This is a genomic window from Microbulbifer maximicatervae (SeqCode), from assembly GCF_052468155.1.
In genome coordinates this window covers 288357-403699 of the sequence record NZ_CP174335.1, presented here as the reverse complement: position 1 = coordinate 403699, position 115343 = coordinate 288357, and the positions used below count along the sequence as shown (strand labels likewise).

Sequence of the window (115343 nt, the reverse complement as noted above, 5' to 3'; positions counted from 1 at the left end):
CACTCGCCAGTATGCTTTGGCCGTCAGCAGACCAACTAATACCGTAGATATTGGTATCCATCGGAAACTGGCTGACTTGCTGTAAATCACTGCCATCAGTTATCCACACCTGGTCCTCACCAGAGCGCCTGGAGGTAAGCGCAATCAAGTTGCCATTGGGTTGGAAAATGCCATCATCTTCTCCCAAAATCGACCGTGTTGTGCTTGGGTAGAGTTCGCTGACATCTTCCTCCGAAGGTGTATCGATTGACTCAGGTTGGTTAAGCGGTATTGATGCAATGTCACTATCGTATCGGCCCTTAATCAGAAGTGCCCTCTGCCCATTTGGGTGGAATTCCGGCGAGCTGGCAGACTGATCCAGGGGTAAATCAAGCTTACTGACCTTTCCATCATAAGTGAGAGAGAAGAGTCGCCGTCCTGTGCTAAAGATTAACTCATCTGTAAGCGGTGAAAAGTTAGGGGATATGGTCCTGCGCTGGGGGATTTCATCCGGATAGTCTATCGGGTGGCTGGATAAAAGCGCCCCTTTGGAATCCAGCATATCGATATAAAGCTGGCCATCTTGATGATGGCTGGTTACGGCTATTAACCCTTCACTAATTGAGTAATCAAAATAGGCCAGGTTTCCATTCTCCAGGTCATAAAGAACCCGACTGGCATTATCCTTGACTGAATAGTTGATCAACCGCCAACGGTCAGTCTCTTTGTGCAAAATAGCGAGATCATTATTATTTAGCCATACCGGGTTCTTAATCGCGGAATTTCTACAGCGCATTAATACATTTGGCTGCTGTGGGCTGGCTAATGCCTTTTGAAAATCCAGGCTTACCAGGTTGTAACAAGTATTTTGGGTTAGCGGTATGGTGCAGTCTTCTTCAGAAATAAATACCAGTTTCTTGCCATCCGGTGATAGTGTATGGCGGCCATAAGTACCCCATTCTGGAGTTAACTCTGTTTCCTTCTGGGTATGTATATTTCTGGCCCAGATTTTATTAACGCAGAGCTTATCTAAGTAACGATTAAATATAATATATTCACCGTCAGGCGAATAAGAAGGGCTAAACTCTTTACGGTCAGTTGCAGTTACCGCCTGTAATCGATCAAATACAAGCTGAGAGCTTTGCTCGGGCGGAGAGTGTTTAAATATAACAAATACTAATAATACCAACCCGACAAGTGCAAAGATTGGAAATCGATTTGGTTTGATCGTCTGGGTTTGGTGGTTTGGATTAACCGGTGTTATATCTATTTCATGCTCAGGGGGAGTAGGGGAGGGAGCTTCCTCTTCCGGTGCTGTCTTACCCTGTGGAATAGAATCACCATCTTGCCAAACAATATCGCATTCCAGGCTATAACCCTGTTTCGCATGGGTCCTAATATAAGACTGCTGCTTCCGATCTTCCCCAAAGGCTTTTCTAAGTTGCGCAATACTTCTTTGCAGCGTATTGGGTGTGACTATTGTATCCGGCCAGACCTCAGACAGTAGCTCATCCTGGCTCACCACTTTTCGCTGATGTTTTGCCAAGTGGGTTAAGACAGCAAGGGCTTTTGGGGGGACAGTTTGCGAGTGCTCATGTCGGGTGATCTGGTTTCTGGATAAATCAACAAAGAAGTCACCCACCCAATATTGTGAAGTCATTGATGTATCTACCTGAACAAAATATGAGCTAAATTTTGGCAATGGATACTAGCATAAACCCTGATTACAGCTAAAGCAGACTTTGTAAGTTATTGATAAATAAGCACTTTATAGTAGCAGAACAAAGTCATTCAAAAGTCAGGGGCACTTCAGGTGTTTCATAGGCTCCTTGTTTAGATTGAACGCTTCTCCGATCACATATAACGGTATAAATACTGATATGAAAAAGCGTTTACTAGTCGCCTTTCTCCTGTTGCTACCTATCGCTGCCCTTGAAGCAGGTGAGCATAAGGCCCTGGAGTTATCCACAATCCAAGTAATACCCATTCAGGACTCCAGCAATAACAGAGAATACGAGCTGTTTATTAAGCTGCCTGAGAAATACGAGGAGAGTGATACTAAGAAGCATCCGGTTATTTACTATACAGATGCTTTATGGGCGGTTGAAATACTGTCGGCCACCACAGAGTATGCACTGGAAGATGCAATTTTGGTGGGCATTGGCTGGCGGAAAGGTATGCCAGCTGATGAAAATGAATGGTCGAGTCGATATCGGGACTTTAAACCAGTACTACCCTCAGATAATAAAGATAACGATAAAGAATCCTTTAAAGGAGAGGCCCATCAGCATCTCGCCTTTATCAGAAATGACGTTATAAAGTATATCGAAAGCAACTACCGCGCGAATCCAGATAATCGGACATATTTCGGTTACTCATTTGGTGGTCTCTTTGGAGTCTATGCCTTAATAAGTCAACCGGATACTTTTCAGAACTACATTATCGGTAGTCCATCAAGATTGATAGGCACTTATATGGATTCTCGTCTTGAATTAGAGCCTAACAAACCATTGATAGAACTACCAAAACAAACCAATGTATTTATTGCCTACGGCGCTTTAGAAAAGGAGCTGGGTGCAACGGTAGAAAGGTTTGTTAGTGAGTTAAAGAGCCAAAAGCTGGCTAACTTATCCATAGAACCGGTGGTTATTGAATCGGCTAATCACACAACGGCGTTTCCAAAGACTTCAGTGCGCAGTATTTATTGGCTTGCGGATAAGCTGAAACACTAATCAATGGAATATCGAATCAAATTAATTATAAATAAATTTGGGCTCAAAGATGATTATTAAAAAGCTAATCACAATCGGTTTAATGTACGGCATAAGCGCCACTGCGGGCGCAGGAGACTTACATGCTCCAGAAATAAATATGGCCGACTATGGTAGTGACCTCACAGGCCTGGAGAGATCAATACCAAAGCTTAAAAAAGCATTTATAGATACAGCCCCAGCGGATAGAAAAGACGGTATTCCTGTTGGTGAAATCGATACCATCAAGGAGAGCTTGGAAAAACTGGCACAGGAAATAGCAGCCAACCAACATACACCCTACGATAGCCTACTAATTGCACAAAACAACAAACTGGTATTTGAATCCTATTATTCCCTTGGTCGTGTCAATTTTCCTCACCCGCAAGCCTCTGCCAGCAAGGCCTATACAGCCCTGGCGATTGGGCGGGCGATACAGTTGGGCTATTTAACCATGGAAGACTTAGACAAGCCTGTCACTTCCCTCCTGAAAGGGCTGGATAGGACGAAGCTTGTTAAAGGCGCAGACCTTGTGACATTGAACCATGCCATGAGTATGCAATCTGGAATTCGTATTGATGAAAAAAAACGGGATGCCTTACTGGAAAATCCAGAGCATTTGACAGGAAAAAAGCTGGCCCAAATCTATTTAAGCCATAGCAAACCGATAACCTCAGAATCACAAACCTACTTATACCAAGGCTCAGACCCAATGATTGCAATGTTGGTGCTGGATGCTGTGGTTCCCGGTTCCGCAAGCGACTTTATTAAAGAAGAGCTGCTAGAGAAGATGGGGATCGACAACTATCACTGGAAGGAGGCCGTCAGCGGCGTGCCCCAGGCAGGGTCAAGGGCCATGATGACATCTCGCAGTATGGTTAAGTGGGGCACCTTGGTACTCAATAAAGGCAGATGGAATGGCGATCAGTTAATCCCTGAAGCGTTTATTGCTAAGGCCACCGGAAAAGTAGCTGTTCCCACAGATGATGAGTTTGACTATACCAACTTCTCATACGGCTATTTCTTCTGGCGAACCCCCCTGAAAGTTGGCGATAAGAAATATATCGCGAAGTTTGGCTGGGGCGGTGGTGGCCAGTATGTGATCTCTATAGAAGATCTTGATATGGTGATTGCGATCACCGGCCATAGAGATGATGACAAAACCCTGGGTTTGATAGAACAACGTATTTTGCCGGCTTTTGTATCTTCTGCATTAAGTGGTACAGCTGGCTAAACTGTTACATTAATTGACCTTGCCTAGGCACTGTTAAACTTTCCTGTCCAGCATTTGGGGCCTTTGGAATAAGGAAGCCCTAAATGCCGGACAGATTGTTCGATTACACAAGGGTTGCGGTAGTTATCGTTTTTGAATTGGTAGGACCAAAGCAGGATTGTTAGGGTTCACTCTACTGGGAAAATTTGCTTTTTATCCCCATTGTCTTGCCTCTGTTGTCTTTTGATTCTCCTATAAATCTCTTCGCGGTGAACCGCCAAAGTCTTGGGAGCGATTATACCTACCCGCACCTGATTACCTTTAACTTCTAATATTGTGATTGAGACGTTTTCCCCAATCCTGAGGTTCTCGCCTGTACGGCGGTTTAAAATCAACATATTGGTTTCCTAATGAGACGCAAAGCATTGGCAAACCTCCCGCAACGGGAAGGCCAGGAAAGTAATATCGGTTGCGGGCATTAGGAGGGGCGCGAGAACGGTAGGCGTAAAAGAAGAAAAGGCGGGCGCTAGACTCCCAGTACTTTGGGAATCGCCTCAGGTTACTGAATTTGCAACCTTTTATTGAAGACGAGTGGGTTTCTAGCGTACCATTCATGGAGCCATTTTGATAACTGTTCTATCAATTTGGTTAGCTGGCCCCGGGTGTTGCCGCACCTTGGGTCAGCGCCTTTTACTGTCTCTTACGTCACGCTACCGTTCTCCTTTGAGAGTGGGTCTTTTAGAAAATTCTCGGTGTTCTTTTTATCTTGGGCTGCTGGCTTGTTGAAGCCGATTTGATCACGGCCCAAAATATTGCTAAATATCTATCGATTCTACGCAGCTTTGACGCTGAAGAAAACTTAATAAAATCTAATAAGATTATTTTGGCGCCTATATTTTTTATGAGTTTATTTTGTCGAATGGCAATTGCTCATTGAAAATGGAACCCAAAATAGTGATCCTTTTAATGAGAACTATGAACCGTTAATCCTATTGGATTCTTCAATCCATTGTTGGTTAAAGCCTGCTCTTTTGGTATAGCCGATGAAAATATTCATTAATCTTTCCATGCAGCTCTCAAGATCTACTTCAAACTCTAACTCTTCGTCGGCCTGGTAATCTTCAGCTGCTTGGTCTGCCATGTCCCAAAAAAACTGGGTTAACCGCTTTGCATCTTCGGCTGAAGTAATGTCATTCTTGCCGAGCACTATGTTTTCAGCAAATTGATTTTTCAATTTTTTAGAGTAATGAACAGCAACTTGCTTGGCTGTGATTTCGTATTCATTAAATTTCATCATTTCTTGTAAGCCTCAAGATCTAGATCATTCATTATGGCCATTCTCTGAGAAATTAAGTTCAATTTTTCAATAAGTTGTGATACGAGCATTTTCTCGGTTACAACCAGGAAAAAATGTTCGCTATTGTTTGGGTCTACTTCGAATCCAAGCCCCTTAGGTATACTTGTACTGTCCTCTAAAATCCAATAGGCCACGCTTATCTTTGTGCCTTTTTTCTGGAATCTGCCTAAAAGATCTAAAGTAAATTTTGTTTGATTAAATGTTGAGGAAAATGAAAGACCATGAGTTTTACTTGGTAATACCCAATCAGGGTTGCTCTCTGACAAGAGGTAGTCCCCTTCCTTTAGCCCACCTTGTGACTGCTCATCGCCAAAGATTACGCGTTTTTTTCCTAAACTTTCCGTGTGATATACAGTAGGAGAATGTGGCTCAATCGTTGTTCTAAACATTACATCTTGAGACTTATCTTTCATGTCCCTGTGCTGGGCAATGAGATTGTTGATTCGATCTTCAATAGATGCCAATGTTTTCAATTGATTTTGAAATACATAAGGTTTTGATTTTCCCACCCCTATCTCCTTTTTTGGGACTTCCTTGATATAGGAAAACTACTTAATCCGCTATGAAGTACATGTGTATTTATGTCTTAGGCAAAGTGCTGAGCGGTGAAGTTGCACTAAAGTACAATAAACTTTCCATTTCTTTTATTTTATTAAATATGAAAGGATCGATAAAGGGTTTAGCAGTTTCCATAGGTTTAAGAATTGCAGTAATGGATTAGATTTCATTTAGTCCACCGGCCAATAAACACGTACCAGAGGTATTAGTGCCCGGCCTTCCAAATCGAAGCTTTCATAGTGGCTGACGATTAAATCGGCCAAGTCATCGAGATCTACCAGGGTGAGGGGGAAGGTGGAGCGGTCGGCTTCGTAGCGGGCTTCGCGGGTGAATCCGCCGGTGCTGACGAATAGGCCGGAATCTCCTTCCCGCAGGGCGCCGATAAAGCCGCGTATGGCGGGGGCACCCATGGAGCCATTGCGATGTTTTACTTCGGCTTTAATACGCGGCTGGGTAAGGCCCAGGCCGTCCGGTGAGGCGATCACATCCACACCGCGATCCGGGCCCTTGGGGGATACCTTGGCCTTAAAGCCCATTGCGCGCAGTATTGCCGCAACCAATTCGTCCATTTCTTCGGGCAGCAGTGCGGCGATCTTGTCTTTGATTAACTCATGGCTCTGGGCCACGGTTTCGTCTTTGAGTTGTGCGCTATCAGTTTCTGCGGCTTCGTCTCCTTGGGGCGTTACCGTACGGCCTTCAAATATGGTTAAGAAGGCCTCTATGGTTTCCTGGCTTAGGGAGAAGAGGGTGAGGGTGGAGCCGAGAGAGTTTTTGGCTTTTTGAGAGAGCTGATCGCGAAACTTCAGGATCATGGTCAAGGCATTGGCATTGACCGAGGGTTTATCATTGCCGTAAATCTTGATGTATTCGTCTCGCAAACTCTCGGTGCTTGAATACTGGCTAAGGTCTTCCAGCTGCGACCAACCCACTGCGGCAAAGCCTTTCTCGAAGTCTTCACTGTAAATACCACCGCGCCCAACGCGGATCATCCAGCTTTTGGGCATTATTTCTTCTCCCTATTAGAGGATCAGAGTGGAATAAATACTATCAGTCAGAATGCGATATTAAGCTGGCATTTTACTATTGTTTAATTTTATAAGAGCGGCTTCAGTTAATGATTCTAGTTGTTATCTATTGATCGTTGTTACTCTTGAATTATGACTGTATGTGGGGCTATGAAGTTTGTTGAGCTTTAAGAAAGTAACAGTACCGTATTTGATGGGTCTGTATAATCATGTAATATAACCTCCTGGAGATCAAAATGGTCATTAAGAGCTTAATTGGGGTAGTTTGTTTATGGTTAAGTGTCATCTTTCTAAGATAATGGGGGAGAAAAAACTAAAAATTTCAGATGTATCCAGAGAAACAGGAATAAATAGGGGCACTTTAGCAAGGATGTATCACGAAACATTCGTGCGGGTAGACTTAGAAACCATAGATATACTGTGTAATTATTTATCCTTATCTATAGGCGAGCTTCTTGAATACCAGAAAAGCGAGAATAGCAAGTGAGCCGTAAGCCGATAAAGAGCATGATTTCGCTTTTCAGTGGCGCAGGGGGCTTAGATCTCGGGCTGAAAGCTTCTGGATTTGTCAATAAGCTCTGTGTTGAAATTGATCCTATGGCACAGCAAACTCTTGCGCTAAATCATCCTAAGTGGAACCTGGCCTCCCCTGGTGACATTCACCTTTTGACACCAACTGAACTCTTAAAACAAGCGGGTCTAAAAGCTCGTGAACTCACTCTGCTTGCTGGCGGCCCACCATGCCAGCCTTTTTCAAAGTCAGGATACTGGTTTTCAGGTGATACGGATAGGTTGACTGATCCTCGGGCAAAAACTCTAAAAGCCTATTTGGATATTGTTCGTGAGGCTCTACCAGAAGTAATATTGCTTGAAAATGTTAAAGGCATCACTTACTCCAATAAAGATGAAGGTTTACAGTTTTTAGTGGGTGAGTTAAATAGAATAAATAAAATAAAAAGAACGAAGTATAAGCCTTGTGTTGTTGCTCTCAATTGCGCAGATTACGGTGTTCCTCAGCTCAGGGAACGTATATTTATTATTGCAAGTAGAGAAGGTAAGCTCTTCGACTTGCCTGCACCAAGCCATTCTTGCCCTGGGAAACATCAGAAAAAGGGCCAAGCTTACGTAACTGCGTGGGATGCGATTGGCGATTTGGATGTTGATACTTGGCTGGATGAGGTTAAACCCACGGGCAAATGGGCTGACCTTTTGCCCACGATTCCTGAAGGCCAAAATTATCTTTGGCATACTGAGAAAATGGGTGGGCTTCCCTTATTTGGCTGGAGAACCCGTTTTTGGTCGTTTCTGCTGAAGCTTGCGAAAGACAAACCAAGCTGGACTATTCAGGCTCAGCCTGGCCCAGCAACAGGGCCTTTCCACTGGAAAGGAAGACTGCTTTCTGTTCGTGAACTCGCCCGCTTGCAAACCTTTCCGGATAACTATCAGTTTGCTGGTGACCGACGTGCTGCACAGATGCAGATTGGTAATGCGGTCCCTCCTGCAATTGGAGAATTATTTGGTTTGGAAATTCGCCGTCAGTTTTTTGGTGAACGAGTGCGTAAAAAGTTGAAACTAATTCCTGAAAAACGAAATGACTGCCCTTCATCAGAAATACCAAAAGCAGTCCCTAAAAAGTACTTGCCATTAAGTGGCGCTCACGATGCTCACCCTGGAACAGGGAAAGGACCAGGAGCACAAAAACGTGAACAGAAGGAACAAGCCAATGCTTGATAGCAGTAAGCGAGAGTCGCGCTCACGAATTCTTGAGGTTCTCGAGCGTGAGTTAATGGGGCCAACTACAGTTGATGAATCGGTAAATGAATTTCCGACTACTCGATATATTGTTGGTCGTTTAGCCCCGCTGAGTAGTGAAATTCCCCAACATGAGAAGGACCCTATCCCTGGTGCAAGCAGAGGTGATGATGACGATGGGGAAGATGATCCACAAGCACCTCTTATCGTAGGCTTTAGCCCTTCATCTATGGGGCTGTCTTTTCTGGTCTCTCAGGAAACCAAAACCATCAATGCCAATGCTGCCTGGGGCGACTATCGCCGTGAAAAAGACACGTCTGGAGGTGATACTTATTGGCAACGCTATCAACGGTCTGTTTTAGTAGAGGGCATACCGGTTGATAAAATTGGCAAGCTGAGTTCGATTCCCTTATCAAAATCCAATGCGCCCGAGCCAGTTACTATTACTCCGGATGGCTTTAGACGACCAGGAGAAGATGGCGACGGAGATGACCAGGTATTTCTGGAAGGTGTTGTTCACCATATTGATGGTGCCAAGGCGGTCAGTTTATTTCTGGTAAACCGCCGACCTAAAGGTGACGATGCAGACAAAGCAAAAGATCAACAATGGTTAATGCAACCAAAACTTCAGGTGTTTGGGGCTGACAAAGGGCCGATCTTCATCGCTAAAGATTTCGAGAAAGACATATCCAAAGACCCTGAAATTGCGACAGCCAATTTGCTCTATCGGGATGCTAAAGAATTCGCTACTGGGCATGGGGTCGCGGCAGGATGGGATGGCCTGAACGTCACCCGTGACCGCGCCAGCCTATTATTTACAGATTTCATTCCGAACTTCGAAGTACCAAGCCTGATAGCCCAAAGTGGCGCGATTTCCGGTCTTAACTTGGATATGCTGGAGCTAAGCAAATGCACAACGCCCAATGATCTGTTCCAAGCTATCGAACCAATGGTGTTGTCCTATGAGAAATGGGTAGCCGATAGAAAAGCGGAAACGCAGAATGCACCCTTTAACTCGACTCCAGAAAATATTGATACGTCTAAGGTGCTTATTGAGTCCTGCGAAGATGCCGCCCGAAGAATGCGAGAAGGGCTGGAACTCATCCGAGATGAAAAAAATGCGTTTGAGGCATTTTTGTTTTCCAATCACGTTATGTGGGATCAGCGGATTTACGCTATTTGGGCAGGAAGAAACCGTGATAAGGGTGAAATCGTAGGCACGCCGTCAGACTTCGACAAGCCTACCAACCGCACTTGGCGTCCGTTCCAGATGGGCTTCATCTTGCTCAACATCGCAAGTATGGTGAACAAGCCCAAAGCCGGAGAGAAAGTCGCGGCTGACCGAAAACTCGTTGACCTACTTTGGTTCCCAACAGGTGGTGGTAAGACGGAGGCCTATCTCGGGCTTGCCGCATTTACACTGGCCCATCGGCGCTTGCGTGGCGATGTTAACGGTCTGGACTCCAGTGCTGGTGTTGCCATCATCATGCGCTATACCTTGCGCCTTCTTACAGTTCAGCAGTTTCAACGAGCCACGGCACTGATCTGCGCCTGTGAATTGGTACGCAAGAAAAACCCTGAAAAGTGGGGAACAGAGAAATTTAAAATTGGCTTATGGGTCGGCCAGCCGACCTCACCAAATAACTCTAAAGACTCGAAAGACGCACTGGAAAAACTAGATAGTGGGAAACGCCCAAAGAAGGATACTGGAAGCCCAGTCCAACTGGTCTCATGTCCTCGTTGCGGTACCTCACTGACAACTCCCAAAGGGACGCCAGAGAACCAAACCTATGATTTCGATAATGAACGTTTGAGAACTTTGATTCGATGCCCTAATCCAAAGTGTGAATTTTGTGCGAGAAAGTCTGACGAAACAGGCAAAGGAATTGGAGATGGTTTACCAGTCGTTGTTGTCGATGACGAAATCTACCGCGAGCGTCCCTCTCTGGTCATTGCTACCGTGGACAAATTTGCCCGTATGCCTTTCAAGGGTGAGACTCAATCACTCTTCGGCTTACGAGACAGGTACAGCCCAACCTACGGGCATCTAACTTCCGGGCATGGTGAAAAGCTAAATCAGCGCATCGTCAAAGACGATCAGCCAGCACGCCGACTGGTGCCGCCAGAATTGATTATTCAAGACGAATTACACCTGATCTCTGGCCCACTGGGTACTATGGTCGGCCTATACGAGACTGCGGTAGATTTTCTAACTCGGGTGGAGGTTGAAACCGGAGTAACGATACCGGCAAAAATCATTGCGTCTACAGCGACTATCCGACGAGCCCGCGAGCAAATTCGTCAACTGTACAACCGTGATTTGGCCATTTTCCCGCCCAGTGGCCTGTCTTCCAAAGATTCCTTTTTTGCCAAAGAGCAGGAAATTATAGAGGATGATGACAGAACAGCCGGTCGCCTCTATGTCGGATTGAATGCCCCAGGCTCCAGTACCAAAACCTTGTTGGTGCGTGTTTATGCGGCACTGTTGGCAGCGGGTGAGGCTGAAATTACGCATGACCATGAAGCCGCAGATCCTTATGCAACAGTTGTTGGCTACTTCAACAGTCTTCGCGCACTGGGGGGGGCTCGTCGTCTGGTGGAAGACGACATTAAGAAGCGTCTGCGTTACTTATCTCGGCAGCGAGGTTTCCCACAACGCTACATTTATGATCCCGATGAGCTGACTAGTCGGCTGGATTCCTGGCGTATCCCTGGCTTGTTAAAGCGCTTGGACAACAAGTTCCCGCGCGAGCAGGGCAAGCAATATCCGGTCGATGTGCTGCTGGCCACCAATATGATATCAGTGGGTGTAGACATTGACCGCTTAGGTCTCATGGTCGTCACTGGCCAGCCTAAAAGTACCGCTGAATACATTCAGGCGACCAGTCGTGTAGGTCGTAAATACCCCGGTTTGGTTATCACTATGTATAACTGGCTGGGTGCACGTGACCTTTCTCATTACGAGCACTTCCGAGGCTACCATGCAGCGCTTTATCGTTACGTGGAAGCCATCAGTGTTACGCCTTTTTCGTCTCGAGCATTAGATCGCGGTTTACGCGGCGTCTTTGCGGCCATGCAGCGTCTGGGTGGCCAGAACATGGCGAGAGAAATGCAAGCTCGGAATTTTGATCCTGCCTTGCCTGCTACGGGTCTAATGATCACTGACATCACAGTGCGGGCCGCAGACTTGGTGGGTAAGAAAAACGCCAAACTGGTTAACGATCGCCTGATGTCCAGCCGTGATGATTGGGCGCATTATGCCGATGATCTGCTGCGCTACTCCTGGCTGAAAGGCGGCGAGCGCCCACCAAACAATGCTCGGGTTTTGCTGAAAACTTCGGGTACTGATAACGAAGGCCAATGGTCTACCCCCGGATCTCTGCGGGAAGTTGAGCCAACAGCGGCATTTTACTTGAATGATGAGGAGTAACACGGATGTCGAGTAAAAGAGCAATTGGCGACGTTCGTCCCAGTCAGGTTATCACCACATTTGGCCCCGGTGCGATTGTAGATTTACAAACTTTATCCGTGATCGTCTCAGGTATCGATGGATGGCATCCTCAGGAAGAGTTAGTTATTCGTGAGCCTCGATTAGAGCGCGCCCTTAGGGTAAATCGCTTCTTTCAGGCTGAGCCTGCTAGCGGAGGATTCGGTTTCAAGAAAGGAACCGTGCCAGCAAGTGTTTTCCCTCGTTACCAAGTATGCAGCAATCTAGATTGTGCAACTTTATCTGAGTACAGAGGGTTAAAATACGGATACCCATCATCAGAAGATAGAACTGAAAAGTTGAAGAAAGAATACGGTGGTGACCCCGACTATAGCCACCTATGCCGATTCAACGAGATTACTCAAGAAATGGAATGCAAGGCACCAAATTGCAAAGGCCGGGGCAAGTTCCGTGCACCCACTATTCCAGCACCTTTTGTTGTGGCTTGCCCGAGCGGACATATTGATGACTTCCCCTGGCGTGCCTATGTGCACCGCGATGCCGATACCAACTGCAAAAAGCGTATGCGGCTGGTCTATTCCGGCACCACGGGATCAGTGTCCGATATTTGGATCTACTGTGCTTGCGATGCCAAACGCAGCGTAAGTGATGCCTTTGGAGAAAACCGCAGCCTTGCTTTGGGTGAGTGTACCCGTAAGCGCCCTTGGCTGGGGATAAAAAATGAAGATCCACACGAGTGTAAACACGCGGGTCGGCTACGGGCGATTCAACGCGGTGCTACAAACGGCTGGTTCCCCTTGGTGCGCAGCGCTTTATCGATTAAAGAGGCGGCCAGCCTGATAGGCCAAGCGCTGAAGAAATGCCCCCAGCATCAGGTGGAAAAGATCGACTCTCAGGAAAAACTACAAACACTGTTGGATATGGAAATGTTCCCTGCGCTGGCAGAGTTTAAAGCCGAAGATATTTGGCAGACCCTGTTAAAAGAGCGTGGCGAAATAGAAACCGATGAGATTGACCTGCGCCTGCCGGAGTGGAACGCCTTCCGCGATATTGAAGGTAGCAACCAAGGAGATCAGTCCGATTTCTTTCTTGAGGTCGGCGAAGTCCCTGACTTCCTTGCCGATAAAGTTGAGCGCATCGTGTTAGCGCGCAAACTTCTGGAAGTACGCGCACTTACCAGCTTTACCCGCATCGATTACGCGTCTGGCATGGATGATGACGGTATGGGCGCCTCGCGTGCGCCCATCTATAAAGAGCGGCAGGATTGGTTGCCAGCCGTCGAGGTGCGCGGTGAAGGTATCTTCCTGGAGCTAAAAGAAGAGGCCTTGATCGCATGGGAAGCAGAACCCGCCGTACAAAGGCGCGCCGCCGCCATCGAGCAAAAATACAAAGAATGGGCCGCTGAGCGCGGTGTGGATGCGGATGACTTCCCCGGTGCGCGTTATGTGTTGCTGCACAGTCTGGCCCATGTGCTGATGCGCCAGTTGGCCTTGGATTGCGGTTATTCCGAATCATCCGTGCGCGAACGCATCTACAGCAGTACCGATTCCGAGCGCAAAATGGCGGGCATTTTGTTGTACACAGCCAGCGCGGATTCCGAAGGCAGCTTGGGTGGTCTGGTAGATCTTGGCACCAAAGAGCGTTTCCCGAATCTGATACACAATGCCTTGGAAAACGCCAAACGCTGCTCGTCCGACCCATTGTGTGCCGACCACCAACCCGATGTGCATGCCACTATTAACGGTGCTGCTTGCCACGCCTGTGTGCTGGCACCGGAGACTTCCTGCGAAGCGTTTAACCGCTTTTTGGATCGCAATTTTCTGGTGCCTACCATGGCATACAGCGATATGGCTTACTTCAAGTAACGAGAAGTAGCCATGTCTGCTAACAGGGATAAATCTGCCTATGTTCTGGCACAGGCTGTACGCCAGTTGATGAATGCCGGTGCTTTTGCTGAGGTACTCTCTGGGGTAGAGAGCGGTGTGCTAAGCGCACAGTCAGGTTCCGCCACGGTTGCCAAACTTGCCGCCGGACGCGGTGCGGTACAAAGTGCTCTTTCAAATGTGATCGCCATTTGGGCCAGTGATTTTTCTGCACTCACAAACTCTGCCTTTGCTCTGCAGCTGGCAGCACTGAAAGAGGCGGTGCTGTTAACCGAAGGCGAAGCCACGCAGACCGAAGTGGTCTGGACTGGCCCAAAAGTGGAAGGCTCTTACCTGCGTGCTACCCGCCAGGTGGTGCAGGATATTATCTCTGCCGCTCGGTCAGAACTTTTGGTGGTGGGCTATTGGTTGGCCGGCAAGGAAGATTACGAGGGCATTATTAACGACATCATCGAGTTGATGGCCCATGCCGTTGCGCGTGGTGTAAAGGTCACCATGGTGCTGGACGAAGGCGAAAAAGGCTACGGCAAAAATAATCGCGATACCTTAATTGCCTTGTGGCCTAAAGGGGGTTCCCTGCCCAAACTGCTCACCTGGAAAATCCCTGCAGACGATAAGTACCTTAAGCTACACGCCAAGGTGCTGGTCGCCGACCGGCACGATGCCTTGGTGACCTCAGCCAACCTCACCATGTATGCGCTGGATCGAAATATGGAAATGGGGGTTCGGGCGCAGGGGCAACCCAGTGAGCGGATTGCCGAGCAATTTGAATTGTTGCGGCACAAGGAAGTGCTTGTGCCTTACGATGCTTAGCTTTGTTCTAGCTGATATCTTTCTTTGTTGAGTGAAAGTAGACGGGAAAGAACTTGCTCACGAGTTTCGTCTGGCCAGCGATATCGCCAAGGCTTCTTTTTCCCCTCTGGCACCTCATATTCCTCAAAAAAATCAAATTCTGGTTGAATATCATTCCAGCCATACGCGTCGAAAACGCATCTATCAACTTCGCGAACTAGATTTCTGAGGCTTAGTATTTCCTTTGAAGTGTTCTCAGGTGAGTGAATTCGATTGTAGAATTCCGTAAGGCCAATCGAATTGCTCACCATGTATTGTTTTCGTCGCTCCTCAAGTTCTGATCCAATTTTTAATAGGGCTGAATTTTGTTTCCAGCTTGCTGGGAAGGGGAAGGTCTCAAGGCAATCCTCAACGCTATACCTTAGGTCATCTTTCATCGATGAGCTAAAGAATCTGCTCCACAGATTGTGTATGTTTGATTGAAGCACAGCAAATGAAGCGTGATCTTCTAGTGTTATAACGACAACGGCTTCCGAATAAATCGGTGCTGTAGAGACTAACGCCATAGCCCCCCAAGGACTAACTCTTGATAACGCAATTATGCGATCTTGATTTGCAATTTTGTCTCTAAGTTTTTTCCTTGGTCGCCAAAATCTCCACCAATCCCATTCGGCTAATTCTTTACTTTTTGATTCTCTTTCTGGCCTAACCTTTTCTTCGACAACTTTTAACAAATCAGGCCATTCTTTGGCCTCTTGTAAAGTCATCTCCCCAAAGAAAATTACTTTACGAGCAGGTGTATGATCAGCGGTGTCATTAATTTCCTCTCCGCTCATATAATCGAATATACACTCGCTATTCTTTGGATTTTGTATAATTAACTCATCAGCCAGACGTCTCGGTGAAGAAAGCGGATCCTTGTCATCAAAAAGAAAGCCTTGTCCTTTGATATCGCAACCGACATATCCCAATTCAGAGTTTGAATTTAGTTTGTGTGGATCATCCGAACTTCCTTCATGAAATAAAAATGCCGTGATTTGTCCGACTGGATTACCGTTGAGGTATGCCCTGGAGAAAAGCTCCTTTGTAATACAGATTAGGCTTACAATCACCGCCGCTTTTCCTGGCCATTTAACCCTCTTATCCGCGTAGTAAATTCTACCTCCGTTCTTGCAAATCCAACGAAGGCCGCCTCGCCGTGTATCTCCTTGAGAAATGGTGTTTGTTGATATAAAGCCAAGAGATCCAGTTTTGTTGATCAGATCAAATCCTTTTCTAAAAAAACGAGCTGCTAAATCAGCGTTGCCATTCATCTCCTCAAAACTTGACGTCCAAGTTGCGAAATCTTTGCCAAGCTCAGTGCTTATTCTTTTTCCTCCTAGAAATGGAGGGTTGCCTATTACGCAATCAAACCCAACGTTGGGACGATGAAAGACTTCAGGGAACTCAATTTCCCAAAAGAAAGGTTGAATAGGATTGTCGCCCGTAGTTAGCCTGAAAATAATGTTATTTATTTCTGTCGGCGCTTTATCATCCTTCCCCAAACGCTCCAGCCAGTACCGATTTTCAATCAATTTGGCTTCACGCTGCTTGTTATTGGCGCCATCAAAAAATGCAGCAATCGCTAAGGTCGCCTGTATGCGGATGCTGACAAGAGCTTCTTCGGCAATGCGATTTTCTTTTTCTTTGCTGACAAAGTCGTGGTCTTCAATGTTGTGAATGGCTTCGCGATGTTTCTCTGCTTCTTCGACTTCCTGATCTGGCTGGTTCACAAACAGCGGGCCGAAGTCGGTGCTGACCGGCTTCCAGGTAAAGTTGCGAATCTGTTCAGGCGTTAATCCCACCAGCGAGTTGCCATGCTTGAGCGCATGGTCGACAAACGTAAAGGGGCGATCGGTCGAAAGCGTGGTCAGCCACAGTGAGAGCTTCGCCATCTCCACAGCGAGTCGGTTCATATCCACACCATAAATGCAGCGCTCGGCCACATATCGGCGGGCGAATACAATTCGCTCCTCGCGGGACTCTGGCATCAGGTTTTCGCTGGCCTCACCCTGTGACGGCGTAGCAAAGGGCATGGTTAAAATGGTGTCAGGCTGCTCTGTTGCCATGCGCTCCCAGGCATCCACCAGACGCTCGGCTAAATAACGCGTAGCCTGTACCAAGAATGCACCGGAGCCCATGGCCGGGTCGCACACCTTAAGGGCCAGAATCTCCTGCGGGGATTTGATTAACCTTGGCTCAACCAATAAGCCAGGCTTGCCTGGCTCATTCACATACACCTGATGTTCTAAGGTGCGGCGTACTACTGGCTCAGTCAGTGTTGGCGGCGTGTAGTGAGCTCCGCTGGAACGACGGTCTTGCCCATGGGTAACGTATAGGCCGTCGGGGCGCACGATGCCCAAGGGCTGCAGAAAGCGTTCAACCGGTTTTGCCTGCTCCAGCAGCTCGGCATCATCGGTACCGAGGTTCGCCAGGGATTGTCGCTCTTCGTTGCGCTCCAATACCTTCTTGATGGTGCCTGCTGTTTTGCTGGTGTGCTTGCTAATGGCCTTGATTAACGCCTTTTGATCTAGCCCTGAAAACTCATCAGCGTTAATAGGCTCAGGTTCTTTGATTTTGCTGCCACCTTGCAACATAAGGAGCGTTTGGTTGGTTGGCGCCCTGGCCACGCGGCGATCCAGCAAGCCTTCATACATATGGCCAATTTGTTCAACCGCCAGTGTGCGATAACTCACCAACTGACGCACACCATCGGCTTTGGCATATTTCAGGCTGCGCAGAATATCGCGGATAACCGCGTCTCTGACCTTGGGCGGCTCGGGTATTTCTGTTGGCCATTCGCCATCCTTCGCTCTGCCGTCCAGCAGTGGGTAGCGGTCCGGGCCAAACAGTTGGCCACCGTGAGCGGCAATGCGGATATCCGGGTCTACGCTGCCATCGTGTAACAGCCGGGCGCTTGCTAACAAACGCGCATAGGCGGCATAGGAATGTTTCAGTTTTTCCGGCGCCAGGCGGTGGGTTTCCTCAAGCTCGGTGAGCAAGTGCAATACGCCGTAAGAGCGGTCGTAGGTGACATTACCGTGGGGCAGTAAGCCGTTCTCTTCGGCATAGAGGGTAAACAGTAGGCGCATGATAAAGGCGACGTTGGAATCGAATACTTCTGCTTCGCTGTAACCCTTCAGATATTGGCCGCCCAGTTCGGCATCGGTTCTATCCAGCTCGTGCACCAGAATTTGCAAGGCTTCGCGCACCTGATTACCCAGCTGGTCCGCAACATCCAGCTGGCGCTGGCGGCTCTGTTTAATCAGCTCAAGAATGACTTGATCACGCGGGCCTGCGAAGAAACGTGATTCCCCCAATAAATCCTTAAATGCAGCCAGTGTAATCGGGTCATCGTTCCAGGTTTGAACTGTCCAACTCATCCATGAGGTCGTTTCTGAGGGTGACGCCACAACCAAGCGCCAAGCTTCACCATTGGTAAGCAAGCCAAGTTCAACACCCGTTTCGCGTAAAAGGCGTTCAAACTTAGTGGTGGGGGATGCTTTCCAGCGACCTTTGTCTTGCAGCCAGGGCTTATCCAGTGATTGCTCGCGAGGCACTTCCAGCACCAGCATCACGGCATTGCCTTCATCGATTAATACGCGCGTAGGGCGCAGCACTTCCTGCTGCTCGTGTAGGTTGACCACTCTGTCGGCTGGAATTGCGGCACCCACTTGCCAGTAGTCTTTGTCTTTTAGGCTGAGAAAATCCTCGAGGATAAAGTTAATCCAGGCAGGCTGTCCGTTTCCTTCCACCATGCCCTTGGGCAGATTCCAGATTTCCCGCTGCTTTCTGAATGCCGCAATTTCTGCCTTGTCGAGCGAGCGGAAGTTTCCCGCGTCAGCCAAAACCGGTTCGCTTAACACGACACCGGTAATTTCAACACTGGATAGCCAGCGATGCTGGCGGTTTGCTACACGTTTATTGGCGGCCATTAGTTGCTCCCCTTAGGCAAAATTACCTCCAGAGCAACTGGGTACATTCTTTGGTCTGTCACTTTGTATAAATCTCGCTGGCGTTTTGGCTCAGTCTCACGCTCTTGTTGAAGTTGCTCGAGCCTGCGCTGAAGAGCAAGCAAATCCTGCTCCCTTTGATCTTGTTCTTCTTCATCAAATGAAAATTGCATCTGCATATCTGCAGATCGCTTTTGCCAATCTTTTATAGCGTTACGGATTGCCGTAATGCGCTCTGTGGCCAGGCTCTGAGCATGTTTGCGAGCCACCTCACCACGCTCATTCAGCGTGGCAATCAGTGCTTTGGCCTCTTCTTCGGCGGCGCTCGAAAGCTGTTGCGTAATGGCTTCAATGAGTGGTGCAATCAGCGCTTTCACGCCCTCGGTGCTACCAGCAAAATTCGTCGCATCCTTTGGGCGAACAACACCTTGTGGAACAAGAGCATTGCCCTGAACGGTGAGCGGACAGCGAACCAATCCTTCGTGGAGTCGATTATGTTCTGGCCCCAGCAGTACCAAGCGCCCCCAGGCGATGATGGCCGGTGCAGTAATCTCGGAAGATTCCGTGATGGTCACTCGATTTAATTGGCTTTTGGTTGTTTGCGCTCCCCACATCTGTACGCGGAAGGTGGAAATGGCCCGCCGCATGAGTGGGTGATCGAGGTGAACAATCCCGACGGCATCGTCTTCTCGTGCTTTGTTGCGATTAAATGAAAGACGTTTTTGCAGGTAGTCTGTACTGACGTAGGTTTTGCATTCGGTCCAGGCCGTTGGCACGCGCGTTAATGAAAACTCGTCATCACCCAGGTCCGTGATTGCTTCAGTACAACCTTCTAAACTCAACGCTTGGCGTAGCAGGTCAAGCTGATTGCTTTCAGAAATGTCGAGCGCACTGCGAGCTCGGTTCAACGCTTCGACCATCTGTGCGACGCTTTCATTCTCCCGAGTTTCCAGTGTCATTTCTTCGCGTGCAAGCCGTCTACGAGCGTCGTCATCGATGGAGGCAAGGTTAACGGCTTGTCCCAGTGCCTTCTTTCTTACGTTATCAGCGATTAGGGCGCCAACGCTGCCCAAGTCATTTCGGATGGTTTCGACTTTATCGACGATGTGCTTCAGGAACTCGGAGTCTTCCTGGTTTTTAAACACAAAGTGATGAATGCGGACTTCGTCTGCTTTTTGTCCGTGACGGTCTACCCGGCCGTTGCGCTGCTCAAGGCGGATCGGGTTCCAAGGGATTTCATAATGAATGAGATTCCGACAGTGCTTTTGGAAGTCTGCACCTTCAGAGGCCGCATCCGTAGCGAGCAAGATGCGGATATTGGTTTCGCTGTTTGGCGACTGAAATTCATCGTTGATCACTTGTCGGTCAGAGTCTTTCATGCCGCCAACAATGGTTCTGGTGGCATCCAGGAGTCCATGCTTTTCCAGAACCCGTTCCAGATAATTTAGCGTGTGTTTGTATTCTGTGAAGATGATGACACGCTCACCATTCCATTGATCGCCATCGCGAAGATTTCTATTGATCCACCCAATTAGCGCCGCTGCTTTGCTGTCTTCCTGAATTGAAAAGTGCGATACCTGCTTATCAACAATTTCAAACATACGCTGCAGCATATCCTTCTCATCAGCTGACAGCTCAGAGATTAGCTTAGAGGCGGCACTTGTTGCAGCTTCTAGGTTGTCCTCTTTATCTTCATCATCGCTCCAGTCTTCGGACTCCTTCTGCTCGAAGCTGTTAAACAGCGATTCTCCAATACCAAGCTCACCTTTAATGCCAGCATTTTCTGTGTGAACGATAAGACTCTCCCGTAGAGCCAGTGGTGAGGATAAAGCACGCTTTTTCAGCAGCGTTAGGATGAACTGAAGAGGACGTTCAGAACGCTTGTCGACCGAGGCCAATCGGCTTTCAGTATAAGTGTTCAGTAGATTAAAGAGATTTTGCTCTTCCCCTGGCAGCGTGACATACAGCTGAGGATCTGATTTTTCATCGCGAGGCAGGATCACGCGTTTTGGAAAGCGTGGTGAACCATCGGGGTTGGATATTTCTTGCTTTAGTCGTCGAATGGTAACGGCAGAGAGTTGCGTCTTATCAAGGTCCGTCCCACGCGAAAAACGAAGGTTGTCCAGAATTTCCAGCAGGCCTGTAAAGCTCTCCCGATAGCCGTTATGGGGGGTAGCAGTGAGAAACATCTTGTGTTCGAACTGTTCGGATATCGAACGCAACAGCGAAGTCCGCTCTGAGTCGCGCACATACTGCTTTTTGCCTGATGGCGCTGCGTTGTGGGCCTCGTCTAGAATCAGCAAATTCCAAGGCCGGTTGTTAGGGCTTTCGTCGAGTCGTCTCCGAGTAAACTCATCAAACAACCGACGAGGGTGTTCAGTTTTTAGATAGTCAATCGAAGTCACAAGTCGGGGGAAGCTGGCCCAAGGATTAATACTAGGTCCGTACTCCTTCCGCATTTTAAGCACTGAGTCGCGGTCGATGATCTTGAATTCGAGGCCGAATTTTTCGGCCATCTCATCAACCCATTTTATTTTCAGGTGCGCAGGGCAAACGATCAGAACACGACTTGCTCTGTGGCTATGAATGAGTTCTTGGGTAACCAAGCCTGCCTCGACGGTTTTACCCAAACCAACATCGTCTGCCAGCAAGAGACGAACCCTAGGCATATTGGTCGCGCGGATAACGGGGGCCAGCTGGTACTCCTCCATCTGTACGCCACCACGGAACGGCGCTTGTAGCATGTCGCCAACAGCTAGCGAACTTGCGCCCCACTGAAGGGAGCGGATAAAGGCATCAAAGAGATCGGGAGCGTCGGGGGCTGTAACACTGGGCAGTGAGGTCGACTCAACAACGGCGGGTGCAATTTCTCGCTCCCAAATGACCTGGATGTTCTCGCCAAGCGCGTCATCGCTTAGGCACTCCAGGGAGACTTTGTGTATAGCCTGTTTTGGTTGTGGTCTGGTTTTGTTTACTGCGGTTACTGCCCAAATTTTGTGGCGCAGTTTTACGATTTGGCCCTGCTCGGGTACTGTATCGATCTCTGGCATATTCGTTTAAAGTATATAAATACCCTTGATTATATCGTTGATTTGCAGTAAGGAATACGATAGTCCTGTAATTTGTTGTTTTCGCTAACGAAGCTTTTCAAGCACCCCTCCTTGGATTCATTCATCTACAAGTCACTGATTTTAAGGGTTCTGAGTTCATTGGCTCGGGCTACAAGGGTGAGGCACTGAGAGTATTCGCCCGTTAAGAGAGTATTCGACTCGCAAAGCCCTAGAGGCTGGCGAAGCTTGTAAGCCCCTGACATACAAGGCTTTTAGTTCGATGCATAGGTATAAAAAAGGCCAACATTGCGGTTGGCCTTTTTCGGTTTGGTAGAGATGGCGGGAGTTGAAAAGTAGCTATAACCTATTGATAAATATGGATTAAATATTTTTCATTCTCTAAAACCCGTCAATATACTCGTCCACTAGAGCAAAGTAACCGCCAGCTTGGCGTGTAAGTTACCTAGCTCTGCTGTGCCCCTGGTTGGCCCAATGTGGCATGCGCCGGGAGGCTTCCCGGAACCCTGTACTGACGCAAACAAAACCTTCGCTGATGTCAACAGGAGAGCATTGCTCTTCTTTGTTTTAGTGCCCTGTCCCTGTTTGGCTTGCATAAACCTTTGTGCGCGCTGTCATTGGGGCGCCCCACATGGAGTGGGGCACGGCTTCGGCTAGACTCCCCCGAAGCGCCACCACATAACCACCCCCTGCGTGCGAAGATTTTACCTCTAATGCTATTGGCATTGGAGGAGTATGCAAAGCAGATAGGTGCCCATGAGATTCGTATTATGAAGCCTGTTAACGAGAAGGTACGCGACTATTACTCCAGCAAGGGATTTACTTATAACTCTCATGGTGATTACTGTTGGAAGAGCATTGTATGACCAATCAATAACACCCGCTAAAGGGCACTCTTGAATATGAACAGTGGAGAAAGGAATACGCTAAAAAGCGTGCTGAAGAGCTGTTATCAGGTTCTAAAGATGTGGATCAGACGGGGCTTCTGAGTGGGGGTAAAGATGCAATGTGGGATGATAATCCCGGTGGGAAGCCGGATTTAAAAGACGTTAATAAATAGTTTATGCGATGCGGGATAGCTCATTTTAATAAGGCCAGTTGTATTGGCTGAAGGGCTTGCCATGTAGCTTCATGTAATGGTGTTAGCGGCAGCCTGGAGACATTTGCGGAAATTGTAGAGTGGACTCCCAAAAGTAACTATGAAAAGAATCAATGGCGCAGCACGCTATACCAATAATTTATTGTTGTGGTGCTTGATTAATCGCACACACAATTCAGTTTGATGCCAACTTATGTTTGCAATGCAAAAAACTGTCTGCTAATGAATTTCCATTTACTTACGATAAAGTTGATAAAAGGCTGCTTACTTTTCGTTACTAGGTTGTGCACCACTAAGGTTTGCCGCGAGGTATTGGCGGCGCTGCGTCAAAAAAAGACTGGGCGTGTACACCGTCGCAGAAACTGCATGGGTTGCCCGGGCGTGCAATGGCCACCCGAGCAACCGCGCGATTTACTCCGGTACTGCGATAATTAGGAACGACACGTGCGATTCGCTGTTTTCTTGAGTGTGCTTGCTGTTTCCCGAGTCGCCGTCGCCGATCAGTGCGTGTGGATTGTGCAGTATGACCTGCGAGCCTGATGTGGAGTAGGTTTCCGAACCTCCGCCGACTTGCCGGATGTCGTGGTCACTGCTGTCGTAGTGGACGCGATAGCCAGACAGGAATACTGCCGCGTCGCTTATGGGCTGGCCCATCTCGACATACACGTCATCACTCGTTTTTTGGAGGTTTGTCACGTACTTTGCGACCAGAGGGGGGCTCTTGCTCAGCTCAATGAGATTGCCATCAATCGATGCGATGGCATTGTTGTCCGAGTCATCGTGCATCTGTGCAGTCGATTGGATACCCACTTCGTAGTTGTTAGGAACCGCGGTGGTTGCATCGAGCTCAATGGTACGAACGTGGTGTGACTTTGGGGGTTCGCTCGGGTCGTTGTCCTTGTGGTACTCGCACGCCCAGCCTCCGAGGGCAGCATAAGCCTCTGGCTCATCGAGGGGAATGTATTGGCTGGTTGATTCATTGGGGATATCGGTGATGGTTCTCGGTAGGATCACACCGTCTTTAGGGCCGTCGACGACTGCGATACATGACAATGTCAATTGGGAGTCTGAGGGGCTTAAACCTTTCTTCTGGCCGAACAAGGTGGCGTCAGGAGTGACGGTGAGGACGGCATTCTTGTTGTGGACCTGGGTGAGCGACAGGCCCAGCGTTTGCGTCTGGTGGTCCGTACCTCCTTCGTACTTGAAGAACCAGTAGGTGGCGGCAACGATGAAGCTCGTCACTTCTGAACCGTATTTGCTGAAGTCAAACCGGAACCTTCCGCCGTTTTCATCCAGCTGCTGATTGATGTGCTTCATCTGAATATTCGGAGGCGCGATTGGGGTGGAATGAAGCTTGATTGGCATATAGGCCCAGTCACCGCCAACCTGGAGATAGGCGGGCGAATTCGTCTTCTTGACCTGGAAGCCGGGAATCGCGATGTCGACACTCCCTTTCTTCGAACTCAAAATTGAGATGATCAATTGAATGACCCAGCCAAGGGGAACGAATGCCCACCAGAAGGGGAGCTTCGCTTTTGTTTTCACCTGAATGTTGAGCACATCGTCGTAGGCGTTGAAGCTTATCGTCGCAGAGAGCTTTAGGGTTTGGTAGACCCACAGGGTCATGGCCCCACGCTTCACTCTGATGTCGGCACTGATAACAAGATCGCCGTCGTTGTTGAACGCCGCTTGGAGGTTGTTTTCTTTGATTTTGATATGCGCACCCTCAATCACATCCTCGACGTCTGTGTTGAGGTACATTTTTTCGGGGTAGGTATCGGTCACCGTCAGCTGTGATGAGGTCAGTGGCGTTGCTTCAGCAATTGCCGTAGCCACCGAAGTCAAAATGATGTCGTTGGATACGATGAGTGCGGATGTACAGTTGCTAGGGACAGTCTGTGCTAGAAGCGCGTCTATTGGCTGGCGATTCCCACGGCATATCCCAAGTCCGAACAGGTTTGAGTCGGAGTCGCCATCAAAGGCTGTATACATCACCCCGATATCCAGGTTCCCGGCGGGCAGGGGGGTGTGTTGAGCAACCGTGTACTTGATGGGCCAATCAAAACTTGAGATGAGTTGGTCGACTGCTCCTTTCATCGCGTCGGTAATGTCGAGGCCCTTGATCGACTTTGAAAGTTGAATATCGCTGAGGTCAAGTTCCATCATGTCCCAGTTGGGCTTCTTGATGGTCACGGTGACTTGCCCATAGTGGTTGATGCTGGCGCTGGCTTGCATTTTGTCTAGGTCAAGAACGAGCCGGGCGTGACCGGGGCTTTGGCCCTGCGCATCTTCGATGTTGCTTGTGATACCTGGGAACTTGATGAACCCTGTGATGGGCAGGTCGAGCGTCGCCTTTAGGTCTTCGGGAGCGATGAAGGCGGGACAATCAAATGCGAACTCGTAGCGAACCTTGGCGGGGCCCTTGCCGACATTTCCGCTGAATGACCATTGGCCGGAGTCGCCTTCGAAGAGCTCGCTAATCCAATTGTTGACCGCTCCTTGAGTCGAGGCACTGATCAAATCCCAGCCTTGCGAAAGGTCTGGATCTGGCGAGGATTCAACTTCTTGCAGACCTTGCTGCTGTTCAATTTCTTCTTCAATTAAGTCGCCTGGCTCTTCTCGATCAAACAGGCCGCGCAGCTCCTCGACCAGCTCGGGGCTCGGGTCGCATACCCGCTGAAAGGTCGAAATTGGGTCGAGCGCAAATTGGCGTGCATTGCCTTCAGATTCACCGAGCCACTCGAGCATGCGAGCTTCATGTTGCAATAGGTTGCTCAGGACGGGGTCACGTCGCAGTGGGTCTGTTTGAGATGTTGGCGTGAATTCGAAAGAGAGAGAGGTCGAACTATCTAATTGTGAGGCTTGCTTGCCTAGCAGGCGCTGCAGGTCGTCAGGAGAGAGTGTGAGGGACGCGGTTTGCTTTTTGAGGCGGCGCTGCAGGCTGTCGGGAGAGAGTGTGAGAGTCTCTTCCATGATGATGCTCCGTAATCTTCATTAGTTTGATTTTTTTGAAAAGGCGAGTGGCCGGGTAACACCACGAGCCCTCTTTGATGCGGCAATCGAACATCAGGCCTACTAGAAAATTGCCACCCGCCCTAAGTTACTCTTTAAAAAGGCACCAGCCAACAAAGTCGAAGGCATTATCAGGGAAAATGTTGAAGTCTTTTGTTTGATAACATTTTTTGCGCCGTTATTGGGATGTTCTAAATGGAGGAGCCTTTCGGTGAAAAGTTACGGGACTATTGCAGCAGCAAAGGTTTTATCCATTGCTCTTGAGGTTATTGCTACTGGATGAGTATTGTGTGACAGATCAAAAACGTTCCCTTGGATATGAAAAGCGGAGGAAGGAGAGGGCTAAATAACGTGCCAAAAGCTGTTATCAGATTTTGAATAGCCGGATAAGACTGGGCTTTTTGGTGGGGATGAAAATGCGATGTGGCACGATATTCATGATGGGAAACCCGCACGACTCTGGTCTAAATGATAAAAGAAAAAAGCTAACCCCTATCTGGTAGAAGTTCGCCAATAAACTGAGCTAATGCATGCCGGCTCTGTGTTAGCTGGGTTATCTTTTAATCACGTATTTCTAGCTCGCTCTGTAGCGAGGCTTTGGATAGTGGGGTACTCATAAAATCGAGGGGTTGAATGCTCACTCTCTATGTACAGAAATAATTCTTTTATTGTTTTTGATTTAATTCCACTTTCATTCAATATTTTAATATTTTTTACTCGCCAATATCTTCATGCCAGATCTCAGGGTGCTGCTGGATAAATTCATTTATAAGATTAATACAGTCAGAATTATTTAGGGTGGTTAGGCTTATGCCTTCAGATCTGAGTAATAGTTCATCTCCCTGAAAGGTTTTGTTTTCACCGATAACAATATTCCTAATGCCGTATAGACGTATGGCTCCGCTGCACATAGGGCAGGGCGAAAGGGTCGTATAAAGCGTGCACTTTTGATACTCGACCGCTCGTAACCTTCCAGTCTTTTCCAATGCGTCCATTTCAGCATGCTTGATAACACTATCCTGTTGGATACGCTGATTGTGGCCTCTGCCGATAATTTCTCCATCACGCACTACTACACAGCCGGTGGGAACACCTCCTGCGGCCAAGCCCTTGCGCGCTTCCTCAATGGCTGCTTGCATAAACGCTTCGTGCTCAGACTTGCTCATGGCAGTCCTTTATTTAAATTTTTAAGGATGCTTGAAGTATAGAGTGAATAGCTTTATTGATACATTAATGAAAGCTAAGGTGACGGCGAAGACTATTGCCAATAGGTTTGTATTTTTCGACTAGTGATGGCTCTTACTGATATGAAAAAACCTTTATCGGTGTCAACAGGCGAGCAGCCTGCTTGATTGTTGATAAACCTTTCTCTCGTGTATAGGTGCAGCTCGTGAGTATTGTAAGGAGTGCATCACATGATCGATGGGTGAGGCTTTGTTCTTTATGGGGTGAGTGGCTAAGTGGTTTTTTTAAGGTATTGTTTTAACCAGGTTAATGGGTAGAAATATGGGTATTCCTAACACAATCTTGATTTGCCCCGCTTATTTAGAAGGTTCCGACAGGCATTGAGCCTGTCAGATGAAAAACGTCCAGCGCCTAGCGAGCTGCCGAAAGGGAAATCGAGATTATCTATTGCTATTCACTCTTTTAGAGCCGACGTACATTGCAAATAAACGAAGGCCGATGGAAATTAAGACAAGCATACTTGGCGCTGTATGAGCGGGTATTGCCTTTAATTGCGTGATTTCTCTTTGAAGGGTCATCGTTTGGTGTGGGTTGGTCTGGTGCTTTGGAACCTGAATGACGTTTTTCTTAAGTAATTTATCGAACGACTCGATTTCTCCCGCAAGCATATCCAGGAGTTCCAATTCGGTCTTGCCTTCCCATGGTAGCTGTGTCCTATATGCGTCAACTGCTTTACCAAGCTTTTTCCACTCTTCTGCGAGGAAGGCTTCAAGTGATGAAAGGGTTCTCAGCTTCGAGTTCATGGATTGATTGACTCGGTAGGCGTTTTGTCCATGAGCGCCGCTCGCCATCATTCCAGCAAAGTGCTGTACGTTATGTTTGGCGGTATTCAGGTTCCGGCTGATTAAGTTAAGTTGATCCAGGGTGCGAACCAGAGTCTGATCAAATCTCGGATCTTTATCCTTAATCGCTGTCAGAGCGGTGTTAACCAGTCGACTCACCTGTATCTTGGTTGCATGTTCGTTGATGGACATATCCCTTTATCCTCGTAAATCCATTGAAGAATGTGTTCCACCTCTCTGATTTGAGATGAATGTGCCACATTCAGGTTTTTGCTTGATGAAAACGCGAATTCTAAATTAAATCTGCCGAGTGTCGCGGTCTAATAGAGTACGGGCCATTGCACGGAAGCCGGGGGCGGTCATGGTTTCATTGTCATAGCCCAGTGACCAGGGCTAGAGCCTGTTTAGCAAGAGGGTTAATGTGTGGCTGGCCCATTTTCATTTTTTCGTTGGGCAGTTTTATGTGCTTGGCATCCCAATTGATTTCCGTCCACTCAAGTTTTCGCAATTCTCTAGCGGGCAGAGTAAGAGAGGGGGTAGTTTTAGGGCTGCTCTTACTATTGGGGTCGTCTATGGCAGTTAGTAGGCGCCCGATTTCAGTAGGGTCTGCAATTGCTGCCAGGTGTTTTTTCTTGGTGGGGCAGTGGCGCAAACCTGCTCGCCCCCGCAATTAACCCCACTAAAAATGGCTGGATTTGGGTTAGATTAATTGGGATGGTCCAGATAAGCAAAAACCCCGGAAACACTAGGTTTGCGGGGCTTTCGTGGGCTGTCTGAGACAGCAATTTGGTGGAGATGGCGGGAGTCGAACCCGCGTCCGTCAGCACTCTGCCAGAGGCTCTACATGCTTAGCTCCGTCTATTGATTTAACCCATTACAGCCCGGCGGTCAGGACGTATAGGGCGATCCCGAAATTTGTTTAACCGCTTACCCACGGGTATGGCTTGCGGCGATCCAGTTCTGTATAACAGTCTACAGCGCGATACTGGAACCTTGCTGAAGACTGCTAAGGGACGAACCCTTAGTTAGCGCTTCACAAGCTGCTTACGCAGCGAGTTGGGCACCGTAGTTGTCGTCGTTGGCAACTAATAAAATACAGCTTTGGATTTACGAGATTCGCTGCCATCTCGGCATGCACCCAAGGTTTCGTAACCGGCGTCGAATCCAAGTCATCCCCGATAAGAAACACTCATGTGTGTCACCTAAGTATACCTCAAAATTCACGTTAGCAATAAATTTTATGTAATTGGCATTTGAGCGATCAGAGTCGCTTTAGTCAGGCGCTTTGAGGGAGGGCTTAGGTGGGAAGGGAGTTCCCGGCGGTGAGGTACCGCCGGGGGGAGATCAGTTTAGCGAATGGACTGTACGAAAGCGGTCAGGATTAGCAGTGGGCAGACGATGCGCACGTACCAGGGCCAGATCTTCCAGAACAGGGTGTTTTCGATATCTTCATGGCCTTTCTTGAGTTCGCTCAGCAGCTGGTCGCGGCGCCAGATCCAGCCGGCAAAGATACATAGTGCAATGCCGAGCAGGGGCTGGCCATATTCAGTACTGATACTGACTGCCAGTCCGAAGAGGGCGTCGAAGTTGTAGATGATGCCGCAGCTCACGCCGAAGATGATCAGGCCAACGATCGGGGTGGCGATGCGGCGGGGGATATTCAGGTTCTCGATAGAGAATGCCACCGGCACTTCCAGCATGGAAATGGAGGAGGTGAGGGAGGCGATAACCATCAGTGCGAAGAAGGCGATGGCGACGAATATCCCGGCTTCCCCCATGGTGTCGAACAGCGCGGGCAGAACTTGCAGGATCAGGCTCGGGCCGGCGATCAGGGAACCGTCGGCAGAGAAGATCTGGGTACCGGCTTCCTGGGCTACATACATGGCGGGCAGGATTAGCAAGCCCGCTGTGAAGGCGATGCCCACATCAATCAGGGTTACCAGGGCGCCGAGGCGCGGCAGGCTTTCCTGCTGGCTCAGGTAGGAGCCGTAAATCAGCATGGTGCCTACACCCAGGGATAGGGAGAAAAAGGCCTGGCCCATGGCGGAGATCAGCAGATCCGGGGTGAAGTGGTCGAAGTTGGGCATCAGGTACACTTCCAGGCCGGTCAGGGCGCCGGGCTGGGTGAGCACGTAGCAGATCAACAGCAATAACAGGATGATCAGCGATGGCATCAACAGGGTGGACCAGCGCTCGATCCCTTTCTCAACACCACTGGCGATAATCAACATGGTGAGGCCACTGAAGATGGCAGTCATGATCATATTGCGATCGGTGCTGTTTCCGGCCAACCACTGGGCCGCTTCCTGGGCACCGAACAGGCTGGCGAAAGGTTCGGCCAGGTGGGCCACCATCCAGCCCGCCACAATGGCGTAGAAGCTCAGGATCAGGGAGGCCACCAGGATACCGCCGAAGCCGGTCAGGCCCCCGAAAAAGCGGCTGATGGGACCGTTGGAAATGGAACGCAGCGCCTGCACCATATTGCGGCGCGCGTGGCGGCCGATGGTGAGTTCGGCCATCAGGGCCGGGTAGGCGAGCGCAAAGGCTAGAAATAAGTAGGCGACTACAAAGGCGGCGCCGCCGTTACTGGCGGCCTTGGTTGGAAAGCCCCAAATATTGCCGAGACCAACGGCGGAACCCGCCGCAGCCATCAAAAAGCCAATATTCGAGCTGAACTGTCCTCGCGGTGCACTCATGGTAAATCCCGTAATTATTCTTCTAATAGTTCACTGTGCACTATTTGTGCGCCGAGCGCATTAGGCGCTGCTTTTCGCGGTTCCAATCGCGCTTCTTCTCAGTCTCGCGTTTGTCATGGCTCGCCTTACCTTTAGCAAGGCAGACTTCGCACTTCACCAGATGCCCTTTCCAGTACATGGCTGTGGCAACCACGGTGTGGCCCTTCTGCTCAACAGCGGCGATCAGCTTGGAAAGTTCGCGCTTGGTGAGCAGCAGGCGACGGGTGCGGTCGGGCTCGGTAACAAAGTGGGTGGAGGCACTGGGCAGCGGCTGGATGTTGGCACCCAGCAGCCAGGCTTCACCGTTTTTGAAAATGACATAGCTGTCGGTCAGCTGGGCTTTGCCCTCCCGACAGCTTTTGACTTCCCAGCCTTTCATCTCAACGCCCGCCTCAAACTTTTCTTCAATGAAATAGTCGTGGCGGGCCTTCTTGTTGAGGGCGATGGTATTGGATGTTTGTGCTTTCTTTTTCTTGGCCATGAAAACTACGAGTGACTATATAAAACTGTGTCCAAAAAACTTCAGGGCCACGGTATTGATAAAGATAAGCAGCAGTATCAATGGGATAAAAGTGCCCAGGGAGAAGTTAACGTATTTTTGCGAAAACGAGCCTGCAAAGTTGCTGTCACCTTCTTGCAGCTCTTTATCAAAATTGGATTTCTTCCATTTGTAGATCACGAACAGACATACCAGCAGGCCGTTTAGAGGCAGGATGGTGTCGTAGAAGATGATCTCCACCAAATCAAAGAACGACTTGTTTGCGCCGGCCAGTTGTACAAACTCTGTAAACCAAGTGGCCATACCGAATGATACGGCGCAAGCGATGGCCAGTACAAATTGAACTGCCGCAACGATGTAGATAGCCTTCTTACGCTCCATGTTGCGCTCGTCGCGCAGGGTGGCGATAGGCACCTCAATAATGGAAACCAGTGAGGTAATGGCGGCAACCAGTACCAGGAAGAAGAAGATGGCCGCTACGGCGCTGGCGCCCATGTAGCCGATTCCGTCTTGCAAAGCGAGGAATATCTTCGGCAGGAACAGGAAGATCATACCGGCGGATGAGTCGCTCAGCTCTGTCGGATCAATCTGCGGGTTAAAGTGGAAAATACTCGGCAAAATCAGCAGGCCAGCAGTAAAGGCTACCAAAGTGTCAGTAATCGCTACGGCGCGGGAAGAGCCGGGAATGGAGTCCTTCTTCTTCATATAGGAGCCGTAGGTAATCATGATGCCCATTCCCAGAGACAGGGAGAAGAAGGCCTGGGCCATGGCTTTACTGATTACGTTGCCATCAATTTTGCTGAAGTCGGGTACCAGGTAGTACTGCAAACCGAGGGCGGCGTTATCCAGAGTCAGTACAAAGAACACCAATCCCAATAACATGACAAACAGCATGGGCATTAGGGTTTTTGCGGCCCGCTCGATACCGTCTTTAACGCCCATAGCGAGAATGGCATTGATGATCAGCATCAGGACAACCAGGTAAATAAATACCGTGGGTGTATTGATAAAGTGGATAAAGAAATCTGGAGTGGCGAGCTTATCCAGGTTGCCGGAGAAGATCTCTACCAGGTATCCCATTACCCATACGGTGACTACCAGATAAAAAACCGCGATCATAAATGGCGTGATCAGGGCCAGCCAGCCGGGAATACTCCACAGCGTGGAGCCCTTGGATATCTGCCGATAGGCCCCGACGGGGTCTTTATCTGAACGGCGCCCCATAGCGAGTTCGGCCATCATCACCGGCAGACAGATCAGAAATACGAAGAGAGCGTAGACCAGTAAGAAGGCGCCGCCCCCGCTCTTGGTGGCTGCTACAGGGAATGCGACCAGGTTGCCAATACCGACGGCGGAACCTGCTGCGGCCAGGATAAAGCCCAGCCTTGACCCAAAATGCTCTCTCACTGCGGTCATAAGTACTCTCGCTATTATTTTTTGAATGCTTGTAGTTTTTGTTACTGCGGCTGGGGCTAAGTGTGGCCCACCGGTAAAAAATGCGATTGTTGCAGGAATTGTCTTGCTTGAGTAGCGCCGACTGGCAAAATTAGCCGTTCAACGGTAATCCCAGGTAATTTTGCCTGATGGACTGGGTTAGACAGTAGGAATGACTGAAATAGAACGCAGTGCGCTGGTGATGTACAGCGCGGAACAAATGTTTGATCTGGTCAACGATGTGGCCAGTTACCCACAATTTTTACCCGGCTGTCGCGCTGCGGAGATTATCCACAGCGATGACACCACTTTAGAGGCGCGCCTGGATTTGTCGCGCGCGGGTATAAAGCAGAGCTTTGTGACCCGCAATCAGCTGGTGCGTCCCAAGTCGATGACGCTCAAGCTGGTGGATGGTCCTTTCGAGCAGTTCGAGGGACTGTGGGAATTTACTCCACTGGCTGAAAATGCCTGTAAAGTGAGTTTTACCCTTTCGTTTTCGATGAAAAATCGATTGATCGCGGCGGCTGCGGGAAAAATTTTCAGTGACCTGGCCAACCAGATGGTCGCGGTTATGTGTGAGCGCGCGGAAGAAGTTTACGGGAAACCCCAATGACAGAAGAGAAAACAATCTCGGTGGAGGTGGTGTACGCGCTGCCCCACGAACAGCGATTAATGCGTTTGTTGGTATCTGAGGGTACTACTGCGCGGGAGGCGCTAATTCGCTCGGGAATTCCCAAGGAGTATCCTGAAGTCGATCCGGATACGGCAAAGATGGGTATTTTTGCCCAGGTGCTGGGGAGTAAGGGGCTGCCGCCGGCGGAAAGTTATGTCCTGCAACCCGGGGACCGGGTTGAGGTATATCGCCCCTTGATCGCCGATCCCAAAGAGGCGCGCAAGCAGCGCGCCGAGAAAGCCAAGCGTATGGCTGAGAAGAAGAAAGGCGCCGAGGGGACTTCTGCTTAGGGCCAGCCTGTGGGCTGCCAGTCGCCGCTGGTGGCTACCAGGGAGTCTTCATCAAAGTAAACGCTAAAGGTCTTTTGGGTGATATTGCCTTTCTTATCGCGAAGGCGATTGACGTAATCCCAGCGGTTGGGGTTGTAAGTATCTTCCAGCAGCGGAGTGCCCAGAACAAACTGTACCTGGCGTCGCGTCATCCCTGGTTTTAGCTGATCCACCATCTCCTGGGTAATGATATTGCCCTGCTGCACCTCAATACGGTGTACACCGGGGAATTTTACGAGTGTGCAAGCTCCCAGCAAGCTGCACAGGAAGGCGATAGTGAGAAATCTCAGACTAGGCGGCATTCATTGCTCCATTATTCGGTTTCAAACGGCAGCGCTCACGCTGATTTCTTACAAACAGTCAGTTTAGTCTCAAGTGGAGAAAAAAAGTTCCTCCACTTACCAGTTCTGCCCTAAGTGAGCAGTACGGGGTTTCTCTGACTCCGTAGGGCATGGGATAATACCTGAAGAGTTGGCTCGCTGACAGACGGGACTCCAGGGTCGGAATCCTTTATAAATGGCCGCTGTGGGTTTGGGCAACTTCGGATAACTTTTAAAATCCTGCCGGGAAATATTGATACATGTCGAACGAAAACCAGGAATTGCGCAAGGCTGGCCTCAAGGTCACTCTGCCGCGGGTGAAGATTCTGCAATTGCTCGAAAGCACTAGTGAGCAGCATTTGAGTGCTGAGGATGTCTATAAGCTGTTGCTGGAGGCGGGAGAGGATGTCGGCCTAGCTACTGTGTACCGGGTATTGACCCAGTTTGAGAGCGCGGGCCTGGTTGTGCGCCACAACTTCGATGGCGGCCACTCTGTATTTGAGTTGGATCGAGGCGATCACCACGACCATATGGTCTGCACCGATACCGGTAAGGTTATCGAGTTCCACAATGAAGAGATTGAGGAGCTACAGCGCCAGATCGCTGAAGAGCACGGCTATGAGCTGACTGGCCACAGCCTGGTTCTGTATGTGACAGAAAAAGAGAAGTGATTCTTCCGGGTGCGGTATTCACCGCACCCTTCAAATGCTTACGCTGAGTGTTACGACTGGCAGGGTGGGGTGTAAAGCTCTGGGAACTTGCCAATTTTATCAGCGTAAAATTCCTTGAGCTTCAACAGCTCGGCTTCCAGGTTTTCACTGAATTGCGCTATCGGGCCTATGCCCACTTCTTTTTTGGGGAAGCTGATATAGCCCAGCACTACCGGCACCCTGGCGTTGCGGGCGATATGGTAAAAGCCGGTCTTCCAACGTTCCGCCAAACCGCGAGTGCCCTCGGGGGGAATAGCGATAACCAGTTCTTTGCGCAGTTTGAACTGCCTGGCGGTGGCATCCACCAGGTTGTTGGCTTTGCTGCGGTCTACGGCGATACCGCCGAACCAGCGCATGGGGCCACCCAGCGGGAAGGTAAATAGCTTGTCTTTGCCCATCCACTGCGGGGTCATCTTCAGTTTGAGTGCGGCGAGAATAAAGTAATAGCCATCCCAGTTAGTGGTATGGGGGGCGCCGATCAATACGTACTGCTTTAGTTTGAGAGACTGCTCGTCAGCTTTGACACGCCAGCCGTGCAACTTCAGTAGCACCCGTGCAACCAAGCGGAGGATTGGGGTGACAATAGGGGTGTTGAAAATCGTTCTCTGCATAACCTCGGCCGGGACTACTCATACATCGAAAAATAAGCCGCCAAGTATATGGTGACTTTACCCGCCGCTCCCAGTCATATTTGTGCGTTTGTCCTAAATCGGCACATATATCCGATGAAAGGGGTGGTTTACCGGATTGTGTGGCGGTCATTTATTGATCTACGGTATAAGATTGCTTACCAAAATGCACCATTTTTGCCCTTTGGTGACATTTGGCGCCGGAATTGTATGAAGGAGGTAGGGCTGACTCCATAGCCAGCCCGAGAGAAGGGTTTGGGGGATTAAATTCTCTCCAGCATTTCCTCAGCATGAGCCAGGGATTGGGCGGTGGGGGCGCCGCCGAGCATGCGCGCCACTTCTTCGCGGCGCTCGCCGTTGGTGAGTTCGCGCAGTGCCACAAAAACACTTTCGCCATCGCTGTGCTTCTCCACCAGGTATTGGCGGTGGGCTCGCGCCGCTACCTGGGCCAAGTGGGTCACACAGATCACCTGGCCGCTGCGACCATTGCGGGTTTCTCCCAGTTGACGCAGCAGGCGGCCCACCACATCACCGGTGGCGCCGCCGATACCCACATCCACCTCGTCGAATACCAGGGTGGGGGTGCGGGAGGTTTGCGCAGTTACCACCTGGATTGCGAGGCTGACCCTGGAGAGTTCACCGCCGGAGGCAATCTTGCCCAGGGGGCGAGGCGGTTGGCCCGGGTTGGTGGAAATTAAAATTTCTGCTTCTTCAAGTCCCTGGCTATTGGGCGTATCCAGCTCTTGTAGTGATAGCTCTACTCGAGCGTGAGGCATGGCCAGGTCGGCCAGCTGGCCGTTCACGGCCTCCGCCAGCGAAGCTGCCGCTTTACTGCGCAGCTTGCTGAGTTTGCCGGCAACTTTTCTGTATTGCTTCTCCAGTTGTTCACAATCTGCGGCAAGGCGCTCCAGGGCATCTGGGCTGCCGATATCGTCCAGTTCTGCCTGTAACTGCTGCTGTAGTGCCGGCAGCTCCTGCGGTTGGACTCGGTGTTTACGCGCCGCCTGGTAGATGGCGCTGAGCCTGTCTTCAACTTCGGAGAGTCGCTCCGGGTCCATCTCGAAGCGGTCGATATGTCGGGAGAGGGTGGCTGCGGCCTCATCCACCTGGATGCGCGCACTGTCGAGCATCTGCGCCACTTCCACTAAGGCTGGGGCCTGCCCGGGCATGGAGGACAGCAGTTGCAGGGCGCGGTGCAGCTGTTCGGCGATATCGCCTTCACCGCCGGACAAGAAAGCGGCCAGCTGGTAGCTGCCACTGAGGATTTCTCCGGCATTGGCCAGCTGTTGCTGTTCGCTCTCGAGGGACTCTATTTCCCCTTCGCTCAAGCCAAGTTGATCCAGTTCCTTAAGCTGGTATTCCAGCAAGTGGCGGCGGGCTTCGGCTTCCTCGGCGCTGTCGGCCAGTGTGCGATAGCGGCGATAGTGATCCCGCCAGGTTTTGAAGCGGCTGCGGGTCTCTGCGGCGAGTTCCTGGGCCTGGGCGTATTCATCCAGCAGGCGCAGGTGTGTTTCTTTCTTCAGCAGGGATTGGTGTTCGTGCTGGCTGTGGATATCGATTAGCTGCTCGCCCAGGGCGCGTAGCTGCAACAGAGTGACCGGTTGGCCGTTGATATAGGCGCGGGAGCGGCCGTCGGCGCCGATAGTGCGGCGCAGAATGACCTCCTGCCCGGCGTCCAGCTCCTGGGACTCGAGCCAGCTGGCAGCGCTGGGGTGCTCGGCGATATCAAATGTGGCGCTAATATCGGCGCGATTGGCGCCGGTGCGCACAAGCTCAGCGCTGCCGCGACCGCCTAGTGCCAGGCCGAGGGCATCCAAGGTGATTGACTTACCCGCGCCGGTCTCGCCGGTCAGGGTGCTGGTACCGGGACCAAACTCCAACTCCAGTTGGTCCACCAGGGTGAATTGGCTGATAGACAGATGCAGCAGCATAGAGATCGCTTGTGTCCTTGCTAATCGGCGGGCGCCCGGCCCAATTAGTGGTTATTTATACAGTATTCGTTCCCGGTTAGCTATAGGGGCGGGGCCACATTACTCTGAGGATGTGCGCTAGCGCGAAAAACCACTTGAACTGTGCGGGGATGTCCCCATATAGGCTCCAGTGCCCGAGAGACGGGCTCAACTCACATTACTGACAGAGTCGACGCGACGGAGAAAGCAGTGGCCAGAGAGCGCAGCGAAGAAGATCAGATTAAAGAGGGGGCGGAGCACGCACCAGCTACAGACGAGGGCGTTTCAGCAGAGATTGAAGACCCTTCCTCTATAGAAAGCGAACTTGCCGAGGAAGCCCTGCGGGAAGAGGCCGAAGGTGCCGATGCCCTGCACGAGGAAATTATCAAGTTGCAGGAGCAGCTGGCAGCGCACAAGGATATGGCCCTGCGCGCCCAGGCGGAAGAGCAGAATGCCCGCCGCCGCGCGCAACAGGATATCGAGCGCGCGCGCAAATTTGCGGTAGAGAAGTTGCTGCAGGATTTGCTACCTGTAGTGGACAACCTCGAGCGTGCACTGGCGACGATCGATACGGCCGACGAAGCCAACAAGGCCTTGGTAGAAGGTATCGAGCTGACCCACAAATCTTTCGTTGAAACCCTGACGAAAAATGCTGTGGAAGTTGTCGATCCGGCCGGTGAGCCCTTCGACCCTGAGCTGCACCAGGCTATGACCCAGGTGCCCAACGGCGAGGTGGAGCCGAACACGGTTCTGGATGTGTTTCAAAAAGGTTATCGCCTCAATGGCCGCCTGGTTCGCCCGGCCATGGTGGTGGTCAGCAAAGCGCCGTAACGGCAGAAGTGTAAAGCGGCCTTGAAATTTAGCGGCCGGCACCAATATAGCTGACATCAAGAATTATTCGCGCGGTGTAAACAGAACATAGCTGGCAGCGCGCATCAAAAGAGGATTTTACAGATGGGAAAAATTATCGGCATCGACCTGGGTACCACTAACAGCTGTGTAGCGGTACTGGATGGTGACAAAGCGCGTGTAATCGAAAACGCCGAAGGCGATCGCACTACACCTTCTATTGTTGCCTTCACTGACGACAACGAAATTCTGGTAGGTCAGTCTGCCAAGCGTCAGGCGGTGACCAATCCCCAAAATACTCTGTTTGCGGTTAAGCGTTTGATCGGCCGTAAATTCAAAGACGACGTTGTCCAGAAAGATATCAAGATGGTTCCTTACACCATCACTGAAGCTGACAACGGCGACGCTTGGGTAGAAGTGAAAGGCGATAAAAAAGCTCCGCCGCAGATCTCTGCCGAAGTCCTGAAGAAAATGAAAAAGACTGCGGAAGACTTCCTCGGCGAGAAAGTAGAAGCTGCAGTAATTACCGTACCGGCTTACTTCAACGACTCCCAGCGTCAGGCCACTAAAGACGCCGGCCGCATCGCGGGCCTGGACGTTAAGCGTATTATCAACGAGCCGACTGCCGCTGCACTGGCATACGGCCTGGACAAGCAGGGCGGTGACCGCACTGTAGCGGTATACGACCTGGGTGGTGGTACCTTCGATATCTCCATCATCGAAATTGCCGACGTCGATGGCGAGAAGCAGTTCGAAGTACTGTCCACCAACGGTGACACTTTCCTCGGTGGTGAAGACTTCGACCTGCGCCTGATCGAATACCTCGCAGACGAGTTCAAGAAAGACCAGGGCATCGACCTGAAAGGTGACCCCCTGGCAATGCAGCGCCTGAAAGAAGCTGCAGAAAAAGCCAAGATCGAGCTGTCCTCCAGCCAGCAGACCGAAGTCAACCTGCCGTACATCACTGCAGACGCTACAGGTCCCAAGCACTTAGTGGTTAAACTGACCCGCGCCAAGCTGGAAAGCCTGGTAGAAGAGCTGGTTACCCGTTCCCTGGAGCCGGTAAAAATCGCTCTGCAAGACGCTGACCTGTCCGCTTCCGGTGTAGACGAAGTGATCCTGGTAGGCGGTCAGACCCGTATGCCAATGGTTCAACAGAAAGTCACCGAGTTCTTCGGCAAAGAGCCGCGCAAAGACGTTAACCCCGACGAAGCCGTTGCCATGGGTGCTGCTATCCAGGGTGCCGTACTGTCCGGTGACGTTAAAGACGTACTGCTGCTGGACGTAACTCCGCTGACCCTGGGTATCGAAACCATGGGTGGCGTTGCGACTCCGCTGATCGACAAGAACACCACTATCCCCACCAAGAAGTCCCAGGTTTTCTCCACTGCGGATGACAACCAGACTGCGGTAACCATTCACGTGGTTCAGGGTGAGCGCAAGCAGGCTGCACAGAACAAATCCCTGGGTCGTTTCGATCTGGCCGATATCCCACCGGCACCGCGCGGCATGCCGCAGATCGAAGTAACCTTCGACATCGATGCCAACGGTATCCTGCACGTACACGCGAAGGACAAGGCCACTGGTAAAGAGCAGTCCATCGTGATCCAGGCTTCCTCCGGTCTGTCCGAGGACGAGATCGATAAGATGGTTCAGGACGCTGAGGCCAATGCCGAAGCGGACAAGCAGTTCGAAGAGCTGGTGCAGACTCGCAACACGCTCGACGGCCTGATTTCTGCGACCAAGAAAACTCTGGAAGAAGCTGGCGACAAAGCTACCGCTGAAGAGAAAGCAGCTATTGAAGCGGCTGTTACCGAAGCGGAAGAAGCCGTTAAAGGCAATGATAAGGCCGCAATGGAAGCTGCAACTACCAAGCTGACTGAAGCTTCCGGTCCGGTTGCCCAGAAGATGTACGCCGAGCAGGCTCAAGCCGCTGGTGCTGAAGGTGCCGCTGGCGCTGGTGCCCAGGGCGAGCAGCAGTCCTCCGCTGGCGACGACGCGGTAGACGCAGAGTTCGAAGAAGTTAAGGACGACAAAAAAGAAGGTAAGTAAGCGTTCGCTTGCAATTCCGGTGGCAGCTTTTAAAGTGGCCGCCGGAGAACTTCAGGGGCGCGGCGCCTTACTTTCAGAGGCCCGCGCCCTGTGTTGTTTCAGGTATCCGCCAATATTTGCCGAGTTTTCGCAGTTTTGGTGGTGCTCCGTTCGCGGAGCTTAGTTAGAAACCGAGAAGTAGAAAGAGAGTTTGGCCGTTCTTGATGCCGGACCAGAGAACATAGTTTTATGTCGAAACGCGATTATTACGAAGTCCTCGGCGTCGAGCGCGGCGCTTCGGATGCAGAGCTGAAAAAAGCCTACCGCCGGGTGGCAATGAAGTTTCACCCGGACCGTAACCCCGATGACAAGGAATCTGAGAACAAATTCAAGGAGGCCAATGAGGCCTACGAGGTTTTGTCGGATTCCGAGAAGCGCGCAGCTTATGACCAGTTTGGCCACGCCGGTGTGGAAGGCCAGATGGGCGGTGGCGGCGCTGGTGGATTCGGTGGCTTCTCCGATATTTTTGGCGATGTGTTCGGCGATATCTTCGGTGGTGGCGGCGGTGGCCGTCGCGGCGGCCCTGCTCGCGGTTCCGATCTGCGCTATGACCTGGAATTGGACCTGGAAGACGCGGTGCGCGGCACCACGGTCAAGATTCGCGTTCCGACTCTGGCAGCCTGTGGTACCTGTAGCGGTTCCGGGGCCAAGCCCGGTTCCTCTCCGCAAACCTGTGGCACCTGTGGTGGTGCTGGCCAGGTGCGTATGCAGCAGGGTTTCTTCTCTGTTCAGCAAACCTGCCCCAACTGTCGCGGTCGCGGTACCACTATCTCCGATCCCTGTGGCAGCTGTCACGGTCGCGGTCGCGTAGAGGAAACCAAAACCCTGTCCGTTAAGGTACCGCCCGGTGTGGATACCGGCGATCGCATTCGCCTGTCTGGTGAAGGTGAAGCCGGGCCCGATGGCGGCCCCGCTGGTGACCTCTATGTACAGGTAGTGGTAAAAGAGCACGATCTGTTCCAGCGTGATGGCAAGAACCTCTACTGCGAAGTGCCGATTAGTTTCGTTTCCGCTGCCCTCGGTGGTGAGCTGGAAGTGCCGACTCTCGACGGTAAAGTGAAGCTGAAGATTCCTGCGGAAAGCCAGACCGGCAAGCTGTTCCGCCTGCGTGGCAAGGGTGTTTCCCCGGTTCGCGGTGGTGCAACCGGCGACCTGCTGTGTCGCGTTGTGGTAGAAACACCGGTGAACCTGTCCGGCAAGCAAAAAGACTTGTTGCAAGAGTTCTCTAATACCCTCAGCGAAAAGAAAAATTCACCGCGTCAGACCGGTTGGTTTGAAGGAGTGAAAAACTTCTTTGGTGATATGAAGCTTTAATCGCTGTTAGCACCGGCAAAACCTTAAATTGTTTTGCGGGTTGCCTATTTAAAAAGGCTCGAGAGCATTAGCTTTCGGGCCTTTTTTATTTCCGGGTGAGTTTTATCCCCCCAATGGAATGCCTTCTATTGGGATGTTTTGGTTCTCAAGCGGGCTGCGAATTCACTCAGGAATTCCTGTTGGATTTTTTGCGCTTTGCGCAGTTGCTCCTTATTTAAAATACCTTCCAATTCTTTGTGTGTTTCCAGGCTGATAGCTGCGAATTGAGCGCCAATTTCGCCGCGTTGCTTGGGGGTTAGAGCGACCTTTTCACCACTGAGTAATCCGTATTTTTCCAGCACCGCTTTTTTCTCTGCGAAGCTTTTTTGCATAATGGGTAATACGGTTTTTTCCTGTCCCGGGGTGAGCTGCAAACGCAGCGTCACCCAATCGGTAATATCATCATACTTCTCCCAAAAGTCTGGATTGGCATTTTGCTGCTGGGCAGATGCCGGCGTGCTGCCAAAAGCCAGGCTCAGAGAGATCACTACCACCATGATGTGTGGTAGATGGTTGGACAGGATCATCAGTCGCATGTTGGCGCTCCATTTACCCCTCACAGTAAAGCGTAGCAGTGGCCGCTGATATCGCTTTTTGCGCAAGTATCCTCTTGGTAATTTAAAAATATGTGGATATTTCTTTTTGTTTTACTTTTGCGGAGTGACTAGCGATTTTTGGACTCGCTAATACTGGCTTACTGGTATCTATGCGCTCTACCGGGTGCGTTGTAGAATCCAGAACCTTAAAGATTTGGACTGGAGTGCTGTGATGGCGGTAAAAGTGGCGGTGACGGGATTTGGTGGTCGAATGGGACGAGCGTTGGCGGAGGCTTTGTCCCTGTCTGATAAGGCCGAACTGTCAGCGGCTATAGTGCGGCCTGGCTCCAGCTTGGTCGGCGCCGATGCCGGTGAAGTTGCCGGTCTAGGCCGCAGCGGTCTCGCTATTGTGGACAGCCTCGATAAGGCGGACTTTGACGTACTTATTGATTTCACTGCCCCTAAAGCAACTGTGGAAAATACTGCCTATTGTGCGGAGAAAAACCTCCCCATTGTAATCGGCACCACGGGCTTTGATAGCGAGCAAAAAAATAAAGTATTGGCTTATGCGGGTCAGGTGCCGCTGTGCCTCGCCAGTAATTTTTCCACCGGGGTAAACCTGTGCTTTAAATTGTTGGAAACTGCTGCGCGGGTAATGGCGGAAGAGGCCGATATCGAGATTGTCGAAGCCCATCATCGCCACAAAGTGGATGCACCTTCCGGCACGGCACTGAGTATGGGAGAAGTGATTGCGGAAACTCTGGGGCGCGACCTGGATAAAGTGGCAGTTTACGGTCGCGAAGGTCAAACCGGTGCCCGCGATAGGGATACTATCGGTTTTGCCACAGTGCGCGGTGGTGACGTAGTGGGTGAGCATTCGGTGATGTTTCTGGCGGAAGGTGAGCGGGTCGAAATTAGCCACCGCGCCAGCAGCAGGCTCTCTTTTGCTCGCGGTGCTGTGCGCGCGGCACTGTGGATGATGGGAGAGGAAGGGAGTGCGCGGGCGCCTGGGCATTACGATATGCGCGATGTGCTCGGCCTTAACTAATCTTACAAAGAGTAAATAAATTCAGCGCCTGCAGGGGCGCTGTGAAAGAAATTTTCGATTTTCATTTGCCCGCCATTTTTGCGGGTAAAACTAAAAGGCCGGCGACATTCGTTCGACCGGTCACCCTGTAACCTTCCTTTGAGGAACCTCGATTGGAAAGAAAGCTGATTGTCGGCAGCGAGGAGTGGTGCGGGCTTCCCGCACTCGGCGTCCCGGCGATTAAGGTGCGTGTGGACTCCGGGGCTAAAACTTCCTGTTTGCACGCTTACAACATCCATACCTTCAAGCGCGATGGCGAACCCTGGGTGAGTTTTGAGGCGCATCCACTGCAGCACCAGCGCCGCCCTTCAGTGCGTTGTGAGGCGCGGCTTTTGGATAAAAGGCTGGTGCGCAGCTCCTCCGGAGAAAGCGAAAAACGCCCGGTAATTCGTACCTCTATTTCCATTGGTGGCAGTGTCTGGGATATCGAACTGACCCTGACCAATCGGGACAGTATGGGCTATCGCATGTTGTTGGGGCGCGAAGCCATGATTGGGCGAATGCTGGTAGATCCGGCTGAGAGCTTCTGTATTGGCGATATCCCGAAAAGCCAGTTGGATGAATATTATCGGGATGAGCACCATATTGCCGGTACCGGCCTGCGCATCGGGCTGCTGGCATCGAACCCGGATCTCTATAGCAACCGGCGCATTATGGAAGCGGGAGCCGAGCGCGGACATCGCATGAGTTTTCTCGATATCCGCCAGTGCTATATGAAGCTCGACCCTGATGAGCCGGAAGTGCACTACCGGGATGGTCGCATACTCAATAGCCTGGACGCGGTGATTCCCCGTATTCGCCCCAGCCAGACTTTTTACGGTTGTGCGCTGACGCGGCACTTTGAGAGCCTGGATATTTTTGCCCTGAATGGCTCTGCCGCTATCAGTCAGTCCCGGGATAAATTATTTTCCCTGCAGTTGCTGCAACAAAGTGGATTAAATATTCCCACCTCCGGGTTTGCCAATTCCCCAGTGGATACCAACGAGCTGATCGAAATGGTGGGCGGTGCGCCACTGGTAGTGAAGTTGCTGGAGGGAACCCAGGGGCGTGGTGTGGTTTTGGCAGAAACCCGCAAGGCTGGGGAGTCGGTGATTAATGCGTTTAAGTCTCTCAAGGCCAATCTTCTGGTGCAGGAGTTTATTCGCGAGGCGGAGGGAAAGGATCTTCGCCTGTTTGTTATCGATGGTCGTGTGGTGGCCTCGATCCAGCGCGAGGCGGCACCTGGGGAATTTCGTGCCAATATTCACCAGGGCGGTACGGCTTCAGTAGTTAAAGTTACCGCCGAGGAGAAGCGCCTGGCGGTCAAGGCTGCCAAGGTGTTGGGGCTCAAGGTGGCGGGTGTGGATATTATTCGCTCCCGCAAGGGGCCGCTGTTATTGGAGGTAAATTCCTCACCGGGACTTGAAGGCATCGAGAGCGCTACACGCAAGGATGTGGCTGGAGCCATGATCATATCTATCGAAAAGGCGTTGAAGTGGCGCCCGATATTGCCGGGGGAGGATCTTTAGGCGCTGTAACTCTGGTCCCGGCGGGGGCCTTTGCGTTGGGCTAATCTGAGTAGGTGGCCGGGCTTTTCGCTGGCGCGCAAATAGAGCCGCAGCGAGCTTTGGCCGCTGCGGGTAACAGCCCACCGCAGCTTCCTTTCGGGAGATGCAAACCGCAGGGTTTGAGCTTCTATGACGATATCCAGCCCAGGTTCACTTCGCACTATTCCCGCCCTGATACTTTTCCTGATAGTACTTTTCACCGGTGTGGGTGCCCAGGCTGCGGTGCAGCTCTCCGATACGCCTTTGGGGCGACGGGTAATGGTGGATTACATAGTGCACTTCGCCTACCACCTACAGTGGCCGGTCAATGCCTTCGCCAACAGCAGTGCCCCGTTCAAGGTGTGCCTGATGGGTGGGGACTCTCTCGGTGAGCCACTGGCGGCCCGGTTCAAGAATCAGCGTATTGATGGGCGGGATGTGGAGCTTGAGAAAATTGAGGTCAAGGAGATGCTGCGGGCGCGCAAGTGCCAAATTGTGGTGCTGAGTACCCTGGATCGCCCCACACTGCTCAAGGCGTTGGTGGCACTGGAGTTTTTCCCGGTTCTGACGGTGAGCGATGCCGAGCGCTTTGCCGCCACTGGCGGTATGATCGAGTTTGCCGACAGCGGCCGCGAGGTGGCCCTGCGTATGAATAAGACCATGCTGGAGAAGGCGGAGCTGAAAATGGGCAGCAGTCTTTTCCGGTTGGGACGCAAGCCGGAGTGAGATTTTCAGGGAAAGTAGCCTGGCGTATTTTTGCACTAGCGTCCAGAGGTGAATTCGCGTAGAATCTGCGCCCGATTTGGGCCGGTGCCGCGAAGCTGAATCGCGCAGCGTGAGCCTACTAAAAAGCTGGCGGCAACCGTCGGCCACTTTGTGAGAATCACGCGTGAAAAGATTTTTAAAGCGAGATGAAGCTGCGATGTTTCATCTCGCTTTTTTATGCGCGCACCAGTCAGGAGCCCGCGTGCTCCGAAGCCCGCAAACCCCGCCCGGAAGCAGTTCTGAAGATTGGAGTTCAATTTGACTAAAGCTGTCCCTACGTCGGAGGCTTTCATGCCCCACAACTTTATGCAGAGTACAACTCCCGCGCTGCTGGTGCTCGCAGATGGTAGTGTCTTTGAAGGACGCGCAATCGGTGCCCATGGCAGTTCTGTTGGCGAGGTCGTGTTCAACACATCCATGACCGGCTACCAGGAGATCCTCACCGATCCCTCCTACGCCCGCCAGATTGTGACTCTGACCTACCCGCACATCGGCAACACTGGCACCAACCAGGAAGACGAAGAGTGCGCTGATATCTGGGCCGCCGGCCTGGTAATCCGCGACCTGCCGCTGCTGGCCAGCAGCTTCCGCAACGAGCAGTCCCTGGAGGACTACCTGCGCGAGCGCAATATCGTTGGTATCGCCGATATCGACACTCGTCGCCTGACCCGCCTGCTGCGCGACAAAGGTGCGCAGAGCGGTTGCATCGTTGCCGGTGACAATATCGACCGCGAAGAAGCCCTGGCCAAGGCCAAGGAATTTGCCGGTCTGAAAGGGATGGACCTGGCCAAGGTAGTGAGCACCAAGGAAGCCTACCCCTTTAGTGAAGGTACCTGGACTCTCGGCGAAGGCCACAAGGCCGCGCCGGAACAGCCCTTCAAAGTAGTGGCTTACGACTTTGGTGTGAAGCGCAATATCCTGCGCATGCTGGTGGATCGCGGCTGTGACATCACCGTAGTACCGGCGGAGACCCCAGCGTCCGAAGTACTGGCGATGAATCCCAACGGTGTATTCCTGTCCAATGGCCCCGGCGACCCCGAGCCCTGCGAATACGCAATCACCGCTATCCGCGAAATCCTGGACGCGGGCATCCCCACCTACGGCATCTGCCTGGGCCACCAGTTGTTGGGCCTGGCGGTGGGCGGTAAAACTGCCAAGATGAAGTTCGGTCACCACGGTGGTAACCACCCGGTACAAGACCTGAACAGCACCAAGGTGATGATCACCGCGCAGAACCACGGTTTTGAAGTGGACGCCGACAGCCTGCCGGACAATGTGGAAGTTACCCACAAGTCCTTGTTCGACGGTACCTTGCAGGGTATTCACCTGAAGGACAAGCCGGCCTTCAGCTTCCAGGGACACCCGGAAGCGAGCCCGGGCCCACACGATGTGGCGCCGTTGTTCGACCACTTTATCGATTTGATGAAAGAGCGCGCCTAAGGGCGTAGCCGCCCAGGGTAGGGCAATTAACCGCCGCTTTTGCGGCGGTTTTAACAAGAAACGAATGAAATTTAGCGCAGCCGGCCTTTGCCGGTAGTAGAACGGAAGAAAGATGCCAAAACGCACAGATATCCAAAGCATTCTGATTATCGGCGCAGGCCCCATCGTGATCGGCCAGGCGTGCGAATTTGACTACTCCGGCGCCCAGGCCTGTAAGGCGCTGCGCGAAGAGGGTTACCGGGTGATCCTGGTGAACTCCAACCCGGCCACCATCATGACCGACCCGGCCATGGCCGATGCCACCTACATCGAGCCGGTGGAGTGGCGCACCGTTGCCAAGATTATTGAGCAGGAGCGCCCCGACGCCATCCTGCCCACCATGGGTGGCCAGACAGCACTGAACTGCGCCCTGGACCTGGACAAGCACGGTGTCCTGAAGGAATTCAATGTCGAGCTGATCGGTGCGGACAAAGACGCTATCGAGAAAGCGGAAGACCGCGACCTGTTCGACAAGGCGATGAAGGCGATCGGCCTGGAAACTCCGCGCGCCAAGATCGTCCACTCCATGGAAGAGGCGAAGAAAGTACCGGAAGAGTTCGGCTTCCCGGTAATTATCCGTCCGTCCTTCACCATGGGTGGTTCCGGTGGCGGTGTGGCCTACAACTGGCCGGAGTTTGAAGAGATCTGTAAGCGCGGTCTCGACCTCTCCCCCACCAACGAATTGCTGATCGACGAATCCCTGCTCGGCTGGAAAGAGTACGAGATGGAAGTGGTTCGCGATAAGAACGACAACTGCATCATCGTATGTTCCATCGAGAACTTCGACCCGATGGGCGTACACACCGGTGACTCCATCACCGTTGCCCCGGCGCAGACGCTGACCGACAAGGAATACCAGCTGATGCGCAATGCTTCTATCGCGGTACTACGCGAGATCGGCGTTGAGACTGGCGGCTCCAACGTACAGTTCGGCGTTTGCCCGAAGACTGGCCGCGTAGTTGTGATCGAGATGAACCCCCGCGTATCCCGCTCCTCCGCACTGGCCTCCAAGGCCACCGGCTTCCCGATCGCCAAGGTCGCGGCCAAGCTGGCGGTGGGTTACACCCTGGACGAGTTGCAGAACGATATCACCGGCGGTGCTACCCCGGCGTCCTTCGAGCCGTCTATCGATTACGTTGTTACCAAGATCCCGCGCTTCACCTTTGAGAAATTCGGTGAAGCCGATGCGCGCCTGACCACCCAGATGAAGTCTGTGGGTGAAGTGATGGCAATTGGCCGTACCTTCCAGGAGTCCATGCAGAAAGCCCTGCGCGGTCTGGAAGTGGGCAGCTTCGGCCTGGAAAGCAAGATTGACCCGAGCAAAGACGGCGCTGAGACCCGCCTGCGCAGCGAACTCTCCGTTCCGGGTGCCGAGCGCATCTGGTACGTGGGCGACGCCTTCCGTATGGGAATGAGCGTCGGCGAAGTTTACGACCTGTCCGGTATCGATCCCTGGTTCCTGGTACAGATTGAAGAGCTGATCAAAATCGAAGAGCCGCTCAAGTCACTGCCTACCTCGGCGCTGACTACTGAGCAAATGCGCTTCCTCAAGCGCAAAGGCTTCTCCGATCGCCGCCTGGCGGACCTGCTGGGGGTGAGCCAGAAGACTGTGCGCGAATTCCGTCACAAGCTGGGTGTATTCCCGTCTTACAAGCGCGTGGACACCTGTGCTGCTGAGTTCAGCACCTCTACTGCTTACATGTACTCCACCTACGATGAGGAGTGCGAAGCGCAGCCGTCCGACAAGAAGAAAATCATGGTACTCGGCGGTGGCCCCAACCGTATCGGCCAGGGCATCGAGTTCGACTACTGCTGTGTACACGCCGCACTGGCGATGCGCGAAGACGGTTACGAGACTATCATGGTCAACTGTAACCCGGAGACTGTTTCCACCGACTACGACACTTCCGACCGCCTCTACTTCGAGCCGGTAACCCTGGAAGACGTGCTGGAAATTGTTGCCAAAGAGAAGCCGGAAGGCGTGATCGTACAGTTCGGCGGCCAGACTCCGCTGAACCTGGCGCGCTACCTGGCCAACGAAGGTGTGCCGATTATCGGTACCACACCAGAGCAGATTGACCGCGCTGAAGACCGCGAGCGCTTCCAGCAGATGATTATGCGTCTCGGCCTCAAGCAGCCGAAAAACGCCATCGTGCGCTCTGTCTCCGAAGCCATCCAGGCGGCGAAAGATGTGGGTTACCCGCTGGTTGTGCGCCCGTCTTACGTATTGGGCGGCCGCGCGATGGAGATCGTCTACAAAGAAGACGAACTGCTCACTTATATGAAAGAAGCGGTACAGGTTTCCGACGAAGCGCCGGTACTGCTGGACCACTTCCTCAACGCCGCTATTGAGGTGGATATCGATGCGGTATCCGATGGCAAGGACGTTGTGATCGGCGCCATCATGCAGCACATTGAACAGTGTGGTGTTCACTCCGGTGACTCCGCTTGCTCCCTGCCGCCTTATAGCCTGCCGGCGGATGTGCAGGACCGTATGCGCGAAGAAGTGAAAGCCATGGCTCGCGAGCTGGGCGTAGTTGGCTTGATGAATACCCAGCTGGCCTACCAGGACGGCGAGATCTACGTGATCGAGGTGAACCCGCGCGCTTCCCGAACTGTACCTTTCGTCTCCAAGTGCATCGGCACTTCACTGGCGAAAGTGGCTGCGCGCTGTCAGGCGGGTATCAGCTTGCAGGAGCAGGGCTTTACCGAAGAAATCGTACCGGACTACTACTCCGTTAAAGAGTCTGTATTCCCGTTCAACAAGTTCCCGAAAGTGGACCCGATTCTCGGCCCCGAGATGAAATCCACCGGCGAAGTAATGGGCGTAGGTGCTACCTTCGCAGAGGCCTTCGACAAGGGCCTGGTTGCCGCTGGCGACCGTCTGCCGGAGTCCGGACGCGCATTTATCTCTGTGCGTGACTTCGACAAGGCCGATGCAGTGGGCGTAGCCCGCGATCTGGTGGAGCTTGGCTTCGAAGTAATTGCCAGCCGTGGCACTGCCAAGGTCTTGCAAGAAAACAATATTCCCGTTACAACCGTCAACAAGATGAGTGAAGGTCGCCCGCATATCGTCGATATGATTAAGAACGACGAGATCGCACTGGTAGTGAACACTACCGAAGGGCGCCAGGCGATTCGCGACTCTGCGGATATCCGTCGCAGTGCCGAGAACCACCAGGTGTGTTACACCACCACCCTGGCAGCGGCCCAGGCCATGGCGATGGCCATGCGTCAGGAGCAGCCGCTACAGGTTCGCCGCCTGCAAGACCTTCACCAGCGTGTCGTAAAGCTGTCTTAATAGCTTTAAAACCAACTTGTGAAATCCAACCGGGCCCCGTGATCTCACTGGGCCCGGTTTTGTCGTAACAATAATGGAGGTCCCACATTGAACCGGGTACCAATGACCGTTGAAGGCGCAGAAGCGCTGCGCTCAGAGCTGGACAATCTGAAAAAAGTTGAACGCCCTACCGTTGTACAGGCGATTGCTGAAGCGCGCGAACACGGTGATTTGAAGGAAAATGCCGAATACCACGCGGCGCGGGAAAAGCAGGGCTTTATCGAAGGCCGTATCCAGGAAATCGAGAGCAAGCTTTCCCACTCTCTGGTCATTGATGTGAAAAGCATCGAGCCCAGTGACAAGGTAATTTTCGGTACTACGGTAACGATTATTCACCTGGATGACGATAAGGAAGTCACATACAAAATTGTGGGTGACGACGAGGCCGATGTTAAAAAGCACAAGATCTCGGTGAACTCTCCGATTGCCCGCGCGTTGATCGGCAAGGAAGTGGGTGATGTGGTGGTGGTCCAAACACCTTCCGGTGCGGTGGAGTACGAAATCGATGCGGTTGAGCACCTGTAAATTCGAGGTGATTAAAAAAAGGGCGGCCATGGGCCGCCCTTTTTTTTTGTTATTGCCAAACGTAACTTTGGTTAGCATGGCCAGACTGCATTACTGTGGCAGTTTCATAGAGGCCGAACTGTCCCACCAGGCTATTGTTGTTGTGCCCTGATTGGCGCGCCGAAGCGGTGTGTCCAGAACCGATCTGTCCCAGGTACACATCATTGTGGTGGCCTCTCTGGCGGGCGCGTGCACTGTGGTCATACCCAGCCTGGGAAATATCCGCTTCCTGGTTGTGGCCACGCTGACGCATACGGGCGTAGTGATCACCACCTACCTGACGAATATCACCATCATTGGATTCACCGGACTGGCGCATGCTGGCATCGTGGCCAAAGCCGCTCTGGAAGGTATCTGCGTTGTGCAGTTCTCCTCTCTGGCGAATAACGGTCTCAGAACCAACGCTAACAACCTGGGTGGCGGTTGCCGTGTTGTGGCTGTCCATCTGGCTAATCATCACCATGTTGCCAGCACCTGCAAATTGATAGGTGAGAGCGTAGTGGTTGTCGCCAGATTGCTGATGGGCGGAGTAGCCGCCCAGCTGTCCAATCTGGTAGGTCTCAGACACGTTGGTGCTGCCGGACTGGAAGCTGAACGACTCGTTGCCGGCACCGCCGCTTTGCAGCAAGTGCGCTGAATGGTGATCACCTTCCTGGTACTGGTACCCATAGCTGCCGAGTTCAATGCTATGAGTGATCTCTGCATCATTGCTATGGCCATGCTGTTCCTGCATAGCGTTGTTATCCCAGGTCAGCGGCCCGGTCTGATCGATAGTGGCATTGTTGTGGCCGCCATTCTGGTCCTGAGTGGCGGTGTTGCCGCCCGCATAAGCGGTTCCACTGATGGCCAGGGTTAGGGCTACAGCGATAGGGGTCAAAGTCTTCATGAGTGTCTCCATTACTACAAACTTCAATGAGCATCACATGGTGAAATACCAGCCTAAGTGGCTGAAAAGGGGTGGCACGTCATCCTGCGCCAAGGGTTTTACAGCAGGTGCACCTAGCCGGAGGGGTAGGTATCACTGTAAATAGGGGGAGCAGCGTTGCCACAAAGGCATTGCCGCCAGTCAAACAGGTAAGCGGGAGAGTAGGACTGATACATTTTGATGGCTTCCCTGATACTGCTTAGGAGTCCAAAATTTCGTTCCGTCCTCAATATTCTTGCTGGGAATTGGGGCAGTCGCTATAGGAGAGAAGTTGTAAATCCTTGAGAAGAAAGTGCTATTGCACAGTACCGAATTTAACTTTTCTCTCTCTATAGCTTTTACCTGTTGCTATGAATAGCGCGGGGATTTAAGTCGGATTTATTGATTGGCAATTTTGTTGCGAGCCTATTTACTGTGAAATATGGCTACTGTTGGAAATGCCGATCTGTAGGGTGTTACTGGATGCTCCCGCCCTTATCTGGCTGGCTTGGACCTGGTTAAATAGGCCAATCTGGGTACTACTGGCCATTTGATTTAGACCTTGTTGAGAAAATGAAACGTTATTTTCCAGCCCAATTTGGTTTGATTGATTGGTATTGCCAACACCAGCTTGCAAAGAATTTGCTGAATTTAACAACCCTTCCTGTGACGCTGACGATGAATTACCCGTGCCCAGCTGCTCCATTTCGGAAAAGTTAAGTGCGCCTGTCTGGGTAATTGAAGATTCATGGGCGATACCGGTTTGCTCACTGACACCTAAATTAAGCAAACCCGCCTGTGAGATTGAGGCATTACCGGTAAAACTAAATACTTGTGCCACGACGGCGACATTGGCTCTATCTGTCTGCTCAATATTGACGCTGTTATTGGCCCCGGAAATTTGTACCGTGGTGGCAACCTGTCCCTGTCCATCCTGAGTATGCAGGGAGAAACCGTTTATTTGGTTAACTTGCCGGGTGAGTGATCTGCTATTAGAGCCAATCTGTACGCTCTGTCCCGCATTGTCGCTCCCAGAAGATTGGGAGACTCTGGAAAAATGATTGCGGCCAGTTTGAAATTGGGAAATTGTGCTGTTGATTTCTATGGATTGAATGCCGGTGGCGTCATTAAAAAAGCCAATTTGCTCTTGCAGGATTAAGTTGCCCTCATTAAGCGGAAACCTCTGGTTGGCAACGGCATTGTTGCCAATACCAACCTGTATCTGCTCTACGGTTTGGTCATTCCCAAAGGCGGAATTGACGGAAAGAAATGCGATAAATGTGACTACCGGCGAATAAATAACTTTTTTCACGAATACCTCCACGACTACATAACAAGGAGCATGAAAATTACGGCTTTAAAGTGCGGTGTTGGCAAGCAAACATAGGGAAATTACTACTGGAAATTAAATTCCGGACAGTAATTATTAAGAACGTTAAAAGCGAATTGACCCAACTACCGCTATTTTCATTGTTGATGGCGGTATAGTAAGTTTCTATAGGGCTTTAGTCTCAATTTAATGAGAAATAAGTATCAAGAAATGAATGCTTTTACCTCAGGAATCCAGTCGGAATAAGTTGACCTTACTCCGACTGGTAATAACTTCGTTACTGTAAAACCACTGCCGTATTACCGGTACCGGTTTGGGTAATATTGGCAGATTGGGAGAAACCATTTTGAATCACAGTTGCATCATTCATACTGCCAGACTGATTGACGATCACCATATGGCCACCGCCTAATCCACCATTGCCGGCCTGCATAATATTGGCGGAATTCAAGAAGCCGTCCTGAGTGACATAGGCACTGTTATACCAGGACACTTGCACGATGGTGGCCATGTTGCCCTCGCCGTCCTGATAGAGGTCCAGTTCGTTGTACATATCGGACTGGGCGACATCTGCGCTGTTGGCGGCGCCGATCTGTTGGATACTGGCGTAGTGCCCGGTGCCTTCCTGGCTGATTATGGCTTCATGACTTGAGCCTTGCTGGAAAATCATCGCATCGGAATTAAAGCTTGCATATTGTCCAATTAATGCGCCGTGGAGTTCGCCCATTTGCTCAATAACAGAGACATTATCGCTACCGAGGTGTTGTTGGATCTCTGCCTCATTACCGGACCCCACCTGGCGTATTGTCGATTGCCCATGCTGTGTGGCCAATTGATAGCTACTGGCACGATTATTAGAGCCCGACTGGAATATTTCTACGCTATTTGCGATCCCATCCATTTGCAGGCTATAGGCGTCGTTAAGACTGCCTTCTTGTATTTGGATAATTGAGCTTTCAATTTCGTTTTGCTGTACGGCCTCTGCAATATGAGCAGAGCCGTCCTGACTGATCTCCAGGTGATTATCGATAGCGCTTGGGTCAGTTTGATCCGCTACAGCTGAGTTACTGGAGCCACTTTGGGTGATTAATGTAGTATTTTCTGCAGCATAACCCAAGCTGGTGGCAGATATCGCCAGTACCAGTGGAATTACGGTAATCTTCTGCACGGCTAACTCCTGTGTATTACCGTCTAGTGGTAAATCCGGTCGTTAAAACTTTTGCCTGTGTTACCTGTGAAGTGAGTAACGTCAAAATGTGAGAAATCGTTTACATGGAAAACTGTAGACGAAGAATTTTGAAACCACTGCTACGTAAGAAAATATTGATGCAGTATTTTTATCAGGTAAGGAAAGAATGCCATTCTTTGGGTAGCTTTGTAAGTGACTCATAAATTAAAGCTGGCATTAAAAAATGCATTCTTTCCTCTATGTATATTGAAAATATAATAACTTTCAGCCGGAACGAATATGCCGCTACTGCATGATAAATCCTTGGTTTAACATACCATTCTGAATGCCAATAGCCGTTTGATTGTCGACGCTTTGGGTAATAGTATGAAGGTTAGTTGTTCCTATCTGGGTACTGCTTGCAGTTTGCATTGCTCCAGCTTGATCCACGATGGACATATTGCCAGTACCATCTTGTAGCGTAGAAACCAACAAAATATCTCCCGTCTGGGTCTGGGTACTAATGTTACCATCTCCTATCTGGGTACTTGTTGCTACCAGGATGTCACCCGTTTGTATAGAAAAGTAAGTATTCAGATTGCCCGTTTGCGAGGAGGTCAACAGATTATCAAACCCTGTTTGTTCGGCATCTGCGCTATTTTGATCACCCGTTTGAGACACATTTAGGCTGTTAAACGTGGTGGTAGTTTGAGTCACTAACATCTGGTTATCAAAGCCAGACTGATAGAGGTTGACTGTATCGAAACTACTATCTGTTTGGGAGAAAATGATGTCATTTGCAGAATTGAACTGAGAAATGTCAACAAAGCTAGAAGATGTACTGTCCTGTAAAGTAGAGGCGAAATTTCCAGCGCCCTCCTGATAGATATTTACCTCTGCATCATCTGAAAAATTAGTTTGAGTCGAGTCAGCTTCATTCCCCAGCGTTACCTGTTCATGCCTGATGATACTCAAGTTGGTTGAAGTGTCTTGCCGGCTTTTGCTAACCTGTGCTTCATCTGCCTGAATAACCTCAATAAGGTTGTTAGTTGTTGTTGGGTCTACTTGGTTTGCAGTCACCTGGTGATTGTTACCCGTTTGTTCCACGGTAGTTGTATTTCCATCCGCATAAGTAATTGACCCGACAAGGCATAGACTGATGCCCACGGAAATTGGTGTATGGATTCGCATCGATATCTCCGATTGAAGGTAAGGTGGATTTTTCTTATCCCCATGATTTCAGTTGCGGTGAAGCATCAAGCCTAGGAAGGACAAAAGACTCCATAGATAGGGTATGGCATTTATTGCGCAAGGAGTTTGGCACACCTTGTTTTATTGCTATCCCTAATAGGTATTATCTCTGGAGTACCTGACAATACCCTGATGCTGGTATGAGTTTTATCGTAAGCCTCAAATATTGCTATGGGAAGTTAGTGCCTAAAAAATAGGAATATTTTCTTTGTTGTTGTTTTTTACGCTAGAGCACTAAGGTTGCTGGATAAGTGGACTTAAATGAAATTCAGTTAGGGGCTCGATAGGGCGACCCTTGTTTAAAGCCCTAATCAGGGTTGCTTAAAAATAAATCCCATATTATTACTGTTTTGGGTAGTATTAAATGTGTAGGGGTCTCCAATTTTAATTTTGGCAGCTGGATTTTTTGCAGCAATGAGATCGCCCTGGTCTACTGTAGCGTGCCATTTTTGGTAAGCTGAGTCGGGAGAGGTTTGGATTTTGTGGGGCTGATTCTACGTGTATATAGGGGTTAATACTTGTTTAGCACAATATAAACCGATAAATTTTTTCAGATAAAAAGGCCGGCTTTAAAAGTCGGCCTTAATTTTGGCTACTGAATAATAATTGCCATGTTGAAATCACCTACTTGAGCAGGCGCTGCTGCATTAAGATCCGTAGACTGAGTAACGGTAATTGTATTGAAGTTGCCAAGTTGTGATGCCGTAGTGGTGTTAAAGTCACCAGGCTGCGTCACAGTTAAGTTATTGAACGTGCCGTCCTGGGCTGCTGATGAAAAGTTATCGAAACCTACCTGCGTAACAACAGCTACGTTAGACGTCCCTACCTGTGCGGTGACAGCCCAGTGATCACCACCACTTTGATTGTGTACCAAAGTCTGGCCAGTACCGCTCTGGAAACCTTCACTATAATTGCCGTCGTCAGATTGGCTGAAGAAGATGGTGTTGAAAGAGCCATCCTGGAAGGAGAGTGTTGTACTGTTACTGGCCAAGACTTGCTGATGGGCGACTACATTGGTGTCTCCCGCTTGAATCATCGTCATGCTACTTGATGTGGTGCCACTTTGTGTCGCTGAAGCAGTGCCATTAGTACCTGTTTGACTAATAACCGCTGAGTTTAATGATGTAGCGGTTTGTATGCCTGCAGCAACATTACCATCACCGGACTGATTAATGACTAGAGTATCATTTGCACTAGTGGTCTGAGCGGTAGTTGCAAGTTGTGATCCACCACTTTGGGTAATAGTTGCAACACTGGTGTCTACAAAACTCTGGACCGTTGTAGCAATCTGTCCATCATCTATTTGCGTGATAGTAGCGACAGGAACATTAGAATCATTTTGAAAAGACTCCGCAAAGTTCAAGTCTCCTACTTGAGTTTGAGTAATTACTCCTAAGTTATTACTACTGGTTTGCTCTGCGTAAACCTCATTGTTGTCACCAGTTTGAGTCTGGGTGATCAGGTTATTAGTTACCGTCGGATCACTCTGATCAGCGGTTGCCATGTTACCAGTACCGTTCTGATTGAGAATGGCGGTATTGTTCGATGCGAAGGCTCCGGTGCTGGCGATCGCCAGAAGAACACTGGCGGCAATAGGTGTGTACTTGGTCATCTGTAACTCCATATAGATGTCAAATATCGCTGTACAGTTTTTACAAACAAAAAGAAAACAGCATCATTTGATATTGGAAGAGTCTCATCCTCAGGCATATTACAACCGTGCCAGAAGTATGTGAGGAAACTGGGATGAACCCGACTGCTTAATAACCTTCACATTCCTTGTGAAACCTAGCAATACCATTTAAACAGCAGCTTGATGCTGATTAGAGTTTTGTCGTCTTCTGGAGTTACAGCCATAGGACGGAAGTGCCGAAACCTTAGGAATAAAGTTCTTTTTTGAACTAGCTATGGCAAATAATGCCAGCTGATTTGGGGGGTGGCATTAAATGCATGAAATGGTTGTTTCATGGGAATTTAGGGCTAGTAATAATAATTGAAGCTTGCACTTAGCCCACCAAGTTGAAAATAGGCCGGCCAATTAAGCCGGCCTACCCCCTTTACTATTGAATGATAATTGCCATGTTGAAATCACCTACCTGTGTAGGTGTAGCCATGTTGGTATCGGTTGCCTGAGTTACGGCAATAACGTTGTTATTACCGGTCTGCGAGGCGACAGTGGTATTGAAATCTCCTGGCTGGGTAACGGTCAAGCTATTGAACGTTCCATCCTGGTAGCCTTCAGAATAGTTATCAAAGCCTGTCTGGGAGATCACGCCAATATTGGTGGTGCCCACTTGCTCGGTATAAGCCCAGTGATCATCTCCAACTTGAATGTGAGTCAAGCCCTGAGTAGTACCATTTTGGAAGCCCTCGCTGTAGTTCCCATCACCAGCTGTCTGTGATGAAGTGAATGTGTTGGAAGTGCCATCCTGGAAGGAAACTGAGGTGCTGTTGGTGGCCAGGTTTTGAATAAGTACTACAGAGTTTGTGGTACCTGCCTGGGTAGCATTAACAGTGCTCAAGGTACTGGAAATTTGAGTAGAAGTTGCAGTATTGGTGGTTCCTGTTTGGGTTAATATTGCGGTGTTAAATGAACCATTAGTTTGGATAACATTACCTACATTACCGTCGCCGGACTGAGTCACTACAGCAGTATCATTCGCACTGATAGTTTGAGTTACTGCTGCTGTTTGTGGACTACCACTTTGGGTGACAGTAGCAACGCTGGTATCTACAAAACTTTGTGTAGTTGTTGCAAAGTGACCGTCGTTGATTTGGGTGATAGTAACAATTGCAGTACTGGAATCATTCTGGAAGGACTCTGCGTCATTCATGTCCCCGACTTGAGTTTGGGTAATTACACCGGAATCATTAAAGCTGGTTTGCTCTGCATAAACTACGTTGTTGTCACCGGTTTGGGTTTGTGTGATCAGGTTGTTGGATACAGTGGCATCACTCTGATCAGCCGTGGCCATGTTGCCAGTGCCATTTTGGTTGAGAATGGCGGTATTGTTGGTAGCTAAGGCTCCGGTACTGGCGATCGCCAGAAGAACACTGGCGGCAATAGGTGTGTACTTAGTCATCAGTAACTCCATAGGGATGTCAAATATAGCTGTACAGCTTTTTACAAATAAAAGAATTCAGCACCATTAGATATTGGGAGTGTTTTGTCTCAGGACACGATACGGCTGTGTCAGGCGTATGTGAGCTATCTGGAGTGAAACCGACTGCTTCTAACCTTCACATTCCTTGTGAAACATCTAGCAATATCATTTTTAACAGCAGCTTGATGCTGAATAGAGTTTTGTCGTCTTTGGGGGTTGTGGCTATAGGGCAGAAGTCTCGAAACTTTAGGAAGAAAGTTCTTTTTTTTAGGTGGGGTGATAAAGCTTGTCAGAAAATTCTTTTATACGGCGCGAGGTTCAAATAATCACATTTCTGATGAATTTTCTAAGTTGCTGTAATAATTATTGTCACTTAATAAGCTTACATGAATTAAAATAAAGAAGTCTAATCAGGTGAAAGGGAATCAGAGAAGTATTATTATTTATTAGTCATATTGGCTAATATACGTTGTTGTAGCAGTTCCGCTAACAGTGACCGAAGTGTGAAGGCCATTCCCACTTTGGTAAATATTGACGTTATGAAAACTGCCAATCTCTTCCACATGGGCACTATTTTGTATTCCAAATTGGGATATACCCGCGGTATTGCCAACTCCATACTGGTCGATATCTATAAAATTCTCAAAACCTATTTGTATCAACATTGAATAGTTGTAATTCCCGACCTGACTCGATGTGATAATATTATCCTCACCAGATTGGGTGACCGATAAACTATTTCTATTGCCGTCCTGGTGAGCAGAAGTGTAGTTGTTACTACCTGATTGGCGGGTATGTATGTTGTTGTTTCCACCTTCCTGGTTGATTACGGTTAAATTTGTGACGGAGTAAAGATTGGCTGCGCTTAATTCGCTCGCAACAGCCAATTCACTGCTGGAATCCAAGTCTGAGCAATGGCCTAAACCCGGAAGATTAACAACAGCCATTGCTAGGGTGGCAGAAAAAATAACTCTGAATTTATGGTACATCTTTCCAAGTATCCCAATTTTAAGCCGAGCTTAAAAATATAATTTGTCAGTCATTGATACTACATAATGACAGTGCTGTCATTAAGGTAGTACTGCAATATCGGATTTTCGATCTCATCCGGATTGGCAAGTGCCCAAGAGTTGTGCACGATGCCTTCACTGATCAAATGAATCACAGCAGATTCCATCGCTGAAAGCATAGCAAGCTGTGCGGGTTCATTATAAGTAGTGCCAGCTTCTAATTCCAACAGGCGCCGATATTTTACGTAGCGAAATACATCGGCACTGATTGCCTTGGAGTAGACGGTTTTAGATGTCAATACAGAGTGGAGTACCCGCCCGGAACGAATATCTATGGCCCGCAAGTTCACTGTTACCTGATCCACGCGATACTGCTCGTCTGCGCCAATACCAAAATAGCGAGCACCTGCGCCACCGGTTTGAATATTTTGGTCGTAGGCAACAATGCCGCCTTCTAATAGGACATTCGCAGCTACGAGTGTGGGAAGTGGCACACTGTTATTGACGGGAATATCCGGCTTGGTTAATCCTGCACGGATAATCTTCCGCTCTGTCAGCAGATTTTGCAGCCCTTCACGTTCCAACGGGATAAACCAGCCGGACTCATTGAGTACGTCCATCAGCATGGCCGCGCCACCTTGGGTGACTGCGGTAGAGAAACTGCTGTTTGGTGCGGGTTTGTACTGGCCAGTCTGATCGCGGAAACCGTATACCGCCACCAATATTTTACCCTTCGGTTGCGGAAGGTTGATCAGGTCCCGATAGGTGTTTTTCCTCGGGGTGAGCATTGCATCTGTGATGCCCGGACCAAAAAGTGCATCGCCCACATCTTTGACCGCGGAACAACTACTTAGCGTCATTAATGTCGCTACGATGGGCAAAGCTATCACTTTTTTTATTGCATTACGCATTGCCAAAGAATCCTTTGAAATTTAAACGTTCGTTAGTTTGTCGGGTTTAGCCCGCTTACAACGATTTCGCTTTTATCTCCGGTACTGCGGTCGGTGATAAGTACTGTCAGGACACCATCGTTATCAACGATTTGTACGATAAAGTCGTCTGTAATCAGTTCTCCACTATTACCATCACCAACATCGGTTAGAAGTTGGTTTAGCAGGCGGGTTTCCAGCGAGTCGCTGAACCTATCCAGAGCACTGGGTTGTTCATAGAGGCTGTCTGGTTTATCCGGATCTTCGTGAGTATCTTGTGACTGCGCATTTTGCAGAAGGTAAGTACCATTGAGTGGGTTACCACCAAAATTGGGGTTTACCGGTTCATAGATTAATTCGGTGGCCGAGACGTGATGATATGAAAACGCCGCCAGAGAAAAAAAAGCGGTACCCAGTAATGATTTGATCTTCATTAGAATTCATCCTTACCCAAATCAAAGGTGTCTGTGAGTGAGCTGCGAACACGCGCTTGCAGTACTTCCTGGTGAATATATTGCGCGGCCTCATCGGCCAAGCGATGAATATTATTGGTGCTTGGACTGATAAAACGCCTGAAAACAATTTTGTCGTTATAGGTAACCCAGATGAGATTTCCCCAACGTGCTGAGGGTCTTTCGTAAATAGTTAAGTTGTAAGTGGCATCTGGATAATTAAGGTTTCTGTATTCGCTCATGTAGCGGGCAAAATCGTGCCCGGTACGGGTTATTGTTCGATCAATATTGAATCCACTGATTTCGTCTTCGAGTTTTCCAGAATCGGTATCTGCTGGAGGGACCTCTGTGTCATCCTGGCCAAAGGCCAGGGATGCACACAGTGTCAACATCAACAGGGTTAATCTCATATCCTCTCTTCCTGGAGATTGAGCTTGGCCCAATTACTGGCCTGCAGCCGGTTTTTAACTCCAATTTTCCGGAAAATGTTATACATGTGATTTTTCACAGTGTGTTCGCTAAGGTGCAATTTTGTTGCGATCACACTGTTGGGTTCACCGGTAGTGAGTTGTCCGAGTATTTCCTGTTCCCTGCGGGTAAGAGGGAGGGAGTTTTGTGGGCTGATATGTTGTCGCCCCTCGGCACTGTGAATCGCGGTATCCAATTTGTGAATAAGGTTTTCCTGACTGGTATTGCTGTCACAAAGTAGGTGAAAACCTTTCTGGCGTAACTTTTCCGATATATGAATGGGTAGGTTGGCTGGGAGATTAATCAGTAAAGCTTTTGCATGACTAATCTTCTTTAGATCTGAAAGAAACTGCTTTGAGTCAGAGCTCACACCAATTTGCCAGCAATCTATCACGATAGCCTGATAATGCTGCAGGCAGTTTTTTTGTTTTCCAATGCTAGATTTTTCCCAGGGTATGGGAATAGCTTGTGAAAACAGTGAAAATAATAGATCGCCTTGAAGGCCGGAGTTGCTAAAAAAAAGAACCGGCATATACCTCGTACCTCTCCTTGATACAGATAGATCTCTCTTAAAATAAGAGTTTGACCTTCCATCGACTCCTGTCGTTTAGGTTCCCAAAATTACCCCACGTTATCTGCCATGACGACGTGGGAGTCAGCGTAAAATTGTTTCTGCCGTGTTAGGGAAAAACACTCACTCAATGAGAATTTAGTTTGGAGTGTAGACGTAGGAGGGGTAAGGCTTAGGAAAAAATGTGCCTTATTTATTGGGCCTGAATATTTTTGGTTTGGTTTGGCTGTGGTTTTTAAGTTTGGAAATGTATTGTTTTTCTCAGTCAAAGTTTTGCAAGGTATGCGTGCAATTTATTTTTTTGGCATTTTGTGTCTCGTATATGGTGCTGTTTTTTTCTTTGGCAAGTATTGTGCTTTATTGTTGATTTTCTCTACTCGATGCAGACGTTTATTTTTTTAATTTCTAACGGGATAAACTTAAATTGATGTAAAAGAACAACTGTTTTCAGGTTACTTAATGATGTCACCTGTATGGTTCCGTATTGTAGGGTTGTTTTAACGGCCCTGCGTCTATATCAACTTTCCCTGTGTTTCCAATATTAGGGCCTGATCCCAATGGCAAAGCTGTCGTCATACTCCTGTACAAATTGTGAACTTTTGGGCGAATGTGCTGTCCGCAGCTGTTAGGATAGAGGCCAATTGGGCTGATAATAAGGGGGAAGAGATGAGTCAACTAATGCAAAGTTTACCACCTTGGCTTTGGGGCATCCTGGGATTGATTGTTTTGTTCCTGGCCCGTGAGCCTGTGCATCGCGCCGTATATGCAATAGCGCGTCTGGGCCATCGGGCGTTGCGCTTTATGGCGAGTAATATTGATTCCGCAGAACAAAGACTGGTAGAGCGCAATCGAGAGGTACTTTTTGCCGAAGGCCGGGACACGGCAGAGCGCCAGATTGAAAGAGAATTTGAACGTATTGAGCAAACCGTACAGCGGGATTTGGCACTGTATCCAACCTTACATAGAAAGCTCTGTGAACAACTCAGCAGCTTGGATGAAGACTATGTACGCAGTGCTGAAATAGCACCGGAACCGTCGAACTGGGCCAGGGCTATTCGAGCTGTTTCGGAAATTCCCGGTAAAGAAGACCCAGTGGTAGCTGATGTTCTCGATACTATTAATCAGTCTATGCGCAAGGCCGAGTCCAAAGCTCTGGAGTCCTATCGTGAGTCCACCCGGGAGAGGCATCAACTACTAAAACGTATGCTGCCCAGTTGGCGTGCAATGCTTTCGACATTGGGACGTATTAACAAAAATGTAGAATCGGTTATTCGGCGGGCCAAAGCGCTGGATGGTCATATGGAGCGCTACGAAGAGATTTTGCAGGAAACGGGTAAAAGTCTTCACTTGCTGTCTTCATCCTCTTTCAGCCGCTTTCTGACAGCTTCTCTGGTATTAGTGGTTGCTTTAGCTGGCGCTATGGTGAATTTCCAGTTACTGGCACAGCCTATGGCGGCAGTACTGGGTGCTGAAGCTTCACTTGGCAGTTACAGTCTCGCCAGTATTTCAGCCGCAGTGGTTATCTTTTTGCAGATCACTGTCGGATTGTTGATTATGGAATGCTTGCAGGTTACTCGAATGTTTCCTGCGGTAGGTTCCCTCGGTGAGAGTACGCGCAGGTTATTGCTGGGAGTGGCTTTGGCACTCTTATTGGTTTTGGCTGTAGTCGGTGGAAACCTGGCTTTCTCCCGTGAGTTGATTCTGCAACAGCAGTTATTAGGTTCTGAGCAGCTTTGGCCAATTCCTCTGGCACAGATGGGACTTGGGTTTGTGCTTCCCTTGATTCTGGCCTTTCTGGCAATTCCTTTGGAGCAGTTTATCCGTTCAGCGCGAACGGTAATTGGTATTGGGGTGGGCTTATCCCTGCGGGGAATGACCATAATACTTCGGTTTTTGGCGATGGCTTCACTGCACTTAGGTGTTTTGGCTAATCGTTTTTACGACATCGTTATTTTTGTTCCCCTCTGGTTACAGGCTTTATATGTCCGTCAGAAACAGGGAGCTGGCAGTGAGGCTAAAGAACCGGCGGGGAAAGAAGAGCCCAAAAAGAATACCGTGCTTGCTGACACTGATTCTGTTGCCAAATTAGCGGAAGAGGCGTAATCGAAGCTAACACTATCCAGCTTGAAAACTGACAAAATAATAAGTGTGGTGAAGCATGTTTTGGTTGTCGTTCTTTTTAATTGCCCTAGTCGTCTTATTTCTTTATGCCCGGTCTGCACCGGGCAAACCTTGCGCCCTGTGGTTTCCTCAGGGGGAGGGGCCGATGGTGATCGCACATGGTAATGACTGCGGCAATGGTCTCTACCCAGGAAACACGGCGATTTACCTTGAAAAAATGGTGCAACTGGGCGTGGATGCTATTGAAGTGGATCTGTGGCTCACTGCCGATGGCCATTTAGTGTTGATTCACGACAGGGAGCTGGAAATGTTCTCTGATGGTGCGGGGTTTATAGAGGATAAAACCTTAGAGCAGCTGCGCCAGTTAAATGTTGCCTATCTCTGGACTCGGGATGGAGAGTATTACCCCTATAGAGAAAAGCCCCTGCGAGTGTTGACTCTGGAAGAGGCGCTGGCAATGGTGGGGGATATGCCAATGATACTGGAGATTAAAAGTCGTCAGTATCGCGCTGCAAAAGTGTTGAAGGATGTGTTGGCACAATGTGGAAAAGGCGAGCAGGTCGTCGTTTCCTCATTTCACCAAGGGGTGATTAACGAGTTTCGTCGACTCTGTCCGCAAGTAGCGACGGGCACGCCTACCGTAGAGGCGGTGGTATTTTATATTGCACAGTTACTCCGAGCAGAGAAACTGCTGCGTCCAAGCTATAGCGCGATGCAGCTACCGATGGAGCAAAAAGGTATTCCCGTAGTTACTGAAAGTATGGTGCGCGCCGCTAATAAGAAGAAAGTCCACTTGGCGGTATGGACCGTGAATGGCATGGATAATTACCGGCGCTATATTGATCTGGGCGTACACGGCATTGTGACTGACCGACCGGATCTGCTGTTGGAGATGTTGGCACAGCAGCGAGAAACTTTATTGAAGCAGGCAGCCTGAGCTAAATAATCAGTTGCCGAAGATATTGGAAAGAAATAATAACAACTGGGAGTTTTTATGAAGAACGTAGTAGGTTCCGTCGCCCTGGCGGTTTCTGTATTGACTGCATCTTTTACCTCTGCGCAGGATCGGTTTGCCAATGTGGAAATTAGTAGTGAAGCCGTGTCTGGCAATGTTTATATGCTCAAAGGAGCTGGGGGCAATATTGCAGTACTGGTGGGAGAGGACGGCACCTTTATGGTGGATGACCAATACGCGCCTTTGACCGCAAAAATTCAACAGGCCGTAGCTGAGTTAGCCAAGCAACCTTTGCGTTTTGTCATTAATACCCACTGGCATGGAGATCATACCGGCGGTAACGAAAATCTGGGTAAAAGCGGCGCCCTGATTGTGGCTCACGAGAATGTACGCAAACGGGTAAGTACCGAGCAGTTTATTGAGGCATTTAAGCGCAAGGTTGAGCCGTCTCCCCCAGAAGCATTACCGGTGATAACCTTTACCGATGCCACTACCTTTTACTGGAATGGCGATAGGGTAAAGGTCCAACATGTGGGGCCGGCGCACACGGATGGTGACTCCATCGTGCATTTTGCCGAAGCCGATGTGATTCATATGGGGGATATTTATTTTAACGGCAACTATCCCTTTATCGATCTCTCTTCCGGCGGCTCGGTGGATGGCATGATCGCAGCTATGGACACCGCTTTGGCGATGGCGGGGGAAGAGACCAAAATTATTCCCGGTCACGGTCCTCTCAGTAATCGGGCAGAACTGCAACAGCAGCGCAATATATTGGCAGGGCTTAGGGACAAAGTGAAAGCGATGGTGGATGAGGGTAAAACCCGGCAGGAAGTGATTTCTGCAAAGCCCACAGCGGAATTTGATGCGCAGTATGGCCAGGGTTTTATGACACCGGATATTTGGACCGGGATTGTTTACGACTCCCTGACACAATCTTAGAAAATAAAAAAAGGCGGCGCAGTGAAAACCTGCGCCGCCTTTTTTGTTGGATTACCCAGTGATTTTATTCTGTAGTGGCGTTCGGGGTCATGGGCCCGCCAAATTCAGGGCTATTTTCCACCGCCTCTTCATTGTGTTCTTCTCGCACTCGGAACCAAGCGGCATAGAGTGCTGGCAGGAACAGTAGGGTGAGTCCGGTTGCGACAATCAATCCGCCCATAATGGCGACCGCCATAGGGCCAAAGAAGTCACTGCGGGACAGTGGAATCATCGCCAATACCGCAGTCAGCGCTGTCAAAACAATCGGCCTGAAGCGTCTTACCGTCGACTCGACAATTGCATCCCAGGGGCTGAGGCCCTGGCTGATATCCTGCTGTATCTGGTCCACCAAAATCACCGAGTTACGCATAATCATTCCCGCCAGGGCGATGGTGCCCAGCATGGCGACAAAACCAAAGGGCTTGCCAAACAACAGCAGGAACAGGGTAACGCCGATCAGGCCCAGGGGAGCCGTGAGGAATACCATGGTGGATAGGGACATACTGCGCAATTGCAGCATTAGTAGGGTAAAGACCACCAGCACAAATAGCGGCATACCGGCATTGACCGATTTTTGCCCCCGCGCAGATTCTTCCACGGTACCACCCACTTCCAGCAAGTAGCCCGGCGGTAATTTATCGCGAATGGATTGAAGCTGAGGCCACACGGCATTGACGACGGTCGCCGGTAACTCTTCCCCATAAATATCAGCGCGCACGGTAACGGTGGGCAGGCGGTCCCGGTGCCAGATAATACCTTCCTCAAAACCGTATTCCAGGGTGGCAATCTGGTTCAACGGTACACTGCGGCCGCTGTCGGTTTGTACCGCGAGGTTACCCAACTGGCGCAGGGCATAGCGATCGTCTTCATTACCGCGCACACGCACGTCGATCAGCTCGTTATCCTCCCGGTATTGGCTCACAGTGATACCCGTTAAGGAGCTTTGCAGAGCCTGGGACAAGGTTGCACTGTTGACGCCCATGGCGCGAGCGCGGTCCTGGTCGATATTGAGGTTGATAGATTTACTGGGTTCTTCCCAATCCAGGTGCACGTTGGTCACTTGTGGATTGTCCCGCAGGCGCTCGGCCACTTCCCGGGCCAACCCGCGCACTTCGCGAATATGTTCGCCGGACAAGCGGAATTGCACCGGGTAACCCACGGGCGGGCCGTTCTCGAGGCGGGACACACGGCTGCGCAGGGTGGGGAACTCCTCATTCATCGTATTGATCAACCAGCTGCGCACTTGCTCGCGTTCTTCGACACTGCGGGTCATCACAACAAACTGGGCGAAACTGGCAGCGGGCAGCTGCTGGTCCAAAGGCAGGTAGAAGCGCGGGGAGCCGGTGCCCACATAGGCCACGTAATTTTCTACCTGATCGTTTTGCGCCAGCAGGGTTTCCAACCTTTTGGCCTGGTGCTCGGTGGATTTCAGCGAGGCACCTTCGGCCAGCTTCAGGTCCACCATCAATTCGAGGCGTCCGGAAGAGGGAAAGAACTGTTGCGGAACCAGTTTGAACAGAGCGAGCGAGCCGACAAAAATTGCCAGGGTGGCCGCGATCACTGTTTTGCGATTGCGCAGGCACCAGGTAATAAAGCGGCGGAAGCGCTGGTAAAAGGGTTTCTGGTAGGGGTCTGCCACTTCACCGCCGTGGCCGTGTCGCGCCAGGTTTGGCAGCAGGTAGTGGCCCAGATAGGGTACAAAGACCACGGCGGCAATCCAGGAAACGATTAGCGACAGGGTGACCACCTGGAAAATAGATCGGGTGTATTCACCGGTGCCGGATTGGGCGGTGGCAATCGGTAAAAAACCGGCGGCGGTAATCAGTGTACCGGTGAGCATGGGAAAAGCGGTGCTGGTCCAGGCGAAGCCGGCGGCTTTTAGCCGGCTGAGCCCCTGCTCCATTTTTATCGCCATCATCTCCACCGCGATAATGGCATCGTCCACCATCAAGCCCAGGGCGAGTACCAGTGCCCCCAGCGAGATCTTGTGCAGTCCGATATTGAAGTAGTGCATCAGCGCGAAGGTCATCGCCAATACCAGTGGGATCGACAGCGCCACAATTAATCCCGGGCGGCTGCCGAGGGAGAAAAAACTCACCAGCAGTACGATACCCAGGGCTTCGGCCAGCACTTGCAGGAATTCGCCGACGCCGCGTTTTACTGCTGCCGGTTGGTCGGAGACCTTGCGCAGTTCCATACCTATGGGCAGATCTTCCTGTAGTCGGGCAAAGGTTTCGTCGAGGGCTTTACCCAACTTTAAAATATCTCCCCCTTCCTTCATGGACACGGCGAGGCCGATGGCATCCTCTCCCATAAAGCGCATGCGGGGCTGGGCCGGATCGCTAAAGCCGCGGTGGACCTGGGCGATATCTCCCAGGCGCTGGGTGCGGCCATCTGCGGTAATAGGAAACTGGCGTATTTCATTGACGGAGGTGAATTGTCCGCTCACACGGATGCGCACCCGGTCGCTGACGGTATCCACAAAGCCGCCATCGGTGACCTGGTTTTGCGCTTGCAGGGCGTTTTGAACCGCAGACAGTGGAATGCCCATGGAAGCTAATTTGGTATTGGATATCTCCACCCAAATTTTTTCGTCCTGCAATCCCAGTAACTCGACCTTGCCTACATCCTTAACTCGCTGAAGGGCCAGTTGCAGTCGCTCAGCGTAGTCCTTCATCAGTGCGTAATCGAAGCCACTGCCGGTGAGGGCATAAATATTGCCGAAGGTGGTGCCAAACTCGTCGTTAAAAAATGGGCCCTGGATATCCGGCGGCAGGGTGTGGCGAATATCCCCCACCTTTTTGCGCACTTCATACCAGAGATCGGGAATGTCACGGGAGTGCATATCGTCCCGGGCAACAAACAATACCTGGGATTGCCCCGGACGCGAAAAAGAGGAGATACGCTGGTAATCGCCGGTCTCCAGTAATTTCTTTTCTACCCGTTCGGTAATCTGGCGGGACACATCTTCGGCACTGGCGCCGGGCCAGACGGTGTTGATCACCATCACCTTAAAGGTAAAGGGTGGATCTTCACTTTGCCCCAATTGGGTATAGGAAAAGGTTCCCAGCAGTCCCAGGACGATCATTGCGTAAAGCACCAGCGGGCGGTTTTTTAAGGCCCACTCGGAGAGGTTAAAACCCATGGCAGTTTCTCTGTTTCAAGGGCGGCTCTGCTTTTCGCGGCCGCACTTTGGAAATTGTTATCGAGGCTTTATTGGGAATTAATTTTCGCGGGCAGGCGTTATTGTTCCCGCGTCTTTAATTTATTCCTGATGGGCGAGAGACGGCCCCTGTTCGATGGGGCGGTTCATACGGTCCACAGGGCGCACCACCATACCTTCCTGCAACAAATGGGTACCTGCGGCCACGACCCAGTCATTGCGTTCCAACCCGGAAAATACCGAGACAAATTCCTCACCGTAGGGGCCCAGGCTGACCGGGGTTTTATGTAGTGTTTTTGTCTCTGGATTTAATACCCATACAAATGCGGCGCCATCGTCGGCACTGACTGCTGACATCGGAACTTGCAGTACATCAGTTTTTTTCGCCCTGGGGACAAATGCCCGTGCACTCTGGCCGATTTCTACACCGCTCACTTTATTTTCAAAAGCGACCCTGGCTTCAAAGGTGCGGGATATGGGATCGGCTGCCGGTGATAGTTCGCGGATGCGTGCGGGGAAAGATTGGCCCGGTTGGGACCAGAGTTCGACAGTTAGCAGTTGGCCCACTTTAAAGCGGCTGATGGATTGTTCCGGCAGGTCGATACGCACTTCCCGTTCACCATCGGCTGCCAGCTCAAAAATGCCTTGTCCTGCGGCAACGACCTGGCCGGCCTCGGCCATGCGGCGGGCAATCACGCCACTTTCCGGCGCCTTAAGTACGGCGTAGGCAGCCTGGTTGCGAGCAACATCCAGCTGTGCCTTGGCCTGCTGTAGTCGCGCTTCACTGGCTTCGAATTGGGTTTCTACGGTATCGAATTGGGAGAGGCTCACCAGCTGCTTTTCCAATAGCTTGCGGTGGCGCGAGAGTTCACTGCTAGCCAGGCGTTGGTCTGCCTCGGCGGAAGTATGGCTGGCGCGGGCTGAATCCAGTTGTAGCAGCAGGTCTTCAGTGTCCAGTTCCGCCAGGGGCTGGCCCTGTTCCACACGGTCGCCGACATTTACCAGGCGCCGCTGGATTTTCCCGCCGATACGGAAGGCCAGTGCCGGCTCGAAGCGGGCTCTTACTTCACCGGGATACACATCGGTTTGGGCGCTGGCCAGGGTGGGGCGGACCATAACAGCGGGGCGCGGTTTGGCTTCTTGTTCCTGGGATTCAGAGGGGGCACAAGCGCTCAGCAAAAGGCTGAGTGAGAGCGCAGCGAGGATTAGCATTCGGTACATATTGGCTTCCTTCCCCGGCGCTGGCGCGTCGAGGCAGATCCGTGACTGGGTCAAGCATGGCCGGGCGGCCATCAATGTTATACTGGCGAGTATAGTATATTTAATGAACTAACGAGTCTAGTATATGGAGAGCTATGTCTGAGCAGACCCAGACGGCCGCCCAGCGCGGTCGCCCCAAGGACCCGGTGAAACGCCAAGCCATTCTGGATGCCGCCCGGGACCTGTTTTTATCCCACGGTTTTGCCGCTACCAGCGTGGATGCGGTGGCCTCGGCCGCGGGAGTATCCAAACTTACGGTCTACAGCCACTTCTCCGATAAGGAGACGCTCTTTAGCGCCGCTATTGCCTCTCGCTGCGAAATGATGATGCCCCTGCCCATCTTTGCTTTAGAAGAGGGGGAATCGGTAGAGCAGGTCCTGGAGCGTATTGGCGACGCTTTTATGGGGATGGTGGAGAGCGAGGATAGCGTGCGTCTGTTACGTCTTTTGTGTGCCCTGGCATCCCAGGAGTCGGAAATGGCCCAGCTATTTTTTGATGCAGGTCCCCAGCGGATTTTGGGGGAGATAGAGCAGCTACTGCGCAGAGCCAATCAGTTACAGATGTTGAAGGTGGATAATCCCGCCGTAGCGGCGGAAGATTTTATCGGTTTGTTGCTGGGTTGCCACCATATGCAGGTCTTGATCGGCTGCCGACAAATGTCGACACAGGAAGAGCGTCGTGAGCGCGTACAAAAGGCGGTGAGAACCTTTATGTGTGCCCACCACTAGTGCCGGGATTATTGCCTGTATTCTTGGGCTGCTCCGCCATCGCGGGGCACAGGACAATATCACTGGCGACCTGGAGCCATTCAGGTTTGTTGCGGCTGTAAACATAGCGCTCGGGATAAATAAATTCCGGTGCATCAAAGGCGCCGCCACCAAAGCCCCGATATTCGGGTAGGAATTCCAGTGTCCAGGTGAGCGTGCTGCCGCAATCGGGGCAGAACTGGCTCTTTATCCAGCGACCGGCATCGGAGTAAAGAGTGTGGGTTTGCAAATGGCCCTGAAGAAAGGCTATTTGTTTCTTTTTGAAGTAGACCGATAAGCCGATGGGACTACCGCTGCGCTTTCTACACCACTGACAAGAGCACAGGCTGACCCGGCTAGGGGAGCCGAGGGCGCGAAAGCGCAGTTGCCCGCAAACGCAGCCCCCTTCATGATATTCCTCCACCATGCTAAGTCCACCGCTGTACCGCCTTTACTAAGGTTGGCACAGCGGCGTGGGGGAGGAATCAGGTTTTGATGCGGTATCCGGTGCGGAAAATCCACCAGACGGTGGTGAGACACAGCACCAGAAAGAGCAAGGTCATGCCGATACTCAGCCCCAGGTTAACATCGGCTACGCCGTAAAAAGCCCAGCGGAAGCCGCTGATCAAATAAACTACCGGGTTGAACAAGGTAATTTTTTGCCACATTTCCGGCAGCATACTGATCGAATAAAATGCACCGCCGAGAAAAGTGAGAGGCGTTATAATCATCAGCGGAATAACTTGCAGCTTCTGAAAGTCATCGGCCCAAACTCCGATAATAAATCCAAACAGGCTAAAAGTGACGGCAGTCAGCGCGAGGAATGTCAGCATCCACCAGGGGTGTACAATTTCGTAATCCACAAAAAAGCGAGCGGTCAGTAATATCAACAGCCCCAACAAAATGGACTTTGTCGCTGCGGCACCCACATATCCGGTGACGATTTCGAATGATGATATGGGAGCGGACAGTACTTCATAAATGGTGCCGGAAAACTTAGGGAAAAATATTCCGAAAGAGGCGTTGGAAATACTCTCGCTGAGCAGTGCCAGCATTACCAATCCTGGAATAATAAAGGCCCCATAACTGACTCCGTCGATATCCCCCATACGCGATCCAATCGCGGCACCAAACACAATAAAATAGAGAGATGTGGAGAGCACCGGTGAGGCGATGCTCTGCATCAGGGTGCGCCAGGTGCGGGCCATCTCAAATTTATAGATGGCGCCAATTCCATACCAATTCATGCCTGTGCCTCCTTACTGAGCTGCTCTTCCCGTTCAAGGCGGGCACCGTGAACCAAGTTGACGAAAATTTCCTCCAGGGAGCTTTCCCGGGTGTGTAAATCGCGGAATTCAATATCGGCGGCATTTAAACGGCGCAGAAATTCCGCAAGACCAGTGTCTTCGCTTTTGATATCAAAGCGATAAACCAGCTGGCTGCCATCGCTGCTGAGACTGAGTGGCAGGTCAGCAAGACTCTCTGGAATTTGTTGCAGTGGTGTGGGCAGTTGCAGGCTGAGTTCTTTCTCCCCCATTTTCTTCATCAGTGCATTTTTCTCCTCAACCAGAACCAGTTGGCCGTGATTGATAACACCGACACGATCGGCCATTTCCTCGGCCTCTTCGATATAGTGGGTGGTGAGGATAACGGTTACTCCCGACTCTTTCAGTTCGCGCACCATTTGCCACATATCCTGGCGTAGCTCCACATCGACCCCGGCGGTGGGTTCGTCGAGGAAGAGCACATTGGGCTCGTGGGATAGCGCTTTGGCGATCATCAGGCGGCGCTTCATTCCTCCTGAAAGCGTAATAATTTTGTTATCTTTTTTCTCCCATAGGGATAGCTGCCGTAGAATTTTCTCCAGATAGGCGGGATTGGGAGCCTTGCCGAATAGACCGCGGCTGAATTTCACTGCCGCCCAAACGGTTTCAAAGGCATCGGTGGATATCTCCTGGGGCACCAGACCAATCTCATTTCGGGCATTGCGATAGTCCCGCTGAATATTGTAACCATTGACAGTGACCTCACCGCAGCTCGGATTTACGATGCCGCAGATAATGCTGATCATGGTTGTCTTGCCCGCGCCATTGGGGCCGAGCAAGGCAAAGAGTTCTCCCCGCTTAATTTCCAGGTCGATATTCTTCAGGGCGGTAAACCCCTCGGCATAGGTTTTTCCCAAGCCTTTGATGGAAATAATCGATTCCACTTTTTCTCCTTGCCAAAATTACCGTACGGCTTTGGCTGTGTGTTGTCAGGTGGATTTATCGGGCAGAAAGGAGGAATACCTTTCCTGTCGGATCAGTTTCCCGATCCCAGCCCGGAAGTATATGCCAATGAGAATTCTTTTTTAATTTTAATGATGTATATCAAAGCTGCGCTGGAGGCGGCGAACATCAAAATTAAAGCCATGGATGAGAATGCACTGGAATATCCCATTTTATCAATCCAGGGCTGGCTGATGAAAGGCGAAATAAATTGTCCAAGAAAAATTCCAGTCGTCAGAAATCCCGCAGTTTTCCCTCTTTTTGACTCCGGAGCAGACTCGAGAGCCGTAGAAAAGATATGTGGTATCAGGGTACCCATTCCAAGTCCGTAGAGGGCAATAAAAGCAACTATTTCTGTCAGGTTTTGAGCGCCGGCGAGCAGCCCAAAGCTGGCGGCCATAATAGTAAAGCTTGCGACAAAAACGCCGAGCACTCCCAGTCGATTCCGGGCTCGCCGGTAAACCAATAATGAGGCGATGGCTCCCATAACATTACTGGAGGCGATAGCCATAGCAATAAGGCTGGGTGAAGAAATTTCTATCTCGCGCAAGTAAAAAGGGATCTGAGTTGGAATCAGGGTAAAAGCCAGGCTATTTAAAGTTGCCGCCGCCAGTAGTGCATAAAATGCAAGCGGGTTATCCTGCTTTTCTTTTTTGGGGTCTCTGTGCTTGAAAGGCCTTACTCGCATGGGCTCCCAAAGGAAAATTTTAACTGCTGGAACTAGTAGTAAGGCCAACAAGTAAATTGCGAAGGGGGCGCGCCAATGTAAGCTGGCCAGTAGTCCGCCCAGGGTTAGAAATACGACCCCACCGATACTGATAAAAGTACTCTGCTGGCTCAAATAAGTTAGGCGTTGCTCCCGGCTGAAATAATCCCCCACCAGGGCTGTTACCGAGGTCATTGTTCCGGCCACGGCAACTCCCAATAGTAGGCGGCTAGTCAGGATACCTGCGAGATTATCCTGAAATAGGGCTAGTAGACCGGATAGTCCATAGAGTACCAGGGCTGCTTTCAATAATTGCAGGCGGCCATGGCGATCAGCTATCCAGCCTGCTAATGGAGCGCAGAGGGCGATGCTCAAAGCGGGTAGGGTCACTACCAGTCGGCTCCACAAATCACTATTGGGTGTCCCTGAGAAATACTGCTGCAGTGCAGGTAGTGACGGGGCTACAGTGGCCCCCGACATGATAGTGAGTGCTGCCAGGCACAGTAATGTGATACGGCTCTGAGACGGTATCCCGCTGGTCGTGTGCTTCATGATTATTAGTCGCTGCTTCTAGGTCCCAGGGTTTCTCTTCGCGGTATCTCCAGACTCGCGTATTTCATTAGCAAATTTGGGGTTCAGGCTTGCAGCTGCCACTAGTAGTAAGAACAGGTTTGGGGTGGCTTGACCGGCTGGTTGCGCAACGCCGTTTGCTTGGTGCTTTTCCATCACTTTTCTCCCTCGCTTGCATTAGGTTGCGCAGCAGTGTAAAACCTCAACTAATGTTTAGGTCAATGGTTGGTGGGCATTTTTATGGCAGCTGAAGAATCGGCCGAAAAAGGAGCGGTAAAGTCAAAGCAAATCAAGCGGGAGCTGACTGTTGGCGAGGTGGCCGAGCGCAGCGGCGTGGCAGTCAGCGCCCTGCATTTCTATGAAAGCAAAGGCCTGATTGCCAGCCGGCGGACCTCCGGAAATCAAAGGCGTTACTCGCGGGATGTATTGCGTCGAGTGGCCATTATCAAGGTGGCCCAGAGCACCGGGATTCCACTGTCGGAAATACGCGAGGCTTTCGGGGAGCTTCCCAATAAACGTACGCCCAATGCGGGGGATTGGTCATCACTCTCTTCTCACTGGCGTGAAGAGTTGGATCAGCGTATCCAGCAGTTAACCAAGTTGCGCGATGACCTTGAGGGATGTATTGGCTGCGGTTGTTTGTCTATGCAGAAATGCCCTTTACGGAATCCCGGGGATGAAGCTGCGGAGCAGGGAGGGGGAGCTCGCTATTTGGATTTGACCGAATAGGAAAGTGGTAGCAATACACGAGTACTGCTACCAACCCCCAAGGCGTACTTTTATCACTGCTAAAACGCTGATAGCGGTTTTCCGGCGCTCACTTCAGGAGAAAATCTTCTCGTAAAACGCCAGTGTTCCCCGCCAGGCGTCTTCAGCGGCTTCACGGTTATAGGCCAGCGGCAGGCCGAACTTTTCTCCCCGGTCTGTTGCACAGGGGTTGGTAAATCCGTGTAGGACCCCCGGGTAACTGACCAGAGTTAATTTGGCTTTGGACTCCTGCATCTCAGTAACAAACTGGCCGACCTGGTCCGGTGGAACCATCACATCGGCGCCGCCGGTGTAGACCTGTATTTCAGCATTAATAGGTTTGTTTTGTGCGGGGGTACTTCTTGCCAGTGCCCCGTGGTAACTGACTACGCCGCGCAAATCCACGCCGACTCGAGCCATAGCGAGTACGACTCCGCCGCCAAAACAATAGCCCTGTGCTGCGACCTGGTCCGGGTCTGCTTGGGGCCGCTGCTGGAGCAGTGATAATGCTGTGCGGAAGCGCGCTTCAAGGGCCACCGGGTCCTTCAGGGCTTCATCCCTGAACTGTTGTGCCTCTTGTGGATCATCGGTCTGTTTGCCTGCGCCAAACATATCCACTGCAAAAGCGAGGTAGCCGCAGTTGGCCAGTTTCTCCGCCTGCTCGCGAACAAAGGCATTGTGCCCCCACCATTCGTGTACCAGTAAAACCCCCGGCCGTTTGTCACTGATATTTTCATCCCATGCGAGATATCCGCAAAAAGTATCCCCGTTTACGGTGTAGTCAATTACTTCCGCTTCCATAGTGAGTCGCCTGGCTGATCGAGAAAGAGTCGTTGGGAAACCGGTTTGGGCCCGGCTACTCCGCAAGCGTGGCACAAACTTCAGTTGTTGCCAGTGGGTGGCCCTTTCAGCTCAATCACATTGTCTTCGGGATCTGAGATGTAAATTGACAGGCCAATTCCATCGGCGCCAAAGCGCTCTTCTGCTGGCGAAAACTTTACCTGTTCCTGCGCTAAAAAGGCCTGAATGCTCTCCGGATTAAAGGGTTCAACCCGGAAGCAAAAATGATCCAGGTTCCGCCCTTCCTTTCCTGGTGCTGCTCCCCCTCTCTGGCCGATAGGTTTATCAACTGGCACTAAATCTATCATGCAAGTGCCTGCGCGGAGTTGGTAGAGGCCAATATCGTCCCGTTGGCGCACAATGCTGCATCCAAGAATATTTTGGTAAAAGTCGAGCATGGGTTTTAGAGATTGGACACGCAATACAATATGGTCAATATGGTGGAGCTTAATCATAGGCTGCCCAAGCTTAGTTTTTACTAAGACTAGGTGGACCCCAAGGTAGTTGTCGAGTGAATTAAATGTTAGAGATTTTTTAGTTAATCTGTAAAAGCCTGGCTATAGAGAAGGTAGGTAGCGCAAATAATCAGAAGGCTCCCCATGGATCTGTTAAATATTTTGCGCCGGTATTGACTCTCTAATAATAGGCGAGCCCGATCTCCGGCAATAGCCCAAATACTTAATGAGATGTAGCAAACCAGAAAGTAAATCAGGGTGAATGAGAGTAAATTGCTGTGGTTATCGCTGCTGGAGAAAATAGCCACTCCAGAAAGGCAGGCGATCCAGGCCTTCGGATTGAGCCATTGCAATAAAAACCCTTGGTAAAAGCGTGGTTTCTGTAACTGCTCAATATCCGCATGATTAGTAGGTGCAGCCGCTGTTTGGTAGCCGATAAAGGCCACATAAATTGATCCTGGTATCGCAACATATCGTAGTAACTGGGGATAAATTTCTATTGCCTGATAGAGCCCAAGGCCTATAGCTGCAAGTAGCAGTGTAAAGCCTATTGTGGCTCCTGATACAAAGGGCAAGGTGCGGATAAATCCATAATTCACTCCAGAGGAAATGATAACCATATTCACCGGCCCCGGTGTAATGGACATAGCCAGGGAAAACCCAAACATAGCAAGAAGTAGTGACATTCGCTGCTCCTAGCAGTTATCAATTGTTTGGAGACTTTAATGGCCTGGTAGGAAAATGATTAGATACTTAAAACTGAAATATATTGTTTATAAAAATTTACTTACTAAAAATGGAGAAGGAAAGAATACACTGCACTTGGGACCCTATGAGGCATGGATGCCGATTAGGAGCTTACAGGGATGTATTCACTGCGTGTCTCGAGTGCAGTGTATTCTTTCCTTCCACCCCAGTAGTAAGTATGGAAGAGTGTGCTGCATGAGACTGGGTGCCGATTACGTGCTAACAGCAATATATTCACAGATCTTCGCAAGAGCGGTGTATCCTTTCCTGTTGACCCAGAAGTACCTTTAGAGAATTCATAGGGAGTTGCTATTGTGCTAAAGGATATTCGCTATTTACTGGTGTTTGCCAAGGTTGTGGAAAGCGGCTCTTTTAGAGGCGCTTCTTCGGAACTGGATATTTCTGTCGCCAGCGTTAGTTCCTATGTGGCGAGGTTGGAGGAAAGTCTTGGCGTTGCACTCTTGTATCGCAATACCCGCAAGTTGTCCCTGACCGAAGATGGGGCAAAGATTTATAAAACGGCACAGAAGATATTGGATTTGTACGCCGATGGTCTCGGAGAATACAAAGCGCGAGAGGAACGCAGTATCAGTCGGCTTAAAATTGCAATCCCTGCCGTTTTGATCCACAGCCGCTTGCTGAGCAAAATAGTGGGCTTTGTCCGGCGGGATCTGGGTATTCATTTACAACTTCAATGCAGCGACCAGCACGAGGATGTAATTGGCGGTGGTTTTGACTTGGCAATTCGTCTGGGTAATATGCCTGACAGCAATTTGAAAGCGCGTAAGATATTTGAACTAGAGCGGGTGTTAATTGCCAGTGGCGATATGCTGGATCGTTATGGTTTTCCGGGTCATCCTCGCGACCTTGCAGTTTGGCCCTGGATTGGGCTGAAAATGCGGCCCAATCACCGGCGATTTCTGCATCGGCAGCAGGGCGAATATGAAGTTAGCTACGCTCCGGTAGCGACTGTCGACAGTGTTGAAGCGGCTTATCGATTAACGAGCTGCGGCCTGGGACTATCGGCGCCACCTAGATTTCTAATAAGTGCACAGGATGATGTACAAGAATTATTGCCAGACTGGCAGCTTCCGAATTTACCTGCCTATGCAGTTAGACCTTCAAACGGAGTCTCCGAAGGTCCTATACAGAAACTGATTGATTATTTGGCCGATAGTGATACCCAGCTTGCTGCCTGCCATCCTCGCGATTTAACGCAAAAGCTAGCTGCAGAAGCGGTTGATTGTCCCGGAAGGTTCTCAATAGCTCGGTAGAGGCCTCTGCCGTCAAGGTTGGTCACTTGCGGGCAGAGGTTCTTTTATTCATGGGGGAATTTAAAACCTTACTGCGGAATAAATTCCTGAACTATATTTATTCGGGCATTACTGCTTATTTCTACCGGATCTTGCTTTACCGGAGTTGACTCCATGGATGTGTCTTCAGAGGCGTTAACTGTGCGAATAATGCTGGAAATTTCTGGTTTGCAGGAACCGCAGCTGGTACCGCAGCCAAGGGTTTCTCCCAGTGCTTCGACGGTGTTAATGCCTTGGGCGATGGCCTCCTCTATCTGTGGCCGGGAAACCTGGAGGCAGGTACAAATCATCTTCACACCGGGCTTTATGGGATGAAGCAGTTGCCCCGGTGATTCCGGCAGGGGAGTGGCCAGGTAATTTTCCAGGTGCTGTCGGCTGGGTAATTGATGCCAGTCTCTGCCAGAGAAAATCAGTAGTTTTAAGTTATCGTCGTAGGCGATCCAGCGCTGACTTTTAGGGGTAACCAATTCCTGCCAGAACAATTGGGGCTGGTCGTCCATTATCTTGGATGCCAGTTCCCGCCCATGGATAAGTTGGTTCGCGGCAATTTCATAGCGAAAGCCATTTTCCAAGGGGACTCGATACCAGTGCAGGATACTGCTGTCGTTGGCCTGCTGTAACCAATCCCATACTCTATCGGCAGTCTCTTCGGCACAGATCATTGTGGCAAAGTATTCAGCTGCTAGGGGACTGACATTGACGGGAACCTGTTTGAATTCAGGTTGACCGGAGTAGGGATCAATACTGGAGTCCGCCAGGGCACTGGGCTTGGAATCCTGTGAGAAGGTTTCACTCCAGTGAATAGGGGCAAAGATCTCCCCTATTTTTTGCCCTCCGTTGAGGGCGGCGCGGCCGACCATTTTAGATGAGGCGCTGTTTAACCGAACTAATTCCCCATCGTTAACCTGGAAGCGAGCGGCATCCTTGGGGTTTATTTGTATTTCCGGCAGTTCACTGTGATCGAGTAATTTCCTTACCCGCCCGGTTCGGGTCATGGTATGCCACTGGTCGCGCATACGGCCGGTATTGAGCCATATAGGATACTCGCCACTGATCTGCTGTTCCGGAGGCTGCGGCGCTATGGGGATAAAGCGTGCACGCTTGTCCGGGGTAAAAAACTGTCCACTGGTGAATAAGCGTTTGCACCCAGCCGGGTGCTCCTGATTGACCGGCCACTGTACCGGGGCCAGTGCATCGTATTCACTGCGATTGATATTGGCGAGTGCGGAGATATCGAAAGCCCTGGAGCCGTGGTTTTCGAAGCCGGAAAGCTGGGCGTGCTCACGAAAAATATCGGCGGGGTGTGAATAATTAAACTGATCTCCATAGCCTAAATGTTGAGCCAGTCCGCACAGGGCTTGCCAGTCGTGGCGAGCTTCTCCCGCTGGGGATAAAAATCCACGTTGCCGAGAGATACGTCGTTCTGCATTGGTGACAGTGCCGTTTTTTTCTCCCCAGCCTGTTGCGGGAAGTAGCAAATCGGCGCAGCGAGCGGTATCGGTATTGGCTATGCAGTCGGAGACAATAACCAGCGGGCATTTCTGTAGCGCAGCTTTGACTCTATCGGCTTCGGGCATACTGACGGCGGGGTTAGTAGCCATAATCCAAATGGCTTTAATTTTTCCGCTTTCTACCGCGCGGAACATATCCACAGCCTTCATTCCCGGCTTGGTAGCAATTTGATCGGAATTCCAGAATCGTGATACCCGGTCAATATCCTGCTCGTTAAACTCCATATGCGCGGCGAGGGTATTGGCAAGTCCGCCCACCTCGCGTCCACCCATCGCGTTGGGTTGGCCGGTAATAGAAAATGGCCCTGCACCAATTTTGCCCACGCGTCCGGTGGCTAAATGGCAGTTTATGATTGCGTTGTTTTTATCAGTTCCGCTGCTGGACTGATTGATTCCCATGGAATAAAAACTAATGGTCTTTTCTGTTGCTGCAAATGCCTGAAAAAATTCCAATAGTTTCTCGATAGATATGCCACAGGTGGCCGCAGTTAATTCTGGTGACCAGTCTTGAGCCGCAGCTAAGGTATCGGCAAATCCCTGTGTATGATTTTTTATGTAGTCGGTATCTAGATAATAGTGCCGGCTGAGAAAACGCAGTAGTCCATTGAATAGTGCCGCATCAGTGCCGGGTTTAATTGCCAGGTGCAGATCTGCCATTTCACTGGTAGCGCTGCCACGGGGGTCGATAACGACAAGCTTTGCAGCACCTGCCTGCATTCGCTGGAATAAGATCGGATGTGTCCAGGCTGCATTGGAACCGATAAGCACGATAAGTTCAGCCTGTTCCAGATCCTCATAGGAACAGGGTACCGCATCGGCACCAAATGCGCGTTTATATCCCACCACCGCAGAGGCCATACAAAGTCGGGAATTGGTATCAATATTGGCAGAGCCAATAAATCCCTTCATTAACTTGTTGGCCACATAGTAGTCTTCGGTGAGAAGCTGACCGGACAGATAAAAAGCTACCGAGTCAGGGCCATGGTCGCGAATTGTCTGCTTAAAGGCATCGGCCATATAAGAGAGCGCAGTATCCCAGTCACAATCTTTTCCGTGCAGGCGAGGGTGTAGGAGACGGCCGTGTTCGCCCAGCGTTTCGCCGAGCGCAGAACCTTTAACGCACAATTTGCCGAAATTTGAAGGGTGCTGGGAATCGCCACTAACAGTAATCGCTGTAGTATTTGCGCGCTCTTCCCTGTTAACCGAAACCCCACAACCGACACCACAATAGGGGCAGGTAGTGCAGGAGCGGTGCGCGCTCAGAAATTCCTGTACTGCCATTACTGTAGCTTATTGTTGCCGATGTAAACCGTGTTCCCACTAAATGCCAGCGGGTAGGTGGCAAGCTTGATATCGCTGTCTTCCATGCAGACTCCATCGCTAAGGCGGAAATGGTTTTTATACATTGGGGAAGCAATGGTTAATTCCCCTTCCAATTCCGCAATAATTCCTCTTGCAATCACACCAGCTTGTGCGATTGGGTCCCAGTTGTCAACGGCATAAAGCTGTTGTTCCTGGTCGGGTAAAAAAAACAGGGCGATGCTTCTTTGATAGACAGTTTTAGTCACTGTATTCAAAGCCTTCGTTGGGTATACGGAGGTATCGCCCCAAAGCGCACATACCCCAGAGTTGGTGACCAAATCTGATCGCTGACAGATTGGAGACCATTGGGGGTGGGTTATGGCAACTGAATTTGAGGGAGTTTCTTGCAGGGCAGCCAGGCTCATAATAATTTCCTCACAATGGATGGAAAGGATTCAAAAGCAATTTATTAATAAAGGTATAACTGGCGGCTTGCGCCGCCGGGAGAAGCTTTAGGCGGATTCGGCTGTTTCCACTAGCTCGTCAGTGGTTGCCGGACGCGGTTGTCCACGCTCCTTAACGAAAACAATCTTTTCATCGGTTTCGTTGCTATTGACGAATTGACGGAAGCGCTTGAGTTTTTCCGGATCGTTAATGGCTGTTTTCCATTCGCACTGGTAGGTGTCTACTACTCGGGCCATCTGGACTTCCAGCTCGGCACAAATCCCCAGCTTGTCATCGATAATGACTTCGCGCAGGTAATCCAGGCCGCCGTCAAGATTTTCCAGCCACACAGATGTGCGTTGTAATTTATCGGCGGTGCGCACATAGAACATCAGGAAACGGTCGATATAGCGGATAAGAGTTTCGTCATCCAGGTCGGTGGCGAACAAATCTGCATGGCGGGGGCGCATGCCACCGTTGCCACAAACAAATAGATTCCAACCTTTTTCAGTGGCAATAACCCCGACATCTTTGCTTTGAGCCTCAGCGCATTCACGGGTACAGCCGGAAACAGCCATTTTTATTTTGTGTGGAGAACGCAGTCCCTTGTAACGATTTTCTACTTGAAGGGCCATTGAAACGCTGTCCTGAACCCCAAAGCGACACCAGGTGCTACCAACACAAGACTTAACCGTGCGCAGGGATTTGCCGTAGGCATGGCCGGTTTCAAATCCGGCATCAATCAGTTCTCGCCAAATTTCCGGTAGCTGCTCCAGGCGCGCGCCAAACAAGTCGATACGCTGGCCACCGGTAATTTTGGTATAGAGGTTGTAGCGTTTGGCCACTTCGCCGATCACTATTAATTTTTCCGGTGTGATCTCGCCGCCGGGAATACGCGGGACTACAGAATAGCTGCCGTTTTTCTGCATATTCGCCATGAAAGTATCGTTGGTGTCCTGTAAGCCGACGTGAGTCTGCTCCAGAATATGTTCATTCCACAGGGAGGCAAATATGGATGCGGCTGCAGGTTTACAAATTTCACAGCCGCGCCCTGAACCGTGTTTGCTTAATAATTCACTAAAGGTTTTTATTTCTTCCACCTGGATAATGTGGAATAACTCCTGGCGGGAGAAGGGGAAGTGCACGCATAAGTGATTGTTCACTTCCATGCCGAGCGCCGCTAGCTCTTCATCGACAATATTTTTCAGTAGCCCAGCACAACCACCGCAACCTGTAGATGCTTTTGTTACATCCTTAACATCAGCCAGTGAGTGGCAGCCACCGGCAACGGCGTCGATAATCTGGCCTTTACTTACATTGTGGCAGGAACATACGGTAGCCGAAGCGGGGAGTGCAGCAGCACCCAGCCCGGGAGCTGCGCCATCGGTTGCCGGTAAAATTAATTGTTCCGGGTGTTCGGGCAGATCAATATCGTTGAGGTGATATTGCAGCAGGGTATCGTAGTCATCCGTATCTCCTACCATTACCGCGCCCAGGAGCTTTTTTCCCTCGCTATCGGTGATCATACGTTTGTAAACACCGCTCTGCTCGTCTACAAAAGTAATAGCGGCAGCGCCGTTGGTGCGACCATGGGCATCGCCAATAGAACCGACCTGTACGCCCAGGAGTTTCAGCTTGGTGCTCATGTCAGCACCGTTAAAACTTTCCTCTCCACCGGTCAGTTGAGCGACAGCAGTACGCGCCATGCTGTAACCGGGAGCGACCAGGCCAAAAATTTTCTGATCGTAAAGCGCGCATTCGCCGATAGCGAAAATATTCGGGTCTGAAGTACGGCAGTTGCTGTCAATTACGATCCCGCCGCGTTCGCCAACTTCCAGCCCGCTGGATTTTGCCAGTTCATCCTGGGGGCGAATGCCTGCGGAGAAAACAATCATATCGGTAAGCAGTTCTTTATCTCCCTTGAACTGCATACGCAGGCGGCCGTCTACTTCTTCAATCAATTCCGTGGCGGTACTGGTGTGTACCTGAACCCCGAGTGCTTCAATTTTTGTTCTTAATAGGGCTGAACCACCTTCATCCAACTGAGTGGCCATAAGGCCTGGGGCGAACTCGACAACGTGGGCTTCAAGTCCCAGGGCTTTCAGGGCATTGGCAGCTTCCAGGCCCAGTAGGCCACCGCCGACAACTACCCCACTTTTTGCACTGGCGGCAATCGAGCGAATGGAATCGAGATCTTCCAGGGTTCGATATACAAAGCAGCGCTGGTGTTGATGGCCGGGTATTGGCGGAACAAAAGGGTAGGAGCCGGTGGCAAGTATTAATTGGTCGTAAGAGTGGCTGGCTCCACTTGCCGCAGTAATTGTTTTATTGTCCCGATCAATTTGCACCACCTTGTCATTGAGCAGGATATTAAAACCCCACTGCTGATACTGCTCCAAGTTTCCCATGGACAGGTCTTCAGCTGTGCGTCCGGCAAAGTATTCGGAAAGGTGGACCCGGTCATAAGCGGGACGGGGCTCTGCACAGAATATGGTGATATCAAACTGGTTGGCGTATTGATGGTTGGCGAGCTGTTCCAGGAAATGGTGCCCGACCATACCGTTGCCAATCACAATCAGCTTTTGAGGTTTAACATTTGCCTTCATTTACAATCCTGCCGTCTCAATTCGTTTTATTCGGCAGGAAGAGAGCCCGTCTGAAATGGCAAGGGCGTCTCCTCTTCTGCCGAAGAGTACAGGCGCCGTTGCCTCGTAATGGGGGAATAATTTGTTGGTAATTAAATACATTCAATCTCTATGCCAATTTTATTTTTAGTAATAAAGGGGGTTTGGCCTGATTGTCCACAATTTTTGCGACAAAGTGGTGCATTTAATTAATTTTCTGCGCTGTAAATGTGCTTATTCAAATCTTATGTATTAGCGCCAAAAGAAGTAGAGCAGATGAGAGAGCAGTAGAATTAAAGTTAGTAGCTGCCAGACAAGAACCGGATTTCTTTCTAGCAGGGGACGGCTTTGGGGGGCTTTAAAATCTGGGCTGGGAGATTGCAGATCCTGGATAAATTCTGACAATGCGTTGTAGCGCTTTTTAGGATCAGGAGCACAAGCCTTTTGTAGAGCGCTATCAATCCAGTAGGGAATATCTTTGCGGTGTGCGGATGCGCGAGTAAAGCGCATTTGGTTATAGTTCTTTAAACGGTAGTGGTAGCTACCAAAGCGCTCGGGATAGGGATATTTGCCCGTGAGTAATTCATAAGCAATGATTCCCAGGGAAAAGATGTCTGATCGATGGCTGGCGCTATCCCCAAAAAAGAATTCCGGAGCTGTATAATTCTTACTGCCGGGTGCTGTTTCACCAGATAGATGTAATTGCTCTCTGAGCCCTGGGCCATCGGCACCACCGAGATCAATGATTGCCAGGCGCCCGTCGTTGCGCATCATAATATTCTCTGGCTTGAGATCGCCGTGAACGATCTCCAACCGCTGTAAACTTCGCAACGCACTAACCAGTTGTGCCATTAGCTCCCGCACTTGGGGAATTTGAGGTTGTGGATGTAATTGCATCCACTGACGCAAAGTCTGTCCTTCGATATATTCGAGAATATGATAGAGACAGTGCCTTTCAGAAGTCGGAGCAAAAACTTTAATAATTCCTGGGTGGGAGATTCGTCGCCCGGTCCATTCCTCAGCAATAAATCGTTCGATGTAGTGGGGGTCATCACAGAAATTAACTGAGGGAGTTTTTATCACCCGCAATACTTCGGTATTGAGGTCTCGGGCCAGATAGAGATGGCTGCGGCTGCTGGCATGTAATTCCTGTAAAACAAGGAAATTGTCGAGCTTTTGGCCTGGGCGCAGGTCAGGTGCGAACGGGAGTTCGCGATTGCGCATAGCCAATTCATCGCATTGGGGCAGCCCTACATAATTTATCCGGCAAGTGACAGCAGTCAGGTTATCGGTGGAGCCCGCTGTCAGAGCAGCATCAATAAGCCCTTGTGGAGTTGAACTGGAAAAATTAAGCAATAGCTCAATTAACTCTGTCTCAGGCAGAAAATCGTGAATCCCATCGCTACTCAGCAGGAAAATATCCCCGGGTTGCAATTCCTCACAGCGGTAGTCCACTTCAATATGAGCATCCATTCCCAGGGCGCGGCTCAAAAAGGTGCGTCCAGGTCCGAGGCTGTGGCTGTGATCGCTACTCAAGCACTCTAATTTCCTGTCGCGGAGTCGGTAGATCCGGGAGTCGCCGATGTGAACCAGATGTGCGCTGGTGCCTTTGAAAATAACGGCAGAAAAAGTGGTCAGCCAACCCCGTTTAATTTCGGCACTGCCGCCACTCTGTCGAAATAGCCAGCTATTGAGCGAGTGCAAAACCCGCGCAACAGCGTGCTTTGTCGACCAGGTTTGCGGGGTGCTGTAATAATCGGAAAAGAATCCATTGATGGCAGCGCGGGCTGCTTCACCGCCGGCTTCTGCATTGGCAACACCGTCGGCTACTGCCGCAAGGCTGCCGTGGCGCTGTAATTCAGCGCCTTCGGGAAGCCGCACTGCGCAGGCGTCGTCATTGTGTTGGCGAAGTCCGGCGCAGGAGGCAGTGAACAGTTGCAGGGCATCTTCTTTATTGTCCTGCGAACTGTCACTAGCAGCGAGCCCGGATTCTATTGTGCTCGCTGCAGTGGGTAGATCGTTATTAGGCAACATCGATCATGGATACGCTGCCATCGGGGTGTACTTCTGCCATTTGTCCCTCCGGTTCTTCCAGTAGAAGCAGGGCGGCAAAGCCGAGCAATGCGGTAGCGCAGATTACCAGGAAAAAGGCCTGGTAAGACACCATGCTGAGAACGGTGAGATAGAAAACGGCTCCGACATTGCCGTAGGCGCCAGTCATGCCGGCAATCTGCCCGGTTAGGCGGCGTTTGATTAAGGGCACCACTGCGAATACAGCGCCCTCACCAGCTTGCACAAAGAAGGAACAGGCCATGGCAGCGGCGACCGCCAGGTACAGGGGCCATTCGGCATCGATCATGCTCATAGTGAAGTAACCCAGAGCCAGGCCAGCGGTGAGGATCAGCAGGGTAGGTTTGCGGCCCCAGCGGTCGCTAATCAATCCGCCGGCAGGGCGTGACATGAGGTTCATAAAGGCATAGGCGGAGGCCAGCAAGCCAGCTTTTACCGGGTCCAGTGTAAAGGTCTCGGAGAAGAACAGGGGCAGCATGGAAACCACAGCCAATTCGGAACCGAAAGTCGCGAAGTAGAGCAGATTCAAAACTGCTACTTGCTTAAACTTATAGCGGTGTACCGGTGCTGGTGGGTTGCTGAGTACTTCACGGTTAATACTGTAGGTTTTATACGCGTCCAGAAGGTACAGTAGTACCAGGCCTGCATAGATCAGGTTGGCAGTAAGGTTGGATATTAATGCAACGCCGCTAGATAATTTCCAGGTTAGCAGAGCCAGTGCCGCATACATGGGCACTTTCATCACCAGAAGCAGGATAAAATCCCCGGGACTGGTGACTTCCATAGCACCAATTTTTTTTGGCTTGAAATAGGTTGACCCCTTGGGCGTATCAGTCACAGAGAAGTAATAAATTACGCTGTAAACCAGTGCGATTGCGCCGGTGAGGCCAATGGCATAACGCCAGCCGTCGTCACCGCCAAAAAACAGGGCGATAGTGGGCAGGGACATGGCTGCTGCAGCTGAGCCAAAATTTCCCCATCCCCCGTAAATACCTTCCGCGGTACCCAGCTGTCGAGCCGGGAACCACTCGGACACCATGCGGATACCTACAACAAAACCTGCACCAATAAAGCCCAAAAGGAATCGGCCAATGGCTGCCTGCACAAAATTGTCTGCCAGGGCAAAAATAAAGCAAGGCACACTGCCGATTGCCAGTAATAGCGAATAGGTGAGTCTGGGGCCATATTTATCAGTGAGCATCCCGATTACAATGCGCGCGGGAATTGTCAGGGCCACGTTTAAAATAAGTAGGGTTTTGACCTGGTCCGGAGTCAATGAAAGGCTTTTCGCAATTGCCATTAGCAATGGTGCGTGGTTAAACCAGGCAAAGAAAGTGATAAAGAAGGCCACCCAGGTTAGGTGGAGCACTTTTATCTTCCCGCGGAACGAGAATAGATTGAGTGAGTCACTGGACATGCGCATTTCCTTTGTTTGCTAATTCCGCAGGCACAAAAAAAGCCCAAAGCTGCAGCCGCTTGACTGCAGACGATGGACTTCGTTGCCCGTTATATTCGGCGAACAACCGCTTCACCGCGCTGATGCGCCTGAGGGAAGGCAATTGCATCATCGAATTATTTCCATTCAATTAATGTGCCACTATTTTTTTGCGAGCAGGAAATCCACCGTTTGCCGGTAGAGGTCTGGACGATAGGCTTCTGCTGCACGAAGTGTCGAGCTCCCCAGATCTGAATACATCTCCAGTAGCTGCCGTGCTTTTTCCTGAGTTGGACGCCCACAGTCGTTATCAATATGGGCAAAGAGGTGCCAGCCGGGATTGGCGAGGATTTCCCGGTCCCGATGGTAGAGAATCTGGTCATTGAGAGAGCGTTGAATCAGCTCCTCAGGCAGGTTGAGGTATTGCCCCAGGGACAAGAGCTTGGCAGCTTCGGCTCTGTTTGCGCGTGCGGCAAGCCAGGTACAGGCTTTGAGAAGAGCGGCCCTTAGGGCCAGGTGGGTTGCAGGGTTGGCTTGATGCCAGCTTTCAGTGACTGTCAGCACTTTTTCCGGCATAGCTGGCAGCAGTGTATTACAGGCTGCAATGACCACTCCGGACCCTTTGTGGGCGGCCAGGGAGTTCCAGGGTTCGCCTACACAATAGCCATCGATAACGCCACTGTGGAGGTTTTCCAGCATTTGTTCAGGCGGTAATACCACCAGTTTTATATCCCGGTCCGGGTCGATATCGACGGAGCGCAACCAGTACCTTAATTGCAAGCTATGGCTTGAAAATGGATAAACTGTGGCGAGTCTGACAGTAGGAGGGTGTTTATTGCCATGCAGATAGCGCTTAAGTGCCAAGGCGATATCACTTTGAGAGTCACCTTCACAGTAATTTTGCAGGCGTTCGAATAATTCTGCGGAAAGGGTAATAGCGTTACCGTTGCAGCTGAGAATTAACCCACTTAACAAGCGTTCGTGGCAATTGGGTAAAGCTTGTTCCAGTGTCAGGGGCATAGGAGCGAGCATTGCTGCAGCATCTGCCTTGCGCGCAATTAACTTGTCTCGCAGGGTGGCCCAGCTTGTTTCTTTTTGCAGCTTTACTTTTAATCCATGTTCTTGGAAGTAGCCTAGTTCCTTGGCGACAATCAGCGGTGCGCTGTCGGTCAGGCGCAGGTAAAGCAGTTTGATGGTCTTTTTTTCCGGGCACAGAAGGGCTGACATCGGTACTCTAATGCTCTTTCTGAAAATATTGGATAACTTGCTCGGCAACTGTATGGATGGTTGAGTTGCTGTTCATCGCGAGATTGCGCAAGGTCTTATGGGCATCCTCTTCACTGAGGTTCTTCTTGGCCATTAATAGCCCTTTGGCCCGCTCGATTGCTTTTCGCTCTGTGAGTTGCTGCTGGGTGCGCTCGAGAGACTGACGCAATTGCTGGAAATGTTTAAATTGTGCCATAGCGATTTCTATCGCTGGTGCCACGCGCTCTGGGGTCATCCCCTCGGCCATATAGGCGCTTACCCCGGAGTCGACCGCGCGGCTAATGAAGTCTGCGTTGCCGCTACTTGAAAACATGGCCACCGGAGTCGGCGCCTCACGATTAACTATGGCCAGGCTTTCCAGGATATCCCTGTCCGGGGATTCGATATCTATCAACACAATATCCGGACGGTATTTTTCCACCTGGAAGAGGAGGCCTTCGGCACTGTTGATCTGGGCGAGAATACTGTAGCCAGCAGCACGTAATCGCTCACAAACCAAGTGGGCGCGCTCGGGATTGTCATCGACCAGCATGATTCCAGGGCTTGGATTAGTCACAATTTACTGCGGCACTCATCTAATAATTTTTATTGGGCTTTACCAACTTTTAATCAATAGTTGTGCCAAATACGCAGAGGTGGGGGAGTGGATGTATGTCTCTAATTCCATGAGATAAATCTGATGTTACTGCTTTTTCCTGGTGCGACATTCTGCGGATATTGTTTTTTTTGCACAAGTAGGGGGCTAGTACATATTTTTCAGGCAGAAAAGTGTGACTTGGTACTATGGAAGCAAAATCATCTGCACATTTGTGGTTTGCGTGAATAGACTGTCACATGGCGCGTTATTTTTTGTTATAAACGTAATGTGGCATCCGTATTCGCCGATAATATTTAACTAACATGATGTATTTGGTGATCTATTTTTGGTTATTAAAAATAGTCAGTTACCCCTAAATTTTTGTAGTTTCTGTTTATTTGCAGGTGCTTGCTCTACCGTGGGGATTCTTTTGGATTAAAAATTCATAGTGAATTGATCGGTGAGGCCATTCAAAAAGGAAAATCCCTTATATTTTGGATAAACAAATAGCAATTTAACTTCAGGGAAAAGGTTTCGAGCGAGACTAATTTTTGCTTATTTCTCTCAGGTCTATATAGCCAATTCAGGATATATAGTCTTATTAATTTCACCAATTACGGCTATCAGGTTATCCCCCTTTTCATCCCCTTTGACGACGTTTACACTCGATCTGTTTATAAATTGGGCAATCCAATACTTTTTGAGGTAGATGTAGCTGTAAGTTCATAAAATCAACTAAGAGGGGCACGGCGGTGATTATAGCCATACCTAGAGAGACCGCAGAGGGAGAAGCACGTGTTGCAGCGACTCCCGATAGCGTAAGACGATTACGCGATTTGGGTTTTTCCGTAGCGGTGGAGAAGGGGGCTGGTAACAGGGCCAGTTTTACTGATGAAGCTTATGCTGAAGCCGGTGCAGAAATCCGTGAGGATATGCAACAGTGCCTGGCTGATGCGGGCATAGTATTAAAAGTACAAGCACCAACTGATCAAGAGTTGGCCCTGATTCCCAAAGGGGCTACGCTGATCGCCTTTCTGAAGCCGGCACAAAATGCCGAGTTCCTACAGAAGCTTGCCGAGCGCGATATCAATGCGCTAGCGGTCGAGTCGATTCCAAGAATTTCCCGCGCGCAAAAAATGGATGCGCTCAGCTCCATGGCAAATATTGCCGGCTATCGTGCGGTTGTGGAGGCTGCCCACAATTTCGGTCGCTTCTTTACAGGGCAGATCACGGCAGCAGGAAAAATTCCCCCGGCAAAAGTACTTGTTATTGGTGCTGGTGTAGCGGGGCTCTCTGCAATAGGTACGGCAAAAAGCATGGGAGCTATAGTGCGGGCCTTCGATACCCGCGCTGAAGTACGTGAGCAAGTGGAGTCCATGGGGGCTGAATTCCTCACCGTAGAAATTGAGGAGGAAGGCTCGGGCTCCGGTGGTTACGCCAAGGTGATGTCGAAGGAATTTATTGATGCTGAAATGGCACTGTTCCGCGAGCAGGCCAAAGAAGTGGATATTGTGATTACCACTGCCTTAATTCCGGGGAAACCCGCTCCGAAATTATGGCTTGCAGATATGGTCGACAGTATGCCTAAAGGTTCTGTCGTCGTGGATTTAGCAGCAGAAATGGGCGGTAACTGTGACTATACGGTGGCTCATGAAAAAGTGGAGCAGAACGGCGTCACTATTCTTGGTTATACCAATCTACCCAGTCGAGCAGCGGCACAATCCTCGCGCCTGTATTCAACCAATCTCGCTCACCTGCTTGGGGAGCTAACTCCAGAGAAAGATGGTGAGATTAATCTCAATTTTGAAGATGAAGTGATTCGTGGTGCCACAGTGGTTAAATCCGGTGAGATTACCTGGCCTCCACCCGCACCAAAAATTTCGGCTCAGCCCAAGCCATCGGTGAAAGCTACTGAGGAAGTGAAAATTGTTGAGGAGAAAGCTGAGAAACGAAAATCTCCCGTATCTATTTTTGCATTTTGGGCGATCGCGGCAATCTTATTGTTGTGGTTGGGTCGTGTGGCACCTCCTGATTTCGTCTCGCACTTTACCGTATTTGTCCTGGCAATATTTGTTGGCTGGCAAGTGATTTGGAATGTTACCCATGCGCTACACACTCCGTTAATGAGTGTTACTAATGCAATTTCCGGCATTGTGGTTGTTGGTGCATTAGTACAGCTTGGAATTGCCAATTCGGGTTTGGTGAGCCTGCTTGCTTTCATCGGCGTGTTGGTGGCCAGTATTAATATATTCGGTGGTTTCTTTGTGACCTACCGTATGTTGAAAATGTTTCGCCGGTAAGGGGAGGAGAGAGTGATGAACGGTATGATTGCAATGGCTTATCTCTTCTCGGCAGTGATGTTTATCTTGAGCCTGGGAGGTTTATCCAGTCACGAAACTGCGCGCAGGGGAAATATTTACGGCATGGTGGGAATGGCAGTTGCCATTATCGCCACTATTGCTGGAGTGGCCGCCGGGGCTTACTGGATGGTCGCCATCGCCATGATCGTCGGTGCGGTGATTGGTTTGGCACTAGCCAAGCGTGTGGCTATGACTCAAATGCCACAAATGGTGGCTTTGCTACACAGCTTCGTCGGCCTGGCTGCGGTATTAATTGGTTGGGGCGGTTTCCTCGACCCGGTTGTGGAGTTACACGGGGCTGCTCATGTTGTCCACAGCACTGAGATATACCTGGGTGTATTTATTGGGGCAATTACCCTGACCGGTTCTTTGGTTGCTTTTTGTAAGTTGCAGGGATTGGTTTCCGGGAAACCATTAATGCTACCGGCCCGGCACTGGCTTAACTTGATTGCCATTTTGGCCTGTATTGTTCTAGGTGTGTTGTTTGTACCGGCAGATGTGCATGCGGGTACGGTTATTAACTTGCTGTTAATGACCTCAATTGCATTGCTGTTAGGTATTCACCTTGTGGCGGCTATTGGCGGCGCTGATATGCCGGTGGTTATATCCATGCTAAACAGCTACTCCGGTTGGGCCGCTGCCGCTACCGGATTTATGCTGGGCAATGACCTGTTAATTGTAGTGGGCGCCTTGGTGGGTTCTTCCGGTGCCATCCTGAGTTACATCATGTGCCGGGGAATGAATCGCTCTTTTATCAGCGTTATTCTCGGTGGATTTGGCTCTGATGGTGGTGAAGTTTCCGATGAGGAAGTCGATGGTGAAGTAATTGCCATTGATCAACAGGAGCTTGCGGATGAACTGGATGCGGCGGACAGTATCATTATTGTTCCCGGATTCGGAATGGCGGTAGCCCATGCACAGCAGGCGGTTAGTGACTTGACCGATCGTCTGAGAAAAGCGGGCAAAACAGTGCGCTTTGGTATTCACCCGGTAGCTGGACGTCTTCCCGGACATATGAATGTGCTTTTGGCTGAGGCTAATGTGCCCTACGATATCGTTCTGGAAATGGATGAGATTAATCCAGATTTTCCCGCTACAGATTTGGTTTTGGTGATCGGTGCTAACGACACGGTAAACCCGGATGCAGTGGAAAAACCGGGCTCGCCTATCGCAGGCATGCCGGTATTGGAAGTTTGGAAGGCTGGTAAGGTTGTTATCCTTAAGCGCTCTATGGCTTCCGGGTATGCGGGAGTTGCTAACCCGCTGTTTTACAAAGAAAACTCACGCATGCTGTTCGGTGATGCAAAAGATAGTTTGCAGGGGGTTTTGGGTAAAGTCGGCAATTAGTTGCTGACTCGGGTTATTAATAGTAATTAACCTGTTTTGTACTGAAAGGCCTGGTGGGGCACAAATTGTGATGTGCCTCTTCAGGCCTTTCTGTATTTTGGTTTAGCAATTTCTTTTGATGAAAAACTTGGTTATCGAACCCTTTTTCAAATAGTGGTAGGCTCCACCGCTTTACATACCTTTACTAATAAAAAGGTTAATAGGAGTTTGGGGATGGAAATCCGTCTACGTAAGCTAGCTTTAGCAGGGGTTGTTACTCTGGGAGCTTTAGGCTTGGCAGCCTGTGGGGGAGGCGGAGGTAGCTCTGACTCTGATAGTGGAGATGGTTCTGAGACGCCAACTGCCGTTGGCGGCACTTGGGAAAAGGATAACTTTCTGCCTGTCTCAACTTATGCGAGCCGGTGTGTTGCTCCCCGTAGTGGCACAGACCCAGCAACGGGTTCAGCTTATGCTGATGTAGCGGGCACCCGCGAGGACGAGAATAACTGGCTGCGCTCAATGAGTAATGAGCTCTACCTATGGTACGACGAGATTGAAGACCAGGATCCAGCGAGCTTCGATGATTCTTTAGCTTATTTCGAAGAGCTAAGAACTTTCGCTCTAACTCCCTCCGGTCGAGAAAAGGACCGCTTCCATTATACGGTTCCGTCAGATGAGTGGTATTCACAAACTGAATCTGGTGTGTACGTTGGTTATGGTGTCCAGTGGGCCCTACTTTCCGATAAGCCGCCACGTAAAGCGGTAGTCGCTTATCTGGATGAGGAAAACGGTGGTAATCTGCCGGATATTATCACCCGCGGTGCAGAAGTTATCAGTGTGGACGGCGTTGACCTGGCTTATGGTGATGATGTCGATACCTTAAATTACGGTATGTGGCCGGAAAACGATGGTGAGTCCCATGTATTTGAAATAAGACCTTTGGGTTCTTCAACGATTGAGACTGTCACTTTGGTTGCATCACCAGTGCAATCAGATCCTGTTCAATATGTTAAAACTGTGGACACAAATTCGGGCCGCAAAGTCGGATATATGTTGTTCAATGATCATATTGCGACAGCCGAAGCGGAATTGATTGATGCTGTCAGCGAGCTTGAGTCTGAGTCTGTTGACGATTTAGTACTAGACCTTCGTTATAACGGTGGTGGTTACCTCGATATCGCTGCAGAGTTAGCTTATATGATCGCAGGTGATAATACTGCGGGACAGGTATTTGAAACGTCCCAATTTAATGATCAACACCCGGAAACAAACCCTGTTACCGGAGCGCCATTGGATGGGACTCCATTCTACTCGACCGGTCTGGGCTTTGTTGATGAGTCTTTATACGGGGAAGAATTGCCGACTTTAAACCTGTCGCGACTGTTTGTCTTAACCAGTGAAAATACCTGCTCAGCCAGTGAGGCCATTATCAATGGCTTGCGCGGAATTGATGTAGAAGTTATTCAGATCGGTGAGACTACTTGCGGTAAGCCTTACGGTTTTTACCCCCTGGATAACTGTGGCACTACTTACTTCACAATTCAGTTCTCCGGTGTGAATGCAAAAGGCTTTGGCGATTACTCCGATGGTTTTGTACCCAATGGTAATTATGGAACTGATGCCGATTTGCCCGGGTGTGTGATTGGGGATGACTTTGACAATCTCCTGGGTGATGCTGATGAAGCGCGGTTTGCCACTGCGTTGAATTACATTGAGACTGGCGAATGTGGAGATATTGCGGTTAGCGCATTCTCCATTTCCGGTGAAAGCGAGGGTGCCCCCGCTTTCAATGCACGAGTGACCAAGGAAATCTCTCGCAGTAACCGCATAATGGTGAAATAAAATGAAAAAGGCAGCTTTGGCTAAACTTTGTGGTTTTGCATTGGTGTGTCTTGGCTGCTCCTCCCAGCAAAATATTGAAACTGCACAACCGGCACTGTTACAGGAAACGAGCCCGGAGATTCAGGGCAAGTTGCAGGTGGCAGTTTCGCAAGCGCTGGGCGGGGTTAATGTGACCCTAGGCCCGAGGGTGTTTGTGGACGATACTATTTTGGTGATTGAGAATGATCCCAAAAAGATGGCTCTGATTGGCCGGGATATGGGGCGGCCGATCAAGTTTCAATTAGTCGGCAATGGTGAGAAGTGCTGGTTGAGGCGACTGTCCAATGGAGAATCCTGGGAGTTGCCTGTGATGTGTAAGCCTGTTTCCACTGGTTGAGAAAAGAAAGGGGAGCATTAGCTCCCCTTTTTGTTTAACGCAGCAGGTTGGACTTGCGAATATCCGGCTTCTGCGCCGCACGGAAAATCAGGGCAATCTTGCCGATTTCCTGTACCAGCTCGGATGAGGATTTTTCGCAAAGCTCACCAACGATTTGGTGGCGTACTTCCCGGTCGGCGATCATCAGTTTGACCTTGATCAGCTCGTGGTCTTCGAGTGCACGGTTCAGTTCTTCCATCACCCCCTCGCTCAGCCCATTGCCGGCTACGGTCACGACAGGTTTCAGGTTGTGACCTAGAGAGCGAAGAGCTTTTTTGCGGTCGGCGGTTAAAGGCATACAATACTCCATTACCACTTTGTGGAATTCGATGTGGGAGCGGCCACAGATCGCGATCGTCGCCAGCGTTTGTTCGGCGGACCCGATCGCGGCCAGTGGCCGCTCTTATAATTAAGCTGTAGTGATTGTAGGCATTGTACCCGATGGGCCGATCTAAGAGCAGCCACCGTTGGCTGCGTGAACATTTTAATGACCATTACGTCAAACAGTCCCAAAAAGAGGGCTATCGCTCCCGTGCCAGCTACAAGCTGCAGGAGCTACAAAATAAGGACCGCTTATTCAAGCCGGGAATGACTGTTGTCGACCTAGGTGCGGCTCCAGGGGGCTGGTCCCAGGTAGCGATGGAGTTGGTAGGGCACAAAGGTAAGGTTTTGGCGTCAGATATATTGCCGATGGACCCGCTGGCCGGTGTGGACTTTGTCCAGGGGGACTTTACCGAGGAGTCGGTGCTCAGTGAACTGTTACAGCGCATGGGCGATGAACTGGCAGACCTTGTGATTTCCGATATGGCCCCCAATATGAGTGGGATACGCGATGTTGATCAGCCCGCCTCCATGTATTTGGTGGAACTGGCGGTCGATATGGCCCGGCAGGTGCTTAAGCCCGGTGGTGCATTTGTTGCAAAGGTATTCCAGGGAGAGGGTTTCGACGAGTTGATCCGCGACTTGCGTGGGAGCTACAACAGTGTCGTAACTCGTAAACCTGGCGCCTCCCGCCCCCGTTCACGTGAAGTATACGTGGTGGCGCGAGGATTTAAGGGTTGAGAGCGACTGAGAACATCGGCGTATTTCTAGTCTGACTCCCCATATGGTATAAGCGATACCTGTATCGGGGGCGAAGGCTGTTGACCCCCCGCACCTATACTGGTTTTATCCGGTATTGATGTGGCCGGCGTTGCCGGAATGAACGGATTTTGATTGCGAAAGCGAGAGGGCTATCCCTTTGAATGATATGGCAAAGAACCTAGTACTGTGGTTGATCATCGCAGCGGTACTGCTGATGGTTTTTCAAAACTTTAAACCACAGTCACGGGATGAGGCTCTCAGTTACTCCGACTTTGTTCAGGATGTGCAGTCGGGCCAAGTTAAGAACGTGATCGTAGACGGTCTGGTAATCACCGGCGAAAAAGCCGATGGCAGCCGCTTCAAGACTATCCAGCCACAGATTATCGACGATGAACTCACCAATGAGCTGGTTCGCAGCAATGTGCAATTCGTTGGTCGCGAGCCTGAGTCACCGAGTATCTGGCAGCAGCTTCTGGTAGCCAGCTTCCCGATCCTGATTATTATCGCTGTATTTATGTTCTTTATGCGCCAAATGCAGGGCGGAGCCGGCGGTCGCTCAGGTCCTATGGCATTTGGTAAGAGCAAGGCGCGCCTGCTGGGCGAAGACCAGATCAAGACAACTTTTTCCGATGTTGCCGGAGTAGATGAAGCTAAGGAAGAGGTACAGGAGCTGGTCGAGTTCCTGCGCGATCCCACCAAGTTCCAGCGACTGGGTGGCAATATCCCCCGTGGCGTACTGATGTGTGGCCCTCCCGGTACCGGTAAGACCCTGCTTGCCAAAGCAATTGCCGGAGAAGCAAAAGTACCTTTCTTCTCCATCTCCGGTTCTGACTTTGTTGAGATGTTTGTTGGTGTGGGCGCTTCCCGGGTGCGGGATATGTTTGACCAAGCCAAGAAGCAGGCTCCCTGCATCATCTTTATCGACGAGATTGACGCTGTTGGCCGTCACCGTGGAGCCGGCGTTGGCGGCGGTCACGATGAGCGCGAGCAGACCCTGAACCAGTTGCTGGTTGAGATGGATGGTTTCGAAGGTAATGAGGGTGTGATCGTTATTGCAGCGACCAACCGCCCGGATGTACTGGACCACGCCCTGCTGCGCCCAGGTCGCTTTGACCGCCAGGTGTTTGTCGGGCTGCCAGATATTCGCGGCCGCGAACAGATTCTCAAAGTTCATATGCGCAAGGTGCCTATGGATGACAAGGTGAACCCACAGACGATTGCCCGTGGAACCCCTGGTTTCTCCGGTGCCGATCTGGCCAATTTGGTCAATGAAGCTGCGCTGTTTGCTGCGCGGGCCAATAGACGCACGGTAACCATGGAAGAGTTTGAGCGCGCCCGTGACAAGATCATGATGGGTGCCGAGCGCAAGTCCATGGTGATGAATGAAAAGGAAAAGGTGAATACCGCTTACCACGAGGCCGGTCACGCCATTATTGGTCGACTGGTACCCGAGCATGACCCGGTACACAAAGTAACTATTATTCCCCGTGGCCGCGCCCTGGGTGTCACCCAGTTCCTGCCTGAGGAAGACAAGTACAGCCTGTCCAAGCGCGCGATTGAATCGCAACTGTGCTCCCTGTTTGGCGGCCGTATTGCCGAGGAAATGACCCTGGGGATCGACGGTGTTACGACTGGCGCCTCCAACGACATCGAACGGGCCACTGACTTGGCGCGTAGTATGGTGACCAAGTGGGGCTTGTCCGAAAAGCTCGGCCCATTGCATTACGGCGAAGATGAAAGTGGCCAGCCCGGTCAGGGCAATCCGGTTTCCGGCAAGACTTCCAATGAAATTGATGTAGAAGTGCGCCGTATTATCGATGTCTGCTACGAGCGAGCACAAAAGCTGTTGGAAGATAACCGAGATATTCTTGAAGCGATGAAAGATGCGCTGATGGAATACGAAACCCTGGATGCGGAGCAGGTGGACGATCTTATGGCTCGCCGCAAAGTTCGCGCACCGAGGGATTGGGAAGACAATAACTTCGGCTCTGGTGGAAACAGCCCGACCCAGGATACTGAAACCACAGAGGCCTCAACTGAGGCGGATAAGAGCAATACCGTCGGCGGCCCATTAAACGGCCACTGATTCTCCGAAGCGACTAACTGGACAAAACCAAATGCCGGGTTGGGGATAGGGCAATAGCCTGTTCCAATCCGGCATTTTTTATTTCAGCCAATGAAAATTATCTGTGGTAACCACACCCTAGACCTCTCCCAACCGGTGGTTATGGGGGTTCTGAATACAACGCCGGACTCCTTTTCCGACGGTGGCAATTGCTATGCCTCCGGTAGCCTGGACTTGACCCTGGCTCTGCAGAGAGCAGAACAGATGCTCTCTGAGGGAGCGACAATCCTGGATATTGGCGGAGAATCGACACGCCCTGGCGCATCGCCGGTCACCGAGCAGCAGGAACTGGATCGGGTAGCGCCGGTGGTGGAGGCGATCAAAGCGAACTTTGACGCGATTATCTCTGTCGATACCAGTACCCCGGCTGTGATGCGCGAGTCAGCTGCGGTGGGGGCGGGACTGATCAATGATGTTCGTGCCCTTGAGCGCCCAGGAGCACTGGAAGCAGCCGCAGAGAGTGGCTTGGCAATCTGCTTGATGCATATGCAGGGTCAGCCCGGCACTATGCAGGATGATCCGTCTTACACTGATGTTGTAGAGGATGTCGCCAGGTATTTGCAGAAACGGGTCGATCTCTGTATCGATCTGGGCGTGACACGGAACCGGCTCATTCTCGACCCGGGTTTTGGCTTTGGCAAAACCGATGAGCACAATTTGGCGTTGTTGCGTAATTTGTCGCAGCTGGCGCCGTCGGATATGCCCATACTGGCAGGCTTGTCGCGCAAGTCGATGATCGGCCGCCTGCTCGATCGAGATGTAGATGGCCGCCTCCCCGGTAGCCTGGCCTTGGCCATGTTAGCTGCGCAAAAGGGTGCAAGAATTTTACGTGTCCACGATGTTGCGGAAACCGTGGATGTGTTGCGCATGCAGCAATTGGTTTGCAGCGAAATTTGATGAGTGATGTCTTACAGAGACCTTAAGCCGCAGGGTCCTGTTGTGGTTTTCCGACAGAACAGAAAAGCGGCGAAGTACACAATTGAGAAGCGTTATGGAAAGAAAGTATTTTGGTACTGATGGTATTCGTGGTCGCGTTGGTACGGGAGCAATTACTCCCGATTTTATGCTGCGCCTCGGATACGCTGCGGGCAAGGTATTAGGGAGAACTTTCAAAGAGAAACATCACCGTCGACCTCGCATTCTTATTGGTAAAGACACCAGGGTTTCCGGCTATATGTTCGAGGCGGCTCTCGAAGCAGGTCTGATTAATGCCGGTGTTGATGTCGCCCTGTTGGGGCCAATGCCGACTCCGGCGATTGCCTACCTGACCCGGACTTTCCATGCCGGTGCAGGCATTGTTATCAGCGCTTCCCATAACCCTTACCATGACAATGGCATCAAGTTTTTCAGTGCTGAAGGTACCAAGTTGCCGGATGAGGTTGAGCTGGAGATCGAAGCCGCTCTCGAGCTGCCAATGGAAACTTCTGACGATCTCGGTCGCGCCTATCGTGTTGATGATGCAGCCGCGCGTTACATTGAGTTCTGCAAGGCTTCCACGCCCTGGGGTTTCTCCTTGGAGGGGCTGAAAATTGTTCTCGACTGCGCAAATGGTGCCACTTATCACGTAGCGCCAATGGTATTTCGTGAACTGGGAGCAGAAGTCAGCGTAATAGGGGCTGGGCCCGATGGACTCAATATCAATCTTGATTGCGGCTCCACTAAACCGCAGCAATTACAACGAGCCGTGGTTAAGCGCGGTGCGGACCTGGGAATAGCCTTTGATGGTGACGGGGATCGGGTGTTGTTCGTCGATGCCAATGGGGAATTGGTCGATGGCGATCAGCTGCTGTATATCATCGCTATGCACCAGCATAAATTCCTAGGCGGTTGCAGTGGTGTTGTCGGCACTTTGATGAGCAATTACGGTTTTGAGCTCGCACTGCGCGAAAATAAAATTCCGTTTGAGAGAGCCAAAGTGGGCGACCGCCATGTGCTTGAGAAAATGTCAGCTAATCAGTGGAAGCTGGGAGGCGAGTCGTCAGGCCACATTATCTGTGCCGATGCTTCTACCACCGGCGACGGTATCATTGCCGCACTGCAGGTACTGCGTAGCCTGTGTGAATTTGATGAGCCCTTGCATCAGCTTAAATCCCGTATGACAATGTTCCCCCAGCACATGATTAATGTGCAACTGGCTCATCGCGATGGTGTTCTCGATCACACAGACGTTAAGGCCATTGTTGTCGATGCAGAACGTCAGCTCGCAGACAGCGGACGTGTGCTGCTGCGGCCATCTGGCACAGAGCCTCTGATCCGGGTAATGGTTGAAGGCCGCGACAGCGCCCTGGTGGAACAGCTGGCCAAAGATATTTCCTCCGTGGTGGAGCGAATTGGAAATAACTGATCTGCTGCGATTTAACCCGTAGTAAATCGGTCCTCTTGGGGCGCAGAAGAAACTCGTATAATTTTGGTTGTATGTTGGCGTCAATGTCGCTAAGATTTGCGCCCCTTGAAGGAGCACACATGCGAACACCGCTAGTAGCAGCAAACTGGAAAATGAACGGCAGCCGCGAGTTTGCCGAACGTTTTTTCACCGAACTCAACCTCGAAGGTGTGAAGTCCGGTGTTGTTGTTTGCCCATCTTTTCCATACCTCGGCTTGGTGGCTGATGCGGCGGAAAAGAGCGGAGGTTTCAGCTTGGGTGCCCAGGACCTTAGCCAGGAGCCCAAAGGGGCGTTTACTGGTGAGGTTTCCGCTAGCATGTTACTGGATTGGAATACCCGTTACGTTATTGTCGGGCATTCTGAGCGCCGTAGTCTCTACGGAGAAACCAGTGAGTTAGTGGCGAAAAAATTTGTTGCGGCCCAAGAGGCGGGATTGACTCCAATACTTTGCGTCGGGGAAACCCTTGAAGAACGCGAGCAGGAGCGCACTCTCGAAGTGGTTGCAGAACAACTTCAAGCGGTTGCCGATATCATTGATTCGGCTGGATGGAAGCAGTCCGTGATTGCCTATGAGCCGGTATGGGCCATTGGCACCGGAAAAACTGCTACCCCTGATGAAGCCCAAGCTGTACATGCGTTTATTCGCTCGCAGTTGGGAGATTTGGGTGCTGAAGTACAGATTTTATATGGCGGTAGTGTAAAATCCGCAAATGCCAGGGAGCTTTTTGCCCAGGCAGATATTGATGGCGCCCTGGTGGGTGGAGCCTCGCTGGATGCCGGCGAGTTTGCTGAGATTTGTCGCGCTGCTGTCTGAATTGACAGCACGCGGGTTGGCGAATACTGAATAACGGGTTGTTTAGACCCCGGTAGAGAGTTTCCAGAAAATGGAAAAATTGGTATTAGTTGTACACGTTTTGACCGCATTGGGCATTATTGGCCTGATTTTGTTGCAGCAAGGTAAAGGTGCCGAAGCCGGTGCATCCTTTGGTGCGGGCGCGTCCCAGACAGTTTTTGGCAGTCAAGGTAGCGGAAATTTCTTTTCCCGCTTGACAGCAATTTTTGCGACGGTATTCTTCGTCACCAGTTTCGGCCTGGCCATCCTGGCTAAGCAAGGTGCAGGCACCAACGTTGATGCGGACCTTCCGCAAATTCCAGCAGCGGTGCAGCAAATTGGCCCAGCCGAAGAACTGCCGGCTATCGATAGCGATATCCCGCAGCTCGAAACAGATTTGGAAACTGGTGATATCCCGCAGATTCCTGCAGACAGCACCGGTTCAGAAGAGCCAGCTGCTAACCAGGAAAGTGAGGAACAGCAGTAAAAGATTTTTGCCCAGGTGGTGGAATTGGTAGACACGCTATCTTGAGGGGGTAGTGAGCTATGCTCGTGCGGGTTCAAGTCCCGCCCTGGGCACCACATCAAGATCCGAGGAAGTTCGGAATCATCCAAAAAGCCCGGTAAATCCGGGCTTTTTGCTATCTGAAGGGTACACAGCCCTCCGTTCTCGTTCGTTGTCACCCGGTGCTATCTGGTGCTACATTTGGTGCTACCTAGTTCAATTTAGAAACTGGTAGAGGCACCAATGGCCCTTACAGATAGATACTCAACTCAAAACAAGCCAGCCAAACCAAGCGGCAAGAATCATTGGCTTGCGGATATCTGGTAGCTCCGAATGCGGCTCTTCCGCTCAGTGCTCAATACGCAAAGTAATGTAATCAATATAGCTTGAGCCCTGAGATCAGCTTTAGATCTCAATTTTGGCCAAGTAGAGAGCTAGTCATTTCAGCAAGAAATGATATGGACTACTAGCTATTTGACTAAGTCAGGGAATAATTATGCCTACCCTACGCAGTTGCTTGTCTATAAGTTTTAGTATACTCGTCCTAATTTATGTCCTGCATTGGCTTCTTGCCTTTCCATGGCTGTGGGTGATTGGCTATCTTGTAGTTGGTGCAATATTCGTCGGTTTCTCAACGTGGCTTTACTCTGGTATGTATAGCGAAGACGAATGAAAATTTTTACAAGCGCGCATATGTATAGCTGAATAGTGCGGTCTTGGTGGTCCATACTGTTTGAAGTCCTGGACCTTGCCAACCACCAAGGGTTGTAAGGGGGGGCGATTCTGGACTCCCTTTGGGGTCTTTTGAGAACCACTTTTGCTAAAGCCGGCTTGCCTGTTCAGTATTAGGTAACCTCGCACTTTGTCGATTTGGAGTAGGTGAAGTCACGCTTGAATTTCAGCATCACGCTCAGTCGTTGAGACGCCTCAGTAGAGGGAGGATTCAAAGTGGTGTTACTTTTTTGTTGTGCTTTCCTATACGTCCCGTAACCACTGGCTAGAAGTTATTTTTCAAGTCCCGCACTGATCAAGAAACGAAGAAGCTCAGAATCACCCAAAAAGCCCGGCTGGTCCGGGCTTTTTACTATTTAAAAAATAAAAATATTAACCTTTCACTTTGTCAGGAGTTGCCCTGCATAGCCTTGAATATCCCTTCCTGGCTCACTCATTGAAGACCAGGTGCCTCTCCAATAATTTATAAGCCATCTGCAGAGCTCACCGGTGGTTGATGTGATTTTGTAGGCAGGAAACATTCACTAGTAGGCCTGTAATTCTATGTAATAGCTTTTCCGGGAGGTTTGGTTGCGGGTTTATTTGGGGGGATGGATACTGGATTACTCCAGTTGCTCGGTATCAAGTTAGTAACTATTTTGCTTCCCTTTCGCGATCCCTATTCTCGGCACGAGTTCTGAAAGTGAATTAAAAATCGGCTGAGATTTTTGGTAAAAATAGAAAAAGGAGTTTTCGATTGAAGTCTTATACCACTAAATACAAAAAGCTTTCGACACTTCGGGGGTTAGTAATATTTGTCGGGCTACTGTCCATGGAAGGTGTATCAGCTGACGCCTCTCTTTCTGATCTTGATCTTGATATTGATAATGATGGTCTGATTGAGATTCGCAGTTTCAAAGATCTTAATGAGATTCGTAACAACCTAGACGGATCAACTTTATACAGTAGTAACTATGGTTGCCCAGAAAGTGGCTGTTATGGCTTTGAGCTGACCAAAGACCTGAATTTTGATACCAATGGCGATAGTTATGTTGATGCGAATGATGAGTACTGGAACGAGGGCTTGGGCTGGGAGCCAATCGGTACAAGTGAAAACCCGTTTACTGCGACCTTTGAAGGTAATGGCTATTCCATCAGTAATTTATATATAAACTTCAATGGAGGGGAATTTACAATTCTAAATGAACACTCAGGCCTTCTGGGACATGCTCAATCGGCGGAAATACATAACCTTACTACAGTTGATACCGTTGTTTCTTTCATGGGTGTTATGCCCGCAGGAGAAGACTCGGCAAACCCTAGTGAGGGATGCTCGGGCGAAGCGGTTGAGTCTAGTACAATTTCCAATGGAGACTTCGATACGACATGTGTATTCAGTTCGGTAGTGCTGACCTTGGATTTAACAGGTGCTGAGATAGAATTACCCTATATTAATTTCGAATCTCCAGTAGAAGGTAATGAAGTATCTGTTATTGATTTATCTAAATTCCCTTTAGTTGATAACGGGTGCGGTGCTAGTGATTTCTCCGAGGACAGTGATAGCTTTTGTGTTATTGGGTCAACGATTAGTTTCCAAGATTGGGCTGATGGTGACAGTTTAGTTGCTATTTCAAGTATTCCACTTATACCTAGCGCTACATTTAACTTTTACCCCAAAGTTACGGCAAAGCTATTTCAAGCTGGCCAGTTCAGGGCTGTAATTTATGAGGATCAGGGACCGGCAGAGATTCAAGCCTGGGTCACAGATGAGTATGAGCTGGACCCATTTACCTATAGTTGGAACAGCCCAAAGCTAGTTCAGCTTAACGACTCTGGTGAAAGCGTATTTACCTTTGATCCAGCAGGTTTGTCGGGAGCTTTCGAAGTTACTGTTACTGTTACAGATTCTGGTGGTTTGTCAGATACTGCGAAGCTGATATTGCGAGTGGATGGCAGTGCCCCTGTATTGTCCGATAATGAGGATGCTGATCAGGATGGGCTGAGTGACAGCGTTGAGGGATTCTTAGATTTAGATGGTGATCGAATACCGGACTATCTAGATAGGGTAGCGGTTCGTTCCCAGCTGCCGGTAAATAGAACTGGTGCAGTGATGCAAAGCTCTGAAGGGACAAGCTTGAGACTTGGTGATAGTGCCTATATTGCCGGTCAACAATTGGGCCAGGTTACGTTAGAGGATATAGATAATCTCTTTGAGGATAATTTGGCAGGACAGAATAGCTATAAATTCCTGCATGGTATTTTTGACTTTGTTATTTACGATACAGATTTTGGGGAAAGCGCTAACATTGTTGTCCCTTTAAATGCCGCTTTACTCGAAGGTGCTCGTTATCTGAAATATCGCCAAAGTGTTGGATGGGTGGATTTTATTGAGGATGAATTTAACCGTGTATCTTCTGCACTGGGGCAGCTGGGTGATTGTCCTGAGCCGGGTAGTGAGAAGTACCAGCCTGGGCTCCATGAGGGCCATTTTTGTATCCAGCTTAGCTTGGTAGATGGTGGCCTCAATGATGATGACGGAGAGATGAATGGCATTATTGTCGATCCTGGTGCTGTCGCGACCCTCAATGTTAAAGAACCTATTGTAAATATAAAATCCTATGCACTTGAGAATTCACAGTTTCAGTTAGAGGAGGAGGCACCGGTGTTGGCTTTCTCCCTACAGAGTGACTCTGCTGATGCGATGCTGAAGTCACTCACACTCAAGGCCGATGGTGAGTTGGATGAAGTATCGGACATACAGAGGGTGCGTTTGTATTTGGATATGGATAACAATGGAATTGCCAGTAATTCGGAGTTAATCGGCGATGGTCTCTTTTCAATTGATAATGGCTATCTGAAGTTAGATTTATTCAAAAAGTTTCAGTTGCCCGTTGGTGAGGCCCAGTTTCTGGTGACGTATGAATTTTAAAACCTCAGAGAGTTTTTCGGAATTACTGCTATTAATTGGTGGATATATGAAACCTTTAAAATCCAATGTGCGCTTTTATTTTGTTTTAGTTATCGCTGCTTTTGTTGGTGGTTGTGCTGATTCTTCGAATAACATAGTTGAGCCAGAAGAAAAGCCCGTAAGTAAGGCCTTTTCGATTACCCTAGAGTCAGTTGAGGTTGAGAGGCTAAGTAATGGTGAGGCTGTCTCTGTGGATGCAGGTGAGATAAAAAATGAAGCTCTTATTTTGGTGCCAAATTTCGATTAAATAATTCTTAGTAAGTAAACGTAAAGCCCCTATTTTGGGGCTTTTTTAATGTTCAAATGCAGGGGTGCTAAAAGTAATTAGCTAATATTTGTTTCTAATAACTTTGCACTAAAGGGTTTAAGTATCAAAATAATGACCGAAGTTGATGCAATTACCTTGCATATTTTACAGTTTATATAATAGCAGTCGATTTTTGGCTGATAAGCAACCGTACATACACTTCCTTAGTGAGCTGGAAAAGATACCCAGACTTGGGTGAGGTATTTTTTCTAATCAGGGTGACATGCGGTAATAAAGTTAGTGCCCCTAAAGTGACGCTGAGAGACTTAGTTCTCAAAAACGGAGCTGGTTCCTGATATTGCTTTCTCTTTAGGATGGTAGGTCACCAGATTTCGACTCTGAAGGGTATCAGCTGATCATAAGGAAAAGAGTGGATAGTTGGAGTCAATATCTGCTACTTCTTCTCCATCAGTAGATCAAGTGGTGGCAGAAAATTGATTGAAGAGTATTGATGCTAGATTCAGCAATAAAGAAAAGTGGTTGGAATGAGTGAAATCAACTTAACCAGTTTGAGATAACCCAGGAGCTACCTTGTAATCGAGATGGTGTACTTTAAGTAAAATAAAAGAGTACTTAATCTGTAATTCGATCGAGAATAAGCTTTAGGCTAGCTGAATTGATATTTTATTACTTTGTTTGTTTTAGCTTTTTAATATCATAAGGCACTTAAACATGTTGTCGATGTCTGCGATGTGATAGATGTTTCCTTTGCTTTGTTAATTATTGCTTTTTAATCGCGGGGCAATATTCAAATAAAAGCTAAGTTTGTCTTTATGTGGTTTCCTGTTGTTTGATGGGGATGTTGTGATCTGCAATTTTGTGACGAGAAAAGATAAGTGGAGATTTAAATAATGGGTTAATTTGAGTTTTGATTTATATTTTTTTGAGATTTTTGTAAGGCATACTGAGTGTGAATGCAGGCTGAATATATAGGTTTTTTTGCTGTAATTGCTGAAGTATTTATAGTTTTAATTTTTTGTTTGGATCTTCTTGCTAGTTAATATTTGGGTATTTATACTGCCTGCTCGATTATTTTTTTAAGGATGAAAAATGAAGTTTTTGAAGTCTATGTTGCCGGTGTTTGCCTTGTTGTTAGCGAGTCAGTCTTTTGCAGAAATGACTTTTATTAGCGGCGTTAAGCATAATGTTACTGAGTACTCTTATACTTCGGATACTCGGCGAATTGCTGAGATTGATATCTTGGGTGATAGTGCGCAAGAAATCAGTTTCGATATTACTGCGATTGTATCTGGTTTGGGACGGTTGAGGCCAGATGTCGTTTGTCGTTATTCCCATAGGGGAGAGCGTTGCTACACTAAAAATCATCCTAAAATTTTTGACTATGTGTATGACGTTTCGATCACGGCAAGTTGTGTTGCCAAAGATGGTACTCAAACTGCAATAGGGGTTGATAGGGACGATAAAAATATTTATACGAATGTGCCCATTTCAGATTTTCGCAATGAAGTAGTCTTAACGATAGATAATGGTTCAATTGCCGCGGATATGTGCGATACCTTGATAGTTGATATTCAGGGTGATTTAGAGGCTATTGAAGATGTAAATTTAAAAGTTTTCACCTACGAAATTTTCTAGTTAATAGTATGAAAGTGTCGGTAATAATTGCCGGCACTTTCACAGTCGAACTCCAATCTAGTATATCCATACAATCAAAAGTAGTGGATCACCGCACACCTAATAGAAATGATGTCAGCTCTGTAGCAGAGTCAGAAGCAGTTAATAAAGTCTTTTCTTTTATCTGAAGTCGGTAAGGGTTGAACGGCTTAGTAGTGGCGATTCAGTGCCGATAGCTACCGGCCGGTTAAAAGTGATGAACTTATATTGAGCTGGATACCGATTCGTTAAATTTCCTTCACAATAGAATCTGTCGCTAGTTTTGAGCCCCATCAAGGGGCTTTTTTGTATCTGTTGATTAACAATTGAGGTCAATAGCTGATGCAGGCTAAAGGGTGGGGGAATTGTCTGTACAGGAATATTCCCATATAGAGAGGCGAATGGGATTAATACCCTTATCTTGTGTGTGGTCTATGCGATAACTGAGCACTTTTCTTTGTGTGAGGTAGTAGGCGCGACCCTGATTTCCGGTGCGGAAAGTGAGAAAGATGCCCAGACTTGAGCCAGATCATTTTTCCCCAGTCAGAGTGGCATAAGGTAACGGAATTAGTGTCCCGGCAGTGACGCTGAGAGATTGAGCACTCAAAAATGAGGCAGAGGCGCTCGCACTGCTCTGAGTGTAACTGTTCCCTTTAGCTCTTGAAAAAAGCATGGCTATAACGGAGTAAGAGGGCGGAGACTGGATCAGGGAGGATCGTGGTGAATTTGGTTGAAGATTCCTGGCTGCCAATTATCCGGCGATGCGGTATGCAGGAAAGAATTGCTCCTTGGCAAATTGCCGAGGTGGATAATCCTGTCGTGGATATTTGCACGGTACGACCGGATTTTCGCGGGGCGCTGTTCCAGTTTTTAATTGGCCTGTTGCAAACAGCTTTTGCACCTGAAAGTGTCGATGATTGGGGAGTCTACTGGAAAAAGGCGCCTACTGAGGAAACACTGAAATCACGGCTGCAAAACTACGCTCCCAATTTTGAATTGTTTCAAGAGTCCGGGCCTGCATTTATGCAGGACTTGGAATTGAGTGTGGGGGAATCAAAGTCGATTGCTGCCCTACTGATTGAGGCGCCGGGCAGTAAAACCTGTAGAGATAATCAGGATCTATTTATTAAGGGCGGTAGGGTGCAGGGTGTATGTCCCAGCTGTGCCGCTAGTGCCTTGTTTACCTTGCAAATTAACGCCCCCTCCGGAGGAGTGGGGCATAGAACGAGTTTGCGTGGTGGTGGCCCTTTGACCACATTGATAATTCCAGAGGCAGAAGATGCCAACCTTTGGCAGAAATTGTGGCTCAATATCTTGCCACAAAAGGAGTTTGGGGCGAGGTCTGAAAGCTCTGATAGTTGTACCTTCCCCTGGCTCGCTCCCTCCCGCCTCTCTGACAAACAAGGTTCCTCTACGTCTCCCAATGATACCCATCCTCTGCAAATGTACTGGGGTATGCCGCGCAGGATACGTTTCCAAATCCCGAGAGAAGGCAAGGATTACTGCGACCTTTGTGGAGAGCAGACGAATCAATTAATCCGGGAATATACCACTAAGAATTATGGCATTAATTACGAGGGTCCCTGGATTCATCCCCTGACGCCCTATCGACGTGATCCCAAGAAAAAAGCCCCACCCTTGAGTTTGAAAGGTCAACAGAGTGGTCTCGGTTATCGGCATTGGTTGGGTCTTATGTGGAATGACCATTCAAATGGCGATGAAGCGAGCGGGGCGGTGCGCTTGTTCCATGAGGAATATGCGGAAATTCTCGAAGAACTGGATTCGAATGTCGATGTACGCCTGTGGGGATTTGGCTATGACATGGACAATATGAAAGCACGTTGCTGGTATGAACAGGAAATGCCAGTACTGCCTATTTCCCCCGAGTACCGGTCGCTATTTATTCAGCTGGCAGGGCAGCTTTTAACGGCTGCAAAAGATACTTTGAAAGAACTGCGCTTTAGGGTCAAGGCTGCCTGGTTTAATAACCCTAATGAGGCTAAAGGGGATTTTTCATTTGTCGATCAGGCGTTTTGGCAGGCGACGGAAAGCCAGTTTTATCGCTTGCTCAAGCAATTATCCCTCGAATCCAAGAAATCCCAATTAACACCTGCACCGGTGGCTATTGCCTGGGTACACACACTGAAAAAAACGGCCTTGGCGCAGTTTGATCATTGGTCAATGGAGGGCTCTGCGGAAGACCTGAAATTGCAGCGAGTGACCCGGGCGCGACGTTTTTTAAGAAATAAGCTCGCCAGTCTGGCAAGTTTAAAGGCTCTGGATAATACAGCCAAAGTTGAGCAACAACAGGAGGAATTGTGATGGCCGGATATCAATATCTTAGCGATACAGATGTGAGCCGACTGCGCGAGTGGCACCGCTGGCTCAATGACAAAGCTGGCAGGGCCGATCGAGCGCGTTTGCGCCGTGCGGTGGAGCCTATGGATGTAATGCCTACTCCCGCCTTTATCCGTTTTTTAAAGGATATGCCTGAGCGCTGGCAGAAAGATGAGCAAATTCGTATCGAAGATGCGGCTCTGGTAGCCACCGTAATTGCACACGTAAAAACTGATAACACCAGCAAAACAATTGATGTTGACAGCAGCGAGGCTATGGATATCAGTTTTGCCCGGTCCCTGGCTATGCCCCGGGAGAGAGGCGGGCGCCCCCCTTTAAGTGAGCTACGTTTTTTTCAGTTGCAAAAAAGTCGCGATACGGCTGAGTTTTACCGCCGCATAGTACGGGCCCTGGCCCTGCTGGATGGCAGAGCCAATATAGCTTCTCTTGCCAATGATTTGCTGCACTGGCAAAGAGAAATGCGCACGATTCCCGCAAGACATCCACAGGAACGCCTAGCTGTGCGTTGGGCAACTGATTACTACGCCGTATTACCAGACTGAGAAGTATTTAGAGAATTACAAATTAAAGGGGTCTTAGGGGCCTAAAAATATTTTAAATGCTATTCCCATAACAACACTAAGCACAGAGCAAAGCCAGACCGATTGACAGTGACTGTTGATCAGATACCTGAGAAATGAATCGAAGTAATGTGATGGCCTGACGGTCGCAACAAGGAGAGATTTATGAGCCGCTTTATTCAATTGCATGTATTGACCGCCTATCCCCCTGCGAACCTGAATCGGGATGACTTGGGGCGGCCAAAAACAGCGAAGATGGGAGGTTGTGATCGCCTGCGAATCTCTTCCCAGAGCCTTAAGCGTCACTGGCGAACGTCGGAGTTGTTCCAGCAGGTATTGGCAACGGAGCAGGGGGATAGCCTCATTGGCACCAGAACCAAGCGTCAGGGGGTACTGGCATATGAGACTTTATTGGATCTGGGTGTCTCTGAGAAAAAGGCCAAATTGTGGGCACAGAAAGTTGCCGAGCAATTCGGTAAGTTAAAAAAGCCGGAAAAAGATAACCCTCTGGCCGATTTGGAAATCGAGCAGTTAGTTCACCTCAGTAGTGCTGAGCAAAACGGGATCAATGCACTACTGAAAACCTTGGCAGAAGAGGGGCGGGAGCCGGATAAGACGGAGTTGGATTTATTGCGCAAGGAAAACATGGCGGTGGATATTGCTTTGTTTGGCCGTATGCTCGCTTCCAAGCCCACCTATAACGTTGAGGCGGCGTGCCAGGTGGCCCATGCACTCTCGGCTCACTCTGTAGTGATTGAAGATGATTATTTTACTGCGGTAGACGACCTGAATGATCGCAGCGAGGATGCCGGTGCTGCTCACTTGGGTGAGGCGGGTTTTGCTGCGGGATTATTTTATTCCTATATCTGCATTAACAAAGAGCTGCTAATTGAAAACCTTGGCGGGGATAAACCCCTGGCCGATCGAGCCGTAGCTGCGCTAACTGAGACAATCCTTAAAGTTTCTCCCAGCGGTAAACAAAACAGCTATGCCAGCCGTGCCTATGCCTCTTATGTCGTGGCCGAAGCCGGTGACCAGCAACCGCGCTCTCTCTCTGCGGCCTACCTGAAGCCGGTTGATCGCTATAGCGAGGATTACGCCCATGACGCTATTGATGCACTTCAAAAGCAATTGCAGAGTTTCGATAAAGTGTACGGGGATTGTGCTGATAGCCGCTATGTTCTCAATGCCGTAACTGGCGAAGGTAATATTGAGGAACTTTTGGCCTTTGTCAGCGAATAGGTGGCGCTATGGAATACCTAGTATTTCGTCTGTACGGTGCCATGGCTTCCTGGGGGGAAGTGGCTGTGGGGGAATCCCGCCACAGCGCACACTACCCGGGTAAATCCGCTATCGCGGGACTATTTGGTGCGGCACTGGGGATACCCCGGGAGCGAGAGGACTTACACCAGAACCTGGCCCAGCAATATCGCCAGGCGGTAAAGGTGCTGAATGTAGGTACTTTGCTAAAGGATTTCCACACGGTGCAGGTCCCAGATTCCGCTGGCAAGCGCCGCTACCATACGCGCCGGGATGAGCTGGTTGTAGGGAAAGCGCGTCTGGGAACCCTGTTATCCCGCAGGGAGTATCTGGTGGATGCGCAGGCGATAGTGGCCCTGAGATCCTGTGAAGAGGCTAACTGGTCTCTGGCGGAGCTGTGTGAAGCCCTGGCCCGGCCAAAGTATCACCTCTATCTGGGGCGAAAAGCATTTCCACTTTCAGCCCCCACTGCCGCACGGGTGATCGGTGCGGACAACTTCCGTAGCGCCCTGGACCATTATGAATCCCCGGAGTTGCTGGATTACCAACCGGAATGGGCCCGGCAGGAGCGCTGGTTGCCCACTGAAGAGAGTTGTCGTTACTACTGGGAGGGTAGCTTGGATGATTTCTCTGCGGAAGATGGAGTGTTTTCAGCAGGATCTGTACAGCGGCTTAGCCGTCTCGATCAGCCCCTATCTCGCAAGCGCTGGCAGTTCCAGCCGCGTATTGAAAATCTCTGGCAGTCATAAGGGAGCGGCTATGTATTTATCCAGAGTTCAACTATCTCCCTCGCTGGCGGTGCAGAAGCAGCTGGCACGGTTGCTCAGCGAAAACAGCTACGGTATTCATCAAATCTTGTGGGATCTTTTTGATGGTGATGAGCGTTTTTTATTTCGTGAGGAATCCTCGCGGGAACAGCTGCTTAGCAAACGCAATCTACCGGTGTATTACCTGCTGTCTAAAGTCCGGCCTGCGCAGGACAATCCGATATTTTTGGTAGAGACTAAAATCTTCGAGCCCCGCTTAAACCCCGGCGATCGGCTGGCCTTCCGCCTGCGGGCGAACCCTACAGTGGCGCGTAAAACTGAAGGGCAAAAGCGCGGCAAGCGGCACGATGTGCTGATGGATGCTCAATACCATTGGTTGCGGGAGCAGTGCGAATTGCATGGTTTACCTGTTGAAGGTGGCAAAGGGCAGCTGAAGCAGAGCTTGGTGCAGGAAAAGCCGGAGCAGTTTGACCAGGGGCAGATTGAAACCCGGTTACAGGATGTCAGCCAGACTGCCGCCCGCAGCTGGTTAATTCACCGGGGAACGCGCCTCGGATTTGATATTTACCCACCAAAGCTTCACTGCAATGGGTATCGTTGGAATTTGTTACATAAAAAGCAGCGCGGTGCTGGTTTCAGTTCTGTGGATTACCGGGGAGAGCTTTTGGTTACTGAACCCGAATTATTTATAAAAAATATTTTTGCGGGTATGGGGCCGGCCAAAGCATTTGGTTGTGGATTGATGTTAATCCGCCGAATCTGATTGGGATAAATAGAGTTTTTATACAGCTGGAAGTGTTTGAGAGCGAGGGCTGGGATTCAAAAGTATCTGCAACGATACTAAGACTTTAGCGGATAGCAAATAGGCAGATTTAGTGAGTTCCCCGCATCAGCGGAGATAAATCGACCGGTGATATGATGGTCAAACCAGCTTGATATTGTTCCCCGTATATACGGGGCTAAACCGGAGGGTATCCTGTTATACACTCCTTTCCGAATAGGTTCTCCGCATAAGCGGAGTTGCACCGGTAATTGCGCAATAAGGCGATCTTAACTGAGGCTGTTCCCCGCCCAGGCGGGGTTAAACCGTGGAAAATCGTCAAAGCTGCACGGTAATTATTCGGGCTATTCCCCGCAGTTGCGGGGGTAAACCGAGTGTGGGGTTGGGTTGTGCCGACACCTGAGTTTGTTCCCCCGCTGGGCGGGGCTGGACCGTAGCCGATAGCGCACGGACATTAGTTCTGAAAATGTTGCCCGAAAGCTCGGGGATGCAATGGGGGTGTGCTATGATCGCGCTCCTTTTGCGCGACTGTTCCCTGTTTGTACAGGGGTAAACCGGATAAGGCATAGCCTTAGTGCTTTGCGCAAGGTGTTCCCTGAATGCTCGGGGATAAACCGACGATGGAGAAGTTGTCGGAGTGCATCCTAGTTGTTCCCCGCTCTCGCGGGGCTGCACAACGACTTTTCCCTTCTTCTTTTTCCTGTAGATTTCGCAATCGAAAGCCCCGCAGTGTATTACCGGGGGCTTCTGAATTTTGGCTGAAATTATTGGAGGATTACGCCGGTATTACTCTCACCGCCGATCTGGAAGTTAAAAGCGCGGCCATTGGAACCTGTCTGGGTAATTTCTTTTGTGTGGTTGTTACCAATTTGCAGGCTAAAAGCTGAGTTGAAATCGCCACTCTGGGTGATGGTGATGTTATTACTATCGCCAAACTGGCGGGAGCTTATTGAAAGAGACTCACCAGCCTGTTCGAACGTTGCCCGGTTATCGAAACCCAATTGACGGGTGAATATATCTACCTCTGTTCCAGCC

Annotated in this window: 90 protein-coding genes, 1 tRNA gene, 1 other RNA gene and 1 pseudogene (2 of these 93 cut by a window edge); 45 read left to right on the top strand and 48 right to left on the bottom strand. The window is 50.2% G+C overall.

Annotated elements, in window-relative coordinates; genetic code table 11:
* A protein-coding gene (locus tag ACJJIY_RS01645) for a winged helix-turn-helix domain-containing protein (RefSeq protein WP_445358948.1) crosses the window boundary here: on the bottom strand, positions 1–1639 show its 5' portion. The gene continues 527 nt to the left of window position 1, outside the view; only the first 1639 of its 2166 coding nucleotides appear in the window; the start codon lies at positions 1637–1639; the stop codon falls past the left edge of the window.
* Between the two features lie 220 nt (positions 1640–1859).
* On the opposite strand from ACJJIY_RS01645, the gene ACJJIY_RS01640 reads away from it, so the two are divergent.
* The gene (locus ACJJIY_RS01640; protein ID WP_444896118.1) at positions 1860–2711 is read left to right on the top strand and encodes an alpha/beta hydrolase; all 852 of its coding nucleotides are present in this window, start codon (positions 1860–1862) and stop codon (positions 2709–2711) included.
* Positions 2712–2760: 49 nt separating this feature from the next.
* Positions 2761–3963, top strand: coding sequence for a serine hydrolase domain-containing protein (locus ACJJIY_RS01635; protein WP_444896119.1), 1203 nt, complete (start codon positions 2761–2763; stop codon positions 3961–3963).
* A gap of 167 nt (positions 3964–4130) precedes the next feature.
* Here the strand turns inward: ACJJIY_RS01635 and csrA are convergent, their stop codons facing one another.
* The 4 genes from csrA to ACJJIY_RS01615 form a co-directional block, all read right to left on the bottom strand.
* Positions 4131–4340, bottom strand: coding sequence for a carbon storage regulator CsrA (gene csrA / locus ACJJIY_RS01630; protein WP_282931298.1), 210 nt, complete (start codon positions 4338–4340; stop codon positions 4131–4133).
* 575 nt (positions 4341–4915) lie between these two features.
* Positions 4916–5239, bottom strand: a complete 324-nt coding sequence (locus ACJJIY_RS01625; RefSeq protein WP_444896120.1) for a hypothetical protein — start codon at positions 5237–5239, stop codon at positions 4916–4918.
* Positions 5236–5808 (bottom strand): hypothetical protein, encoded by a 573-nt coding sequence (locus tag ACJJIY_RS01620; RefSeq protein WP_444896121.1) that lies wholly within the window; start codon positions 5806–5808, stop codon positions 5236–5238. Before ACJJIY_RS01620 ends, ACJJIY_RS01625 begins: the two co-directional genes overlap by 4 nt.
* Positions 5809–6027: 219 nt before the next feature.
* Entirely contained in the window at positions 6028–6861 is an 834-nt protein-coding gene (locus ACJJIY_RS01615; protein WP_444896122.1) for a restriction endonuclease, read from the bottom strand.
* Positions 6862–7153: 292 nt separating this feature from the next.
* On the opposite strand from ACJJIY_RS01615, the gene ACJJIY_RS01610 reads away from it, so the two are divergent.
* From ACJJIY_RS01610 to drmC, 5 genes are read left to right on the top strand one after another with little or no spacing between them, the layout of a single operon-like run.
* Positions 7154–7369, top strand: coding sequence for a helix-turn-helix domain-containing protein (locus ACJJIY_RS01610; RefSeq protein ID WP_444896123.1), 216 nt, complete (start codon positions 7154–7156; stop codon positions 7367–7369).
* Complete coding sequence (locus ACJJIY_RS01605) at positions 7366–8613, top strand: DNA cytosine methyltransferase (RefSeq protein WP_444896124.1); 1248 nt, start codon at positions 7366–7368, stop codon at positions 8611–8613. Before ACJJIY_RS01610 ends, ACJJIY_RS01605 begins: the two co-directional genes overlap by 4 nt.
* Positions 8606–12064 carry a DISARM system helicase DrmA gene (gene drmA, locus ACJJIY_RS01600; RefSeq protein WP_445358947.1) on the top strand — a complete coding sequence of 1153 codons (3459 nt, stop codon included), beginning with the start codon at positions 8606–8608 and terminating at the stop codon, positions 12062–12064. The genes ACJJIY_RS01605 and drmA overlap by 8 nt, the downstream gene beginning before the upstream one ends.
* A gap of 5 nt (positions 12065–12069) precedes the next feature.
* The gene (gene drmB, locus ACJJIY_RS01595; RefSeq protein ID WP_444896126.1) at positions 12070–13947 is read left to right on the top strand and encodes a DrmB family protein; all 1878 of its coding nucleotides are present in this window, start codon (positions 12070–12072) and stop codon (positions 13945–13947) included.
* A gap of 12 nt (positions 13948–13959) precedes the next feature.
* Positions 13960–14778, top strand: a complete 819-nt coding sequence (drmC, locus tag ACJJIY_RS01590) for a DISARM system phospholipase D-like protein DrmC (RefSeq protein WP_444896127.1) — start codon at positions 13960–13962, stop codon at positions 14776–14778.
* Here drmC and ACJJIY_RS01585 read toward each other — a convergent pair.
* The 9 genes from ACJJIY_RS01585 to ACJJIY_RS01545 form a co-directional block, all read right to left on the bottom strand.
* Complete coding sequence (locus tag ACJJIY_RS01585; RefSeq protein WP_444896128.1) at positions 14775–18731, bottom strand: Eco57I restriction-modification methylase domain-containing protein; 3957 nt, start codon at positions 18729–18731, stop codon at positions 14775–14777. The two genes, drmC and ACJJIY_RS01585, sit on opposite strands and share 4 nt — an antisense overlap.
* The gene (gene drmD / locus ACJJIY_RS01580; RefSeq protein ID WP_445358946.1) at positions 18731–21799 is read right to left on the bottom strand and encodes a DISARM system SNF2-like helicase DrmD; all 3069 of its coding nucleotides are present in this window, start codon (positions 21797–21799) and stop codon (positions 18731–18733) included. The genes ACJJIY_RS01585 and drmD overlap by 1 nt, the downstream gene beginning before the upstream one ends.
* A 1528-nt stretch (positions 21800–23327) precedes the next feature.
* Complete coding sequence (locus tag ACJJIY_RS01575) at positions 23328–25889, bottom strand: hypothetical protein (RefSeq protein ID WP_444896130.1); 2562 nt, start codon at positions 25887–25889, stop codon at positions 23328–23330.
* Positions 25890–26641: 752 nt separating this feature from the next.
* Positions 26642–27094, bottom strand: coding sequence for a nucleoside deaminase (locus ACJJIY_RS01570; RefSeq protein WP_444896131.1), 453 nt, complete (start codon positions 27092–27094; stop codon positions 26642–26644).
* 459 nt (positions 27095–27553) lie between these two features.
* Entirely contained in the window at positions 27554–28147 is a 594-nt protein-coding gene (locus tag ACJJIY_RS01565) for a hypothetical protein (protein ID WP_108734457.1), read from the bottom strand.
* 595 nt (positions 28148–28742) lie between these two features.
* Positions 28743–29132, bottom strand: a transfer-messenger RNA (tmRNA) gene (ssrA, locus tag ACJJIY_RS01560).
* A gap of 172 nt (positions 29133–29304) precedes the next feature.
* On the bottom strand, positions 29305–30651 hold the full coding sequence (locus tag ACJJIY_RS01555) for a sodium-dependent transporter (protein WP_445358945.1): 1347 nt from the start codon (positions 30649–30651) through the stop codon (positions 29305–29307).
* Between the two features lie 40 nt (positions 30652–30691).
* The gene (gene smpB, locus ACJJIY_RS01550; RefSeq protein WP_282931304.1) at positions 30692–31171 is read right to left on the bottom strand and encodes an SsrA-binding protein SmpB; all 480 of its coding nucleotides are present in this window, start codon (positions 31169–31171) and stop codon (positions 30692–30694) included.
* A 15-nt stretch (positions 31172–31186) separates the two neighbouring features.
* Positions 31187–32605, bottom strand: coding sequence for a sodium-dependent transporter (locus ACJJIY_RS01545; RefSeq protein ID WP_413663281.1), 1419 nt, complete (start codon positions 32603–32605; stop codon positions 31187–31189).
* A 190-nt stretch (positions 32606–32795) separates the two neighbouring features.
* Here ACJJIY_RS01545 and ACJJIY_RS01540 point away from each other — a divergent pair, with 190 nt between their 5' ends.
* Positions 32796–33236, top strand: a complete 441-nt coding sequence (locus ACJJIY_RS01540; RefSeq protein ID WP_413663280.1) for a type II toxin-antitoxin system RatA family toxin — start codon at positions 32796–32798, stop codon at positions 33234–33236.
* A complete protein-coding gene (locus ACJJIY_RS01535; protein ID WP_413663279.1) occupies positions 33233–33586 on the top strand; it encodes an RnfH family protein in 354 nt (117 codons plus the stop codon). The genes ACJJIY_RS01540 and ACJJIY_RS01535 overlap by 4 nt, the downstream gene beginning before the upstream one ends.
* Here the strand turns inward: ACJJIY_RS01535 and ACJJIY_RS01530 are convergent.
* Positions 33583–33927: an outer membrane protein assembly factor BamE gene (locus ACJJIY_RS01530; protein ID WP_413663278.1), complete on the bottom strand. Its 345-nt coding sequence runs from the start codon at positions 33925–33927 to the stop codon at positions 33583–33585. The two genes, ACJJIY_RS01535 and ACJJIY_RS01530, sit on opposite strands and share 4 nt — an antisense overlap.
* Positions 33928–34205: 278 nt before the next feature.
* On the opposite strand from ACJJIY_RS01530, the gene fur reads away from it, so the two are divergent.
* Positions 34206–34616: a ferric iron uptake transcriptional regulator gene (gene fur, locus ACJJIY_RS01525; protein ID WP_282931309.1), complete on the top strand. Its 411-nt coding sequence runs from the start codon at positions 34206–34208 to the stop codon at positions 34614–34616.
* A gap of 50 nt (positions 34617–34666) precedes the next feature.
* Here the strand turns inward: fur and ACJJIY_RS01520 are convergent, their stop codons facing one another.
* Positions 34667–35266, bottom strand: a complete 600-nt coding sequence (locus ACJJIY_RS01520) for a 1-acyl-sn-glycerol-3-phosphate acyltransferase (RefSeq protein ID WP_413663277.1) — start codon at positions 35264–35266, stop codon at positions 34667–34669.
* Positions 35267–35547: 281 nt separating this feature from the next.
* Complete coding sequence (gene recN / locus ACJJIY_RS01515) at positions 35548–37215, bottom strand: DNA repair protein RecN (protein WP_444896132.1); 1668 nt, start codon at positions 37213–37215, stop codon at positions 35548–35550.
* 228 nt (positions 37216–37443) lie between these two features.
* Between recN and grpE the strand changes: the two genes are divergently transcribed.
* The 3 genes from grpE to dnaJ all read left to right on the top strand — a co-directional run bounded on the left by grpE (position 37444) and on the right by dnaJ (position 41487).
* Positions 37444–38064 (top strand): nucleotide exchange factor GrpE, encoded by a 621-nt coding sequence (gene grpE / locus ACJJIY_RS01510; protein ID WP_282931312.1) that lies wholly within the window; start codon positions 37444–37446, stop codon positions 38062–38064.
* 123 nt (positions 38065–38187) lie between these two features.
* Positions 38188–40134 (top strand): molecular chaperone DnaK, encoded by a 1947-nt coding sequence (dnaK, locus tag ACJJIY_RS01505; RefSeq protein ID WP_282931313.1) that lies wholly within the window; start codon positions 38188–38190, stop codon positions 40132–40134.
* 228 nt (positions 40135–40362) lie between these two features.
* Positions 40363–41487: a molecular chaperone DnaJ gene (gene dnaJ, locus ACJJIY_RS01500; RefSeq protein WP_282931314.1), complete on the top strand. Its 1125-nt coding sequence runs from the start codon at positions 40363–40365 to the stop codon at positions 41485–41487.
* Positions 41488–41612: 125 nt separating this feature from the next.
* Here dnaJ and ACJJIY_RS01495 read toward each other — a convergent pair whose 3' ends face one another.
* Positions 41613–42062, bottom strand: a complete 450-nt coding sequence (locus ACJJIY_RS01495) for a hypothetical protein (protein ID WP_282931315.1) — start codon at positions 42060–42062, stop codon at positions 41613–41615.
* 232 nt (positions 42063–42294) lie between these two features.
* On the opposite strand from ACJJIY_RS01495, the gene dapB reads away from it, so the two are divergent.
* The 7 genes and pseudogenes from dapB to greA all read left to right on the top strand — a co-directional run bounded on the left by dapB (position 42295) and on the right by greA (position 50784).
* On the top strand, positions 42295–43110 hold the full coding sequence (gene dapB / locus ACJJIY_RS01490; RefSeq protein WP_444896133.1) for a 4-hydroxy-tetrahydrodipicolinate reductase: 816 nt from the start codon (positions 42295–42297) through the stop codon (positions 43108–43110).
* Between the two features lie 224 nt (positions 43111–43334).
* Positions 43335–43619 (top strand): annotated as a pseudogene (locus tag ACJJIY_RS01485) (ATP-dependent zinc protease family protein); the annotation flags it as partial.
* 129 nt (positions 43620–43748) lie between these two features.
* The gene (gene rimK, locus ACJJIY_RS01480) at positions 43749–44657 is read left to right on the top strand and encodes a 30S ribosomal protein S6--L-glutamate ligase (RefSeq protein ID WP_413665891.1); all 909 of its coding nucleotides are present in this window, start codon (positions 43749–43751) and stop codon (positions 44655–44657) included.
* Positions 44658–44825: 168 nt separating this feature from the next.
* Complete coding sequence (locus ACJJIY_RS01475; RefSeq protein ID WP_444915569.1) at positions 44826–45401, top strand: YfiR family protein; 576 nt, start codon at positions 44826–44828, stop codon at positions 45399–45401.
* A gap of 330 nt (positions 45402–45731) precedes the next feature.
* A complete protein-coding gene (carA, locus tag ACJJIY_RS01470; RefSeq protein ID WP_444934126.1) occupies positions 45732–46880 on the top strand; it encodes a glutamine-hydrolyzing carbamoyl-phosphate synthase small subunit in 1149 nt (382 codons plus the stop codon).
* Between the two features lie 112 nt (positions 46881–46992).
* On the top strand, positions 46993–50220 hold the full coding sequence (carB, locus tag ACJJIY_RS01465) for a carbamoyl-phosphate synthase large subunit (RefSeq protein WP_444891977.1): 3228 nt from the start codon (positions 46993–46995) through the stop codon (positions 50218–50220).
* Between the two features lie 87 nt (positions 50221–50307).
* A complete protein-coding gene (gene greA, locus ACJJIY_RS01460) occupies positions 50308–50784 on the top strand; it encodes a transcription elongation factor GreA (protein ID WP_413663270.1) in 477 nt (158 codons plus the stop codon).
* A gap of 49 nt (positions 50785–50833) precedes the next feature.
* Here the strand turns inward: greA and ACJJIY_RS01455 are convergent, their stop codons facing one another.
* The 11 genes from ACJJIY_RS01455 to ACJJIY_RS01405 all read right to left on the bottom strand — a co-directional run bounded on the left by ACJJIY_RS01455 (position 50834) and on the right by ACJJIY_RS01405 (position 61809).
* On the bottom strand, positions 50834–51709 hold the full coding sequence (locus ACJJIY_RS01455) for a hypothetical protein (RefSeq protein ID WP_444896136.1): 876 nt from the start codon (positions 51707–51709) through the stop codon (positions 50834–50836).
* Between the two features lie 448 nt (positions 51710–52157).
* Entirely contained in the window at positions 52158–53039 is an 882-nt protein-coding gene (locus ACJJIY_RS01450) for a hypothetical protein (RefSeq protein ID WP_445358944.1), read from the bottom strand.
* 295 nt (positions 53040–53334) lie between these two features.
* Entirely contained in the window at positions 53335–54225 is an 891-nt protein-coding gene (locus tag ACJJIY_RS01445; protein WP_444896138.1) for a hypothetical protein, read from the bottom strand.
* A gap of 306 nt (positions 54226–54531) precedes the next feature.
* A complete protein-coding gene (locus ACJJIY_RS01440) occupies positions 54532–55416 on the bottom strand; it encodes a hypothetical protein (protein WP_444896139.1) in 885 nt (294 codons plus the stop codon).
* A gap of 652 nt (positions 55417–56068) precedes the next feature.
* Complete coding sequence (locus ACJJIY_RS01435) at positions 56069–57088, bottom strand: hypothetical protein (protein ID WP_444896140.1); 1020 nt, start codon at positions 57086–57088, stop codon at positions 56069–56071.
* A 448-nt stretch (positions 57089–57536) separates the two neighbouring features.
* Positions 57537–58559 carry a hypothetical protein gene (locus tag ACJJIY_RS01430; protein WP_445358943.1) on the bottom strand — a complete coding sequence of 341 codons (1023 nt, stop codon included), beginning with the start codon at positions 58557–58559 and terminating at the stop codon, positions 57537–57539.
* Between the two features lie 467 nt (positions 58560–59026).
* Positions 59027–59569: a hypothetical protein gene (locus tag ACJJIY_RS01425; RefSeq protein ID WP_444915578.1), complete on the bottom strand. Its 543-nt coding sequence runs from the start codon at positions 59567–59569 to the stop codon at positions 59027–59029.
* A gap of 59 nt (positions 59570–59628) precedes the next feature.
* Positions 59629–60501, bottom strand: a complete 873-nt coding sequence (locus ACJJIY_RS01420; RefSeq protein ID WP_413663259.1) for a CsgG/HfaB family protein — start codon at positions 60499–60501, stop codon at positions 59629–59631.
* A gap of 32 nt (positions 60502–60533) precedes the next feature.
* Positions 60534–60953 carry a curli assembly protein CsgF gene (locus ACJJIY_RS01415; RefSeq protein ID WP_413663258.1) on the bottom strand — a complete coding sequence of 140 codons (420 nt, stop codon included), beginning with the start codon at positions 60951–60953 and terminating at the stop codon, positions 60534–60536.
* A complete protein-coding gene (locus tag ACJJIY_RS01410) occupies positions 60953–61381 on the bottom strand; it encodes a CsgE family curli-type amyloid fiber assembly protein (protein WP_413663257.1) in 429 nt (142 codons plus the stop codon). The genes ACJJIY_RS01415 and ACJJIY_RS01410 overlap by 1 nt, the downstream gene beginning before the upstream one ends.
* The gene (locus ACJJIY_RS01405) at positions 61378–61809 is read right to left on the bottom strand and encodes a response regulator transcription factor (RefSeq protein WP_282931332.1); all 432 of its coding nucleotides are present in this window, start codon (positions 61807–61809) and stop codon (positions 61378–61380) included. Before ACJJIY_RS01405 ends, ACJJIY_RS01410 begins: the two co-directional genes overlap by 4 nt.
* 867 nt (positions 61810–62676) lie before the next feature.
* Between ACJJIY_RS01405 and ACJJIY_RS01400 the strand changes: the two genes are divergently transcribed.
* The 3 genes from ACJJIY_RS01400 (at position 62677) to ACJJIY_RS01390 (ending at position 66028) form a co-directional block, all read left to right on the top strand.
* The gene (locus ACJJIY_RS01400; RefSeq protein WP_444915579.1) at positions 62677–64113 is read left to right on the top strand and encodes a hypothetical protein; all 1437 of its coding nucleotides are present in this window, start codon (positions 62677–62679) and stop codon (positions 64111–64113) included.
* A 163-nt stretch (positions 64114–64276) separates the two neighbouring features.
* Positions 64277–65068 carry a glycerophosphodiester phosphodiesterase family protein gene (locus ACJJIY_RS01395; RefSeq protein ID WP_444915580.1) on the top strand — a complete coding sequence of 264 codons (792 nt, stop codon included), beginning with the start codon at positions 64277–64279 and terminating at the stop codon, positions 65066–65068.
* Positions 65069–65125: 57 nt separating this feature from the next.
* Positions 65126–66028: an MBL fold metallo-hydrolase gene (locus tag ACJJIY_RS01390; RefSeq protein ID WP_444915581.1), complete on the top strand. Its 903-nt coding sequence runs from the start codon at positions 65126–65128 to the stop codon at positions 66026–66028.
* A 64-nt stretch (positions 66029–66092) separates the two neighbouring features.
* Here the strand turns inward: ACJJIY_RS01390 and ACJJIY_RS01385 are convergent, their stop codons facing one another.
* Both ACJJIY_RS01385 and ACJJIY_RS01380 read right to left on the bottom strand, forming a co-directional pair.
* Positions 66093–69212, bottom strand: a complete 3120-nt coding sequence (locus tag ACJJIY_RS01385; protein WP_445358942.1) for an efflux RND transporter permease subunit — start codon at positions 69210–69212, stop codon at positions 66093–66095.
* Between the two features lie 120 nt (positions 69213–69332).
* Positions 69333–70451: an efflux RND transporter periplasmic adaptor subunit gene (locus ACJJIY_RS01380; protein WP_444915583.1), complete on the bottom strand. Its 1119-nt coding sequence runs from the start codon at positions 70449–70451 to the stop codon at positions 69333–69335.
* Positions 70452–70585: 134 nt separating this feature from the next.
* Between ACJJIY_RS01380 and ACJJIY_RS01375 the strand changes: the two genes are divergently transcribed.
* Entirely contained in the window at positions 70586–71218 is a 633-nt protein-coding gene (locus ACJJIY_RS01375; RefSeq protein WP_413663250.1) for a TetR/AcrR family transcriptional regulator, read from the top strand.
* Here ACJJIY_RS01375 and ACJJIY_RS01370 read toward each other — a convergent pair.
* The 5 genes from ACJJIY_RS01370 to ACJJIY_RS01350 all read right to left on the bottom strand — a co-directional run bounded on the left by ACJJIY_RS01370 (position 71199) and on the right by ACJJIY_RS01350 (position 74935).
* Complete coding sequence (locus tag ACJJIY_RS01370; RefSeq protein WP_444915584.1) at positions 71199–71663, bottom strand: GFA family protein; 465 nt, start codon at positions 71661–71663, stop codon at positions 71199–71201. The two genes, ACJJIY_RS01375 and ACJJIY_RS01370, sit on opposite strands and share 20 nt — an antisense overlap.
* Positions 71664–71721: 58 nt before the next feature.
* Positions 71722–72483 carry an ABC transporter permease gene (locus tag ACJJIY_RS01365; RefSeq protein ID WP_413663248.1) on the bottom strand — a complete coding sequence of 254 codons (762 nt, stop codon included), beginning with the start codon at positions 72481–72483 and terminating at the stop codon, positions 71722–71724.
* Positions 72480–73445, bottom strand: coding sequence for an ABC transporter ATP-binding protein (locus ACJJIY_RS01360; protein ID WP_444911491.1), 966 nt, complete (start codon positions 73443–73445; stop codon positions 72480–72482). Before ACJJIY_RS01360 ends, ACJJIY_RS01365 begins: the two co-directional genes overlap by 4 nt.
* Before the next feature lie 92 nt (positions 73446–73537).
* On the bottom strand, positions 73538–74761 hold the full coding sequence (locus tag ACJJIY_RS01355) for an MFS transporter (protein WP_445358941.1): 1224 nt from the start codon (positions 74759–74761) through the stop codon (positions 73538–73540).
* A gap of 18 nt (positions 74762–74779) precedes the next feature.
* A complete protein-coding gene (locus tag ACJJIY_RS01350; RefSeq protein WP_282931343.1) occupies positions 74780–74935 on the bottom strand; it encodes a hypothetical protein in 156 nt (51 codons plus the stop codon).
* 84 nt (positions 74936–75019) lie between these two features.
* Here ACJJIY_RS01350 and soxR point away from each other — a divergent pair, with 84 nt between their 5' ends.
* Positions 75020–75508 (top strand): redox-sensitive transcriptional activator SoxR, encoded by a 489-nt coding sequence (gene soxR / locus ACJJIY_RS01345; protein ID WP_444918137.1) that lies wholly within the window; start codon positions 75020–75022, stop codon positions 75506–75508.
* Between the two features lie 93 nt (positions 75509–75601).
* Here the strand turns inward: soxR and ACJJIY_RS01340 are convergent, their stop codons facing one another.
* The 3 genes from ACJJIY_RS01340 to ACJJIY_RS01330 all read right to left on the bottom strand — a co-directional run bounded on the left by ACJJIY_RS01340 (position 75602) and on the right by ACJJIY_RS01330 (position 77507).
* A complete protein-coding gene (locus ACJJIY_RS01340; RefSeq protein ID WP_413663244.1) occupies positions 75602–76327 on the bottom strand; it encodes a dienelactone hydrolase family protein in 726 nt (241 codons plus the stop codon).
* Positions 76328–76407: 80 nt separating this feature from the next.
* Positions 76408–76821, bottom strand: a complete 414-nt coding sequence (locus ACJJIY_RS01335; protein WP_282931346.1) for a VOC family protein — start codon at positions 76819–76821, stop codon at positions 76408–76410.
* Between the two features lie 83 nt (positions 76822–76904).
* Entirely contained in the window at positions 76905–77507 is a 603-nt protein-coding gene (locus ACJJIY_RS01330; RefSeq protein WP_444896153.1) for a LysE family translocator, read from the bottom strand.
* A gap of 375 nt (positions 77508–77882) precedes the next feature.
* Between ACJJIY_RS01330 and ACJJIY_RS01325 the strand changes: the two genes are divergently transcribed.
* Positions 77883–78842, top strand: coding sequence for a LysR family transcriptional regulator (locus ACJJIY_RS01325; RefSeq protein WP_445358940.1), 960 nt, complete (start codon positions 77883–77885; stop codon positions 78840–78842).
* A 68-nt stretch (positions 78843–78910) separates the two neighbouring features.
* Here the strand turns inward: ACJJIY_RS01325 and ACJJIY_RS01320 are convergent, their stop codons facing one another.
* From ACJJIY_RS01320 to ACJJIY_RS01290, 7 genes are all read right to left on the bottom strand, one after another.
* Positions 78911–81673 carry a nitrate reductase gene (locus ACJJIY_RS01320; protein ID WP_444896155.1) on the bottom strand — a complete coding sequence of 921 codons (2763 nt, stop codon included), beginning with the start codon at positions 81671–81673 and terminating at the stop codon, positions 78911–78913.
* Positions 81673–82119 carry a nitrite reductase small subunit NirD gene (gene nirD, locus ACJJIY_RS01315; protein ID WP_282931350.1) on the bottom strand — a complete coding sequence of 149 codons (447 nt, stop codon included), beginning with the start codon at positions 82117–82119 and terminating at the stop codon, positions 81673–81675. The genes ACJJIY_RS01320 and nirD overlap by 1 nt, the downstream gene beginning before the upstream one ends.
* An 87-nt stretch (positions 82120–82206) precedes the next feature.
* Positions 82207–84744 (bottom strand): nitrite reductase large subunit NirB, encoded by a 2538-nt coding sequence (gene nirB, locus ACJJIY_RS01310; RefSeq protein WP_444896156.1) that lies wholly within the window; start codon positions 84742–84744, stop codon positions 82207–82209.
* A 270-nt stretch (positions 84745–85014) separates the two neighbouring features.
* Positions 85015–86796 (bottom strand): bifunctional protein-serine/threonine kinase/phosphatase, encoded by a 1782-nt coding sequence (locus tag ACJJIY_RS01305; RefSeq protein WP_444896157.1) that lies wholly within the window; start codon positions 86794–86796, stop codon positions 85015–85017.
* A complete protein-coding gene (locus tag ACJJIY_RS01300; RefSeq protein ID WP_444896158.1) occupies positions 86786–88249 on the bottom strand; it encodes a NarK family nitrate/nitrite MFS transporter in 1464 nt (487 codons plus the stop codon). Before ACJJIY_RS01300 ends, ACJJIY_RS01305 begins: the two co-directional genes overlap by 11 nt.
* Positions 88250–88429: 180 nt before the next feature.
* Complete coding sequence (locus ACJJIY_RS01295; RefSeq protein ID WP_445358939.1) at positions 88430–89494, bottom strand: CmpA/NrtA family ABC transporter substrate-binding protein; 1065 nt, start codon at positions 89492–89494, stop codon at positions 88430–88432.
* A gap of 7 nt (positions 89495–89501) precedes the next feature.
* A complete protein-coding gene (locus ACJJIY_RS01290) occupies positions 89502–90089 on the bottom strand; it encodes an ANTAR domain-containing response regulator (protein ID WP_413663235.1) in 588 nt (195 codons plus the stop codon).
* 773 nt (positions 90090–90862) lie between these two features.
* On the opposite strand from ACJJIY_RS01290, the gene ACJJIY_RS01285 reads away from it, so the two are divergent.
* The 4 genes from ACJJIY_RS01285 (at position 90863) to ACJJIY_RS01270 (ending at position 96014) form a co-directional block, all read left to right on the top strand.
* A complete protein-coding gene (locus ACJJIY_RS01285) occupies positions 90863–92410 on the top strand; it encodes a Re/Si-specific NAD(P)(+) transhydrogenase subunit alpha (protein ID WP_444896160.1) in 1548 nt (515 codons plus the stop codon).
* 15 nt (positions 92411–92425) lie between these two features.
* The gene (pntB, locus tag ACJJIY_RS01280) at positions 92426–93817 is read left to right on the top strand and encodes a Re/Si-specific NAD(P)(+) transhydrogenase subunit beta (protein WP_413663233.1); all 1392 of its coding nucleotides are present in this window, start codon (positions 92426–92428) and stop codon (positions 93815–93817) included.
* A 213-nt stretch (positions 93818–94030) separates the two neighbouring features.
* A complete protein-coding gene (locus ACJJIY_RS01275) occupies positions 94031–95638 on the top strand; it encodes a S41 family peptidase (RefSeq protein WP_445358938.1) in 1608 nt (535 codons plus the stop codon).
* Between the two features lies 1 nt (position 95639).
* A complete protein-coding gene (locus tag ACJJIY_RS01270) occupies positions 95640–96014 on the top strand; it encodes a hypothetical protein (protein ID WP_444896162.1) in 375 nt (124 codons plus the stop codon).
* Between the two features lie 34 nt (positions 96015–96048).
* Here ACJJIY_RS01270 and yhbY read toward each other — a convergent pair whose 3' ends face one another.
* Complete coding sequence (yhbY, locus tag ACJJIY_RS01265; RefSeq protein ID WP_108734403.1) at positions 96049–96351, bottom strand: ribosome assembly RNA-binding protein YhbY; 303 nt, start codon at positions 96349–96351, stop codon at positions 96049–96051.
* A gap of 143 nt (positions 96352–96494) precedes the next feature.
* On the opposite strand from yhbY, the gene rlmE reads away from it, so the two are divergent.
* From rlmE to cas6e, 15 genes are all read left to right on the top strand, one after another.
* A complete protein-coding gene (gene rlmE / locus ACJJIY_RS01260; protein WP_108734402.1) occupies positions 96495–97115 on the top strand; it encodes a 23S rRNA (uridine(2552)-2'-O)-methyltransferase RlmE in 621 nt (206 codons plus the stop codon).
* Positions 97116–97302: 187 nt separating this feature from the next.
* Positions 97303–99222, top strand: coding sequence for an ATP-dependent zinc metalloprotease FtsH (gene ftsH / locus ACJJIY_RS01255; RefSeq protein ID WP_444896163.1), 1920 nt, complete (start codon positions 97303–97305; stop codon positions 99220–99222).
* 90 nt (positions 99223–99312) lie between these two features.
* The gene (gene folP / locus ACJJIY_RS01250) at positions 99313–100158 is read left to right on the top strand and encodes a dihydropteroate synthase (RefSeq protein ID WP_444896164.1); all 846 of its coding nucleotides are present in this window, start codon (positions 99313–99315) and stop codon (positions 100156–100158) included.
* A 94-nt stretch (positions 100159–100252) separates the two neighbouring features.
* The gene (glmM, locus tag ACJJIY_RS01245) at positions 100253–101605 is read left to right on the top strand and encodes a phosphoglucosamine mutase (protein ID WP_444896165.1); all 1353 of its coding nucleotides are present in this window, start codon (positions 100253–100255) and stop codon (positions 101603–101605) included.
* 119 nt (positions 101606–101724) lie between these two features.
* Positions 101725–102459 carry a triose-phosphate isomerase gene (gene tpiA / locus ACJJIY_RS01240; protein WP_444896166.1) on the top strand — a complete coding sequence of 245 codons (735 nt, stop codon included), beginning with the start codon at positions 101725–101727 and terminating at the stop codon, positions 102457–102459.
* Positions 102460–102529: 70 nt separating this feature from the next.
* Positions 102530–102964 (top strand): preprotein translocase subunit SecG, encoded by a 435-nt coding sequence (gene secG / locus ACJJIY_RS01235; RefSeq protein ID WP_413663227.1) that lies wholly within the window; start codon positions 102530–102532, stop codon positions 102962–102964.
* Between the two features lie 9 nt (positions 102965–102973).
* Positions 102974–103059 (top strand) — tRNA-Leu (locus ACJJIY_RS01230).
* A 1391-nt stretch (positions 103060–104450) separates the two neighbouring features.
* Positions 104451–106622, top strand: coding sequence for a hypothetical protein (locus ACJJIY_RS01225; protein WP_445355734.1), 2172 nt, complete (start codon positions 104451–104453; stop codon positions 106620–106622).
* Positions 106612–106908 (top strand): hypothetical protein, encoded by a 297-nt coding sequence (locus ACJJIY_RS01220; RefSeq protein WP_445355735.1) that lies wholly within the window; start codon positions 106612–106614, stop codon positions 106906–106908. Before ACJJIY_RS01225 ends, ACJJIY_RS01220 begins: the two co-directional genes overlap by 11 nt.
* Positions 106909–108018: 1110 nt before the next feature.
* The gene (locus ACJJIY_RS01215) at positions 108019–108564 is read left to right on the top strand and encodes a hypothetical protein (RefSeq protein WP_445358937.1); all 546 of its coding nucleotides are present in this window, start codon (positions 108019–108021) and stop codon (positions 108562–108564) included.
* Between the two features lie 738 nt (positions 108565–109302).
* Entirely contained in the window at positions 109303–110904 is a 1602-nt protein-coding gene (gene casA / locus ACJJIY_RS01210; protein ID WP_445358936.1) for a type I-E CRISPR-associated protein Cse1/CasA, read from the top strand.
* A complete protein-coding gene (gene casB / locus ACJJIY_RS01205) occupies positions 110904–111482 on the top strand; it encodes a type I-E CRISPR-associated protein Cse2/CasB (protein WP_444896171.1) in 579 nt (192 codons plus the stop codon). Before casA ends, casB begins: the two co-directional genes overlap by 1 nt.
* A gap of 183 nt (positions 111483–111665) precedes the next feature.
* The gene (gene cas7e, locus ACJJIY_RS01200) at positions 111666–112742 is read left to right on the top strand and encodes a type I-E CRISPR-associated protein Cas7/Cse4/CasC (protein WP_444896172.1); all 1077 of its coding nucleotides are present in this window, start codon (positions 111666–111668) and stop codon (positions 112740–112742) included.
* A gap of 8 nt (positions 112743–112750) precedes the next feature.
* Positions 112751–113509, top strand: a complete 759-nt coding sequence (gene cas5e, locus ACJJIY_RS01195) for a type I-E CRISPR-associated protein Cas5/CasD (protein ID WP_444896173.1) — start codon at positions 112751–112753, stop codon at positions 113507–113509.
* Positions 113510–113519: 10 nt separating this feature from the next.
* Entirely contained in the window at positions 113520–114290 is a 771-nt protein-coding gene (gene cas6e, locus ACJJIY_RS01190; RefSeq protein ID WP_413663212.1) for a type I-E CRISPR-associated protein Cas6/Cse3/CasE, read from the top strand.
* A gap of 782 nt (positions 114291–115072) precedes the next feature.
* Here cas6e and ACJJIY_RS01185 read toward each other — a convergent pair.
* Positions 115073–115343 carry the final stretch of a hypothetical protein gene (locus ACJJIY_RS01185; protein WP_445358935.1) on the bottom strand. It continues 1088 nt past the right edge of the window, so 271 of the gene's 1359 nt are visible here — the last part of the coding sequence; its start codon lies off the right edge, out of view; its stop codon occupies positions 115073–115075.

What these genes read in the sequence shown, in the direction of transcription:
- ACJJIY_RS01640 (WP_444896118.1), top strand. Translation starts at nt 1,860, where the DNA reads ATGAAAAAGCGTTTACTAGTCGCCTTTCTCCTGTTGCTACCTATCGCT.
- ACJJIY_RS01635 (WP_444896119.1), top strand. Translation starts at nt 2,761, where the DNA reads ATGATTATTAAAAAGCTAATCACAATCGGTTTAATGTACGGCATAAGC.
- csrA (WP_282931298.1), bottom strand. Translation starts at nt 4,340, where the DNA reads ATGTTGATTTTAAACCGCCGTACAGGCGAGAACCTCAGGATTGGGGAA.
- ACJJIY_RS01625 (WP_444896120.1), bottom strand. Translation starts at nt 5,239, where the DNA reads ATGATGAAATTTAATGAATACGAAATCACAGCCAAGCAAGTTGCTGTT.
- ACJJIY_RS01615 (WP_444896122.1), bottom strand. Translation starts at nt 6,861, where the DNA reads ATGCCCAAAAGCTGGATGATCCGCGTTGGGCGCGGTGGTATTTACAGT.
- ACJJIY_RS01610 (WP_444896123.1), top strand. Translation starts at nt 7,154, where the DNA reads ATGGTTAAGTGTCATCTTTCTAAGATAATGGGGGAGAAAAAACTAAAA.
- drmA (WP_445358947.1), top strand. Translation starts at nt 8,606, where the DNA reads ATGCTTGATAGCAGTAAGCGAGAGTCGCGCTCACGAATTCTTGAGGTT.
- drmB (WP_444896126.1), top strand. Translation starts at nt 12,070, where the DNA reads ATGTCGAGTAAAAGAGCAATTGGCGACGTTCGTCCCAGTCAGGTTATC.
- drmC (WP_444896127.1), top strand. Translation starts at nt 13,960, where the DNA reads ATGTCTGCTAACAGGGATAAATCTGCCTATGTTCTGGCACAGGCTGTA.
- ACJJIY_RS01585 (WP_444896128.1), bottom strand. Translation starts at nt 18,731, where the DNA reads ATGGCCGCCAATAAACGTGTAGCAAACCGCCAGCATCGCTGGCTATCC.
- drmD (WP_445358946.1), bottom strand. Translation starts at nt 21,799, where the DNA reads ATGCCAGAGATCGATACAGTACCCGAGCAGGGCCAAATCGTAAAACTG.
- ACJJIY_RS01575 (WP_444896130.1), bottom strand. Translation starts at nt 25,889, where the DNA reads ATGGAAGAGACTCTCACACTCTCTCCCGACAGCCTGCAGCGCCGCCTC.
- ACJJIY_RS01570 (WP_444896131.1), bottom strand. Translation starts at nt 27,094, where the DNA reads ATGAGCAAGTCTGAGCACGAAGCGTTTATGCAAGCAGCCATTGAGGAA.
- ACJJIY_RS01565 (WP_108734457.1), bottom strand. Translation starts at nt 28,147, where the DNA reads ATGTCCATCAACGAACATGCAACCAAGATACAGGTGAGTCGACTGGTT.
- ACJJIY_RS01555 (WP_445358945.1), bottom strand. Translation starts at nt 30,651, where the DNA reads ATGAGTGCACCGCGAGGACAGTTCAGCTCGAATATTGGCTTTTTGATG.
- smpB (WP_282931304.1), bottom strand. Translation starts at nt 31,171, where the DNA reads ATGGCCAAGAAAAAGAAAGCACAAACATCCAATACCATCGCCCTCAAC.
- ACJJIY_RS01545 (WP_413663281.1), bottom strand. Translation starts at nt 32,605, where the DNA reads ATGACCGCAGTGAGAGAGCATTTTGGGTCAAGGCTGGGCTTTATCCTG.
- ACJJIY_RS01540 (WP_413663280.1), top strand. Translation starts at nt 32,796, where the DNA reads ATGACTGAAATAGAACGCAGTGCGCTGGTGATGTACAGCGCGGAACAA.
- ACJJIY_RS01535 (WP_413663279.1), top strand. Translation starts at nt 33,233, where the DNA reads ATGACAGAAGAGAAAACAATCTCGGTGGAGGTGGTGTACGCGCTGCCC.
- ACJJIY_RS01530 (WP_413663278.1), bottom strand. Translation starts at nt 33,927, where the DNA reads ATGCCGCCTAGTCTGAGATTTCTCACTATCGCCTTCCTGTGCAGCTTG.
- fur (WP_282931309.1), top strand. Translation starts at nt 34,206, where the DNA reads ATGTCGAACGAAAACCAGGAATTGCGCAAGGCTGGCCTCAAGGTCACT.
- ACJJIY_RS01520 (WP_413663277.1), bottom strand. Translation starts at nt 35,266, where the DNA reads ATGCAGAGAACGATTTTCAACACCCCTATTGTCACCCCAATCCTCCGC.
- recN (WP_444896132.1), bottom strand. Translation starts at nt 37,215, where the DNA reads ATGCTGCTGCATCTGTCTATCAGCCAATTCACCCTGGTGGACCAACTG.
- dnaK (WP_282931313.1), top strand. Translation starts at nt 38,188, where the DNA reads ATGGGAAAAATTATCGGCATCGACCTGGGTACCACTAACAGCTGTGTA.
- dnaJ (WP_282931314.1), top strand. Translation starts at nt 40,363, where the DNA reads ATGTCGAAACGCGATTATTACGAAGTCCTCGGCGTCGAGCGCGGCGCT.
- ACJJIY_RS01495 (WP_282931315.1), bottom strand. Translation starts at nt 42,062, where the DNA reads ATGCGACTGATGATCCTGTCCAACCATCTACCACACATCATGGTGGTA.
- dapB (WP_444896133.1), top strand. Translation starts at nt 42,295, where the DNA reads ATGGCGGTAAAAGTGGCGGTGACGGGATTTGGTGGTCGAATGGGACGA.
- ACJJIY_RS01475 (WP_444915569.1), top strand. Translation starts at nt 44,826, where the DNA reads ATGACGATATCCAGCCCAGGTTCACTTCGCACTATTCCCGCCCTGATA.
- carA (WP_444934126.1), top strand. Translation starts at nt 45,732, where the DNA reads ATGCCCCACAACTTTATGCAGAGTACAACTCCCGCGCTGCTGGTGCTC.
- carB (WP_444891977.1), top strand. Translation starts at nt 46,993, where the DNA reads ATGCCAAAACGCACAGATATCCAAAGCATTCTGATTATCGGCGCAGGC.
- ACJJIY_RS01455 (WP_444896136.1), bottom strand. Translation starts at nt 51,709, where the DNA reads ATGAAGACTTTGACCCCTATCGCTGTAGCCCTAACCCTGGCCATCAGT.
- ACJJIY_RS01440 (WP_444896139.1), bottom strand. Translation starts at nt 55,416, where the DNA reads ATGCGAATCCATACACCAATTTCCGTGGGCATCAGTCTATGCCTTGTC.
- ACJJIY_RS01435 (WP_444896140.1), bottom strand. Translation starts at nt 57,088, where the DNA reads ATGACCAAGTACACACCTATTGCCGCCAGTGTTCTTCTGGCGATCGCC.
- ACJJIY_RS01430 (WP_445358943.1), bottom strand. Translation starts at nt 58,559, where the DNA reads ATGACTAAGTACACACCTATTGCCGCCAGTGTTCTTCTGGCGATCGCC.
- ACJJIY_RS01425 (WP_444915578.1), bottom strand. Translation starts at nt 59,569, where the DNA reads ATGTACCATAAATTCAGAGTTATTTTTTCTGCCACCCTAGCAATGGCT.
- ACJJIY_RS01420 (WP_413663259.1), bottom strand. Translation starts at nt 60,501, where the DNA reads ATGCGTAATGCAATAAAAAAAGTGATAGCTTTGCCCATCGTAGCGACA.
- ACJJIY_RS01415 (WP_413663258.1), bottom strand. Translation starts at nt 60,953, where the DNA reads ATGAAGATCAAATCATTACTGGGTACCGCTTTTTTTTCTCTGGCGGCG.
- ACJJIY_RS01410 (WP_413663257.1), bottom strand. Translation starts at nt 61,381, where the DNA reads ATGAGATTAACCCTGTTGATGTTGACACTGTGTGCATCCCTGGCCTTT.
- ACJJIY_RS01400 (WP_444915579.1), top strand. Translation starts at nt 62,677, where the DNA reads ATGAGTCAACTAATGCAAAGTTTACCACCTTGGCTTTGGGGCATCCTG.
- ACJJIY_RS01395 (WP_444915580.1), top strand. Translation starts at nt 64,277, where the DNA reads ATGGTGATCGCACATGGTAATGACTGCGGCAATGGTCTCTACCCAGGA.
- ACJJIY_RS01390 (WP_444915581.1), top strand. Translation starts at nt 65,126, where the DNA reads ATGAAGAACGTAGTAGGTTCCGTCGCCCTGGCGGTTTCTGTATTGACT.
- ACJJIY_RS01385 (WP_445358942.1), bottom strand. Translation starts at nt 69,212, where the DNA reads ATGGGTTTTAACCTCTCCGAGTGGGCCTTAAAAAACCGCCCGCTGGTG.
- ACJJIY_RS01380 (WP_444915583.1), bottom strand. Translation starts at nt 70,451, where the DNA reads ATGTACCGAATGCTAATCCTCGCTGCGCTCTCACTCAGCCTTTTGCTG.
- ACJJIY_RS01375 (WP_413663250.1), top strand. Translation starts at nt 70,586, where the DNA reads ATGTCTGAGCAGACCCAGACGGCCGCCCAGCGCGGTCGCCCCAAGGAC.
- ACJJIY_RS01370 (WP_444915584.1), bottom strand. Translation starts at nt 71,663, where the DNA reads ATGGTGGAGGAATATCATGAAGGGGGCTGCGTTTGCGGGCAACTGCGC.
- ACJJIY_RS01365 (WP_413663248.1), bottom strand. Translation starts at nt 72,483, where the DNA reads ATGAATTGGTATGGAATTGGCGCCATCTATAAATTTGAGATGGCCCGC.
- ACJJIY_RS01355 (WP_445358941.1), bottom strand. Translation starts at nt 74,761, where the DNA reads ATGAAGCACACGACCAGCGGGATACCGTCTCAGAGCCGTATCACATTA.
- ACJJIY_RS01350 (WP_282931343.1), bottom strand. Translation starts at nt 74,935, where the DNA reads ATGGAAAAGCACCAAGCAAACGGCGTTGCGCAACCAGCCGGTCAAGCC.
- soxR (WP_444918137.1), top strand. Translation starts at nt 75,020, where the DNA reads ATGGCAGCTGAAGAATCGGCCGAAAAAGGAGCGGTAAAGTCAAAGCAA.
- ACJJIY_RS01340 (WP_413663244.1), bottom strand. Translation starts at nt 76,327, where the DNA reads ATGGAAGCGGAAGTAATTGACTACACCGTAAACGGGGATACTTTTTGC.
- ACJJIY_RS01335 (WP_282931346.1), bottom strand. Translation starts at nt 76,821, where the DNA reads ATGATTAAGCTCCACCATATTGACCATATTGTATTGCGTGTCCAATCT.
- ACJJIY_RS01330 (WP_444896153.1), bottom strand. Translation starts at nt 77,507, where the DNA reads ATGTCACTACTTCTTGCTATGTTTGGGTTTTCCCTGGCTATGTCCATT.
- ACJJIY_RS01320 (WP_444896155.1), bottom strand. Translation starts at nt 81,673, where the DNA reads ATGGCAGTACAGGAATTTCTGAGCGCGCACCGCTCCTGCACTACCTGC.
- nirD (WP_282931350.1), bottom strand. Translation starts at nt 82,119, where the DNA reads ATGAGCCTGGCTGCCCTGCAAGAAACTCCCTCAAATTCAGTTGCCATA.
- nirB (WP_444896156.1), bottom strand. Translation starts at nt 84,744, where the DNA reads ATGAAGGCAAATGTTAAACCTCAAAAGCTGATTGTGATTGGCAACGGT.
- ACJJIY_RS01305 (WP_444896157.1), bottom strand. Translation starts at nt 86,796, where the DNA reads ATGTTGCCTAATAACGATCTACCCACTGCAGCGAGCACAATAGAATCC.
- ACJJIY_RS01300 (WP_444896158.1), bottom strand. Translation starts at nt 88,249, where the DNA reads ATGTCCAGTGACTCACTCAATCTATTCTCGTTCCGCGGGAAGATAAAA.
- ACJJIY_RS01295 (WP_445358939.1), bottom strand. Translation starts at nt 89,494, where the DNA reads ATGTCAGCCCTTCTGTGCCCGGAAAAAAAGACCATCAAACTGCTTTAC.
- pntB (WP_413663233.1), top strand. Translation starts at nt 92,426, where the DNA reads ATGAACGGTATGATTGCAATGGCTTATCTCTTCTCGGCAGTGATGTTT.
- ACJJIY_RS01275 (WP_445358938.1), top strand. Translation starts at nt 94,031, where the DNA reads ATGGAAATCCGTCTACGTAAGCTAGCTTTAGCAGGGGTTGTTACTCTG.
- ACJJIY_RS01270 (WP_444896162.1), top strand. Translation starts at nt 95,640, where the DNA reads ATGAAAAAGGCAGCTTTGGCTAAACTTTGTGGTTTTGCATTGGTGTGT.
- yhbY (WP_108734403.1), bottom strand. Translation starts at nt 96,351, where the DNA reads ATGCCTTTAACCGCCGACCGCAAAAAAGCTCTTCGCTCTCTAGGTCAC.
- rlmE (WP_108734402.1), top strand. Translation starts at nt 96,495, where the DNA reads ATGGGCCGATCTAAGAGCAGCCACCGTTGGCTGCGTGAACATTTTAAT.
- ftsH (WP_444896163.1), top strand. Translation starts at nt 97,303, where the DNA reads ATGGCAAAGAACCTAGTACTGTGGTTGATCATCGCAGCGGTACTGCTG.
- folP (WP_444896164.1), top strand. Translation starts at nt 99,313, where the DNA reads ATGAAAATTATCTGTGGTAACCACACCCTAGACCTCTCCCAACCGGTG.
- glmM (WP_444896165.1), top strand. Translation starts at nt 100,253, where the DNA reads ATGGAAAGAAAGTATTTTGGTACTGATGGTATTCGTGGTCGCGTTGGT.
- tpiA (WP_444896166.1), top strand. Translation starts at nt 101,725, where the DNA reads ATGCGAACACCGCTAGTAGCAGCAAACTGGAAAATGAACGGCAGCCGC.
- secG (WP_413663227.1), top strand. Translation starts at nt 102,530, where the DNA reads ATGGAAAAATTGGTATTAGTTGTACACGTTTTGACCGCATTGGGCATT.
- ACJJIY_RS01220 (WP_445355735.1), top strand. Translation starts at nt 106,612, where the DNA reads ATGAATTTTAAAACCTCAGAGAGTTTTTCGGAATTACTGCTATTAATT.
- ACJJIY_RS01215 (WP_445358937.1), top strand. Translation starts at nt 108,019, where the DNA reads ATGAAGTTTTTGAAGTCTATGTTGCCGGTGTTTGCCTTGTTGTTAGCG.
- casB (WP_444896171.1), top strand. Translation starts at nt 110,904, where the DNA reads ATGGCCGGATATCAATATCTTAGCGATACAGATGTGAGCCGACTGCGC.
- cas7e (WP_444896172.1), top strand. Translation starts at nt 111,666, where the DNA reads ATGAGCCGCTTTATTCAATTGCATGTATTGACCGCCTATCCCCCTGCG.
- cas5e (WP_444896173.1), top strand. Translation starts at nt 112,751, where the DNA reads ATGGAATACCTAGTATTTCGTCTGTACGGTGCCATGGCTTCCTGGGGG.
- cas6e (WP_413663212.1), top strand. Translation starts at nt 113,520, where the DNA reads ATGTATTTATCCAGAGTTCAACTATCTCCCTCGCTGGCGGTGCAGAAG.